Source organism: Microtetraspora sp. NBRC 13810, from assembly GCF_030268685.1.
In the GTDB taxonomy this organism is placed as follows: Bacteria; Actinomycetota; Actinomycetes; order Streptosporangiales; family Streptosporangiaceae; genus BSRQ01.
Genome location: NZ_BSRQ01000002.1, coordinates 57672 through 173014, shown reverse-complemented (window position 1 = coordinate 173014; position 115343 = coordinate 57672). Strand labels below are relative to the sequence as shown.

The following is a 115343-nucleotide window of genomic DNA, read 5'->3' as shown; positions in this document are numbered from 1 at the left end:
TGTGGTGCGCCGGGTAGAAGCTGACGGTGGCCAGGTCGCCGAACGTCCCGGTCGGCTCGCCGTCGTAGGTGGAGCCCAGGGCGTCGCAGTTGTCCTCGACGAGGAACAGCCCGCGCTCCTTGGCGAGCCCGGCCATCTCCGCGACCTCGTACGGGTTGCCCACCGTGTGCGCGACGACGATCGCCCGCGTCCTCGGGCCGATCGCCTCCGCCACCCGTTCCACCGTCGGGTTGTAGGTGCCGAGCTCGACGTCGACGTAGACCGGGACCAGGCCGTTCTGCAGGATCGGCGCCACCGTGGTGGGGAACCCGGCGGCGACCGTGACCACCTCGTCCCCCGGGCGCAGCCGGCGATCCCCCAACTGGGGCGAGGTCAGGGCGGACACCGCCAGCAGGTTGGCCGAGGATCCCGAGTTGGTCAGGTATGCCTTGCGCCGTTTCAGCCTGCGGGCGAGGGCCGACTCGAACTTCTGCGCGCTCTGCACCCCGGCGATGCGCAGGTCCAGGGCCGCCTCGACCATCGCCACCCGGTCGTCGGCGTCGAGCACCGCGCCGGTCGGCCAGATCTCCGTCTCGCCGGGGACGAAGGGGGAGTCGCCCTGGCGCTCCCGGTGGTATCTGCGAACCTCGTCGAGGATCGATGCCTTCAGCTCGCTCACGTGTGCTCCCACGGTTGCTATGCGGTTATCTCAATCCGGGCATGGTCCCCGACCAGCATGCGATGCCCTCCGCCCGTGCCGACGGTCGCGGACCGCCCGATGAGCGAGCCGTGCAGTTCGGGCACACCGGACACCGACGCGCCCTCCAGCAGGATGGAGTCGGTCAGCCGGGTGCCGCGCAGCACGCAGTCCGGGCCGATGGACGCGTACGGGCCCACGTGGCTGTCCTCGACGAGGGCGCCCGCGCCGACGATCGCCGGACCGTCGATCCGGGAGCGCACCACCCGGGCCCCCGGGCCGATGACGACCTGCCCGGTCACCTCGCTCGCGGCGTCCACGTCCCCGGCGACGCCGGGACGCAGCTCGCCGAGCAGCCGGCGGTTGCACGCCAGGACGTCCTCGATCCGCCCGGTGTCCTTCCAGTAACCGCCGTACTCGCTCGCCCTGACCTCGGCGCCGCGCGTCAGCAGCCACTGCACCGCGTCGGTGATCTCCAGCTCGCCGCGGGCGCTGGGCCGGATGGCGGCGACGGCCTCGTGCACGGCCGCGGAGAACACGTAGACGCCGATCATGGCGAGGTCGCTGCGCGGTCGCCGGGGCTTCTCCACCAGCCGGCGCACCGAGCCGTCACCGTCGAGTTCGACCACGCCGAAGTTCTGCGGGTCGGGGACTTTCTGCACGGCGATCTGCGCGGCGGGCCGCGCCGCCGTGAAGTCCGCGGCGATCTCGCCGATGCCGCCGGGCAGCATGTTGTCGCCCAGGTACATCACGAAGTCGTCGTCGCCGAGGAACGGGCGGGCCAGCCGTACGCAGTCCGCGAGACCGCGCGGCCGGTCCTGTGTGATGTAGGTGATCCGCGCGCCGAACCGGCCGCCGTCGCCGATCGCGTCGGCGATCTGCGCCGCGCGGTCGCCGACGATGACGCCGATCTCGGTCACGCCCACCGCGCGGATGTTGTCCAGCACGTACTCCAGCACCGGCCGGCCCGCGATCGGGATGAGCTGTTTGGGCATGGTGTGGCTGAACGGGCGCAGCCGGGTGCCGGACCCGCCCGCCAGGACCAGGGCCTTCATGTCCGGCCCCGGTCACGCCGGTACTCGACGGCCTTGCGCAGCTCGTCCGCGACGGTCCGCACGTCCGCGTCGTCGAGCCCCTGGTGCAGCGGCAGCAGCAGGGTGGTGTCGGCGGCCTCCTCGGTGCCGGGCAGCTCCGCGTCGCCCCGGTAGATGGGGACCTTGTGCAGCGGCGCGTACCGGAAGGTGGTGTAGACGCCGCGCTCCTTCAGATCCGCGGCCACCTGGTCCCTGATCCCGGCGTCGAGCTGCACCCAGTAGAAGTAGTGCGAGGTGACGTGCCCGTCGGGCAGCGGCGGCGGCAGCCGGATTCCGTCGGCGCCGGCCAGCAGGCGGTCATAGGCCCGCGCGATCTCGCGGCGCCGCTCGACGAAACCGGGCAGCCTGCGCAACTGGACGCTGCCGATCGCCGCGGTCACGTCGTTGCCGATCTCCCGGCGGCCGAAGTCCTGGACGTTCAGCTCCCACCAACGGTGGGGCACTCTGGCGGAGGCGGCCAGGCCGCTGTGCCACTCCAGGCCGTGGTAGGCCAGCCGGCGCGCCCGGTCGGCCAGCTCGGGGTCACGCACGTAGAGCATCCCCCCGTCGCCGGTGACCAGGATCTTCATCGCGTCGAAACTCCACATCGCGATGTCGCCGAAGGCCCCGCAGCCGGTGCCGTCCGCGCTGGAGGCGACCGCGCAGGCGGCGTCCTCGATCAGCGCGACCCCGCGCTCCCGGCAGAGGGCGGCTATCCCGGCGATCTCCCCGGGGTAGCCGCCGTAGTGCAGCACCAGCACCGCCTTGGTGCGCGGGGTGAGGGCGCGTGCCACGTCGCCGGCCGACGGGTTCAGCGTGCGCGGATCGACGTCACAGAACCTCGGCCGGGCGCCGGTGACCGAGACGGCGTTGCCGGCGCCGACGAAGCTGATCGACGGGAGCACGACGTCGTCACCGGGTCCCAGCCCGAGCAGCTCGGTCGCGAGGAAGAGGCCGGTGGTCCCGGAGTTGACGAAGACCATCCGCTGCGGATCCACCCCCAGGTGACCGGCGAACTCCGCCTCGAAGGTCCTGGTACGCGGTCCGTGGCCCAGCCAGTTGCCGGCGAAGACCTGCCGTACGGCGTCGAGTTCCTCGTCTCCGAGAGTGGGCTGGAAAACGTTGATCATCGTGTCACCCGCGGCGTCGGTAGTGCGCGGTCAGCCTCTCCAGCATGGGCACGATCTCGGCGGGGCTCGGCGTGGCCTGCAGGTCTTCGTAGACCCCGCGCGCCCCGTTCTGGAAGGTGGGATCCTCCAGGACCCGCAGGAGCTGCTTGCGCATCGTGTCCACGGGGAGCACCTTGTGGTGCAGGCCGAGCCCCGCGTTGTGCGCGTTCACGTAGGCGGCGGTCGGCGAGCACTCGGGGTGCTTGCGGACGACCGACCACTCGGTGCCGTCCTCCTCGATGGTGATGTCGACGAGGCCGTTCTCCTCGTCGGAGTCGAGGATGATCTGCGGGGTCCGCAGCGCCGACGCCGCCGCGAACGTGCCGAAGCCGCCGTGATGGATGAACGCCGAGCACGTCGGCAGCAACTGGGTCAGCGGCACGTACTCGACCACCCGCACGTTGTCCGGTACGGGCGTACCGCCGATCTGCTCCTCGTTCAGGGTGGCCACGACCTCGATGTCGAGATCGGAGACCATCTCCATGACCTTGGGGATCTCCGTCCAGCCGCCCCGGAAGTACATGCGCCGCGACAGACCCAGCGACACCCCGACGCGGGGCCGCTCCGGGCGCCCGTGCAGCCACTCCGGCATGGCGCTCGCACCGGTGTAGGGCACCCACCGGACCGAGAGCGTCCGCCCCTTGGCCACCGGCAGCCGGATGCCCGCCGGAGTCGGGTCGACGGTCCACTGCCCGTACAGCATCTCGTCGTCCACCTCGAACCCGTACTTCTCGGCGATCGGGCGCACCGCCTCGGTCATCGGGTCGTCGACGCCGGCCAGCGCGGGCCGGTCCCTGCGCTCGGCGAACCTCTCGATGGTCCAGCCGAAGTAGTCCAGCCCCCACATCATCCGGGCGTGCGCGGCACCGGAGGCGAGCGCCGCCACCGCGCCCGACGGCGTGCCGGGGTCCCAGAGCACCAGGTCGGGACGCCAGGCGCGGGCGAACTCCACGAAGTCGTCCACCACCGGGTTGGGCTCCTTGGGGGATACCCCGGCGGGGTGGAAGTTCCAGATCCCGGGCAGCATGAACCGCTGGAAGACGTCCCAGGGGTCGCGCTCGGCGGGGGCCAGGTCCAGGCTCTCGGTGAGACGGTCCATCTGCTCCCTGATGTGCGGGGGCCGGGGCATGCCCGCGGCCCGGGCCACCGGCGCGCTCTCCGGGCCCAGCGTGACGGCGGTCAGGCCGGCGGCGACGATGTCGTCCTTGATGGCGGGCGGCGCGGCGATGCAGACCTCGTGGCCGGCGGCCTGCAGCGCCCAGGCCAGCGGGATCATCGGGTACAGGTGCGCCGGCGCGGGCCAGGGGGCGAATATGACTCGCATCTGGGAGGTCCTCCTGAGGTTTCTCGGTCGGTTGGGTGGGGCGCGGTCTCACAGGTCGGCGACGGCGGACGGCGCTCGGGATCTCAGTACGTGACGACCGCGCGGAAGCGCACGTCTCCCTTCGCGACCCGATCGACCGCGTCGGCGACGCGTTCCATGGGGAAGGTCTCGACCAGGGGGGTGACCTTGCCTGCGGCGACGAGTTCCAGGGCCTCGCGCAGGTAGCGGGGGCCGTTGTGGGTGGCGCCGGTGATCTGGTGGCGCTGGGAGAAGATCGGTCTCATCGGGTCGGGCGCCAGGTTGAAGGAGTCGGTTCCGTCCAGGCCGCAGAGCACGAGCCGGCCGTCCGGGCGCAGGCCGAGCAGGCTCTCGGAGGCGGCGGCGGAGGAGCTCGCGGTCGCCAGGATGACGTCGGCCCCGCCCACCTCCAGCAGTTCCTTGCCGCTGCCCACGACGAGGTCGGCGCCCAGCTCGCGCGCGAGGTCGTGCTTGCCGGGCGAGCGGGTGACGGCGATCGTCTCGAACCCGCAGGACCTGGCGAACTGCAACGCGAGGTGCCCCAGCGCGCCGATGCCCACCACCGCGACGCGTTCGTGCGGCTTCGGGTCCGCCTGCCGCAGGGCGGACCAGCTCGTGTAACCCGCGCACAGCACCGGAGCGGCCGACTCGTAGGAGAGGCCGTCGGGCAGCGGGAAGGTGCCCTCCGCTTTGGCGACCATGTACTCGGCGTGCCCGCCCTGGACGGTGAACCCCGTCGAGACCGCCGCCGGGCAGCTCATCGCGGTCTGGCCGGTGACCGGCAGCCCGCGGCGGCAGTAGTCGCACCGCCCGCAGCCGGCCTGCACCCACGGCACGCCGACCCGGTCCCCGACCGCATGGGCGGTCACGCCGTCGCCGACCTCGGCGATCTCGCCGGCCACCTCGTGACCGGTGATCGCCGGTGACACCGCGGGGAACGGGATGATCCCGCGGGTGGCCATGACGTCGTTGGAACAGACCCCGCAGGCGCGCACCCTGACCAGAACCTCACCGGGACCGGGACGCGGGGCGGGGACTTCACGCAGTTCCCACCTGCCATTGACCTCGGGAATCACGGCTGCTTTCATGGCCGACCGCCTTTGCCGAATATCGCCCCCCGTATCGGGGCGCGGAGTCGTCACGGCACGGCTCCCGGGGAGCTCCGGGGCGTGCCGCTGCTGATGCCGTCATTGGCATTGTGCGCACCCTCGCCCGGATATCACTTCTTCTGAAGTGCGATACATTTTCGCGCTCCGGCCCGTCGCCTGAGCACGGGCGTCGCGCAACTTCCTGATTGCTGTGCCTTCTCGATTTCGGCCTTGATTTCCCCGGTGGCGGGCGGAAAATGGAGCGGAGCCTGAGGAATCGGATTTCCGTGCCGCCGAATCCATGCACGCCGGCGAATGTCCCATGCCCGACCGGCTGTCTGAGATCCGCTTTATCCGTCGAAAGGATGGATCGTGTCCCACTCAACCCAGGAGAGCACCGCCCCGGCCGGCGGCGGGGTGGCGCAGAAGGCCGGTGGGCGGGGCCCGGCTCCCCGGTGGCTGCCCGCCGCGGGGATCGCCGTCTGGCTCCTCCTCGCCTTCGCGTTCATCGTCATGTTCGTGCCCGTGTACTTCACCGGGGATCCCAGCGGGGCCCGGGTCCAACTGAGCGACTACTTCCCGTGGCACTACGGCTTCCTGGTGGCGCACGTCGCGTTCGGCCTGGTGGCCATGGCGACGGCCCCTTTCCAGGTGTGGCCCCGGTTCCGGAACCGGTATCCGGCGCTGCACCGGGTGATGGGACGGCTGCACATCTTCGCCGGGGTGCTGCCGGCCGGGTTGATGGCCCTGGTCATCACGCCGTTCGCGGCGGGGCCGGTGGGCAACGCGTTCGGGGCCGTGCTGTGGCTGGGCGCGACCATCATGGGGTTCCGGCGGGTGCGCCAGCGCAGGTACACCGAGCACCGGCGCTGGATGATCTACAGCTTCGCGCTGTGCATGCAGATCATCGAAGGCCGGATCATGGTCCTCACCATCCCGCTCCTGCCCGGTTTCACCCCGGACCGGATGCCGTTGCTGCTGGAGACGGCCAGCTGGATCGGCATCCTGCTCAACCTGCTCATCGCGCAGTGGTGGCTGGAGCGCACCGCGGGCGTGCGGGTGACGCCCGTCGCCCGGCGGCGCGAGACGATCGCCGCCGACCGTCCCTGACCTCGGCGAACCCCGGCCGGAGACCGTCCCCGGCCGCGCCGGCGAACCCCGGCCAGAAGGTGTCACGCACCTCCTGGCCGGGGTTCTCGTCGTGCCGGGCCGCCCAGTCCGCCCAGTCCGCCCAGTCCGCCCAGTCCGCCCAGTCCGCCCAGTCCGCCCAGTTCGTCGGGGTCGTCGGCGCCGTCCGGATCGTCCGCGCCGTCCGGATCGTCCGCGCCGTCCGGGCCGTTCGCGCCGTCCGGGACGCCGGTCAGGCGAAGCGCCAGCGGGTGGCGCTGAGCGAGGTGTCCTTGCCGATGCCGATCACCCGGTCGGGCACCACCTCGTAGATCTCGTACGGCGGGGCGCCGATGGCGTCGTCGGCGCGCACTCCGCCGTCCCTGACCTCTATCCGCCAGCCGTACTTGGCCGCGTAGGCGTCGGCGACCCTGTGCAGGGTCGCCTCGTCCGCGACCTTCGCCGCCTTCCCCTCCACGGACAGGTCGAGCGCCGGGTCGCCGACCGTGATCACGCAGTTCGGGTTGCCCGCGAGGTTCCTGGCCTTGACCGAGCTCGCGCCGGTGCCGAAGTACAGGGCGCCGTCGATCCACAGGCCCAGCAGCGGCATCGCGTGCGGCCTCCCGTCCGGGCGGACCGTGGCCAGCCAGTACTCCTGCGCCGCCACGAGAACCTCACGCGCCTCCTTCCACGGCTTCACGGTGGGGTCCTCCGCCTCGAACGACCGCTCCGCGACCGGTTGCCTCTCTGCCACGCTTCTCTCCTTCACGTCGTGCCATCCGAACTTACGTCGTGCCTTCAGAAACGGTGCGTGACCACGCCGCCCGGGGGACCGGCGACGGATTTCTCCATGCCTTGAGGGCGGCCGCCCGCGCGACCGCCCTCCGTGACACAGGAAACTAGCGGGCCGACTCCGGTTGCGGCACCGGTTCCGCCACCTTCCGCCGTGGTTCGGAGAATCGCCGGTAGATCGGCTTCTCGAAGAACTCGAACAGCGCGGCGGCCAGCAGGGTCGTCACCAGGAGAGCGATCAGCGTCGCCGCCAGCGCCCAGCCCAGATTCCACTGGAAGTCCTCACCGAAGGCGCGGACCGTGTATTCCAGGACCATCCGATGGAAAAGATAGAAAGCGAAGGAGATGTTGCCCAGCCACACCATGGTCCGGCTGCCGAGGAGCGTGCGCCCACCGCGCAGGTCGCGGGTCGCCAGCGCCGGAATGAGCAGGGCGATCGGGATGATCGTGGCCCCGACCAGGCGGAAGAGCGGAGGGCTGAACATCGCGACCACGTATCCCACCGCCATCAGCGCCCAGGCGGCCCGCAGCGGGAGGTTGATCCACCGGCCGGTCATGACGATGCGGGCGAGCAGGATGCCGAGCACGAACTCCAGCATGCGCGGCACCGGGAACTTGTAGGCGAACCAGTACTCCGGGGCCGACATCGGCGCCCAGAGCAGCTTCGGCGTGTCCGGCAGCAACGTGGCGACCGCGGGGACGAGCATGACGGCCGCGATCACGGCGCACGCCCAGTACCACAACCGCTCCGGCCTGATCTTGGTGATGAGCCAGATCCAGAGCGGGAAGCACACGTAGAACAGCAGCTCGCAGGCGAGCGACCAGCTCACCCCGTTGACGCCCACGGCGGCCCAGAAGTCGGGCGTCCAGGTCTGCACCAGCAGCAGGGTGGGCAGCACGTGGTGGAGCTGGTCGGTGAAGCCGGTCGCCAGCATCACCCCGATGGCCAGGAAGCACACGGCCAGGTGGTTGGGGTAGATCTTCACGGCCCGGCGCCGCCAGATCCGCACCGGCGTGTCGCCGGCGCGCGCCGACCAGGTCAGCACGAACCCGCTGAGCACGAAGAAGAACGACACGCCCAGCCCGCCGCCCGGATCCAGCAGGGTCAACGTGAATTGGCCGAACAGGTTCTGCGGCTCAGGAAAGATGAGCGGGCCGATCGCCGCATGGTAGAAGAACACGAGAAGGGCCGCCCACCATCGCATTCCGGTAAGCGCGGGAATCCGTCCGCCCACTCGTACGGTCGATTCGTTCGTGGGGATATCCGGTGTGCGCATAGCGTCCTTCTCCGACGGAGTCCGGCCATCAGCGTCGATTCATCATCTTCATGCGGTAGGGGCGACGCATCTCCTGGATTGCGGTGTTCTGCGGCCGGCCGGCGGGGTAGGGCGATTTACTGGTCGCAATTCTGGAGATGCGCTGACGAGGGCCGGGCGCCACCGTTGAGAAGGAGATATCGACGTCATGGAGTGAAAATGCCATTCCTGCCCGATAATGAAGCCCCGAAGGTGGCGGTCATCGGCCTGGGGTATGTCGGCTCGTGCCTGGCGGCGACGCTGGCCGGTCGCGGCCTGGACGTCACCGGGGTGGACATCGACGCCCGGCTGGTCGAGGACCTGGCCGGCGGTCGCTGCCGGTTCCAGGAGCCGGGCCTGGCCGAGCTGCTCTTCGCCGGGATACAGGCCGGCACGCTTCGCGTGACCACCGACTACGCGGCGGTCCAGGCCGCCGACGTGATCCTGATCGCGGTCGGCACGCCGATCGCGGAGGACGGCTCCCTGGCGGACGAACAGCTCCGCGGCGCGTGCACCGAGCTGTACCGGTGGCTGCGCCCGGGCCAGCTCGTGGTCCTCAAGTGCACCGTTCCCCCGGGTACCAGCAAGGACCTGGTGCTGCCCCTCCTGGAGCGGAGCGGCCTGGCCGGGGGGACGGACTTCGGGCTGGCCTTCACCCCCGAGCGTCTCGCCGAGGGCTCGGCCCTGAGCGAGCTGCGCGCGTTCCCGATCGTGGTGGGCGGGCTGGACGCGGAGAGCACGCGGAGCGCCGGGGAGTTCTGGCACCGGGCGCTCGGGGTGGAGACCATCCCGCTGGAGTCGCTGGAGGCCGCCGAGGTGGTCAAGCTCGCCGACAACTGGTGGATCGACCTCAACATCGCGCTCGGGAACGAGCTGGCGAAGTACTGCGACCTGTTCGGCGTGGACGTGCTCGACGTGATCGCGGCGGCCAACACGCTCCCCAAGGGAGGCAGGCACGTCAACATCCTGCTGCCCAGCGTCGGGGTCGGCGGCTCCTGCCTGACCAAGGACCCCTGGATGGTGTGGCGGTCGGCCAGGGAACAGGGACTGGAGATCGCGACCGCGTCCATCGGCCGCGAGATCAACGCCGGGATGCCGGACCACACGGCCCGGCTGATCGTCGACGAACTGGTCAGGCTCGGCAAGGATCCGGACGACGCCAGGATCGCCGTGCTCGGCCTGGCGTTCAAGAACGACACCGGCGACCTGCGCGAGACGCCGGTGCGCGCGGCGGTCGCGGCCCTGACCAAGGCCGGCGCGCAGGTGAGCCTCTTCGACCCGCTGGTGGACGCCGCCCAGGCGGAGGAGCTGTTCGGGATCGCGCCGGCCGGCTCCCTGCGCGAAGCGGTCCGGGACGCCGACTGCCTGGCCGTCCTCGCCCTGCACAAGGAGTTCCAGGACATCGACTTCGCCGCGCTGCCGGTCGCCCCCTCCTGCCTGATCCTGGACGGCCGCGCCTACTACTCCAAGGAGAAGATCGCCGAGTTGCGGACCCTGGGCTACCTCTACCGCGGAATCGGGCGGTGACCATGTCACGCGCAGTGGTCACCGGCGGACGCGGTTTCATCGGCAGCCATCTGGTCGAGCGCCTGCTCGCCCAGGGCGACGAGGTGACGGTCTTCGACGCCGTGCCGCGCGACGCCCGCGGGCAGACGGCCCACGTCGAGGGGGACATCCGCGACCGAGACCGGCTCGCCGCCGCGATCATCCCCGGCGTGGACGTCGTCTACCACCTGGCCGCCGTGGTCGGCGTGGACGCGTACCTCTCCCGCCCGCTCGACGTCATCGACATCAACTTCAACGGCACGATGAACGTGCTGGACCTGGCGACCCGGGCGGACGCCAAGGTCGTGCTGGCCAGCACCAGCGAGGTCTTCGGCAAGAACCCCGCCGTGCCATGGAGGGAGGACGGCGACCGGCTGCTCGGCGCCACCTCCGCCGACCGCTGGGCGTACGGCACCAGCAAGGCGCTCGGCGAGCACCTCACCTTCGCCTTCGCCCGCCAGCACGGCCTGGCCGCGACGATTGTCCGCTACTTCAACGCCTACGGCCCCCGCCAGCGCCCCGCGTACATGGTCAGCCGTTCGGTGCACCGGGCGCTGAACGGGCTGCCACCGGTGGTCTACGACGGCGGACGGCAGACCCGGTGTCTCACCTACGTCGAGGACGCGGTCGCGGGCACCCTGCTGGCCGCGGCCGAACCGGCGGCGACGGGGGAGTCCTTCAACATCGGCAGCATGGACGAGGTCACCGTCGCCGAGGTGGTCGCCCTCATCGCCGAACTCACCGGGATCGCCTCGCCCGCCGTCGCGGTGCGGACCGGGGAGCGGTTCGGCGGCGCGTACGAGGACCTGCCGCGGCGCGTGCCGGACAACGCCAAGGCGCGCTCGGTCCTCGGCTGGAAACCCGAGACCTCCCTGCGGGACGGACTCGCCCGGACGGTCGCCTGGGCCAGGGAGAACCCCGGGTGGCTCGCCCTGCCCGACAGCGGCGCCGCCTGAACGGGGCCGCGCGGCACGCCGCCCGGCGGGCCGGGGCGCAATAGCGCCCCGGCCGACCCCCGTCCCGTTATCGTGACCGTATGCGTTTCGGTGTGCTAGGGCCGTTCGTGGTGACGACGGACACCGGCGAACCCGTCGCGATACCCGGGCTGAAGGTCCGCGCGCTGCTCGCCGCGCTGCTGGCTCGCGAAGGCAGGCCGGTCTCGTCGGAGCAGCTCGTCGGCGACCTGTGGGACGAGGAGCAGCGGCCGGTCAACCCCGCCGCGGCACTCCAGGTCAAGGTCTCCCAGCTCCGGCGGGCGCTCGAAGAGGCCGAGCCGGGCGGCCGGGACCTGGTGATGTCCCGCCCGCCCGGTTACCTGTTGCGGGCCGGGGCCGGCGCGGTGGACGCCGACCGGTTCGCGGCGCTGACGAAACGGGCGCGGGCGGAGGCGGACCCGCGCGAGCGCGCCGCGCTGCTGACCGCCGCGCTGGAGCTGTGGCGGGGACCGGCGTTCGCCGACTTCGGCGACGACTCGTTCGCGCGGCGGGTGGCCGGGCGGCTGGAGGAGGACCGGCTCGCCGCCGTGGAGGAGCGCGCCGAGGCGCTCCTGGAGTCGGGCGAGTCCGGCTCGCTGGTCGGCGAGCTGGCCGAGCTGGTGGCGCAGCACCCGCTCCGGGAACGGCTCCGCGCGGCGCACATGCGCGCCCTCTACCGCGAGGGGCGGCAGGGTGAGGCGCTGGAGAGCTACTCCGACCTGCGCCATCGCATGACCGGTGAGCTGGGGCTCGATCCCAGCCCGCGGCTGGCGGCGTTGCAGCAGGCGATGCTGCGCCAGGATCCGGCGCTCGGCACGGCCCTGCCCCGCGCGGGCGAGGACGGGCGGCGGACCAACCTGCCCGTGCAGCTCACCGAGCTGGTCGGCCGGGACGACGCCCTCGCGGAGCTGACGGCGCTGCTGCGCGCCGGTCGCCTGGTGACGCTCACCGGACCGGGCGGGGTGGGCAAGACGCGGCTGGCGGTCGAGCTCGGCATGCGCCTCGCGGAGAGCCTGCCCGACGGCGTGCGGCTGGTGGAGCTCGCCGCCGTGGGGGGCCCGGGCATCGCGGAGCCGGTCGACTCGGTGGCCGGGGTGGTCCTCGCGGTGCTCGGCATCCGGGAGGAGGCCACCCAGGGCATGCCCGCCGGGGAGTCGATGTCGCTCGTCGACCGGCTCGCGCAGGCCCTGGGCGCCCGCCGGATGCTGCTCATCCTGGACAACTGCGAACACGTCGTCGGTCCCGTCGCCGAACTGGCCGGCGCGCTGCTGCGCACCGCGCCGGGCCTGCGCCTCCTGGTGACCAGCCAGGACCCGCTGGCCCTGCCCGGCGAACACCTCTACCCGGTGCCGCCGCTGGAGCCGTCCAGCGCGGTACGGCTCTTCGCCGCCAGGGCAGCCGCCGCCGCGCCGGGTTTCACCCTTGGCCCGGACAACGAGGCGGAGGTGGCCGAGCTGTGCCACCGGCTGGACGGGATACCGCTGGCGCTGGAACTGGCGGCGACCCGGGTGCGCACCCTGGGCGTGCGGGGCCTGGTCGCCCGCCTGAGCGACCGGTTCCGACTGCTGTCCACCGGGCACCGGGGCGGCCCGCCCCGGCAGCAGACGCTACGGGCGATGATCGACTGGAGCTGGGACCTGCTGACCGAGTCCGAGCGCACGGTGCTGCGCCGGCTGGCCGTGCACTGCGAGGGCTGCACGCTGGACGCCGCCGAGGAGGTCTGCGCCGGAGCGGGCGTGCGCGCCGAGGAGGTGCTTGACCTGCTGGCGCGTCTCGTGGACCGCTCGCTGGTCATCCCGGTGGACACCGGGAGCGGCATCCGTTACCGGCTGCTGGGGTCGGTCGCGGAGTATCTCCTGGAACGCCTGCACGACGCCGGCGAGGAGGAACGGGTCAGGGAGCGTCACAGCCGCCACTACACCGACCTGGCCGAGCGCGCCCGCCCGCACCTGCACGGTCCCGGCCAGCGCGAATGGCTGGAACGCCTGGACCTGGAGGCCGCCAACATGCGGCAGGCCCTCGCCGAGGCGCTGCGCCGCCGGGCGGGGGAGCGCGCCCTGCGGCTGGTCAACGCGCTGTCGTGGTACTGGTTCCTGCGCGGCCAGCTCGGCGAGGCCAGACGGTCCCTGGAGAAGGCCCTGGGCGGCGCCGGTGACGCGGAGGCCACGCCGCGCGCCGACGCCATGGCGTGGCGGGTGGGCATCGAGCTCCTGACCGGCAGCGGCACCGGCCGGGCCGTGCGCGCCCTGGAGGTGCTGGAGCTGTACCGGGAGGCGGACGATCCCGGCGGCCGGGCCAGGGCGTGCTGGTTCCTCGGCTTCGCGCTGTCCAGCAGCGGAGACGTGGCCGCCGGTGAGGAGCTGGCCAGCCGGGCGCTGGCCGGCTTCCACGAGCTCGGCGACCGGTGGGGAGTGGCGGCGGCGCTGAGCCTCCAGGCCAACCACGCGCTGGTCCGCGGCGAACTCGCCGCCGTCGAACGCGACGGCCGGCGCAGCGCCGAGCTGTTCCACGAGCTCGGCGACCTCTGGGGACAGTCGCAGGCGTCGTTCGCGCTCAGCGCGCTGGCCGAGGTCGTCGGCGACTACGCGCGGGCCGCGCGGCTGCACAGGGAGGGGCTGCGGATGGCCGAGGAGCTCGGCCTGTGGACCCAGGTCGCCGAGCGGATGGTGGGCCTGGGCCGGATCGCGCTGCTGAACCGCGACCACACCCAGGCGCGCGAGCTGCACGAACGCGCCTTCCGGCTGGCCGTCGAGCACAGTTACAAGTCGGGTGAGATCTACGCGGCGATCGGTCTCGGGCTCGTCGCGCGCAGGGAGGGCGACTTCGACCTCGCGGAGAAGCACCTGCGCGGCGTGCTGGACTGGAACCGCCGGATGAACATCGAGGCGGGCGCGGTGACCGCGCTGATCCTGTCCGAGCTCGGCTTCGCCGCCGAGCAGCGCGGCGAAGCCGGCACCGCCCGGTCGCTGCACCTGGAGGGCCTGGCCGTCGCGCGGAGCATGCAGGATCCCCGCGGCGTGGCGCTGGCCCTGGAAGGACTGGCCGGGGCCGAGGCCCTGGCCGGCCGTCCGGGCGAGGCCGTCCGGCTGCTGGGCGCGGCGGCAGCCCTCCGGGAGTCGTCCGGGGCGCCGTTGCCGGACGCCGAACGCAGCGACGTGGACCGGATCGCGGCCACCGCCCGCGAGGCGCTGGACGAGGCGGCGTTCGCCGCGGAGTTCGGCAGCGGCTCCGGGTCCTCGCTGGAGGATCTCGGTCTCTGAACCTCCGGCGTCTTACGGCGTCGCGACCGCGCCGGGTGCCCTGCGTAAGTGGAGCGAAAACGCACCGTAAGCGAGCGCGGGCACAGTGGAGGCGACGGTGAACGCAGTCACGACCGCAGAAGGACCTTTCCCATGGATTCGAGCAACCTCGCCGAGGCCGGCCCGCGCGCCGGCCGCCGGGAGTGGACGGGACTGGCCGTACTCGCCCTGCCCACCCTGCTCCTGGCCCTCGACCTCAGCGTGCTGTACCTCGCGCTGCCGCAGCTCAGCGCGGACCTCGGGGCGAGCAGCACCCAGCAACTCTGGATCGCCGACATCTACGGCTTCATGATCGCCGGTTTCCTGGTCACGATGGGCACCGTGGGCGACCGGGTCGGCCGCCGCAAACTGCTGATGATCGGGGCGTGCGCGTTCGGCGTCACCTCCGTGCTGGCCGCCTACTCGCCCACCGCGGAGACGCTCGTCGTCACCCGCGCGCTGCTCGGCGTCGCGGGCGCCACCCTCATGCCCTCGACGCTGGCGCTGATCAGCAACATGTTCAAGGACCCCAAACAGCGGGCGGTCGCGATCGGCGCCTGGTTGAGCTGCTTCCTGGGCGGCACCGCCATCGGGCCCCTGGTCGGCGGGGTGCTCCTGGAGTTCTTCTGGTGGGGCTCGGTGTTCCTGCTCGGCGTCCCGGTGATGGTGCTGCTGCTGGTGACCGCCCCCATCCTGCTGCCGGAATACCGCGCCCCGGAGGCGGGCAGGCTGGACCTGGTCAGCGTCGGGATGTCCCTGGCCACCATCCTGCCGATCGTCTACGGGCTCAAGGAGCTCGCCCAGGGCGGGCTCGCCGTGGTGCCCGTCGCCGCCCTGGCGATCGGGCTGCTGGTCGGCGTGGCGTTCGTCGCCCGGCAGCGCAGGCTGTCCGATCCGCTGGTGGACGTGCGACTCTTCCGCAACCGCAACTTCCGGGCCGCGTTCACCGTCGTGCTGCTGGGCGGGATCACCATCGGCGGGATCGCGATGCTCTTCGCCCAGTATCTCCAGCTCGTCGAGGGGATGCCGGCCATGACCGCGGGCCTGTGGATGCTTCCGCACACCCTGGCGATGATCGTGGGCTCCATGCTGGCTCCCGCCCTGGCGCAGCAGGTGCGCCCGGCCTACCTCGTCGCGGGCGGCCTGGTGCTGTCCGCGATCGGCTACCTGCTGCTGACCCAGGTGCAGGCCACCGGCGGCCTCACGGTCACGGTGATCGGCATGTGCCTCGCCTACTTCGGCTTCGCGCCCGGCGCGGTGCTGAGCACCGACCTGATCGTGGGATCCGCCCCGCCGGAGAAGGCGGGCTCGGCCTCCTCGCTGTCGGAGACGAGCGGCGAGCTCAGCGTGGCACTCGGGATCGCCGTTCTGGGCAGCGTCCTGGCCGCGGTCTACCGGGGCCAGATCGCCGACACCCTCCCGGCGGCCACGCCGCCCGGGGTGGCCGAGGCGGCGCGCGACGCCCTCGTGGCGGTGACGGCCGAGGCGCAGCGGCTCCCCGCCGACCTCGCGGGCACGGTGCTCGAATCCGCCCGCGCCGCCTTCACCGGCGGGCTCAACGTCGTCGGCGTCGTCTGCGCGGTCACCATGGCACTTCTGGCGGTCCTCGCCGTGGCCCTGCTCAAGGACGTGCGCCCCGGCGCGGAGTCCGAGCAGGACGCCGAGGCCGCCACCCCCGTGGCCGCTTCCGAAGGCTGAGGTCCAGGTGGCCGTTGTGCGGTCGGCCGGAGGAAGAGGAGGAGCGCGGGGCGGCTGGGCGCCGCCCTGCGCTCCGGCGTTCCGGGTCCCCGCCGGCGGGTACGGCCGGCAGGGGCGACCGGCCTGGGTCAGCCCCTGATCGGGCTGCTCTGGTGGGAGACGAGCCGCAGCCTGCCGGCGGCCTCCTTGACGATCACCCAGGTGGAACGCAGCTCGCGTTCCGGGGCGAGGGCGGTGTCCCCGGCCATCAGGACCCCGCCCCCGGTGACCAGGAGGGCCACCTCGTCGTCGAGGAAGGCCACGTGCAGCGGCCATCCGATGACCTGGGAGCCTCTGAAGACACCCGCGAAGCCCTCGGTCATGTACGACCGGATCTGCTCGCGGCCGTTGATCTGGTCGTCGCCGATGAGCTCGCTGCCGTTCTCGGTGAAGATCTCGGCGAAGGCGTCGGCGTCGTTGGCCGCCCACGCCGCCTTCACCAGCAGCGGAACGGTGAGGGCGGCCCTTTCGGCTTCGCCGGTGAAGTCGCCGTAGAAGGACGGATCGTCGTCGATGCCTGCGGCGGCGAGGATGTCCGGTGCCTTCCCCCAGGGCGAGGTGGTCGTGGGCATGGTCGGTACCCCTGTCGGTGCTCGAAGTTTCTCGGACGCGGATCAGGCGGCCGGGCGGGCGCGGTCAGGCGCCTCCGGCCATGGCGGCGAGGAAGGTCACCCTGTCCCCGTCGGTGAGCCGGGCGTCGAGTTGCCGCCCGGCACGGACGTCGTCGTCGTTGATGTAGACGTTGACGAACCGCCGGAGCTTCCCGTCGTCGGTGACCAGCCGGGCGCGGAACCCCGGGTACCGGCGATCGAGGTCGGCGAGCAGTTCCACCAGGTCGGCGCCGTCGGCCTGCACCGATCGCCGTCCCTCGGTGTAACCGCGCAGCGGCGTCGGGATGTCCACCTGGATGGGCATGGGAACGGTCTCCTCTCCTTCTGGTAAGGCTTTTCGCCCGGTTTCCCGGCATCCGGCCGGGGCCGGTGGCTCAGTCCGGGAACACCGCCGACAGCCAGCGGGCCGGGCTCTCCCCGCGGAGCAGCGCCCGGCGTCCCGCCGCCCCGGCGGCGTCCGCGGCGCGCGTGCCGTTCAGCGCCGACTCCATCGCCGCGCTGGTCTGGCCGAGCTCGAACGGCTCCACGCCGATCGAGTACGGCTTCAGCTGGTCGTACACCCCGGCGTTCACCGACACGAGGAGCGACGCGTGATCGCCCAGCAGGAACGCCGCCTCCTTGGCGAAGAGGTTCAGGCCGTCGTAGGTCGAGTTGACGAGCGCGGCGTCGCTCATGCCGAGCGCCGCCACCACGGCGTTCCGCGAGTCGCCGCCGGTGCCGGGATAGACGAGCGTGGCCGCGTCCCGGCCCGGCCGGCCGAACCGCCGGTTGATCCGGTCCACCACGGACTCGGTGAGCTCCTGGTAGGTCACCTGCCGGCCCGCCGCCCGGCTCGGCGTCGTCACCACGGCGGCGAACCAGCACTCCTCCGCCAGTTCGGGGCGCCGCCGGAGCAGCGCCTCGTAGGCGGCGAACCCGCGGGGCAGGTTCTTCCACAGGTCGAGCCGGTCGGCGCGCACCATGATCCGGCGGCCCTGGGCCATCTCCGCCAGCCGCGCCTCCCACCGCCGGGTGGCGGGCTCGTCGCGCATCCGCTCCAGCACGTCCACGTCGACCGGGAACGGCGACGCCACCACCCTGGTCGCCCGCCCGCCGTGGACCACCGTCCGCCCCTCGGCCCGGGCGCCCGGCAGGAACCGCTCGCAACACCGCACGAACGCGTCCGCCCACCGGTCCGCGTGGAACCCGACGACGTCGCACTCCAGCAGGCTCTCCAGGATCCGGGTCCGCATCCATCCGGGCAGGACGCAGAAGTAGTCCGGCTCGCACCAGGGAGTGCCGAGGAAATACGTGAGGCGGCTGCGGCGCGGCCGGATCCCGGCGGCGACGAAGGACGGCACGAGCATGAGATGGGGGTCGTTGATCAGGATCAGCTCGTCCGCGGAGTTCTCGGCCAGCTCGCCCAGCCGCTTGGCGTACGCCTGGTTGACCGCCTCGTAGGCCGCCCACGCCTCCAGCATCTCGTCGTCGAAGACCGGTTCCACCGAGGTGTCGTGCATGTAGTGCAGCAGGCCGAGGAACAGCCGGATGGAGACCGTGTCGTAGTGCTGGCGGCGGACGTCCTCGGCGAGGTCCACCGGGTGCAGCCAGACGTCGCCGTCCAGGCGGACCGGGCCGGACGTCTGGACGTCCGGCGGCGCGGTGAAGATCCAGTGCCCGCTGTTCTCCTTGAGCAGGGAGACGAGCATCGGCGCCAGGCCGCCCGGTGAGCGTGGCCGCAGGTCCCCGCCGTCCCATCGGGGACAGCTGTTGCTACAGGTGAGGAGTTTCACTCGACCGACCTCGATTCGTCGACTTGAGCCCAAGGAAGGAAAGAAGGAGCAGCGCGCCCGCCGCGACCGCGACGCCGGCGAGGGAGTACACCCCGTAGTCACCCGTGGCGGCGATGACGCCGGCGACCGGGGCGGCCACGGTCGCGGCGAGCCCCATCGTCACCTCCCCGACGCCCTCGGCGTGCGGTCGCAGCGCGCCCGGTGACGCCTGGGCGAGCAGCGCGCTGCCGCCCACGACGCCGCAGTTCCAGCCGACGCCGAGAACGCCGAGGTGGACGGCCATCGCCGCGGTGCCGTACTCCTGGACGAGGAAACCGGTGAGACCGGCCGCCAGCAGCAGCGAGCAGCCGAGCAGCACCACGGGGATCGGGCCGAACCGGTCCGCCAGCAGGCCGGACAGCGGCGAAGGCCCGAACATGCCCACGACGTGGAAGGCGATCAGCCAGCCGATCACGTCCAGCCCCTGCCCGTGTCCGTGCAGGTGGGCGGGGGCGACCGTCATCGTCGCGACCATGACGAGGTTGGTCAGGGCGAGCGCGAGGACGGCGACCCGCATGCGGAGGCCGCGCAGCGCGTCCAGGACCATCGCGCCCGGCACCGGACGGGCGGCGCCGCCCCTGGCGAGCACGCTCGCGCCGCCGCCGAGCAGCGGGACGCGCGGGTTCGACGCGGCGGCGAGCACCAGCGCCGCGCCGCCGAACGCGACCACGGCGACCACGTAGAGCCCGCTGAGCCGCGGCAGCCCGGCCGCCTGCGCCAGGGCGCCGCTCGGGCCGAGCAGCGTCGGGCTGAGCACGGCGCCGACCGCGGTCGCGGCGAACACGGTCCCCAGCGCCCGGCCGCGGGCCGCCTCGCCACCGGCCTCCAGCGCCGCGTAGCGGGTCATGAACACCGAGGCGTTGGCCGTGCCGAGCACCGTGCTGCCGATCAGCAGCAGCGGCACGCTCCGCGCGGCGGCGGCCACGATGACCACGATCGCCCCGAGCGCGCCCAGCAGGTAGCCGAGCGTCAGGCCGCGTCCGCGGTGACCGCGGACGGTGTGCCGCGCGATGAGCAGCGCGCCGCCCGCCGAGCCCGCGACGGCCAGCGCGACGGGGAGGCCCGCCGCCGCGCTGGTGCCCGCCAGGTCGGCGCCGAGCAGGACCCCGGCGGTACCCCCGGCGGCGAGACCGGTGCTGCCGATCGCCGTCGCCGCGGCCAGCGACGCCAGGACGCCGCGCTGGGACCGGTCGCCGTGCCGGTCCGCGCCGGCCACGGCCCCCGCGGCCGTACCGCTCGCGCGGCCCGCCCTCAGGAGAGGTCCCCGGCCATGAAGCCGGACCGGTAGGCCAGCAGCCCGGCCTGGACGGCGTACCTCATGGCGCGGGCCAGCAGCAGCGGCTTGTCCGCCCGCACCAGCGCGGTGTTGACCAGGACGCCCGCCGCGCCCAGTTCCATGGCGAGGGTGACGTGTCCGGCCGTGCCGAGGCCGCCCTCGACGATGACCGGGAGACCGGTGTGCTCGATCACCTCCCGCAGCCGGTCCGGCTCGGGGATGCCGCGCCCGGAGGCCACCGGCGCCGCCATGATCCGCAGGGCCGCGCAGCCCAGGCTCTCCAGCGCCCTGGCGTCGTCCACGTCGGGCAGGATGAACGGCAGGATCTCCATCCCCTCGGCGCGCAGCGTCTCGGCGACCTCGATCGTCGCCGCGTTGTCCGGGCGGTTCCCGGCGGACCGCACGTCGAGCTTCATCACGTTGATGCCGTACAGGTCGCGCAGGGCGCGTGCCGTCTTCAGCGCGCTCTGCGCCGTACGGGCGAAGGAGGTGGTGCCGATCCACCGGTAGTCGGTCTCCGGCAACTCGTCGGCGAAGTCGGTGAGGAGCAGGCTCGACCGGCTGTTGTCGGGGTCCATCGTCGTGATGAACACATCCGAACCGCTGGCCTCCAGGACCTGCCTGACCAGCGTCGGGTCCTCGTACTGCTCGATGCCCACCAGGAGGCGCGAGCGGAAGTGCAGATCACCCAAGGTGAGCCACGGTTCGTCCACGGCCTCCCGTACGTCCACGATCTGGGTCATGCCCTGTGCTCCTTGTCTGGGGATCGGTCGGGGCGGTCTTGGCGGTTCGCGGTCAGCGCCGGCAGGGACCGGGGGCGGGATGGGGGCGGGTGGTTGGCGGGTGGTTGGCGTGGTGCCGCTCCGTTTCGACGGGAACTCTTTCCCGGGTGCCGTGATTGTTGACTCGCGTGTGCATATTTGTCGCCGATATAGGGTCGGTGCATCTTCCAGATTGCGGTATGTCCGTTGGGGTGGCCGAACCCTTTTCCGTACGCGATTCCCGGGCAGTGTGATTTCGGCTCGAAGGGATCACCGGATATCGCCGCGGCCCTATAACCGGTTGCGCTTCCCGGCGGGTGGAACCCGATCCGTGGAAAAGGGCCCGTTCGGAGAAGACATCGCGATCTCCGGTGATGCAGGCTCGTGACGGAGACCGACCGTGCTCAGAGTTCCGGGCCCGCGGGCGCGCCGAATGGAGCGCCGAATGGCCGAATGGAGATGGTTCGATGTTGGTGAGCGTGACCGGTGGCACCGGCTTCGTGGGCGCCCACTCGGTCGCCGCGTTGGTGCGCCGGGGACACCGGGTCCGCCTGCTGGCACGCGACGAGCAGCGGGCCGGGCGCGCGCTGGGCGCGCTGGGCGTCGATCCCGGCGCCGTCGACGTGGTCGTCGGTGACGTCACGGACGAGGGGCGCGCCGTGCGGGCGATCCGCGGCGCCGACGCGGTGCTGCACGCCGCTTCGGTGTACTCGTTCGACAGCAGGCGGCGCTCCGAGATGCGGCGGGTCAACGAGCTGGGGACGGAGGTCGTGCTCGCCGCGGCGCGCCGGGAGGGGGCGGGGCCGATCGTGCACGTCTCGACGTTCGGCGTGCTGGAACCGGGCGAGGGCCGGGAGGTGCGGGTGGAGTCTCCGGCCGGCCGGCCGCGCGAGAGCTATATGGCGACCAAGGCGGCGGCCGAACGGATCGCGCGCCGACACCAGGCGGAGGGGGCGCCCGTGGTGATCACCTACCCGCCCGCCCTGCTCGGCCCGCACGATCCGCGGCTCGGTGACCAGACCACCCGGCTGCGCAACGCGCTGCGCGGCCTGATGCCCATGTGGCCGCTCGGCGGGTTCCCGGTGGGCGACGTGCGGGACGCGGCGGCGACGCACGCGGAGCTGCTCGGCACCCCGGGAGGCGGGCCGGCGCGGCACTTCACCCCCGGGCTGTACCTGTCCACCCGGGAGTACGTGGCGACCCTCCGCCAGGTCACCGGTCGCCGGCTGCCCGCCGTGTTCCTCCCCGCCCGCGCCATGCTGCCGGTCGGACTGCTCACGGACCTCGTGCAGCGGGCCTGGCCCTGGCACATCCCGGCCGAGTACGGCGCCGTCTACACCTGCGTCCGCGATCTGCGGGTCGCCGCCGCCCCCGGACCACGCCCGATCGCCCAGACCTTTGGGGACACCGTGCGCTGGTTGCGCGAGAGCGGCCACCTGTCGGCCCGGCAGGCGGGCCTGGCCGGACACCCTCCGCCGGTCCCCGAGGAACGGCTTGAACTGCGAAAGGAGAGGCGGTGAGTGCTCCGGAGATCGATTTCGTGCCGGTCCCGGTGCCGCGCCCGAACGGGCGAGGGCCTGCCGAGACCGGGCGGAGACCGCTGCACGACCAGCCCGCCGCGCCGGTGCCGTCGATGCGGCAGTTGCGGGAGAAGAACGACCGGCTGCGCGCGCAGGTGGTCGCGGGCCGGAAGGAGGCCGTCGAGCGGCAGCACGGGCTGGGCAAGCGGACCGCGCGGGAACGGCTCGAACTGCTCCTGGACGAGGGGTCGTTCATCGAGATCGAGATGCACCGGCGGCACCAGGCGCACGGGCTGAAGATCGGCGAGAACCGCCCGCACACCGACGGCGTGGTGGCGGGGTCGGGCACCATCCACGACCGCCGCGTGTTCGTGTACGCCCAGGACTTCACGGTCTTCGGAGGGTCGCTCGGCCAGGCGCACGCCGCGAAGATCCACAAAGTGATGGACCTGGCGCTGGAGAACGGAGCCCCCCTCATCGGCCTGAACGACAGCGGGGGCGCGCGGATCCAGGAAGGCGTGATGGCCCTCAACGGCTACGGCGGGATCTTCCACCGCAACGTCCGGGCATCCGGGGTGATCCCGCAGATCAGCGTGGTGCTGGGACCCTGCGCCGGAGGGGCGGCGTACTCTCCGGCGCTGACCGACTTCACGTTCATGGTGCGCGACACCGCGCAGATGTACCTGACCGGTCCGGACGTGGTCGAGGCGGTCAGCGGCGTCCGGGTCACCCATGCCGAGCTGGGCGGCGCGGACGTGCACGGGGGGCGTACGGGGGTGGCCACGTTCGTGTACGACGACGAGGAGACGTGCCTGGAGGAGGTCCGCTACCTCGTCTCGCTGCTGCCGGGCAACAACCTGGAACCGGCCCCGGCCGCGGCGCCGACCGGCGCGGTGACCGACGAGCGGCCGCGGCTGGCCGAGATCGTGCCCGTCGAGTCGAACAAGCCGTACGACATGCGCCTGGTGGTCGGCGAGCTGGTGGACGACGGGGAGTTCATCGAGACGCACGAGAACTGGGCGCGGAACGTGATCTGCGCGCTGGGACGGATCGACGGCGAGGTGGTGGGCGTCGTGGGCAACCAGCCGATGGTGCTCGCCGGGGTGCTCGACGTGGACGCGGCACAGAAGGCCGCCCGGTTCGTCCGGTTCTGCGATGCGTTCGGGATACCCCTGGTGACACTGGTCGACGTGCCGGGATTCCTGCCGGGCACCGACCAGGAGCACGCCGGGATCATCCGGCACGGCGCCAAGCTGCTGTACGCGTACTGCGAGGCCACGGTGCCCCGGGTGCAGGTGATCATCCGGAAGGCGTACGGCGGGGCGTACATCGTCATGGACTCCCGCTCCATCGGCTGTGACCTGTCGTTGGCGTGGCCGACGAACGAGATCGCGGTGATGGGCGCGGAGGGCGCGGTGAACGTGCTGTTCCGCAGGGAACTGGCCGTCGCCGCGGACCCCGGGGAACTGCGGGCCGAGCTGACCGCCGAGTACGCCGGGCAGCTCATGCACCCCTACTACGCGGCCGAGCGGGGACTCGTGGACGACGTCATCGATCCGGCGCAGACCCGGTCCGCGGTCGCGCGCGGGCTGGCGATGCTGCGCCAGAAGCGCACGTCGCCGCCGCAGCGCAAGCACGGCAACGTCCCGTTGTGAGACTCCACGCCCACCGAGACCGGCCGGCGTGAGGCGCCCGCCCCCGTCCCTCGGGCGGCGGTGCCACGGCCGCGGACCGCCGCGTTGGGCGTGAGCGGCGGTGCCACGACCCCCCGCGTCGTCGTGAGCGGCGGTGCCACGGCTGCGGACCGTCGCGTCGGCGTGAGCGGCGGTCCGGGGGCGTGGTCTCCCGCCTTCACCTCTGGGCCGTTCCGTCCGCCCGGAAGGCCCGCCGGGAAGATCGTCGCCCGCCCCTGAGCCGTCCCTTCTCCGCGGGCGCCTTCTCCTCGGTCGCTTTTTCCGCGGGCGTCTTTTCCGCCGGTGCCTTCTCCGCGAGCGCGGGCGGCGCCGACGCCACCTCGTCCGCCAGGCGCCGCCTGGAGGCCCGCACCGACGCCTCGGCGCTCTCGTGCTCGTCGCCCGCGCCGACCATGAGGGACACGAGCTGGGCCTCGAAGCAGCGCTCCGCGTCGTACGGCTCGATCAGGTAGCCGCCGAGTTCGAGGGCGATGAGACCGTGGGTCGCGGTCCACATCTGGTGCGCCACCATCTCCGCGTCGGTGGCGCGGAACCGGCCCGCCTCGATGCACCGCGCCGCGCACTCGACGACGTTGCCGAGCGTGTAGCGCCCGTGCTGCCGGTCGTTCTCGGTCAGGGAGAATCCGCCCGGTGCCGAGCCGCCGAACATCACCGCGTAGAGCCGGCGGTTGGCCAGCGCGTTGTGCCGGTAGGCCCGGCCCAGCAGGGCCATGTCGGCGACCGGGTCGTCGGTGCGCTCGACGTGTGTGAGGTGGTGCTGGAGCCGTGCGAAGCCCTCGTTCACCATCTCGCGCACCAGCTCGCTCATCGAGCCGAAATAGGTGTAGACGGCCATCGTCGAACTGCCCGCCTCGGTGGCGATGCGGCGCGTGGTGAGCGCCTGCGGCCCCTCTTCGGTGAGGAGGCGGGCGGCGATGTCGATGAGTGCCGTGCGGATCCCCGGGTCCAGTTGGCGTGGGCTCATATTGACAGTGTTGCATAACACCGATATCTTTTCGCTTAGCACAACATCGTTATGCAACGGAGGTCTCCCGAAAGGGGGCGCGCCATGGCCGCCAGGACCCGCGGTCTCGATCCGAAGACGGCAGTCGCGCCGGGAGACCCTTCGGGCGAGGGCGTCTCGCTTCCCGTCGAGGGCGAGCTTCCCGCCGGTCTGGAAGGGTGCTTCCTCCAGGCCGGGCCGCATCCCGCGGCGGGAGGGCCGGGCGACTCCGTCCTGCGAGGGCCGCACGTCTTCTCCGGCATCCGGTTCCAGGCGGGGGCGGCCCTCCTGTGCCGTGACCGGCTACCCGTGCATCGCAGCCGCCCCCTGGGACCGATCCCGGCCCTGGCCCCCACCCTGTGGCACACCACCCCACGAAGGGGCCACGACGGCTCGGGATTCGGTGCCTCGCGGAAGGGCGACGACGGGCCGGGGGTCGTCGCCTTCGCTCGTCCGGTGCGGGAGGCGGGGTCGTCCTTGTGGCACACCGTCGCCACCTATCCCGGCCTCGGTCACGCCGAGCACCTGATCGCCGGGGCGGACGGCACAGTGGTGCACGCCGACCCCTTCCCGCTCGACGGCGCACCGCTCGGGCACGCCGTCGCACTCACCCGCCGCTATGTCGTGATCGTCGACTCGCCCGTCGTCTACTCCCGGGCCGCCGCACTCGTCGGAGTCCGGTCGCCCTACGTCCTGCGGCCGGACCGGCCCGCGCGGGTCGGCCTCCTGCCCCGGTCGCCGACCGGCTGGACGGAGCCGTCCTGGCTCGCCGAGGGCCTGTGCCCCGGCCTCGACGTCGTGAACGCCTACGACGACGGCGACGAGATCGTGCTCGACGCCGTGACGCGCCCTTCCACCGACGAGACCTCGTCGCCGCACGACGCCGGCCGCTCGCAGCTCCGTCGATGGCGCCTCGACCCGGCGACCGGCACCGTGCGCGAGACGTCCCAGTCAGCCGACATGCGCGAGACGTGTCGGGCGGCGGACGTGTGCGAGGCGTGTCGGGCGGCGGACGTGTGCGAGGCGTGTCGGGCGGCGGACGTGTGCGAGGCGTGTCGGGCGGCGGACGTGTGCGAGGCGTGTCGGGCGGCGGGCATGTGCGAGGCGTGTCGGGCGGCGGGCATGTGCGAGGCGTGTCGGGCGGCCGATGTCGTCGCGGGGGTCGTGGACCCGCGGGTGGAGGGCCGGGCGCACCGTTACGTGTTCGGGGTGACGCGCGAGGGGGACAGGGCCGCCGTCGTCCGCCATGACCGCGTCACCGGCGACGCGCAGGGATCCCGGCTGGAGCCGGGCTGGCGGACGGGCCCGCCGGTGTTCGCGCCCGACGTGCGGTGCGTGCCGCCGCCCGCCCTCGCAGGTGGCGAGCCCGGCTGCGCGGAGGAGGGGGCGGGCTGGATCCTGGTCGTCGCCTGGCACGCCGGACACGCCCGGTGCGAGCTTCGGGTGTACGACGCCCGCCGCCTCGACGTCGGCCCGCAGGCCGTGGTACGGCTGCCGGCCCCGCTCCCGATCGATCGGCCGGCCACCTGGCTGGAGTCCACCCGCGTGCAGCCCGACGACACGCTCCCCGTGGCACGGCACCGCCGTACGAGCGAGCCGGACGCCGGTCCCCCCAGACCCCGCGTGGTGCCCGGCTGACACCTGGCCCCCCCGGGCACGGGCGGACACGGCCCGCCAGACCGGCCACGGGACGGCTCCCGCGACGGTGGCCGACGAATACGGCCCACGGGACCGGCCTCCCAACGACCACCACACGGTGCCGACGGGTAGGGAACCGGCTACCGGACCGGATGCCCCGGGTCCCGCCTCGCCGGTTCCCGCGCCGTGCCCGGTCCGCCTCGCCGATTCCCGCGCCGCGATTCGGTGCCACACCGTGACCTGGCGCCGCGTCGTGACTCGGTGTTATGTTGCGGCTTGGTGTGGTGTGGTGTGGTGTGGTGTGGCTGGTGTTGTGTGCTACAGAGTGGGGTGAGTCGAATGATGATGCGGTTGACGTCATGGCGTTCGGCTGTGGGGAGGGGGGCGATGGCCGCCGCGGCGAAGTCCTCGTCCCTGAAGTCCCCGAAGGCGGGGCCCGCGTCTGCGTCACGTCGGCCGGCCGCGGTCCCTGATCGAGCTGAACACCGCCGAGGCCGACGACTGGGGACGGCTGCTCGCCGGTCTCGGCTTCCGCCAGGTGGGCGACTTCTCCGCCGCGCTGCGCGCCGCCGCCACGACGTTGGAGAGTGGCCGATGATCCTCACCGAAGCACAGCGCGACGACCGCGCTTGCCTGGACCGCGGCGGCGAGGACGGCCCCATGGTCCCGGTCGACATCCTCTACGGCTTCCTGGTATTCGCCCACACCCCGTACCCATCCGGGCTCGCCGAGCTGCACGCCACGCCACCCGCCCTGCTCTGAGTTACACGCCCCGCCGGTCGAATGGCGACCGGCGGGGCGTCCCCCTGCTCAGGCGGAAGTGAGCGCCCGCAGCTCTCGGGCGGCGGGCAAGGCGCGAGCCTTCTCCGGAAGTGCCCCCAGCACCAGTTGAGCGTCTGACGAATAGCGGGTGATCCAGCGCCCCGGAGGAAGGTCAGAAACGACCTGGACAGCCGCCTGTGCGGCACTACCCGGATCTGTCCGCGCGTGCAGCGCGGCACGGTGCAGTCGAATCCGCGGCCTGGCTTGGTCTGCCGCCGGGTACAGTTCCTCTGCGCGGTCGTGGGCCTCGGTCGCATGGCTCACATCGCCAGCAAGGGAGTAGACCAAGCTTCGATCGAACCACAAACCGCGTTCGTTCAGGCTCCTGAATACGCCGGGGATGGCCGGGAGTTGGTCAAAGACCCTCTCTGCCGCTCGTAACGCCTGGACCGCGTCCTCGTGGAGCCCCATGACAGAAAGCGTCTTCGCTTCCGCGGTCATGGCAGCCACGAGCGCGGCGCTTGGCCGCTCGCCTGCCAGGCGGCGCGCCTCTTGGGCGACTTTCAGGACATCGCCCATGTCCTCGGCCGGATCACCACGCCGGTGCAAGGCTTCGCGACTGCGAAGCCACGACGCTAGCAGGTGGTCTCCGGACTCATCAATGAGTGTCCGCGTCTTCATCCACCAACGGCGCGCTTCTCTGCGATTAGCCATGTCTGCCCACTTGCCCGCGATCAACGCGGCATGTCGGGCGGCGGCATGCGCCAAGTCTCGCCGGACCTCGTCCGGTTGCTTGCGGGCGAGATGGGGTGCCATGTCGGCAAAGTCCGCGGCTAGTGCGGCGAGCACGATATCCGGTCGATCAACGCGTGCGGCTTTCGCATGCACGTCAGCGGCATCTTCCCAGTCGTCGATCATGGACTGAGATACGCTCGCGCCGGCAATCCTCGACTCGGATGCCTGCCACGCATCGGTTAAAGCCGTCAGCAGAGGCGCTACCGTCCCTACGGCGGCGACCACTGCGGCATCCCGCATTAGTCGCCTTCGCTCCATATCGTCCTCCTCGTCACTAGATGAGTCGGATTCTGCTTCAACCGTACCCGCACGGACCCTCTGAGATTGCAGGCCCCGTAAGCGTTCCATCTCTTGGGCGTTCCTGTGCAGCGCCACGAGATGTCCACCCGCGCCGGTGGCTTCGTCGATCAGGCGGACGGTGTCAGCATGCGGACGGGCGAGCCCTCGTTCGTACTGGGAGATGAGAGCGTCGTCGATGTGGACCTGTTCCGCAAGGGTGCGCTGACTGATGCCCCGTACGTCGTCGCGCCAGTGCCGGATACCGGCGCCGAGCAAATGCCACGGTGACGCGGCGGGATCCACGGGCTGGGGACGTGGCGGCATGCCTTCTCCCGTTTGCTGAGCGTTGCTGAGATCGCACCCCCCGGCATCCAACCTCTGGTGCGCGCTCCACCTCACGCTCAATATGACAGTGCCCGGGAGGACCGGGCCATAGAACGGCGGAACCCGCCGAAGCGCTGTCACGTCCGGCGGGTCCCTTGATCGCACAACGGAGGTGCGACCCAATGCCAAACCTTACGACCGAGTGCCCGTGCGGGCATCCCCACCCGAAGGTCGTCCGCGGACGGTACGACCAGGCACAGCGGGAAGCCGCGGCCTGCCTCGACGCCGGCCACCCGGCGTGGCTGGTGATGTACAGCCTCTTCCGCCGCCGGTTCTACGCCATCGCCGCCGGGCCGACTCCGGAACCGCTCGTGCTGTGGGCCAGAACGGCTGAGGACCTCGCTCAGCAGATGCGCGCGATGACCCCCATGGTCCCCCGGCCTCGCGCCCAGGCGGACGCCCGGTGAGCCACCAGCCGGCGCCGCGCCCGCTCGTGGCACTCGCCCGCAGGACGACCGCCATCGCCCACCTGACCCGCCTGGCGGTGCTCCTCAAGGACCGCGGCCTCGAAGCCGGAGTGAAGGCCGACGGCCGGATGCCGCACCTCGTGGTGACCAACCCCGCCGCGCGGCAGCTGACCGAGACCGTCTACGCCGGGCCTGGCCTCGCCGACGTATGGCGGTTCTGGTGGTCCTGGCACGAGCCGATCGACACCGTGGACAACGATCGCGAGACCACCGCGCGAATCGCCCACGTCCTGAGCTTCGCGGAACAGCGGCGATGACCCCGGACGAGGCCACCTCGGTGCCTCAGGACGACGACGGGCGGCTGCTGGAGGCGCTCCGCAACCTCTACCCCGGATGGGACATCGACCACGACGGCGTGTGGTGGGCGGTCCGGTGCGGTGGCGTGACCGAACGCGAACTCCGGCGGGGCCTTCGGGCCGCCATCGGCCGGTGCCGGCTCCGCGACCTCGCGACACGCCTCGACGAGCAGGACGAGATCCTCGAACGCCGCCGCGGAGCGCTGAACCACTGCGCCCGCCCATGAGGCCCTCGGCGGGGGCCGCGCTCTCCGGGCCGGCTCCCGCCGAGGCCCCACAGCCCCGCTGCTTGGTTCCATCCGGGAGGGACGGAGCGGCGGGGCCTTCTACCGCCCGGCGGGCTCACTTCGCGTTGGGCACGCGATACGTGGCCCAACCGATGGCCACGGCCGCGCCCAGCGATGAGCCCGCCCTCCTCGGGTGTTACGCCGCCCGGTCCGGGGGCCCGCCAGGACCCGGCCACGTCCAGCGACGCCGCGAACCGGCAGGCAGGCCAGGAGTGCGCGCACCTTGGCCTCGGGGACCCGGACCGCGTCGCCGTCATCCGTCCACACCGCGAGCGGTCCGAGCACCCCGCGCTGGCCGCCGGGCTCGTGGCCGGGGTGGCCTTCGTGCGCAGGCAGCGGCGGCTGGCCGACCCGTTGCTCGACCTGACGCTGTTCGGCAACCGGTCCTTCCGGGGCGCCCTGGCGATCACGCTGGTCAGCCTGCTGACCACCGGCGGCGTCTACCTGTTCGTCACGCAGTACCTCCAGCTGGTGGCGGGCCTGCCGCCGATGGAGGCGGGGCTGTGGCTGCTGCCCCCGGCGGCCGGCCTGATCGTGACGTCGCTGACGGCGCCGTTGCTCGCGCGGCGGATCCGGCCGGGTCACGTTCTGGCGGGCGCGTTCGCGGTGTGCGCGCTCGGGTACCTGCTGATGACGCAGGCGGGAGCCGGGACGGCGGTGCTGCTGGCCGCGTTCTTCCTCGTCTACGTGGGCGCAGGCCCGGTCGGCGCGCTGGGCACCGACCTGATCGTGGGCGCGGCCCCGCCGGAGAAGACGGGCGCGGCGTCGGCGCTCGGCGAGACCAGCAGCGAACTGGGCATCGCGCTGGGGGTGGCGATCCTGGGCAGCGCCGGCACCGCGGTCTACCGGGAGAGCATGAACGCCTCGGGGGTCCTGGCCGTCGCGCGGGGACGCCGGCGCCGGGGCGGTCATCGCCGCCTGGGAGCTTCCAGGCGGCGATGACCGGGGCACGGCCCGGCCGGCGGGCCGTGCCCGGTGCGGTGGCCGCTAGAACCGCGCCTTGCGCAGGTAGCGGTATCCGACCTCCGCGGTACGCCGGGGGGTCACGTCGGGGGTGTCGTTCTCCACGATGTACTCCACGACCCGATGGGCGTCGAAGATCCTCCCGAAGTCGATGATCCCGGTGCCGGGATCGGCCATGTCGCCGCTGAGGTCCCGGTCCTTCACGTGGAACTGGAGGACCCGCTGCGGCGCCCTGCGGATGACGTCGAGCGTGAAGCGCACCGGGTCGGCGACGCCGCGGTTGATGCCGCCGGTGACCGCCCAGTAGATGTCGATCTCCAGGTGCACCAGCCGGGGATCGAGCTCGGCGGTGAGGATGTCCCACGGCGTCTTCCCGCCGCCGAGGTCGATGGTGAACTCGTGGGCGTGGTTGTGGTAGCCGTACCGCAGCCCCGCCGAGCGGGCGGCCGCAGCCTCGACGTTCATCCGCTCGGCCCACGCCTTCCACTGGTCCGCGCTGGTGGAGTTCAGGTAGGGCACGACGATGAAGGACTGGCCGAGGGTCCGCGCGTTGGAGATCTTCGTCTCCAGGGCGGCGTCGTCGGCGCTGAGGTCGTCATGGCTGGAGGTGGCACGGATGTCGAGCCCGTCGAGGAACCTGCGGAGCTGCCGTGCCGTACGGCCGAAGTAGCCGAGCGCCAGCTCGACCTTCGGGTAGCCGATCTTGGACAGGTAGGTGAGGGTGGCGTCGTAGTTCTGGGAGAGGTCGTCGCGTACCGTCCAGAGCTGGATGCTGATCTGGTCCGCTGGGATGTGGTGCTTGCGGGGGTGCGGCGTCGCCGCCGCGGCGGCGGGGGAGGCTGCCGCGACGGCGGCAGCCCCGAGCCCCAGGCCCGCGGCGAGCAGGGACCGCCTGCTCGGGCCGTAGCCGTAGCACATGGGGGGATCTCCTAACTGGTGGGCTGGAGGACGACCTCGGTGCTGCTGGTCAGCGGGGGCAGGCCGTCTGCGCCGGGGTCGGTGTAGGTGGCGACGAAGACGCCGGTGAGATCGTCGGTCTCCGGGTCGTGCCCGCTCGGCTCGGTGGTCTGGATGGAGCCCGTGCAGCCCCGGGCGGTGGTCTGCGGGTGGCCGTGCTCGTCGTGGCCGAGGATGTAGTCCACGGTCACGTTGGCGCAGTCCACCGGCTGGTCGTCGGTGACCCGTACCTCGAACTCGATGAGGTCGCCGAAGCTGAACTCCTGCCCGTCGACGGGCCGGACCAGCTCCACCACCGGGGCGGCGTTGCCGATCACGACCCGCACCGACGTCGCCGCGGACCTGCCGCTGGGGTCGCTGACCCGGAGCGTGGCGTTGTAGAGGCCGTTCTCCTTGAAGGTGTGGGACGCCTCCGGGCTGCGCGAGTCGACCCTGCCGTCGGCGTCGAAGTCCCACGCGTAGCTGAGCCTGTCGCCGTCGGCGTCACTCGTCCCCGTGCTGGTGAAGCGGACGGTGAGCGGGGCGATGCCGTCGGTCACCGAGGCCGCGGCCACCGGTACGGGGGAGTGGTTGCCGGTGTTGCCGATGTAGTCGAAGCGGGCGAGCTGGGCGTCCGGGTTCTCGCTGAAGTAGCCGTCGCCGTACTCCAGCACGTAGAGCGCCCCGTCGGGCCCGAACTCCATGTCCATCGGGTTGTCGAAGGTGAGCGAGGGCAGCACGTCCTCGATCCGCCCGTCCCGGTGGAACGCCTTGACGTAGTCGCGGGTCCACTCGTAGAAGAGCGGCACGCCGTCGTAGTACTTCGGCCATCCCACGGCGGTGCGGCCACGCGTGTCGTCCGGGTCGTAGGCGTACGCCGGGCCGGCCATCGGCCCGATGCCGCCGGTGCCGAGCGCGGGGAACTCCTGGGACGCGCCGTAGGAGTACCACACGTCCGGCTGGACGACCGGCGGCAGCTTGCGCAGACCGGTGTTCCGCGGCGACTCGTTGACCGGCGCGGCGCAGTCGAACTTCGCGCCCGACGCGCCGGTCGCGAAGTCGTAGTCGGTGTACGGCAGCCGCGCCGTCCCGCAGTAGGGCCAGCCGTAGTTGCCGGCCTTGCGGATCGCCGTCCACTTGCCGGTGCCCGACGGGCCGCGCAGGGGGTCGGCCTGCTGCGCGTCGGGCGAGTAGTCGGCGACGTAGAGATCACCGGTGGACCGGTTCAACTCGATGCGGTACGGGTTGCGCAGCCCCATCGCGTAGATCTCCGGCCGGGTGTCCTTGGTGCCGGGCCGGAAGAGGTTGCCCTGCGGGATCGTGTAGGAGCCGTTGTCACGGACCTTGATCCGGAGGATCTTGCCGCGCAGGTCGTTGGTGTTGCCCGAGGTGCGCTGGGCGTCGAAGGACGGGTTCTGGTCGGGCCGCTCGTCGATCGGGGTGTACCCGTCGGAGGAGAACGGGTTCGTGTCGTCGCCGGTGCCCAGGTAGAGGTTGCCGGCGGCGTCGAAGACGATGTCCCCGCCGACGTGGCAGCAGATGCCGCGGTCCACCGGCACGTCGAGGATGCGCTGCTCGGTGTTGAGGTCGATCTTGGTTCCGGTGAAGCGGAACCGGGACAGCCGGACCAGCCCCTTGAAGGGCGCGAAGTCCTCCGCCGTGCCGGTGACCGGGGCGTCGCCCTCGTTGACATCCGGGGTGTCCGGGTCGTCGACCGGGGTGTCCAGCGGCGGGGAGTAGTAGAGGTAGACCCAGTCGTCGGACTTGGAGCCCTTGCCGAAGCCGGGGCTGAGCGCGATGCTCTGGAGTCCCTCCTCGTCGTGCTCGTAGACGTCGAGTTCGGCGGCCCGCGTGTTGAGGCCGGTCTTCGGATCGTGTAGCCAGACCTCACCGGCGCGGGTGGTGTGCAGCACCCGCGAGTCCGGTAAGACCGCCAGGTCCATCGGCTCGCCCGGTGTGTCGTTGAGCGTCACCTTCTGGAACTGGTCGTCGGATGGCGGGGCCGCGGTCCCGGCGGTCCCGTCGGCTTGAGCCGCGGCGGCCGGCATGAGGAACGCCACAGCGGACAGGGCCGCGATCACGGTTCTCGCTCTCACGCCTCTCCCTTCGGTCTGCATCGGGGGTAAGAGAGGGCAAATTAACGTGAACTTAACCCGATTTACGCCGAATGTGGAGGGCCTAATGTCCCCATACCGGAGCGTCTTTGGCTTCCGATCGGCCTAAGTGGCCCCCGCGGCCCAGGGGCGGTGCCGCAGGTGTGGAGCGCCCGCGCGAGCCCCGCCGGACCAGGCGGCGGCCGATCCGCGCCGGGAAGAGCGCCGGGAAGAGCGCCGGGAAGAGCGCCGGGAAGAGCGCCGGGAAGAGCGCCGGGAAGAGCGCCGGGAAGAGCGCCGGATGGTCGGGCGGGCTCAGGCGACCGTGCCGATCCAGCGCAGGACGATCTGTTCGAGCACGCCCATGGGCACGGCGCCGTTGCCGAGCACGGTCCCGTGGAAGGCCCGGATGTCGAACCGCGCGCCGAGCCGCCGCCGTGCCTCGTCCCGCAACCGGCCGATCTCCCGGCGGCCGATCATGTAGCCGAGGGCCTGGCCCGGCCAGGCGATGTACCTGTCGATCTCGTTGGCGACGTTCGCCCTGGTCGTCGCCGTGTTCTCCCACATGAACCGCATGGCCCGCCCGCGCGACCAGCCGAAGTGGTGCATCCCGGTGTCCACGACCAGCCGGCACGCGCGCAGCGCCTCGAAGGAGAGCATCCCGAGCCGGGCCACGTCCGAGGTGTACAGACCCATCTCGTCGGCCAGGCGCTCGCTGTACAGGCCCCAGCCTTCGACGTACGCGCCGACCTCGGCGTCGAGGTGGCGCCGGTAGTCGGGCAGCCCGGCGAGGGTCTGCGCCGAGGCGATCTGCAGGTGGTGCCCCGGCACGCTCTCGTGGAACGCGAGGGCCTCGTACTCGTAGGTGAAGCGCTGCCCGGGATCGGCGGTGAGCACGCAGTGCGCGCCGGGCCTCGCCCCGCCCGCGGCCGGCGGCCGGTAGTACGCGAGGGGCGCGTTGCCGGCCTCGATCGGGCTGATCTCCTCGATCACGCACTCGGGGATGTCGTACGCGGGGAACCAGCCGGGCCGCGCCTCCTCGGCGCGCCGCAGGGCCGCGCCGACCGTCGCCACGATGTCCTCGGTGCGCTCGAAACGCAGTGCCGGATCCTCCCGCAGCCGCCGCATGATCTCGGGGACGTCGGTGGTGCCCAGGGCGCGCCCGCCGAGTTCGGACCACTCCTCCGCGAGCCGGTCGAGGCAGTCGAGGCCGATCCGGTGGATCTCCTCGGGGGTCAGCTCGGTGGTGGTGTGCCGGCGTACCGCGGCCCGGTACCCCTCCTCGCCGCCGGGCACGAAGCGGATGCCCACCCGGTCGTCCGGCCGGGCCACCGGCAGCAGCTCGTCGCGCAGCGTGTCCAGCAGCCGCCGCATGGCCGGGCGCGCCCCGGTCTCGATGAGCGTGGCCGCCCGTGTCCTGGTCCGGCCGTCCGGCAGGCCGGGGTGCATCAGGACGTCGGCGTCCACGGCGGCGGCGAGGTGCCCGCCGAGCTGGTCGATCGCCTGGCCCACGCCGACCGCGGTCGGCACCCGGCCGTCCTGCCTGGCCTCGCGGTAGCGCCGCGCGATCGCGTCGAAGTAGGCCGGGAGACCTTCGAGACGCCGCAGGTAACCGTCGGCGGCGTCCGGGCCGGCGAGCGAGGCGGTGCCGACCGACTGGAACGCCATGGCCTGCGGGGAGACGTAGCTCGCCGCGGACGCGTTGGCCTCCCACAGTCCGTGCTCCAGGTCCTGCCGGGCGCCCCAGGCCAGCGCGCCGAGCACGGCGTGGTTGATCCGGTCGGCCTCGCCCAGCGCCGAGGCGTCGATCCGGCCGAGCCGCTCCTCGATCGCCGAGATCCCGGCGGCTCCCGCCGCGGCGCCGGACCGGCTCGGATCGGGCACCCGGTCGTCGAAGCCGCTGACGCCGAGCAGCGTCGCGGTGAACGGGTCGGTGGCGTGCTGCACCTGGAAGAAGTCCGCGCTGAGACGGGCGAGCTCCGGGTGCGGGTCGGTGGAGGGCACTGCTTACTCCTCGGGCTCTGGGGTTGCGGAAGGGGGCGCGGTCATCCCGGCCGGCGGCGGCTCGCAGCTCGGCGGCTCCGGTGCGGTGCGGAAGCGCATGCTCCACACCATGGCATGTGAAATGTCTCATCTACAACTGATATATCAGTCGGACGTGCAGGCCCTCCGCCGGACGCGCTCGGCTCGTGTCCCGTCCGCAGTGGGGAGACGCGGAACGGCTCGCCGCCGAGCCGTTCCGCGTTCCGCGCCGACGTCAGGCCGTCTCGGTCACCAGGTGTTCGACGGCGGTGATCGCCTCGGGGATGGCCTCGGGGTTCTGGCCGCCGCCCTGGGCGACGTCCGGCTTGCCGCCACCGCCGCCGCCCAGGAGCTTGGCGGCGGCGCGGACCAGGTCGCCCGCCTTGAGGCCGCGGTCGCGGGCGGACTCGTTGGTGGCGATGACGGTCAGCGGGCGACCGCCGGCGGTGGTGAACAGCGCCACGACGGCGGGACGCTCGGCGGGGATGCGGCCGCGGACGTCGAGGACCAGCCTGCGCAGGTCGTCGGCGGACGTGCCGTCGGGGACGAGACCGGTGACCAGGGCCACGCCGCGCACGTCCCTGGCGCCCTCGGCGAGACCGGCGGCGGCCTGGAGGACCCTCTCCGCGCGGAACTTCTCGATCTCCTTCTCGGCGTCCTTCAGCCTGCCGAGCACGGCGGAGATCTTCTCCGGCAGCTCCTCCGGGCGGCCCTTGACCAGCTCCTGGAGCTGGGCGACGACCGTGTGCTCCCTGGCGAGGAAGTCGTAGGCGTCCACCCCGACCAGGGCCTCGATACGGCGCACCCCGGAGCCGATGGACGACTCGCCGAGCAGCTTCACCAGGCCGAGCTGGGCGGTGTTGCGCACGTGCGTGCCGCCGCACAGTTCCTTGGAGAAGTCGCCGATGGTGACGACGCGGACCCGCTCGCCGTACTTCTCGCCGAACTCGGCGATGGCGCCTTCCTTCCTGGCCTCGTCGAGGCTCATGACGTCGGCGCGGACGTCGAGCTCCTGGGCCAGGACGTGGTTGATCTTCTGCTCGACATCCGTCAGCACCGAGCCGGGCACGGCGGAGGGGGAGCCGAAGTCGAAGCGGAAGCGGCCGGGGGAGTTCTCGGAGCCGGCCTGGGCGGCCGTCGGGCCGAGCGCGTCGCGCAGCGCCTGGTGGGTGAGGTGCGTGGCGCTGTGCGCGCGGGCGATGGCGCTGCGGCGCCGTACGTCGATGACCGCGTACGCGGCGGCGCCGACGGTGACCTGGCCGACCTGGACGGTGCCCTTGTGCACGGAGAGGCCGGGGACCGGCTGCTGGACGTCGCGGACCTCGACGACGGCGCCGGTGTCGAGCCTGATCCGGCCCTGGTCGGCGAGCTGGCCGCCGCCCTCGGCGTAGAACGGGGTGCGGTCGAGGACGACCTCGACCTCGTCGCCCTCGACGGCCGCGGGCGACGGAACGCCGTTGACCAGCAGGCCGACGACGGTGGACTCGCCCTCGGTGGCGGTGTAGCCGACGAACTCGGTGACCCCCGAGCCGTCGGCGATCTCGCGGTAGGAGCTGACATCCGCGTGACCGGTCTTCTTGGCCTTGGCGTCGGCCTTCGCGCGCTCCCGCTGCTCCTTCATCAGCCGCCGGAAGCCGTCCTCGTCCACGGACAGCCCCTGCTCGGCGGCCATCTCCAGGGTCAGGTCGATCGGGAAGCCCCAGGTGTCGTGCAGCAGGAACGCCTTGTCGCCGGACAGCACGGTGCCGGACGCGGCCTTGGTCTCGGCGACGGCGGCGTCGAGGATGCCGGTGCCGCCCTTGAGCGCCTTGAGGAACGCGGCCTCCTCGGCGAGGGCCACCGTCTCGATGCGCCCCCGGTCGGTGACGAGCTCGGGGTACTGCCGGCCCATCGTGTCGATCACGACGTCGATCAGGTCCTTGACGACCGGGCCGGTGGCGCCGAGCAGGCGCATGTTGCGGATGGCGCGGCGCATGATGCGGCGCAGCACGTAGCCGCGGCCCTCGTTGCCGGGCGAGACGCCGTCGCCGATGAGCATCACGGACGTGCGGATGTGGTCGGCGACCACGCGCAGCGACACGTCCGAGGCGGGGGCGGCGCCGTAACGCATCCCGGTGAGCTCGGTGGCCTTGTCCATGACGACGCGCAGGGTGTCCGTCTCGTACATGTTGTGTACGCCCTGGAGGATCATGGCGAGGCGTTCGAGGCCGAGACCGGTGTCGATGTTCTTCGACGGCAGCTCGCCGAGGATCGGGAAGTCCTCCTTGCCCTCGCCCTCGCCCCGCTCGTACTGCATGAAGACCAGGTTCCAGATCTCCACGTACCGCTCGTCGTTGACGGCGGGGCCGCCCTCGGGGCCGAACTCGGGACCCCGGTCGTAGTTGATCTCCGAGCAGGGTCCGCACGGGCCCGGCACGCCCATGGACCAGAAGTTCGGCCCCATGCCCAGCCGCTGGATCCGCTCCGCCGGCACGCCGACCTTGTCGCGCCAGATCCGCTCGGCCTCGTCGTCGTCCAGGTAGACCGTGATCCACAGGCGCTCCGGGTCCAGGCCGTAACCGCCGTCCTGCACGGACGTGGTCAGCAGCTCCCAGGCGTAGGTGATGGCCTCTTCCTTGAAGTAGTCGCCGAAGGAGAAGTTCCCGCACATCTGGAAGAAGGTGCCGTGCCGGGTGGTCTTGCCGACGTCCTCGATGTCCGGCGTGCGCACGCACTTCTGCACACTGGTGGCCCGCGGGTAGGGCGGCCTGACCTCGCCGAGGAAGTAGGGCTTGAAGGGCACCATGCCGGCGGGCACGAGCAGCAACGTGGGGTCGTCCGCGATGAGCGACGCCGAAGGCACGACGGTGTGCCCGCGCTCCTCGAAGAACCTCAGCCAGCGGCGGCGAATCTCAGCCGACTCCATGATGTGTCCTTTCTCGCCGTTCGCACCGTCACGGCGCGGTACTGCACGGCCCGTATGAGTTCGACGCCCGGATCACGGCCGCCCGGATCCGGATCCACGACGATCAGCTCGCCATCGCCGGGACGCCCGCGACCCATGAGAGCGGCGACGAGTCCATCCCCGCCGGGATCGGGGAGTTGCGCACCCGGCTGGTAGGTCAGGTTACCGCCCTTGCCGCGGGTGCAGAGCGGGACATGGCGGTCGCCGCGTGGCGGCCCGCCGCGGTCGCGCGGGGCGGGGGGCCGCGGTCGCGCGGGGCGGGGGGCCGTGGTCGCGCGGGGCGGGGGGCCGTGGTCCCGCGGGGCGGCGGGCCGTGGAGAGGACGTCAGGGGCGCAGGCCGTCGATGCAGAAGGACAGCAGCCGCTCGCCCTGCGCGGGTGACGTCTGCTCCCCGGCCCAGGCCGCCGCGTTGATCAGGGAGTACAGGTCCGCGGCGGTGGCGTCCGCGCGCACGGTTCCGGCGGCCTGCGCGCGGGTGAGGAGCCGCTCGCCGGCGCCGAGGACCTCCTGGCAGGCGGCGTGCAGCTCGGAGGTCTCGTCCTCGACGCTGCGCAGCAGCGACGTGGCCAGCCCCCGGTACCTCGTGGTGTGCGCCATGGCAGCCCGCGCCCAGGTGGTCAGGGCCTCGTGGGCGGACAGGTGGCCGGCGAGGTCGCGGGCGGTGTCGGCCAGCACCCACATGCCGTTCGCCAGCAGCGCCTCCAGCAGGGCCTGCCGGGTGGGGAAGTGGCTGTAGAGCGTGCCGTTCGCCACGCCCGCGCGCCGGGCGACGGCCTCCAGCGACGCTTCGACGCCCTGCTCGGCGAAGACGGCAGCCGCCTCGGCGAGCAGCCGGTCGTGGTTGCGGCGCGCGTCGGCGCGCATCCGGCGTCGCGGGGCGGGGTCGGCGGTTGGCATGGATGCTCCCGGATTGCCAAGTTGAGACTGCCTCAATATCTTAGTTGAGACAGTCTCATCTTAGTCCGGAAGGGACCGACGATGAACCCGGTTCGCAAGCCCGTTCTGGTGACCGGCGTCACCGGCCGCCAAGGTGGCGCCACCGCCGCCCAGCTGCTGGCCGCCGGCCTGCCCGTGCGCGCCCTCGTCCGCGACCCGGCCGCCCCGGCGGCCAGGGCGTGGCTCGCGCGGGGCGCCGAACTGCGCGCCGGGGACCTCGACGATCCCCGCTCGCTCGCGGAGGCGGCGGCCGGGAGCCACGGGATCTTCGGCGTCACCCCCGACGACGAGGACACGGAACGCGAGATCCGGCGCGGACGCAACCTCGCCGACGCGGCCGCGGCGGCCGGCGTCTCGCACTTCGTGTTCGCCTCCGTGGGCGGCGCCGAGCGCGGGAGCGGCCTGCCGTACTGGGAGAGCAAACGGCGGATCGAGGAGTACGTCCACGCGCTCGGCCTGCCCGCGACGATCCTGCGGCCGGTCCGCTTCATGGAGAACCACACCGTTCCCGGGCTGCCCGTGGGAGGGATCGCAGGCGGGGAGCTCAGGCACCTCTTCGGCCCGGAGACGCCGGTGCAGCTCATCGCCGTCACCGACATCGGCGTCTTCGCCCGGCTCGCCTTCACCCGCCCGGAGGAGTACGCCGGGCAGGCGATCGAGATCGCCGGTGACGAGCTGACCCCCAGCCGGACGGTGGAGCTCATCAGCCGCGCCGTCGGGCGCGAGATCACCTACCGGCAGGTCGCCGACTACGGCGCCGGGCTGAGCGCGCAGGCGAAACGGCTGTTCGCCGACGAGCGCGGAGTGTGGCGGGCCGACATCGCGGCGCTGCGCGCACGCCATCCCGGCCTCCTGGACTTCCCCGCCTGGCTCAGGAACGGCGGCGCCGCCGAGATCCGCGCCCTGCTGGCCCGGGAGAGGTAGGCCGGGGACGGCTGCCGATCTCCATGCCTCCGGCGGCGCTTGGCCATACTTGGCGATGTGACGAGAACAACGATGCGCGCGATCAGTCAGGACGTCCTCGGCGGCCCCGAGGTGCTGAAGGAGATCGAGACGGAGCGGCCCTCACCCGGTCCCACCGAGGTGCTGGTGCGGGTGCGCGCGGCCGGGGTCAACCCGACCGACTGGAAGCACCGCGCCACCGGCGGCTTGCTTGGCCGGCCGCCGTTCGTCCTCGGGTGGGACGTGTCGGGCGTCGTCGAGGCCGTGGGAGTGGGGACGACGCTGTACAAGCCGGGCCAGGAGGTGTTCGGCATGCTGCGTTATCCACACAGTCATGGCGCCTTCGCCGAATACGTGGCCGCGCCCGCCCGTACATTCGCCCGCAAGCCCGCGGAGATCGACCACGTCCACGCCGCGGCGCTCCCGCTGGCCGCGCTGACGGCCTGGCAGGCGCTGGTGGACACGGCGGAGACGGGCGCGGGCGACCGGGTGCTCGTGCACGCCGCCGCGGGCGGGGTGGGCCACCTCGCTGTGCAGATCGCCAAGGCGCGGGGCGCCCACGTCATCGGTACGGCGAGCGCGGCCAAGCACGATTTCCTGCGCGGCCTGGGAGCGGACGAACTCGTCGACTACCGGAGCGTGGACTTCGCCGAGGTGGTCAAGGACGTGGACGTGGTGATCGACACGATGGGCGGCGACTACGGGCCGAGGTCGCTGCGCTGCCTGCGCAAGGGCGGTGTCATGGTGTCGCTCGTGCTGTCCAACCTGGCCGAAGGGCTCGATGACCAGGCGCGGGAGCTGGGCGTGCGGGCGGAGTCCATGCTCGTGGAGCCGGACCACGCCGCCATGCGGGCGATCGCCGCGCTGGCCCAGGCGGGCAGGCTGCGCCCCGAGATCGCCGCGGTGCTGCCGCTGGAGCAGGCGGCCAAGGCGCACGCGCTCGGCGAGACGGGACGCACCACGGGCAAGATCGTGCTCACCGTGGCGGAGTAGGGCGAGACCGAGCGCGAAGTGGGACGGCAGCGGGCCGGCCGTCCTGCGCGGTCGCGTCCGGCGGACAAAAGGGCGATTGCCAGTGGACCGGTGTTCCGGAAGGCTGGCCGTCATGGACGCTGACCGTACCGCGACGACCGTGCGAACCATCGGCCCTTATGCCCTCGTCAGGCGGCTGGGCGAGGGCGGCATGGGAAGGGTGTATCTCGCGAACGACCCTTCCGGGCGGCGTGTCGCGGTGAAGGTGATGCGCCCGGAGGTGGCGACCGACGCGGATTTCCGGCGGCGTTTCGGAAAGGAGGCGGAGGCCGCTCGCCGGGTGGCGCGTTTCTGCACCGCGCCGGTGCTCGACGCCGGGGTGGACGACGGGCAGGCGTACATCGTGACCGAGTACGTCGACGGTCCCGACCTGGCGTCCGTCGTCGAGGCGCAGGGGCCGATGACCGGGGCCAACCTGGAAGCGCTCGCGGTGGGCGTGGCCGCCGCGCTCGCCGCCATCCACCAGGCGGACGTGGTGCACCGCGACCTGAAACCGTCCAACATCCTGCTGAGCCCGCTCGGCCCCCGCGTCATCGACTTCGGCATCGCGCAGCTCGCCGGCACCCTGGGCACGCAGTCCGTGATCGGCACTCCCGCCTACATGTCGCCCGAGCACGCCGAGGGACGGGTGACCGCCGCGAGCGACGTCTTCGCCTGGGCCGGCGTGATCGCGTACGCGGGCACCGGCAGACCGCCCTTCGGCGTCGGCGGCGCCCCCGAACTGCTGTACCGGATCGTGCACAACGCGCCACGGCTGGACGGCCTCGACGAAGGGCTCCGCCCTCTCGTGGAACGCGCGCTGGACAAGGACCCCGCCCGGCGCCCCACCGCGCAGCAACTCCTGGACCGGCTGCTCGGCCGGGAGGAGACGGCGATCGAGGACGCGATCGAGGCCGTCGCCGGTACCTGGACCGCGGTCGAGCCGCCTGTGGCGCGGACGGTCGCCGACGCGCTGCCGAAGAGGTGGCGGCGGTGGCTCCCCGTCGCCGCGGCCCTCGCCGCCGTGGCGGTGACGGCCGCGGTGCTGCTGATCGCGCTGCGGCCGGGCGGCCTGCCCGGCCAGGGCTCGGACGGCGACCCGCTGGCGCGGCACGTGCTGTCCGGCAGCGGCTGGACGCTCCAGGTGCAGATCGACTCGTTACGCCGCGCGGGCAAGACCGTGACGGTCAAATGGTCGGCGGTGTACCAGCCGGTCGACGCCGCCGGAGTGTGGGAACCGGGCAACGTGTTCGGCCAGTCGAGAAACGGCATTTACGACGTCAGCACCAACGGCGTCGTGCTCATCGACACCACCAACGGCGTCAGGCATCTCACCGCCGCGGACCAGGAGGGCTGCGTGTGCACCAACCTCCACAACAAACGCTGGAGGAAAGGCGAGACCGCCATCTTCTACAACTCCTTCACCAACGTCCCGACAACGGTGGAAACAGCCGACATCGACATCCCCACGGTCCAGCTCTTCGACGGTCTGCCCATCGAGAACGGGTGAACCGGGTCAGCCGTGGCGCAGCCGGCGGAGGCTGTGCACGCGGGTGTGCCAGGCGGTCGCCAGCGGGAGGGCGGCCAGGGTGCCGAGCACGCCGGCCGTCGTGATGGCCGTACCCGGGCCGGTGAGCTCGGCCAGGAGGCCGCCGGCCGCCATGCCCAGTCCCTGCGCGGCGATCAGGCCGGACCCCGCCAGTCCGACGGCCCGGCCGCGCAGGTGGTCGGGTACGCCGGTGACGAACTCGGCGTTCGCCGTGACCTGGTAGGCGGAGCAGAGTCCGGACAGCGCCAGCAACGCCACCGATCCGGCCGGTCCTGGGCCCGTGGCGACGAGGATCAGGGGCACGCTGGTCAGCACCGTCAGCGGCCCGAGCAGGGCGAGACGTGCCGGCGCGGGCACCATGCGCCCGAGGACGAGCACGCCGGCCAGCGCCCCCAGCGGCCCCGCCGCCATCAGCACCCCGGCTCCCGCGCCGCCCATCCCGAGGGCGGCGGCGTACGGCAGGGCGAGCGCCTGGGGGGTCACGTAGAACCCGGCGAGCCACGCCGAGGCGACCAGCAGCCGGAGCCGCCGGTCACCGGCGATCATCCTCACGGTCGCCACCCCTCGCGAGCCCGGAGACGACGGCGTGCCGGGGGCGGGAGCGCGGACAGGTGGCCTGGGGGCCGGGCGGGCGGTCAGGCCGAAGCGGACGATCAGGGCGGCGGCGAGGAAGGTGGCCGCGTCCATGAGCAGGGCGTTCTCCGGCCGGAACACGGCGGCGACCACCCCGCCCACGGCGAACCCGAGCACCCGCACCGCCTGCGAGGCCATCTGGAGCGCGGACAGCCCGGTGACGTATCCGTCGCCGTCCAGCACCTGCGGCAGCACGGCGCTGTAGGACGCCCGCACCGGCGCCTCCAGCAGGTGCACGGCGAACAGCAGCGCGCACAGCACGGCCAGCGGCGTCCCTGGCAGCGCCATCAGCCCGGCCAGCACCGCCCTGACCAGGTCGCAGCAGAACATCACCTCGCGGCGCGGGAACCGGTCGGCGAGCCCGCCGAGCAGCGGCCCGCCGATCAGCGCGGGGACGAAGGTGAGCGCGTAGGTGACCGCCGTCACGGCGGCCGACGACGTCCGCTCGTAGGCGATCACGGCGACGGCGACCCGGGCGAGCTGGTCGCCGACGTCCGACAGCAGCGTGGCCGTCCACAGGGCGCGGTACTCGCGGGAGGAGAACACCTGGCGGAAGGTGCCGTTCCGGCTCATCGCGGCGTGTCGCCTCCTCTGGAACGGCCTCGGACGGAAAGGGCTTCGGGTGGGAACGGCCTGGGGCGGGAGCGGCTACGGGCGGGAGCGGCCTGGGACGGGTTCGCCGGGGACCCCGGCGCCGGAACGGGCGCCGAGGACCCCGGCGCCTGGTCCGGCGCGCCGGAGTCCTCGGCATCGGCGAGCCGGTGGAGGGATCCCGGGTTCGCGTGCCCAGGGGGAGGGTCCTGGGCGCGCGCCTGCGTACCGGGGCACTCAGTTCCAGGTCCGTCGCGGCAGGCCGTTCACCTCCTCGAAGTCCGGGGGCTTCGGAGTACGACCATGGTCGGGGAAGCGGGAGACGCCCACCAGAGGGTTAACCCTTGACCCGGCGGCGAATCCGCACCGGGCCCGCGCGCGGACCCGGTGGGGACGGCCCGCCGCTACTGCCCCTCGGGAAAAGTGACCCGGACATGCCGGACCTCTTTCCCGTCCGCCGCCTTCCCGGTCTCCAGCTCGAACCGGCGCACGCCCTCGACGCCGTTCCCCCGCAGTTCCACGACGGTCTCGAACCGCCCGCCGTCCTCGAAGCCCACCTCGACCCGTACCGTGGCCGCCGACGCGTCCCGCAGGTCGCGCTCGCGGCGGCGCCGCCAGGCGAACCAGATCCCGGCCAGCGCCGCGGTGATCCCGCCGCCGGCGACGTCCCCGGCGATCGCGACGAGCAGGTCGGCGCCGATCCCGCGCTCGCCGGTCGGCCCGCCCGCCTCCTCGAACGTTCCGACCGCGGCCAGATCCTCCGGGGCCAGGCCGCTGTTCTCCACCTCGTATCGCATGGCGACTCCTCATCCGGATCGGTACGGCCGCGCCGGTCGCGGCCGGGGGTGTGTCAGGCGTGCATCACCCAGGGGGCGAACGGCTCCGCGGCGGGCGTCGAGGCGTTGAGGAGGCGGACCAGCTCCGCGGGCGTCGCCTCGCCCGCCAGGGTCCGCCGCAGCGCGGTGACGATGAGCGGGCCCCAGGTGACGTCGTTGATCGGCCGGATGGGGGAGATCACGAGATCCGCGCCCGCGGTGAGGAAGGCGGTCGCCGTGGGCGGCTCGCTCACGTTGCCCAGCGGCACGCCCCGCCCGCCCGCGCACACCGTCAGCACCACCACCAGCCCGGGGTTGACGTCCAGCGCCGCGAGCTCCGCGGGCAGCACCCAGCGGTCCCGCAGCCGCAGCGCGGCGGCTCCGCCCAGGTCGCGCACCGGCTCGCAGTGCGTGGAGATCCACAGCAGGTCCGCGACGCGGGCGCTGTAGCGCAGCCGGTCCCAGGTGACGCCGTCCCGGACGACCGCGGTGACGCCGAACGCCTCCGCGACGCCGTACGCCTCGTCGAGCGCGCCGGGAAGGCCCTCCGCGTCCGTCGTGCCCATGGGGTCACCGAGGACCTCGGCCCGGTCGGGGAACCGGGCGGTGGCGACGCCGAACCGGGGACGCCGGCCGTACCGCCGCACCACCACGTGGTCCTGGGCGAGCGAACGGCCGCTGCCGTCGGGGATGTTCTCCACCGGGATCTGCTCCCACGGCTGGCGTGGCCGCAGGGCGATCTCCCGCGCGCCGCCCGCGGCGGCGCGCAGGCCGCCGACCAGCCGGCCGACCTCGTCCGGCGCGGGCGCGGGAAGCAGCACCCGCCGCACGGCGGCCTGCGCCGCCGCCCGCGACACCCCGACCTCGCCGACGGTCACCCCGACCTCGACCCCGGTCACCCCGGCCCCGGTCACCCCGGCTCCGGTGCGGCAGGCGATCGAGTGCGCGGTGCCGGTGCCCTGGACGAGGTCCACGGTGGCCTGGCCGGGGCCGGTGAACCACGATCGCACCTCGTCCCCGAGCCTCTTCGCGTGCGAGGGCAGGATCTGCCGCGCGCCGACCCGGGAGGCGAACAGCTCGCGAAGCGGACGGGCGTCGTCCTCGGGCATGCCGGCCAGACAGGTGTTTTCGATCGCGCGGAAGTCGCGGACCGGGCCCGCCTCGACGGCGGCCTGCCGCAGGGACTCGATGGCGCCCACCGCGTCCCTGAGCCGCGGCGGCAACCGGGAGAGGGCGTCCAGGAACCGGTGCAGCGCTTCGGCGTTCTCGGCTTCGTACCGGTCGGTCGCCTGGTCGCGCAGCCGGAAGGCCAGCCGGTTCCCGTGTGCGGCGACGAACGCCGCGGCCCGGCTCCGCGCCCCGGCCGCGGCGGCGGCGCCGCCGAAGGCGCGGGACGCCCGCTCGGGCAGGAACGTCAGGGCGAGGAGGCGATCGACCCACGCGGCGATCTCACGCCGCTGGGCGTCGGTGACGTTGGGCGCGTCCGCCGGGTCGCTCACCACCGCGGACGGCCGCTCGGCGGCGGGAGCCGAGACGGCGATCTCCAGGCCGACCTCCTCGCGCGCGGTGGCCTGCGACGGGTCGCCGGACAGCGCCCAGGCCGCGCCCGCCCACGGCGGGATGCTCCAGTGCCGGTCGAGCAGGCCGAGCAGCCCCGAGGTGAACAGGATCTGGAACACCCGGGCCTTCACGCCGTCGACGGGCGTGTTGCCGAAGATGCCGGGCCCGCCGCCCTCCGGCAGCCGTTGCACCGACTCGACCAGGGTGTGCAACGCCGGCGACCACGGCTGGAGCGACCCCTTGGAGTAGAGCAGCAGGTCCTGCCAGGCGTCGAGATCGTCGGCGGGCGCGGTGAGCAGCCGGGCCGCGGCCCGCAGCCGGGCGGCCCCGGTCGCCGCGGACCGCGACGGCCGCCGCGCCGGCTCCTCCGCGCCGATGGGCTCCTCACCGACCAGCAGGGCCACCATGTCCCGCTGCGCCCGTACGAGGTCGTCGTCCGGCACGGCGGCGAGCGACGCCTCGAAGCGGTTCCTGGCGGCGTCGAGGGTGCCGTTCCGGTAGAGGACGAAGGCGATGTCGGCCAGGATGCCCGCCGTGTAGAGCGGGACGCGGTCGGCCGCCTGCGCCCACAGCGCCAGGTTGTACGCGGACAGGTGGTCGTCGTGCGCCGCGAGCCGGACCGCCTGCCGGGAGAGCCGGATGCCCAGCTCGCGGTGGTTGTCGCTCAGGATCGTGGCGCACACGCAGAGGAAGCCGTGCCAGCGCACGACCCGCGCCGAGGCGCCCACCCGGTGCGCCAGCTCGGCCACCTCGTGGTGCAGGGCCGCCAGGAGGTCGTAGTCGGACGGTGCGGCGGCGTCGGCCAACTCGGCCAGTGCCCGGTGCGCGGTGAAATGGTCTTCGCCGCGCACCGCGTTCTGCGCCAGGGTCAGCAACTGCCAGGGCTGCTCCCGCCAGCGCCCCGGATCGTTGAAGATCGAGCCGGGCAGGAACGGGTTGGGATCGAAACCGGTGCCGGCGCCCGGCAGGTCCTCGGCGGGCCGGGCATAGGTGGACAGCCGGTGCCGCTGGTGCCCGATCTCCACGAGCAGCGGACCGCGCTCCTCCGCGCCGAGCCGGGCCGCCGCCTCCTCGGCACTCGCGTAGCGCCGCTCCGCCTCGTCGAAACGCCGCAGGTCACGCAGGGTGTTCGCGGCGTGCAGGTGGACCGTGGCGGCATGCTCGGCGGGCAGCGCGCCAAGGTGCTCCTCGGCCAGGAGCAGTACGGCGAGCGACTCCGCCAGTTCGCCGCGCTCCCTGACGACGGCCGCCGCGCAGATGCAGGCGTAGGTCATCGGCTCGGGATCGTCGAACCGGGGGATGATCTCCCGATAGGCGGTGAACGGCTGCGGCGCGAGATGCCAGAGCCGGTGTTCCAGGACGAACTGGAGAAAGCCCAGGAAACCGTACAGCGAGTCCGAGCGCGCGTCCTCCGGCAGCTGGTCCAGGTCGCCGGGCCGGGCGCAGATCCCCGCCGCCTGCATGGCCGCACCGCCGAGCCGCACGAGAAACGCCCCGTCCTCGTCGCCTGCCGCGTCTCCGTCACCCGGCCTGGGCGCCGCATCCGCTTCAGGACCGGTGCCCGGCGCAGGTTCGGTGTCCGGCTCGGGGGAGGTGCCCGGTTCAGGGCCGGTGCCCGGTTCAGGGGCGGTGTCCGGCTCGGGGGAGGCGAGTTCGGCGAGGGAGTCCTGGATCAGGTCCACCAGGCTCGGATAGCGCCGCAGGCCCCGCTCGGCCTCGTCCCGCAGTGCCCGGCCCACCGCCAGGGCGGGACCGGTGGTGATCAGGTCGTCCGTTTCCCGGAAAACCGCCGCGACCTCCGCGGGCAGCCCCGCAACATACTCCTCCACCACCGCCTTGGCGGCGGTATAAGCCTCAAGGCCCGCGGTCTCCAGAATGACGGCCGCCGCGACCTTCCACGCCAACGCCATTTTCGCCCCGTCGGAGAATCGCGTGACCACCTCCGGGTAAATCGTCACCGGCCGTGGGGCGAGATGCTCGGCGTCGTTGGCCGAGAGATAAGCGAGGTAGGAAGTGAAACGGAAAAGGATCGCCCCGCGCTCGTCGTCGCCGAGCCCGTCCAGCGACCGCGGATCGGCGCAGACCTCCCGCGCCGCCAGGGCCGCGGCCCCCACCGCGTAGGCCCGCCCGCCGTCCCCTTCGCCGTCACGCTCCCCGCTCCGCGCTGCTTCCCCCGGGGCCCCGGCGCACTCCTCGGCCAATTCCGCGAGACCGATATTCCGCCGAACTCCCCCTTCGGCCTCGCGAATCAGCGCCCTGCCCAGCCGGACCGTGAAAGCGGCCCTGGAATTGTCGTCTCCGCCGAGATCCACGATGAGATCGTACGTCAGGAAACCGCCTTCCGGCGGGGTCATATCGTCCGTTTATCGCGCGCCCGGTAGCGCCGATTCCGGCCGGACGGGAGATGTCCGGCCGGAAATCCCGAGGCGATGTCTCCGGCCGCGGGTAAAGCGATGATCACGTCCCAGGGCGGTTCCCCCAGCTGTGATGACAGGCGCACGGAGCAGGCTTTTCCCGTTGAACGACCTGTCGCCTGCCGTGCGCTCCGGAGCTCGGCGAGCCGTCCGGGAGCGGCCCGCCCGACGTACGCGGTCACCGCGTCGTACGACAGCGGGCGGGTGGCGAAGAACTCCACGCCGGCGAACCGGACCTTGCCGGCGTGCGCGGCGTTGTAGGCGCGCAGCCGGCGCAGCACGTCCCGGACCTCGCGCGTCCGCCACGTGGCGGCCATCTGGCCCATCAGGGCGTCCAGGTCGCCTTCACCGGTGAGGAGGTAGTCGTCGATCAGCAGGGTTGTGGCCGTCGCCTGTGCCGGCAGGGTCGTGGTCGTCGCCTGTGCGGGCGGGGGTGGGCTCGTGAGCAACAGTGCGGCGGCGGCGGTGGTGAGCGCGGTGAGGACGGGTAAGCGCGTCATCGTCTCTCCTGTGCGTGAGTGGTGTGCGTGCACCGTCTCCTTTTCGCGCCGCCGCCCGCATCCGCCCGTCAGCGGCCCGCGGCGTACACCGCTCGGCGTAGCCGGGAACGCGTGGAGCCCGGCGCGGGCGACCGCGCCGGGCTCCCTGTCCCCTCAGGTCAGGCTCAGACCGGGGTGATGGTGTACGTCGCGCCCTTCTTCGCCGAGATCTTGATCACGTCCTTGCCGGCGGCGTAGTCCACCTGCCTGGTGCCGACCCGGGTGATCCGCACCTTCTGCCCCGGCCACGGGTTGGCCAGGCGGACATCGCCGCCCGCTTCGGCGGTGATGTCCACGTAGGTCACCTTCCCGCCGCTGATCTCGCTGGAGACGACCAGGCCGCCCTTCTCCCGCAGCTTGACGAAGGAGCCGTTCTTGCCCGCGGGCCAGACGGGGAAGACGTGCACGACGCCGTCGAAGCTCTGCAGCATCATGTTGTCGATGGCCTCGATGGCGCCGGCCTTCTCCAGGCCGTGGTTGCCGTCGGCGATGCGCAGGTTCGGGGCCATCCGCTGGGTGATCTGCCCCTTCAGCCTGTCCACCAGGGTCTGGGCGGGGTAGCCGACCCGGGCCGCCTGGGTGAAGATCTTCGGGAAGCTGTTCTCCTGGCCCCAGGAGTTCATGACGTCGATCGTGTCGATGGCCCGCTGCCGGTCCGCCTGCGGCGACCCGATGCCGAGCTGCTCACCGGGATGGACGAACTCCAGGTTGACGGTGTTGTCGCCGGGGCGGATGTCCCGCCCGTCGCTCACCGTGCCGGGGTCGGCGAGCGCGTACACCGTCTTGCCGTTGTAGACCGTGGTGGGCGTGGCCGGCAGGTGCTTGAGGATCTTCTGCCAGGTCCTGCGGCTCTTGGCGTCCTTCTTCAGCTCCTCGCCGGCCGCGATCACCTTGGTGAGCAGCAGCTTGAGCATCCCGAGATCCGGGCTGGAGTTCTTGGCCCAGGTGCCCTCGTGCGGCCCGGAGTACAGGTTGTACTGCCGCGCCTTCGCGTCCCACTCCAGGTAGTGCTCGAAGAAGGTGGCCACCTCCTTCATGAACGGGTACCCCTTGGTGACCAGGAAGTCCCGGTCCTGGGTGTAGTCGTAGTACGAGATGTACTGCGTGACGGTGAACAGCGCGTTCGCCACCTGCTGGTGGTAGAGGTCGCCCACGGTCGCCCCGAACGGCGCGATGCCCACCGGGAAGAGCACGCCGCCGGGGATGCCGCCGCTCGGGAAACGCGGCCCGATGTAGTCCGGCTTGACACGGGTGAGGTCCTCGACGGACCGCCGCCTGGCCTCGGGCAGGTAGTCCTGCACCAGGTCGAAGTACGGCAGCGCCAGCTCGGGGCGGTTGCTGGAGTAGACGCCGTAGTAGTTCGCCTGCCAGTTGTAGTTGAGGTGCATGTCGCCACCCCACTGCGGGTAGTCCGACGTCGCCCAGATGCCGTAGAGGCCGGGCGCCGTCCTGCCCTCCCGCATGGAGGAGCCGAGCAGGTAGAGCGATCCGTAGTAGAACCGTTCGAGCACGTCGTCGTCGAGGTCGACGTAGGACCGCAGCCAATACCGCTTCCACCAGTCCACGTGCTCGTCGTAGAGCGTGCCGAGCGTGCCCGCGGTCTGGTCGCCGGCCAGTTTCCGCGCCGCGGGGGCGGGGTCGGCCGGGTTCGGGCCGCCGCCGGCGACGGCGGTGACGATGTTCACGGTCTGGCCGGCGGGCAGGTCGAAGACGATCTGCCCGGCGGGGCCGTTCGCCGCCGGCTCGCCGACCGGGGCGCCGCCGACGACCCGGCTGGCCAGCGAGGCGCGCGAGGTCCAGGGCTCACCGGCGGGCGTCTCGCGGGTGGCCCACACCGTGTCGCCGGTCACCCCCGCGGTGCTGGTGAAACCGGGGCGCGCGTCGACCGAGCCGGTGGCGGTCTGCGCCTGGAGCCGGACGGTCCGCTCGCCGAGGGAGCGGATCTGCGTCACCACGACGTTGTCCTCGGCCCCGGTCCAGGTCTTCATGGAGACGGGGGTGCCGCCGATCGTCATCGAGGTCTCGATGTCACCCTTGAGGATGTTCTGCTCCTCGGTGAAGGGATCGTTCGGCGCGGTGGGGCCCTCGGTGTCGTACAGCTCGAACTGCCCGACCCTGGCCCGCGGGTTGCTGACCGAGTCGGGCGTGGTGCCCTGGGTCGGCTCGGTGAGGTCCAGCCGCAGGTACCGTGCGGTGACCGGGGCGAACGTCCGGTCGGAGACGGCGGCCGTGTTGCCGGTGACGGTGTCGACGGTGGTCCAGTTCGAGCGGTCGGAGCTGACCGAGAGGGTCCAGTCCTTGCCGGTGTTGGCGCTCTCCGCCGGCCGGGCGGCGGCGTCGTGCCGCAGGATGTAGCGCCGGAAGGTTCTGGCCGTGCCGAGGTCGAGTTCGAGGGTCTGCGGCTTGCCGACGTTCGACACCCAGCCCTCGTAGCCGGGTCCCCAACTGCCGTTGACCGCCCGGCCGGGCGCGAAGGAGGGGTGCGAGCTGGAGGCGGTGGCCGTCGCGCCCAGTGCCAGGTTGGCCGACTGGTCGGCGCCGGACGCGGGGGTGATGGTCACCGAGCCGAGGGCGACGAGCGAGGGACTGGAGCCGCCGAGCCAGAAGTCGCCCTTGGAGATGTAGAAGGTCTTGTAGCCGTTCCCGCCGCCGGACGTGACGCCGATGTCGCCGTTGCCGAGCAGCGCCGTGTCCGGCATGGTGCGGGTGATCGAGTTCGAGTACGCGGGCGTGGTCCAGCGGCCCTTGACGGCGCCGACGATCTGCTGAACCCGCGCCCACTGCTGGTCGGCCGTGGGGGTGGCCGCCGTGGCCGGCCCGGCCGTCATCAGCGAGCCGGTGAGCGTCGTCGCCAGCACGACTGCCAGCGCGGCGCTTCGCGGTCTTCTCATGGTGGTGCCTCGGTACCTTTCGCTTACGGTGGCCGTGACCGCATGGCGGCGCCGTGACCAGGCAGAAAGCATGGCTCCGCCCACTGCGCAGCCCTCCTTGCTCCGGTTTCGGATCTCCGAAACAGAGGCTGAGATAACGTTATCCGGAAGGCTAGGCGTTACCTCCAGATTTCAAAAGGGCACATCCGGCAACAGATCGATCACGACAAACACGACAGCGGGGCCGTGAGAGGGCGGCGCCCTCGGTGCCGGCCGGGTGACCAGACCGGCCGGAACCGAGCATGGATCGGGGCCCGCAGATCAGACGGTGTCGTCCCAGCGGTCGAACACGACTTTGACAGGGTGCGCTTCGCGCAGCCGGCGTAGTTCGTCCTCGGTGAGGGACACCGCACCCGGAAACGTGTCGCCCACCTTCCACCCCGCGTGCAGCACGGCGTCCTCCAACGCGGCGACCGGGTTGTGCGAGGCGAGCCAGGTGTGCAGGAACGACGCGAAGAGCGCGTCTCCGGCCCCCGAAGTGCTCACCACCCCGCGTGGCGCCACGGCCGCGGCCTCGATCAGACGGCCGTCCTTCAGTCCCATGAGACAGCCTCGCTCGCCGCGTCCCACTGCTGCGATCATGCAGCCGGGGTAGCAGGCGAAGATCTGGGCCACCCACTGTCTTGGGGGGCAGGGCAGGCGCTCGTCACTGCAGAAGATGATGTCGGCGACCTCCAGCCAGGGCCGGTTGTAGGCGTCGTTCACGTCCGTGATCACGTGGACGTCCACGGCTATGGGGACCCCTTCGCGGTGCGCGTGCCGTAGCAGGGGCCGCACGAAGGCGGTGTTGGTGAGCACGGCGAGGTCGGAGCCGCGCATCTCCTTGCGGAACGCTTCGACCGGGTACTCCAGGGCGTTGACGGAGGCGAGGTACGGATGGCCGCGGCGCCGTCCGTCCGGGTCGACGAGCACGACACCGAGCGACGAGTGCAGCGTGGTCACAACACCGCCCCCGAGCAGTCCTCGGGCACGCAGCGAGGTCGTGATCGCCTGTCCGGCGATGTCGTTTCCCACGAAGGTGCACAGCCGGACGTCGCCACCGAGTGCACGCAAGATATCGGCGATGTGGCAGGCGGCCCCCGACACGTCGGCACGCAACCAGTCGGGGAAATGGACGGGCGTGTACGGAAGGGGGAACCCCTCGACCGGCAACGCCATGTACAGGCTGGTGACACCGGCGACCACGATCTTGCTTCCCATGACGGCTCCTCGGGTTCGCACGGTCAGGCGGGGGCGCTGACGAAGGGGGGCGGCACCGGCTCGGTACGGGCGAGAGTGCGCGGTTGCGGCAGGCGCATGAGGCGGTACATCAGCCGCCGCATGTTCCGGTCGAACTCGCCAGGAGCAGAGGTGAGCCGTGCCGCGACCGGCCTGAGGCCGGGACGGCGGGCGGCGGCGTCCGCAAGCTGGGCGGCCGGCGGTCGATCGGGGCGCAGCACGGGGGCGGTCGCGGCGAGCAGGCCGCCGGCGGACTCGGGGTCGAGGTCGTCCGTGGCCTCGCCCGCCAGCAGGACGGACGCGCCGCACGCCGCACCGTAGACCGCGACCGAGCCGTGGTCGCCGACGACGTGATCGGCGGCCACCAGCGCGCCGCGCCAGTCCGCCTCCGGCGACACCAGCGCGAGCCCGCCGCGCACGGAGTCCGCGAGCCACCCCTGGATCTGCCAGATCCCGTGCCCGAACCAGACGTTCGGATGCAGGAGCATGGCGACGCGGTAGCGGTCGCGCGGCAGTTCGGCCAACAGCCGCGGCAGCAACTCGGCGCGCCTGCCGAACAGCGAACCTGTGCCCCAGGTGGAGGTCACCACCACGAGTTCCCGATCGTCTCCGACACCGAGCGCCCGGCGGTAGGCGGGCCGCAGATGCGCGCTGGCCATCAGCCGGTCGTGGCAGGGATCGCCGACCACCTCGGCCACCGGGACGGCCTCGGGGCAGCTTCGCCCAAGCCGGCGCAGCTCCACGTCGTGCGCGAGCACGATGGCCGCGGGCACCACCGTGCCGTCCCGCACGAGCTCCTGCGGGCTCAGCCCGTACACGCCGCGGACGCCGGCGGGCCCGCCCCGGGTCCGGCGGCTCACCCGCTTGTTGTACCCGGCGCCGTGCGGGAGGACGATGAGCGGCGCGTGCACCTCCTCGATCCCCCCGTACGCGGCGGCCACCGCGAGGTCGAACCGGTGGCGTATGACCAGATGCCACGGCAGGACCACGCCGCCGATCCGGTTCAGCAGCTCGGTCACCCCGTTGCCGAACACGTCCGGTCCGATGGTGAAGACCACCTGGACCCGTAGGTCGGTGGCGAGCAGGTGGACGATGTCCAGCAACCGCTGGCCGGAGGTGACCGTGTGCACGATCACCAGAACGGTCCGCACGCTCCGGCGGGTCACCCACCGGGCGGCGTCGGGACCGACTGGCACGTGATATTTCTCTGTGCACGGCATCGATGTGAACTCCTTTCCGCTTCGGCCAGGATTTCTTGTACCTATAAGTCAGGCCGTTATTGTGATTTTTATCGATCTATCTGAGCATCCAGACTGGACCTGGATAAAACCTTGCAGTTACCGTGAGCGCATCCGTATGTCGCGCCTGCGCATCGATCGCTGTCGTGACGTGGACCGATAGCCCCACACGGGAGAAACTGGCTAGCGGCGGGTAAATTGCTGCCGAAAGGACACTCGTGGATGGAGTTCCGAGTACTCGGCTCCGTAGAGTTGCGGGCCGACGGGGCGTTGCGTGAACTGGGCTCGGCTAAAGAACGATTCGTGCTGGCGCTCCTGCTGCTCACTCCCCGGCAGCCCGTTTCCATCGAAAGTATGATCGAGCGGGTATGGGGTGACACGCCGCCGTCCAAGGCCCGTGGGAGTGTGCACAGTTACATCGCGCGGTTGCGTGGCCGGCTGCAATTCGGCGCGCATGAAGCGCGGGTGAGTTCGCGTCCCGGGGCTTACCTGCTGGACGTCGACCCGGAGCGCATCGATCTACACCGGTTCCGGCGGCTGTACGCGCAGGCGCGTGCCATCGCGGACAGCGGGGACGCGGAGGACGCGCTGCGTCTCCTGCGCGATGCCGAAGAATTATGGCGTGGAGAACCCCTTTCCGGACTGTCTGGAGAATGGGTAGAGAAGTTCCGTATAAGCCTGGAAAACGAGCATCGCGCGGTCATCGGAATGCGGCTCGCACTCGAACTCGAGGCGGGCCGGCACAGCGAGCTGATCGGCGAGTTGTACCGGCTCGTCGGGCAGCATCCCTATGACGAATCGTTCGTCGAGGACCTGATGGTGGCCCTCTACCGATGTAACCGCCAAGGCGATGCGCTGGAGGCGTATCACCAGGCCAGACGCCGACTCGTGGGGGATCTCGGCGCGGAGCCCGCCGCGTCGCTGCGCGGTACCTACGAGCGCATCCTGCGCGGAGATCCCGGTCTGGCGGCTCCGCCCGTCCAGCGGGCGCAGGGGACATCGCTTGCTGACACGCTGCCGCGTGACACCGCGGACTTCACCGGCAGGGAGGCCGAGTTGCAGCGCCTGTACGAGGCGCTCGACCCCACGCCGACGGCAGTGTCCATCGAGGCCATCGACGGCATGGCCGGGATCGGCAAGTCGGCGCTCGCGATCCACGCCGCTCACCGGCTCGCCCACCGCTATCCGGACGGACGCCTGTACCTCCATCTGCACGCGCACGACCCGAACCGGCCACCGGTCGAGGCCGCCGATGCCCTGAAATCCCTGCTCCACATGATCGGTGAAGATCCTCGCTGGATTCCGGACCGGTTGGAGGAACGTGCCGCGCTGTGGCGGGCGCGGCTGGCGAATCGACGGACGCTGGTCGTGCTTGATGACGCCGCCGGCGCTGACCAGGTCCGGCCGCTTCTGCCCGGAACGCCCGGATGCCTTGTGCTGATCACCAGTAGGCGGCGGCTCGCTGGACTCGACGGAGTCCGGCCGCTCTCGCTCGACATCCTCGCGCCGAATGACGCCGCCCTCTTGTTCCGGCGGATCGTCGGTCTCGACCGAAAGGTGGACGCCCGCGCCGTCAAGGAGGTGGTGAGCCTGTGCGGGCATCTGCCGCTCGCCGTCACCATCGTGGCGAACAAGCTCCGGCACCGGCCCGCGAGGGGTGTCGACGGGCTGGCCACCAGGCTCTCACGAGCCAGGGATCGGCTGGCCGAGATGCACGCGGAGGACAGCGATCTGAGCTCCGCGTTCGATCTCTCTTACCGCGAGCTTTCCGCGGAAGGGCAGCGGGCGTTCCGCCGTCTCGGCCTCCATGTGGGAGACGACCTGTCCACCGACGCCGCAGCGGCGCTGATCGGCTACGACCGGGCCACGACGGAGCGCGTCCTCGAAGGGCTGATCGACCGGCATCTGGTCGAGGAACCGCATCCAGGACGCGTCCGGCTGCACGATCTGCTGCGCGACTATGCCCGCGAACGCGCGGCGGCGGTACCGTGGGAGGAGCCTCGGCAGGCCGTACACCGGCTGCTCGACTTCTACCTGCACACCGCCGATCAGGCCGGACGCAGGCTGTATCCGCATCGGCGCCCCGTCGATGTGCGGGTCTCCTATCCGCCGGTTGACGCGCCTGAGGTGACCGAGCCGCGCACGGCCGTGGAATGGCTGCGTGCCGAACGGGCCAATCTTCTGGCATGCGTTCGCTACGCCGCTCACCACGGCTTCTCCGCCCACGCGGCCCTGCTGCCACGCATCCTTGCTCAGTACCTGGAATGGTCGGCGCACTGGGAGGACGCGCTCGACATCCATGAGATCTCCCGGCGGGTCTGCCGGGAGACCGGTCACCGCGGCGGCGAGGCGCATGCCGAACTCGAACTCAGCCTCGTGCGCAGCCGTACCGGTTATTACGATGCCGCCTTCGAGCACGCGCAGGCGGGCCTGCGGGCGTTCCGCGAGATCAACGACCGGCGTGGTGAGGCTGACACCCTTGACCATCTCGCGCGGGTGTCCTGGCTGTCCGGTCGCAACCAGGCGGCTGTGGCGTACGCGGAACGGGCGATCGCGCTGTACCGCGAACTGGGGGTGGCGCATGGCGAGGGAGAAGCGTTACTGCACAAGGGGAACGCGCTGAACTACCTGGGACGCACGGAAGAAGCGGTCGCCGCCTTCGAGCAGTCGTGGGAGATCGCCCGGACCCTCGACAACGCTCCGTTCGGGGCGATGGCCCTCAACAACATCGGCCAGTGGCGTTTCGACCGGGGTCGTCATCGCGAAGCGCTGGAACTATTCCAGCGAGCTTTGGCGATAATGCGTGAGGTGGGCTGGCGGCAGAACGAGGCAGTGGCCCTCAACAACGTGGCGAACGTGCACCAGTACAAAGGGCGTTACGACGAAGCCCTGCACTTCTACCGGGAAGCGTTGTCTGTCTACCGGGAGACAGGTGACCGCCGACACGAGGCGGATGCGCTCAGCAACATCGGCAGGACGTATCTGCTGCGGGAAATGCACGCGCAAGCGCTCATCCACTTCCATAAGGCGCTGGCGCTGGCGCGGGAGATAAGCGATCCCTACCAGGAGATCCGTGCGCTGCACGCCATGGGCGAGGCGCAGCGTGGCAGCGGGCAGTACACCCCCGCCTACGAGACCTACCAGCGCGGCCTGCGTGAGGCGCGGAGGCTGGAGGACCCAGCCCTGGAGGCGGCCTGCCTTCAGGGGCTGGGGGAGACCTCGCTCCACATGCGGGGGCACGAAGCGGCCAGACCTTTTCTAGAGCAAGCGCTTGCGATATTCGAGGCGCTTGATGCCCCCGAGTCCGAAATAATACGACTCCGCCTTCAAGGTGTGGAAGCTACCGGTTCCTGATTATCCATCCGCCTGGTTGACCATAATACTTAGGTTTATGGTCATTTTTCGGATTTTGGGATGAAGCGTGAGTGAATGGGCGAGTGCCGAAACGCCGGTGTGTGCTGGTAGTATGAGCACGAAAGCCCGCAAGAGGGGTTTTTTCCGACTTTTATTGTGTGAACCAGAAACTCCTCAAGGAGGAATTTTCGTGTCCACCATTATCGCCCTTATGGACCCGTTAATCATGATGGGTGTGGCTAAAAATGCATTGATCATGATGGGTGCCATTGAGGGTGTATCGATCATTATGGGTGCCTGATGGCCGGAAAAGAGTCGTTGATCACGAAGGTTCTTATGGGGAGGGTTATCTAGGAGAGCCGCCGCAGGATGGACGGCCACCACCGCCGACCTCCCACAAGGGGATCGTCGAATGTGGTGGCCTTTTTTCGTGTCAGGACACTCCCTCGCCTCGATCGAGCCGGTTCAGGTGGAGTCGTAGCCGGGTGTGGGCCGCGGTGTCGCCCTCGCCGAGAGCGGCCAGCGCCTCCTCGTAGCGTCGGCGGGCCGTGTCGTGCCGCTCCGCGTGTTCGGCCAGCTCGCCCAGTGCCGTGAGAGCTTCCGCCCGGCCGGTCGCCGAGCCGAGCTCGGTCAGCGTCTCCAACGCGGCGCGCAGCTCTTGGGTGGCCGCATCGCGATCTTCCTTCGCCATGTGAGCGCGCCCCAGGGCGATCTGGGCGCGCCCCTGGTTGTAACGATCGTCCACGCCGTCAAGGAGCGTGCGTGCCTGCTCCGCATGGTGGATCGCATCCGAACCTCGGCCTTGCGCTATGAGGACGTTCGCCAGTTCAGTCAGGACGAGCGCGACCTTCCTGCCTGCCCCGAGTTCGCGGTAGACCGCGGCCGCGGCCAGGAAGTGCCCGATCGCGGTGTCGTGCTCGCCCCGGGTTGCTGCGACCCAGCCGAGTCTGCGCAGCGAACCGGCGCTCCTGCCCCGCTCGCCGAGGGCCTCCCACAGGGCGCGCGCCTGCTCGAAGTGGGCGGTGGCGTCGTCGAACCGTCCCAGGTCGTGCAGGCTGAGGCCCAGCCGGTTCAGCATCTTCGCCTCCGCGTGCCGGTCGCCGCAGGCGCGCGCCGCGGCCACCCCGATCTCCTCGACGGCGAGGCGCTCGGCCTGACGATGGCCCAGGTGGAGCAGCAGCGGCCACATGGCGTCCGCGAGCTGCCACGCGGTGGCCGGCCGGCCGTGCTCGTACGCGGCGGTGACCGCCGCGCCTAGATTGGCGTGTTCGGCGGCGAGCCAGGCCAGCGCGTCCTCCGGGCCGCCGAAGTCGGTGGGCTCGGCGGGCGGGGACTCCGCGTCTCGGGGCAACCCGGTGCGATGGGGCCGTATCCGTCGCTCGGCCTTGGCGGCGGTGGCCAGGTACCAGCCGAGCAGCCGCTGCACCGCACCGTCGCGCACCTCCTCGGGATCTTCTGCTTCGGCCTCCTGGGAGGCGTGCAGCCGGATGAGGGCGTGATGGAACCGGTACCGGGCCTCGGCGGTGTCGGTCAGCAGGTTCGCCTCGGTGAGGAGTTCGAGCAGGCGCCTCGCTTCCCACCCGGGGATGCCGGCCAGCGCGGCCACGGCGTCGCCGCCGAAGGTGTTGCCCGGCACCACGGAAAGCAACCGGTACAGGCGGGCGGCCCCGGGCGGGAGCGCCCGGTAGGAGAGGTCCAGCGAGGCGCGTAAGGCCATGTCGTCCCCGATCGTCAGGGCCGCCAGGCGTCGTTGCTCCTCGGAGAGCGCGGCGACCATCTCCGCGAGCGGCCAGTTCGGGCGGGCGGCGAGACGGGCCGCCGCGACGCGCAGGGCCAGCGGGAGCCGTACGCACAGTTCGACCAGCTCGACCGCCGCCTGCGGTTCCCGTGCCACCCGGTCCTCGCCGAGGACGTCCACGAGGAGGGCGAGACCGGCGTCGGCGTCGAGATGATCGACCTGCACTCCGTGCGCCCCTCCTGCCAGCAGACCCGCCAGCCGGTGCCTGCTCGTCACCAAGGTGACGCTTCGCGGGGAGGCGGGGAGCAGCGGCCGGACCTGGGCCGCCGTGACGGCGTCGTCCAGCAGGACGAAGAGCCGCCGGTCGTGGGTGACCGTGCGGTACAGCGCGGCCCGCCTGGCGAACTCGCCCGGGATGAGCTCGGCCGGAATGCCGAGGGCGTGCAGGAAATCGCCCAGCACCGTATGCGGGGACACCGGCTCATCACCGGCGTGGCCGCCTAAGTCTGCGTACAACTGCCCGTCGGGGTAGTGCGGGCGGACCATGTGCGCCCAGCTCAGGGACAGTGTCGTCTTCCCCACCCCGGCCGAGCCGGTGATCAGCGCGGTGACCGGGGTGTCCGTGTCGTGCGCGCGGAGCGCGTCCAGCTCGGCGATGACGGAATCGCGGTTTATCAGACGTGGGCGCGGCAGGAGCTGGTTGGGCGGAGGCAGTGAAACGGTCCGGTGGAAATGGACGTCACCGGTGATGTCCCGCGCCTGGACAAGGGGCCCATATATTGACCCGTCAACCTCATTTCGCACGGTTTCCGGGTTGTTCCGGTCATTGTGTCGCCGTTCTGCCACCACTACCACACCCCGGTTCGGCATTCCGTCGACGACAGTATGCCTGGCTCGCGTGCGGGATTTCACGCCGGGGTGACCACGGTGAAAGACGCCGAGGAATTTGTCCGATATGCAATTCCAGATGTAAGACGTGACGCGAGTGACCGGCGTGCGGAATGGGGGACGCCGTTCAGTTGATGGTGAGCCCGCCGTGCACGTCACGGAGCTGGATGGACTTCTCGGCCTGACCGTGGAAGACGTTGACCACGCCGTCCCCGTGCGCCGCCGCGCTCACCTGAGCCTGATTCCACAGAGCCCGCAGTTCCCCGGCGAAAGCCGGATCCTCGCCCATGACGCGCTGAAGCGCTCCCTGTAGTGCGCCGAGCCGGTTCGTGGAGTCCGGGTCGGTTTCGGCGGCGATCACGAGGGCTTCCTCGGCGGCGCGTCCTCTGAACTTCTCCCGTACTTTCCGGACCATCGCCCCGATGGCTTCTTTGGCCGGTTCGCCCGCGATCTCCACCGCCTTACCCGCCATGGCAGTGGCGATGGCCAGGGTCATCGGATCTGTCATCGACACACGCTCCAGGGTGACAGGAAAGAGGTCCGGTAATCAGTCCACCACGTCCGGATAGTGGTCGCCAGAGCTTCTCGTTGTTTATCGAATAGGGCTGTCGCGGGTTGACGGATTTCGGCGGCGGAGGAGGAGGCCGCCGGCGGCGGCGGTGGCGGTGAGGAGGAGGCCGGTGAGGATGAGGAGGCGGGCGTCGGGGCCTGTCTCGCCGCCTCCGCCGGTGGCGGCGCCGCCCGTGGGGATTCTGGTGACCGTGCCGTCCGGGTTCGTCGCGGTCTCCGTCTCGGTGGCGGTTTCGGTGACTGTGGAGATGGGGGTCGAGGAGGGCGAGGACGAGGGGGTGGACGACGGGGTGGTCGAGGGAGTGGACGAGGGGGTGGTCGAGGGGGAGACCGAGCCGATCGTGAGGGTGTAGGGGGTGAGGGCGGCCCTGTTCTGCACCTCGCAGTCGATCACGCGGTCCTGCGGGGTGGTGCCGAAGTTGAGGGCGGCCGGCCGTACGGTGGCGGTGCCGGCGGTGGACGCCTGGGTCTTCAGCGGGACCCTCTCCGTGGGGAGCGGGACGGTGGCCTCCCCGCCGGCCACGTCGATGGTGCCGACGCCGGTGGCCGAGGTCAGGCCGGGCTTGTCGCTGATGCCGGCGTACGCGTACGCCTTGGTGTCCGCGGGCAGGCCGTCGAAGGGGGCGCGGAGTTCGTCGCCGTCGGCGTACACGCCGGTCCAGCCGATCTCGAACTGCTCACCCGGCCGGGCGTCGGTCGGCATCGTCAGCGTGACCCGCACCCTGATGTCCTGGGTGTCGGCCGTGGCCAGTGTCGTGCACCGGTACTCCACGACGTCGGTGACGATGACGGCGTCCCCGAGGGCGGCGCCCGCCGGATGGCCGAGGCAGAGCAGGCCGCCGCCCAGGACGGCGGCCGAGAGAACCGGGCGAACGCGCAAGGCGCCTCCTCGAGTGACAGATGGGGCATAAGGGGAGACGAAACAGCGGGGCGGTCGGTTGACACGAAGCCCCGCAAACCCCGATGGCGTAGGGGTTGGTGACGGTACGGCATGGAATTTCACCTCTATGTCGTCGTTCACCCTGCCGCCGGGGGCGGGGTGCGGCAAACTGCCGGAGTAAAGAATCCGATCTTCGCGGAGTAAGGCCGTACCGCCTGCCGGGGGGGCCGCTCTGCCGTCAGAAGGAAGCCGATGGGCAGTCCCCCTCGAAGCTCCGCCCGGCGTGACGACGGCGCGCTCGACCGGCGCCGGTTCCTGACCCTCCTGGTCGCCGCCCCCACCCTGACCGTCGTCGCCGGGGCGGCCCCGGTGGGCGCGGCGGTCGTCGTGCCGAGCCTGCCGCAGCCCGCCGACGTCATGGACCTCGGCGAGATCCTCATCCTGGCCGGGGCGCCGACCGCGCACCTGCTGCTCGTACTGGAGATCGGCGAGGACGGCGAGGCCCGGGTCGAGCTGCCGCGCGCCGAGGTCGGCCAGGGCATCACGACGGCGGTGGCGATGCTGGTCGCCGAGGAGCTGGACCTGCCGCTGTCCAAGGTGCGGGTACGGGTGGCCGGCGCCCGGTCCGAGCTGCTGTTCAACCAGCTCACCGGCAGCTCCAACTCGGTCCGCTCGCTCTACGGCCCGGTCCGCGCCACGGCCGCCGCGGCGCGGGCCCGTCTGGTCGCCGCCGCGGCCGCGCGGTGGGACCTGCCCGCCGGCCGGCTCGTCGTCGAGGACGGCGCGGTCGTCGCGCCCGACGGGCGTACCGCGTCCTACGGTTCCCTCACGGCGTCCGCGGCGAAGCTGTCCCCGCTCCGGCTCGACGCCGCGCCGAAGCCGGAGTCCGAGCACCGGCTGGTCGGCACCCCCGCGTCGCGCCTGGACGCGCGGGCGATGGTCACCGGCCGGCTGCGGTACACGCTGGACCACGACGTCGAGGGCGCGATGCCCACGATGGTGCGGCGCCCGCCGTCGATCAACGGCACCGTGCGGTCGGTGGGCAACGAGGCCGCGGTGCGCGCCATGCCCGGCGTGCTCGATCTCGCCGTGGTCCCGACCGGGGTCGCGGTCATGGCCGAGACCTTCGGCCAGGCGGCGGACGCCGTGGCGGCGCTCGACGTCGCCTGGCGCGGCGGGACCGTCGACGACCTGTCCGACGCCGGCATCCGCGCGCGGCTGCGGGCCGCGGCCCCGCCGTTCGCGGTGCCGCCGCTGACCGGGCACGTCGAGGCGGAGTTCGACTTCGCGTTCGTCAGCCACGCGCCGCTGGAGACCAACTGCGCGATCGCCGACGTGCGGGACGACCGGGCGGAGATCTGGGCCGGGCTGAAGTCGCCCGTCGTCGCCAGGCAGGCCATCGCCGCGGAGCTCGGCCTGCCCGAGCGGCGGGTCACCGTGCACGTCACGCAGAGCGGCGGGTCGTTCGGCCGCCGGCTGTTCTTCGACGCGGCGCTGGAGGCGGCGCGGATCTCCAGGGCGATGGGCAGACCGGTCAAGCTGATGTGGTCCCGGGTCGACGACATGCGGCACGGCCGGGCCCGCCCGGCGACCCACCACAAGGTCCGCGCGACCTGCGCGCTCGGCCAGGTGCTCACGTACGAGCACCGGGTGGCGGCGGTGGAGACCGATCTGCGGCACGGACTCGGCGAGATCCTCACCGCCACCGCGGCCGACCTGCCGGTGGCCGGCAACCTCAGCTTCGCCCAGACGGTCTTCCTCACCACGGTGAAGGTGCCCTACCACTTCGGCGTCGTCACCGAACTGCTCAACGAGGTGCCGCTGAGGATGCACACCGGGAGCTGGCGGTCGGTGTACTCCGCGAACACCCGGGGCGCCGAGGAGATCGTCGTCGACGAGCTGGCGAAGAAGCTGGGCAGGGACCCGGTGGCGTTCCGCCGCGAGTTCCTCAAGACCGCCCGCCAGCGGGCCGTGCTGGACAAGGTGGCCGCCGAGGGCGACTGGGGACGCCGGATGCCGGACGGCTTCGCCCAGGGGGTCGGCTTCCACGAGGAGTACCTGTCCTGTACGGCCTGCCTGGTCGAGATCGACGCGCGGGACCCGAAGGATCCACGGGTGACCAGGGCGGCCACCTGCCGTCCGCCTGCGGGAGGCGGACGGCGGGCGGATGCCGGCTACGAGCCGTAGACCTCGAACTCGGAGAGCTGGCCGGCGGGCCAGCCGGTGTTGGCGGTGAAGGTCAGCCGCAGGTGGCGGCGGGTGGTGGGCGGGAAGGTGATGGTGGCCGTGTTGCCGGTGGCCGGGTTGAAGGTGTAGGAGGCGGGGGCCACGACGCCGGTGAAGGTGCCGCCGTCGGTGCTGCCGAGGACGGCGATCGTCTGGCTGCGGGTGGCCCAGCTCGCCGCCGGGGGCAGCTTGAGGACGATCCGGCCCACGCTCACGGCGGAGCCGAGGTCCACCGTGACCGACTGCGGGAAGGCGTTGTTCACCGACTCCCAGTACGTGGCGGCGTTGCCGTCCACCGCGTTGGCCGAGCCGTACGCCTGGGTGTGGCCGGTCTCCGTGGTCGGCCTGCCGTGGGCCAGGTTGGTCGCCGGAGCCGAGCCGCCGGTGCCGGTGAGGGGCACGGTGACGGGGCCGCCGGGGGCGCTGCTCGCGACGGTGAGCGTGCCGGTGCGGGTGCCGTTCGCCGTCGGGGTGAAGGTGACGTCGACCGTGCAGGACGCGCCGGCGGCGAGGGTGGCGCCGCAGGTGGTGGTACGCGCGAAGTCGCCGGTCGTGGTCACCGAGCCGATCGGGGCCGCGGCGGCGCCGCCGTTCGTGACGGTGACGGCCTGCGCCGGGCTGGTCGTGCCGACCTGGCGGGCCGCGAAGGACAGGCTGCCGGGCGAGGCGGACAGGCCGCCCGTGCCGCCGCCCCCGCCGCCCGGGTAGATGTAGTTCGGCTCGGGCCAGGTGCCGGTGCACGTCGTCGAGGTGGGGCTCCAGCCGGAGTTGCCCGTGCCGACCTGCGGGGTGAAGCCGTTGCCGACGCAGTTGTGGATGGCCACGCCCGCGCCGATGTGGTCCGCCGTGACGTTGTTGAACGTCGTCGCGGCCCCCGACTGCGCCTGGATCATGTACGTGCCGGTGCCGTCGATGGTGACCCGGTTGAAGTTGACCGTGCTCGTGCTGCCCTCGATGAAGTGGATGGCGGCGTACGAGCTGTCCAGGATGTCGGTGTCGGTGACGTTGATGGTGGCGTTGACCGGCTCGTTGAGCCCGCTGAACCAGATGGCGCCGACGCCGAAGCGCCAGTTGAAGTCGTTGTTGCCCGCCCGGAGCAGCGTGTTGCGGGCGACGGTGATGGTGCCGGACACCGCGGTGCCCTGGCCGGAGTTGACCCCCGGATACCGGTTGGCGACGTGGATGCCGCCGCCGTTGGTCACGGTCTCGGTCACCACGTTGTCGGTGATCTGGATGTTCCTGCCGCCGTAGGTGACGATGTTGTTGGCCAGGATCGGCGCGACCACCGTGTTGCGGGTGAAGGAGTTGCCCACGTTCGGGATGCGGTCCGGCCACATGGCCAGGCCGTCGTCCCCGGTGTTGCGGACGAAGGTGTTGGTCACCGAGGAGTTGGTGACGCCGGTGTGGAAGTTCACCCCGTCGGCGGTCTGGTCCAGGATGCGGCTGTTCCTGATGACGAAGTTGTTCATCGGGCCGTCCATCCAGGCCCCGACCTTGGTGTGCTGCATCCAGACGTTGTCCACCACCGAGTCGGTCATCGCGCCGCCGATGGCGTTGACCTGGTCATCGTCCACGCGTTCGGTGATGTCGCCGATGATGGCGAAGTCCCTGAGCGTGACGTTGCGGCTGGGGCCGTTCGCCTCGTGCGGGCGTACCGCTCCGGTGTAGCCGCCGCCGGGGACGTACTTGCCGTAGACGCCGACCGCGCGCCTGCGGTCGGTGGGGTGCCGGCCGGTGAGCACGCTGTACCACGGGCCGGCGCCGCGCAGGGTCACGCCGTCGACGACCACGTGGTCCCACAGGGTGTAGGTGCCCGCCGGGATCCACACCTCCTTGTTCTGCGCCCGGCCGGCGTCGACCGCGGCCTGGAACGCGGCGGTGGAGTCGGACGTGCCGTTGCGCACGGCTCCGAAGTCGTCGACCGACAGCGAGCCGGCGGGCCGCGCGACCGGGTCCGGGACCAGCTCGAAGTCCGCGAGGTCCACGGTGATCGGGATGCCGCCGGTGGACTGCACGCGCACCTTGGCGCCGGCCGCGAGCGTGGAGCCGAACATGGTCCGCGTCTCGTCGTAGAAGTGGTGCGGGTTGTTGCCGGGGGTGTTGGTGAACGGGTAGCCGCCGTAGTACCAGCCGAACCGGGAGGTGAGCGGCAGGGCCTTCAGGTGGGCGCCGTTGACCCGCAGGTCGGCCGTGGTGTTCTGCCCGGTTCCTTGCGCGTTGTCCGGCACGCTGTACCGCAGCGACATCGCGTTGGCGGGCTTGGTGAGCGTGAACTCGACGTACTCGCCGGACGAGTCGAGCGTCACCGCCCTGCGTCCGGACGCCTCGGAGGGCAGCCGGCCGTAGATCCGGTCGGGGCCGATCAGCTGTCCCGAGGTGACGGCGTCCTCGGCCTCGATCTCCGTGAAGGGCACGGTGGCGCCGCGCCCGGGGAAGTCGAACGGGGACTCGGCTCGCTCGGCGGCGGCCGCGGCGGCGGGGATCGGTGCGGCGGAGGCGGGGGTGGCCGGGAGGAAGGCGGGTCCTCCCGCGGTCAGCGCCACGACCGTGGCGATCGTCCAGGCTTTGAGCCTGCCGTTGTTCATCGACTGACCCTTCATCCTTCGAAGAGCCGGACGCTTCGCGGCCGGAGACGGGGGCCGCCGGCGCCCGGGGGGTACCCCACACCATAAAATGACGAACAGATGTCTGCAATATTTCAGCGAAACCATGCAATGTATCCGCGAGATGGCGCGGAAATGCTCGGCGTAAACATGCGCAAGGGCTTGCGTAAGGCTGGAAAAAACTTGCGACGGCATGTGCTGGACCTACCGGTAGGTACATTGAGGGCGTGAGCACTTTGGAACGCCTCATCGAGAGCACCCGCGAGCTGCTGTGGGAGCGCGGTTACGTCGGCACCAGCCCGAAGGCCATCCAGCAGCGGTCCGGGGTGGGCCAGGGCAGCATGTACCACCACTTCGGCGGCAAGTCCGACCTCGCGCTCGCCGCGATCGGCCGCAGCGCCGAGGAGATGCGCGCCGAGGCCGAGGCGCGGTTCGCCGCTCCCGGCACGGCGGTCGAGAGGATCACCGCCTACCTGCGGCGGGAGCGCGACGTCCTCAGAGGCTGCCCGATCGGCCGGCTCACCCAGGACCCGGACGTGATGGCCGACCCGGCGCTGCGCCGCCCGGTCGAGGAGACCTTCGCCTGGCTGCACGGCCGGCTCGCCGGGGTGCTGGCCGAGGGCCGTGACCGCGGCGAGTTCGACGCCGGGCTCGACCCGCTCGCCACGGCGTCCGCCGTCGTCGCGGTCCTCCAGGGCGGTTACGTGCTCGCCCGCGCCGCCGGCTCCGCCGAGCCGTTCGCCCAGGCCGTGGACGGCGTCCTCGGCCTGCTCGCCGCCCGCATCAGAACGTGACGCCGCACCGGAGGATCACGTTGGCGTACGGGTGCGCCTCGCCGGTGCGGATGACCAGCCTGGCCCGGTGGCTGAGCCGTTTGAGGTCCTCGTGCGGCACGTAGACCGGGTCCGTCAGGCGTTCGGCGAGCAGGGCGGCGCAGGCCGGGTTGGCGGTGCGCACCTCCTGCGCCGCCGTGGCGCCCTCCACCACGATCTCGGCGAGGAGGCCGTCGAGGACGTCGGCGAAGGACGGGATCCCCGGCAGGAAGGCGAGGTCCACCACGTTGGCGCCGGGCGGCAGCGGCATCCCGCTGTCGCAGACCAGCACCTCGTCGGTGTGGCCCAGCCGCGCGATCGCCCCGGCCAGGGCGGCGTTGATGATCCCCGAACGCTTCACAGGCCCTCCACCTCGGTCAGCCGCGGATACGAACTCTGGGCGCCGGGCCGCCGCACGGTCGCCGCGCCCACCCGGGCCGCGAACGCCGTGGCGTCGGGCAGCTTGTCGCCCCTGGCCAGCCGCCAGGCGAGCGCGCCGGTGAACGCGTCCCCGGCGCCCGTGGTGTCCACGGCCTCGACCCGGGGACTCGGGATCGCGGTGACGTCGCCGTCGCGTCCGGCGGCGACCGCGCCCTCGGCGCCCAGCGTGATCACGACCGACCGCGGGCCGAGCGCGAGCAGCGCCCGTGCCAGCCGTACGGGCGACCCGGTGTCCCCGAGCACGAAGGCGGCCTCGTGCTCGTTGACCACCAGCGGGTCGCAGCGCGCCAGCAGTTCGGCCGGCACCGGGGCGGGCGGGGAGAGGTTGAACACCACCCGGCGGGCCGCCCGCGCCGCGGCGAGCACGGCGGGCAGCGGGATCTCCAGTTGCAGCGAGACGACCCGGGCCGAGCGCAGCAGGCCGTCCGCCTCCGCCACGTCCTCGGCGTCCAGCCTGCCGTTCGCGCCGGGGGAGACGATGATGCTGTTGTCGCCCCCGGGGCCCACGGTGATCAGCGCGACGCCGCTCGGCCCGTCGGTCTCCCGCAGGTGCCGCAGGTCCACGCCGTCGCGGGCCAGCGACTCGCGCAGCAGCCGGCCGTGCGCGTCCGAGCCGACCCGGCCGAGGAACGCCGTCCGCGCGCCGAGCCGGGCCGCGGCCACCGCCTGGTTCGCGCCCTTGCCGCCGGGGAACGTCGCCAGGTCCGAGCCGAGGACGGTCTCACCCGGCCCCGGCCGCCGCGCCACCCGCACGACGAGGTCCGCGTTCACCGACCCGGCCACCACCACGTCGTACGACGGCGTCATGAGGTGGCGAACTCGGCGACGTTGTCCTTGTTCGCGATCTTCACCGGCACGTTCACCGTGGCCTCCAGCGTCTGGCCCTGCGCGGCCTTGACCGCGTTCTGCACGGCCTGCTGGCCGAGGAGGGCCGGCTGCTGGGCGACGCTCGCGCCGAGGGTGCCGTCCTGGATGGCCTTCAGGCCGTCCGGGGTGCCGTCGAAGGCCACCACCTTGACCTCCTTGCCGGCCTTCGCGCCCAGGGCCTTGATCGCGCCGAGCGCCATCTCGTCGTTCTCGGCGAAGACGCCGGTGAGGTCGGGGTGCGACTGGAGCAGGTTCGTCATGACGTCCAGGCCCTTGGTGCGGTCGAAGTCCGCGGGCTGCTGGGCGACGACCTGGATGCCGGGGTATGCCTTGATGCCCTCGGTGAAGCCCTGGCCGCGGTCCCGGGAGGCGGAGGTGCCGGCCACGCCCTGCAGGACGACGACCTTGCCCTTCTCCGCGAGCTGCTTGGCCAGCTCCTCGGCGGCGAGCTTCCCGCCGGCCACGTTGTCGGAGGCCACCGTCTGCGCCACCGAGGCGTTGTTGACGCCGCGGTCCACCGCCACCACCGGGATGCTGGACCGCTCGGCGAGCTTGGCGGCGGGCGCGGCGGCGTCGGAGTCGACCGGGTTGAGGATGATCGCCTTCATCGCCTGGCTGGTGAAGTTCTGTACCTGGTTGACCTGCTGGGAGGCGTCGTTCTGGGCGTCGGTCACGGTCAGCGTGACGCCCAGCTTCTTCGCCTCGGCCTCGGCGCCGTCGCGCAGCTGCACGAAGTACGGGTTGTTCAGGGTGGAGATCGACATGCCGATCTTCACCCCCGAGCCGGAGCCGCCGGAGCCGCCGGCGTCGGCGGACCCGGTCGAGGAGGAACCGGAGCCGCAGGCGGTGAGGCCGAGGGCGAGTGCCGCTCCGGCCACGACGAGGGCGGGGATGCGCATGGTGGTCACCTTCTTGCTGTGGGTTGATCTTCGGGTTTCAGTTGGCGCCGCGCCGGCGCAACGTGTCGAGCAGAACGGCCAGCGCGATCACCACTCCGATGACGACCTGCTGCCAGAAGGACGAGACGGACAGCAGGTTCAGGCCGTTGCGCAGCACGGCCAGGATCAGCGCCCCGACCAGCGTGCCGAACGCCCGGCCCTTGCCGCCCGACAGGCTGGCCCCGCCGATCACCACGGCGGCGATGGCGTCCAGCTCGTAGCCGGAGGCCGCCTGGGGCTGCGCGGAGGCGAGGCGGCTGGCCAGCACGATGCCGGCCACCGCGGCGAAGACGCCGGACAGCGCGTAGGTGACGAGCTTCTGCCGGTTGACCGCGATGCCGGACAGCCGGGCGGCCTCCTCGTTGCCGCCGATGGCGTACATCGCGCGGCCCGGGTAGGTGCGGTTCAGGATCACCGCCGCGATGATCCCCATCAGCGCCATGACCAGCACCGGCACCGGGAGGTAGCCGCCGATCGTGTCGCCGAGGTGGGACACCGCGTCCGGCATGGTGATCGGGCTGCCCTGCGAGACGACCAGGGCCAGCCCTCTCGCCACGCCGAGCATGGCCAGCGTGGCGATGAACGGCGGCAGCTTGCCGTACGCGATCAGGGCCGCGTTGACCAGGCCGCAGGCGAGCCCGACGACCAGGGCGACCACGGTGGCCACCGGCCAGGGGAGCCCGGCCTCGGTGGCCGTCCAGGCGAGCACGATCGCGGACAGCGCGGCGACGGCGCCCACCGACAGGTCGATCCCCGCGGTGATGATGACGAACGTCGCGCCGAACGCGAGGATCGCGGTGACCGCGGCCTGCACGCCCACGTTGAGCAGGTTGGTCACGGTCAGGAAGTCGGGCGACAGCAGCGACAGCGCGACCGCCAGCACGATCAGCGCGCCGAGGGCGCCGTTCTCGGCGAGGAGGCTCCGCACCGCCGGTCGCCTGGTGAGCACGTTAGTGGACACGGGTCTCCTCCACCTCGGTGACGGCGAGGGCCATCACGGCGTCCTGGGTCGCCTGGGCGGCGTCGAGCTCGCCGACGAGCCTGCCCCTCGCCATGACCAGGACCCGATCGCTCATCCCGAGGATCTCCGGCAGGTCGCTGGAGATCATGAGCACCGCGTGTCCCGAGGCGGTCAGCGAATTGATCAGTTGGTAGATCTCGACCTTGGCTCCGACGTCGATGCCGCGCGTGGGCTCGTCGAGGATGAGCACGCGGGCGTCGGCGAGCAGCCACTTGCCGATCACGATCTTCTGTTGGTTGCCGCCGGAGAGCGTGCGGACCTCCTGGCCGAGGTTGCTCATCCGCACGCCCAGCCGGCCCGCCACCTCGCCGGCCTCCTTCCGCCGGCCGGCCCGGTCGACGAAGCCGCCCCTGCCGGAGCGGCTGAGGGTGACCAGGCCGAGGTTCTCCGCGACGTCGGCGCCGAGCACGAGCCCCTGGCCCTTGCGGTCCTCGGGGACCAGGCCGAGCCCGGCCTCCATGGCGGCGCGCACGTTCGTCCGCGGCAGCGGGCGGCCGTCCATGAGCACCTCGCCCGAGTCGTACGGGTCGGCGCCGAAGACCGCCCGCGCCACCTCGGTACGGCCGGCGCCGACCAGCCCGGCGAGCCCGACGACCTCTCCGGCGCGGATCTCGAAGGACACGCCGGCGAAGGCGCCGGCCCGGGTGAGGCCGCTCACCTTGAGCAGGGGGGCGCCGGGGTCGCCGGCGGCGCGCGGATACTGCTGGTCGATGGGACGGCCCACCATGAGCCGGACCAGCTCGTCCTGGGGCGTCGTCGCGGGCACCTCGCGCACCGACCTGCCGTCCCGCAGCACGGTCACCCGGTCGCCGAGCCGGGCGATCTCCTCCAGGTGGTGGGTGATGAAGACGATCGCCACCCCCCGGTCGCGGAGCTGGCGGACCATGGTGAAGAGCCGTTCGACCTCGCCGGTGGTCAGCACGGCGGTCGGTTCGTCCATGATCAGGACGCGGGCGTCGAGGGCGAGCGCCTTGGCGATCTCCACCATCTGCATCCGGGCGATGCCGAGCTCGGCCACCCGGGCGCGCGGGTCGACGTCGATGCCGACCCGGTCCAGCAGTTCCCTGGCCTGGTCGTGCATGCGCCGGGTGTCCACGAACCCGAACCTGCGCGGCGGCCGGCCGAGCGCGAGGTTCTCCGCGACGGTGAGCTGCGGGACCAGGTTGAACTCCTGGTAGATGGTGGCGATGCCGAGCCGCCGCGCCTCGGCCGCCGTGCGGATGTGCACGGGGGAGCCGTCGAGCAGGATGCGGCCCGCGTCGGGCTGGTAGGCGCCGGACAGCATCTTGATGAGCGTGCTCTTGCCCGCGCCGTTCTCCCCGAGCAGGACGTGGACCTCGCCCGCCCGCAGATCGAAGTCCACGCCGTCCAGTGCGACCACGCCGGGGAAGGTCTTGCCCAGTCCTTCGACCCGGAGGATCTCCTCGGCTCCGTTCACAGGGCGACCCTTCCTGCCTCGCCGCACGACTCGCGGACGGTGAGGACGGCGGGCAGCACCACCGACTCGGCGGGTTCGCCGCGCAGGCGGCCGAGGATCACCCGCACCGCGCGCCGGCCCAGCTCCGCCGTCGGCTGGCTGATCGCGGTGATCGGCGGGTGGGTGTGCGCGAACCACGGCACGTCGTCGAAGGAGGCCAGCGCGATGTCGTCCGGGACCCGCAGTCCCCGCTTCCGGATCTCGTCGAGGGCGCCGAGCGCCATCAGGTTGTCGCCCAGGAAGATCACTTCGGGTGGTTCCGGGAGGTCGAGGAGCGCCGAGGTGAGCGCCTGGCCGCTGCCCGCGCGGAAGTCGCCCACCCGGACGTACTCCGCGGGGACGTCGAGGCCGTTGGCGGACGCGGCGGCGAGGAACGCCTCGGTGCGCTCCCGGCCGGTGGACAGCGTGCCGGGGCCGGAGACGAAGGCCACCCGCAGGTGGCCGAGCGCGCGCAGGTGGGCGACGAGCTCGGTGATGGCCCCGGTGCCGTCCACCCGGACCGAGGGCACCTCCATCCCGGGCAGCGTCCGGTCCAGGAAGACCAGCGGCAGGTCCCCGCCGGCCAGCTCCTCCACCAGCGGGGTCACCTCGGCCGTGGGGCAGATCAGCAGCCCGTCCACCCGCTGCTCCAGCAGGGTGCGCACGTAGTGGTCCTGCTGGTCGGCCCGCTCGTCGGCGTTGCCGATGACGACGGTGTACCCGGCTTCGCGGGCCTCGTCCTCGACCGCCCGCGCGAGTTCGGTGAAGAAGGGGTTGAGGATGTCCCCGATGATCAGCCCGAGCGTCCTGGTGGCCTCGGTGCGCAGCGACCGGGCGACCGCGTTGGGCCGGTAGTTCAGCGCGGTCATCGCGGCGTAGACCCGGTCGCGGGTCTCCGCGGTGACCGAGGGGTTGCTGTTGAGCACGCGGGAGACCGTCGCGACGGATACACCCGCGTACGCGGCGACGTCCTTGATACGAGCCACCGGCCCTCCATGTAATCGATTTCACGAGGGTATGTAATCGATTACATGGATGTAAACTCATCAAACTGTGACTTGTGTCACAGTGCGCCGGTCGCCCGGCCGTACCGGTGAAGGGGCTCTTCCATGGGGAGGGCCGCCCCGTGTCGCGGAAATGGTCGTCCGGTGGCCGTGCATCCGCCCCTCGGCAAGGGGGCGGTGCCTGCCCGGATCGTGCTGCGTGTCCGGTCTTCCGGGGCCCTGTGGGAGGGGGTGGCACGCCGCCGACAAGAAAGATCGACATCTTCTGTCATTCGCGTTGACAACGGGCTTGTTCCGGCCGGATGCTTTCCTCACTGCACGCCCATCTTTTGACCACTGTGCCCATTATGTGGGCATCTCGGGAGAAGTCCACGCCGTGTTCGTGAGCCGTCGCCTGACACCCGCAGCCGGATCCGACCCAGCCCGCCGGGGCGCCGCGTGAACGGCGACGCCGGTCCGGGACCCCGCACCGGCGCCCGCCCGGAGTACCGTCGCGAGCTGTTAGCGCCGGCCGGAGCGAGCGCCTCGTGAACGACGTCAGCGAACTCCGCGGCAGGCAGCTCTCCCGCTGGTGCGACCTCCCCTGCTCGCCGGTCGCCTCCTCGGTCGCCCGGCGGTGGGTGACGGCGATGCTCGCCTCCTGGGACCTGCGCCTAAACGCAGCCGACGAGGCGACGATCGCGGAACTGACCAGCGAGCTGGTCACCAACGCCGTCCAGCACGCGGCCCCGGCCGCCCGCGACGTCTCCGGCATAAGGATCAACGTGCGGGCGGGTTCCAGTGTCGTCTGGCTGGCCGTGTGCGACCCCGACCCGACCCTGCCCCGGCCCCGGACGCCCGACTTCTTCGCCGAGAGCGGCCGCGGCCTCTTCCTCGTCGAGGCCCAGGCCGACCAGTGGGGCGCCGTCCGGTGCGGTGACGGCAAGTACGTCTGGTTCAGCCTCGCGTGCCTGGGCGGCGTGGGCGAACCGTTCTTCGCTGACCGATCCTCAACCGGCGTCCTGAACACGAAGGAGAATCCGCCATGTCCTCCGTCGTCCTACCCCACGATGTCCGCGGTTCCGGGCCGCACCGCGTAATCGCGCTGCACGGCTGGTTCGGCGACCGCACCTCCTTCAGCAAGATCCAGCCCTACCTGGACGGCGACGCCTTCACCTACGCCTTCCCCGACTACCGCGGCTACGGCGAGGCCCGTGACCTCGCCGGTGAGTTCACCCTCGCCGAGATCGCCGCGGACGTGATCGCGCTCGCCGACAAGCTCGGCTGGGAGACCTTCTCCCTGGTGGGCCACTCCATGGGCGGCACGGCGATGCAGCGGGTGATGCTGGACGCGCCGGGCCGGGTGCGCAAGCTCGTCGGCGTCTCCCCGGTGCCGGCCTCCGGCGTCCCGTTCGACGAGCAGGGCTGGGGCCTGTTCGCCGGCGCGGCCGAGGAGCCCGCCAACCGCCGGGCGATCATCGACCTCACCACCGGCAACCGGCTCCCCGCCAGGTGGCTGGACGAGATGGTGGACGCCTCCGTGCGCAACTCCGCGGCGCCCGCCTTCCGGGCCTACCTGGACGCCTGGGCCGGGACCGACTTCCACGCGGAGGTCGAGGGCAACGCCACGCCCGCGCTCCTCATCGCCGGCGCGCACGACCCGGCGCTGTCCGCCGACGTCATGCGGGGCACCTGGTTGCAGTGGTACCCGAACGCCGAGCTGCTTGTCCTGACAGACGCCGGACACTACGCGATCGATGAGACGCCGTTGGCTCTTGTGTCGGCTCTTGAACGTTTTCTGACCGCCTGACGGTCTGTACGAGGGGTGCCCATGATTGACATGAACACGACGCTCAACGTGTTCGACCCGCGCATCTACGCGCAGGGCATCCCGCATGAGACATACCGGCGGTCGCGCGACGAGGAGCCGGTGCGCTGGCAGGAGGAGCACGCGGTCGACGACTGGCCGGCCGGGCCCGGTTTCTGGGCGGTGACCCGGCACGCGGACGTCGTACGGGTGCTGCGGTCGCCGACCGAGTACAGCTCCTGGACCGGCGCCACGCAGATCCGCGACCCCGATCCGGCCGACCTGTCGTTCATCCGGCGGATGATGCTCAACCTCGATCCGCCGGACCACGGCAGGCTCCGGCGGATCGTCTCCGGCGTGTTCACCCCCGGCCGGGTCGAGCGCTTCGCGCACGGCATCGCGACCCGGGCCCGGCTGCTCGTCGACGAGATCGCCGAACGCGGCGCGTGCGACCTGCCGGTGGACGTGACCGACGACTACCCGATCCAGAACCTCGCCGACCTCCTCGGCATCCCGGCCGCGGACCGGGGCCAGATCCTGGCGTGGACGAACCGGGTCGTCGGCTACCAGGATCCCGACCACGCGACCGTGGTCCGCGGCCCGAACGGCGAACCGGTCAACCCGCGCTCCCCGGCCATGCTCACCGACATGTTCGAGTACGCGCACGCCCTCGCCGAGTACAAGCGGCGCAACCCGGCCGACGACATCATGACCGCGCTGGCCACGGCCGAGGTGGACGGGCAGCGGCTCAGCGACCCCGAGCTGTCGATGTTCTTCTTCCTGCTGGTCATCGCGGGCAACGACACCGTGCGCTCGGCGCTGCCCGGCGGGGTGATCGCGCTGCTCGGCCACCCGGGGGAGCACCGCAGGCTGCTCGCCGACCCCGGGCTGCTCGACTCGGCGATCGAGGAGATGCTGCGCTGGCACCCGCCGGTGCTCAGCTTCCGGCGCACCGCCGTGCACGACACCGAGCTGGCCGGGCGGCCCATCGCCGCCGGGGACAAGGTCGTCGTCTTCCACGCCGCCGCCAACTACGACGAGCGGCGGTTCCCCGACCCGATGACGTTCGACGTCGCCCGGCGGGACAACGATCACGTTTCCTTCGGCGACGGTCCCCACGTGTGCCTCGGCGCCCGTTTCGCCCGGCTGCAACTGCGGGCGTTCTACCACGAGTTCCTCTGGCGGCTGCCGGACGTCGAACTCGCCGGGCCGCCCGTCCGGCTGGTGTCGAACTTCATCGCCGGGGTCAAGCACCTGCCGCTGCGCTACACCCCCGTCGCCCGGCTGGGTGTGGAATGACCACCGAGCAGCACCCGTCGACCGTGCCGGGCTCGAAGACCATCGACACCGGGCTGCGGCTCCTGGAGATCCTCCGCGACCACCCGGACGGGCTCACCATCACCGAGCTCGCCCAGGTGGCCGGCATCCACCGCAACGCGGTCTCCCGCCACCTGACCGCGCTCGGCAACCACCGGCTGGTCGCCAGGATCGGCGGCCGGTTCACCCTCGGCCTCGGCATCGTCGAACTCAACGCCGCCGTGCAACACCGGCTGCGCACCGCGGCGGCGTCCGCGCTCCAGGTGCTGGCCGACACGTGCAACGCCACCGCGTTCATCACGGTGCTCGACACCGACGAGGACCAGGCGGTCGTGCTCACCGTGGCCGAGCCGCGGGCGTCGCAGTTCCACGTGTCCTACCGGGCCGGCACCCGGCACCCCGCGGACCGGGGGGCCTCCGGCATCGCCATACTGGCCGGCCGGGCGGCGCTGCCCGGGGAGCGCCCGGAGATCGGCGAGGCGCGGGCCGCCGGCTACTCGGTCACCTCCGGCGAGTTGCAGCCGGGCGCGTGGGGCGTCGCCGTGCCGATCGCCACGCCCGGCCGCGCCGCCGAGGCCAGCGTGGGAGTCGTCACCATCGGCGAGCGGGACGCCGCGCACATCGCCCCGCTCGTCCTCGCCAGCGCCGCCCAGATCGCCCGCCTGCTGTAACGGGAGGACCGGCCCGTGCGTCCCGGCGCCACGGGCCGGTTCCGTACGGGAGACCCGTCCGCCCTCAGGCGGGGAAGCCGACGGAGTGCGTGTCCATGAACTCGCGGACGCCCTCGACGCCCATCTCACGGCCCATGCCGCTGTGCGCGAAGCCGCCGTACCGAACTCGCGGACCTCGGCGCCGGACTCGCGCGCCCGCGCGACCAGGTCCCGCACGTACTCCGCCTGCCGCGGGCTGTGCAGCGGCCCCATCGTCACCCCCTCGTCCAGGCCGTGGCCCAGCCGGGTGCCGGCGAGAAGCCCGGATGATCGTCACCACGCCCAGCGGCAGGTAGGAGATCTCGGTCCGGTACGGCGGAGCCGCCAGCCGGGTCACCCGCTACAGCGGGATCTCCATCGCCTACCAGCTCGGCGGCATGATCGGCGGCGCGGTGACGCCGATCGCCGCGACCGCGCTGTTCGACGCCTACGGGTCCTCGACGGCGATCGCGGTGTACGTGACGGCACTGTGCCTGATCAGCTTCCTGGCCATCCTCGGGCTGCGCCAGCCGGAGCCGTCCGCCGCGGACGCGACCGGTCCGCGGCCGGCGCCCGCCACGCGGTGAACGGGCCCGCGGCCCCGCCGTCCCCGGTACGGCAGGGCCGCGGCGTGCGTTGTTCAAGCGGTTTGTCGGCGTTTTACCGTGTAGTACCATTCGGGGCGACACGCGGGCCTGACGTGAGTGCCGGGCCGCTCGACCAGGCAGAGGTGCGGAGCGACGTGGAGTCCACTGCCGGCGCTGCCCGGCCGCCGGGCACGGTGGACGAGGCCGTCGGGGCCCTGCTGGCGGTGTCCGCCGGGGGCCTGGCCCTGCTCGACCGGCACGGCCGGTTCACCCTGGTCAACCCTGCCGCCGCGGACATCCTCGGCCGCGCCGCGGACGACCTGGTGGGCGACGGGTCGCCGTTCGACCTCAAGGTCAGGGGGGACGTCTGCCGCACCTCGTGGCCGGCTCCGGGCGGGCGGCGGCGCGACCTCGAATACCGCATCGCCCCGGTGGCCGCCGGCGGCTACGCGGTCTGGTTCAGCGACGTGACCGACGCCGTCCGGCAGCAGGAGCGGCTGACCGCCATCGTCAGGGCCGCCTCCAGCGTCGCCGACGCGTTCTCGCTGCGCGCGACCCTGGACGCGGTGGCCCGCGAGGTCGTGATGACGGCGAACATCGCGGCCGTGCAGATCCTCGCGCTGGACGACCCGCAGGACGAGCTGCGGGTGCTCGGCATGGCCGGGTTCGGCGACGCCCGGGACTTCACCGAGCGGCTCAGCGCCTGCCGCCGCCGGGGCGCCCGGGTCCGCTTCATGGACGCCTTCCAGCAGGGCGCGCCGGTCGTGGTGCCGAACCGCAAGCCCGCGATCCTCGCCGACCCGGCCTGGGAGCCGTTGCACGCCATCATGGGCTACCCCGACTGGGACGGCTTCGTGTCCATGCCGCTGACGGTCCGCGGGCGCACCGTCGGCGTGATCAACGCGTACTACGTGCCGGGGGAGGATCCCGGCGCCAGCTCGCTGGCCTTCCTGGAGGCGATGGCCGACCACGCCGCGGTCGCCATCGACACCGCCGCGCTGGTCGCGCAGACCCGCACCCACGAGCGGCGGCGGCTGGCCAGGGACCTGCACGACTCCGTGGTGCAGCAGCTCTTCTCGATGCGCATGCAGGCCAAGGCGCTGCGCGCCCAGCTCGACCGCCCGGACGCCGACCCGGCGAGCGTGCGCAGCGGCGCCGAGGAACTCGCCGAGCTCTCCCAGAGCGCACTGGCCGACCTGCGCGGCCTCGTCTTCGAACTGCGCCCGCTGGACCTCGCGGAACGCGGCCTCGTCGACGCCGTCCGGGTGCACGCCGAGAGCCTGGAGGCGCGCACCGGCCTGGCCGTCGACGTCCAGGCCGCGGGCGGGCTGGAACCGGACCTGGGCGTCGACGCGCAGGAAGACGTCTACCGCATCGTCCAGGAGGCGCTGCACAACGTGATCAAGCACGCCCACGCCACCGAGGTGGCCATCCGGTTCGCCAGGTCGGCGGGCGGCGGCCTGACCGTCGAGGTCGCGGACAACGGCTGCGGCCCCAGCCGTACGCCCGCGGCCGAGGACCCCGGCCAGGCGACCCTCGGCCTGGTGTCCATGCGGGAACGCGCCCAGCGCTGGGGCGGCCTCGTCGCCGCCGGTCCCCGACCCGCGGGCGGCTGGACCGTCGCGGTGACCCTGCCGGGGCCGGGCGCCGGGACGGGGGACGCGCCGTGAGAGGCGACGCGGACCCGGACCGGGTCATCCGGATCATGGTCGTGGACGACCACGCCATCGTCCGCCGCGGGCTGCTGGCCTACACCGACACCGTGGCCGGGCTGCGGGTGGTGGGGGAGGCGGCCGACGGGCAGCAGGCGGTCGCCCTGCTGCGGCAGTGGGAGACGCTCGGCGAGCCGCTGCCCGACGTGGTGCTGATGGACCTGCAGATGCCGCGGATGGGCGGGGTGGAGGCGACCGCGGCCATCGTGCGGGCCCACCCCGGCGTGCGGGTCGTCGTGTTGTCGAGCTTCGGCGAGGCGGAACGGGTGCACGCCGCGCTCGCCGCCGGCGCGGCCGGCTACCTGCTCAAGGACGCCGACCCCGACGAGGTCGTGATGGCGGTCAGGGCCGCCGCGGAGGGCGAGGTGCACCTGGACTCCGCGGTCGCCCGCCAGCTCACCCGGCGGATGACCGCGCCCAACGTCGGGCTCACCTCGCTCACCGCCCGCGAGCGGGAGATCCTCACCCTGGTCGCCCAGGGCCACGCCAACCGCGACATCGCCGACCGCCTGGCCATCAGCGAACGCACCGCCCGCACCCACGTCAGCAACGTCCTGTCCAAGCTCCAGCTCTCCTCCCGCACCCAGGCCGCCCTCCTCGCCATCCGCGAGGGCCTCATCCCACCACCCGCCTGACGCCCCCTCCGCCCCCGGGGCGGGAAGCGGCCTCCGAGCGGGAAGCCCTCCCCGGGTCTCCCCGGGGGGAGCGGCACCCCGGGCGGGATCGGCCCGCCTCCCGCGGCCGGGCGGGGATCGGCCCGTCTCCCGTGGCCGGGTGGGCGCGGGCTGACGTGGCCGGGTGGGTGCGGGTCGGTGTGGCCGGGTGGGTGCGACAAATGACGTAGGGGCGGCGGGTCGGATCGGTCGGCGTGGGGGTGACGTCTGGCCGATTCACCGGGGCGGGCGGGTTCCTACGGTTGTTCGCGAGCGCGGTCGCCGGGGCCGTGCCGCCCGGCGACATCGCAGAGAGGGCCACCGCCACCGTGATCGCGCCCATCGTCCTCGACGTGCCGGCGACGGCGACCCGTACCGGCTCCGAGGCCGAGGCCGACCTCGTCGTCGTGGCGCGCGGGGACGAGGCCGAGGGCGTCGTCGGCGTGCGGCTCGCGCTGCCGTCCGGCGGGACGCTGCCCGCCTGGACGCCCGGCGCGCACATCGACGTGCTGCTGCCCGGCGGGCCGGTCCGGCAGTACTCGCTGTGCGGCGACCCGGCCGAGCGGGCCCGCTGGCGCATCGCGGTGCTGCGGGAGCCCGGCGGGCGCGGCGGGTCCCGGTGGATCGCCGACGAACTGGCCGAGGGCGCCACCGTGCGGGTCCGCGGACCGCGCAACAACTTCCCGCTGCGGCCCGCGGAGCGGTACGTGTTCGTGGCCGGCGGCATCGGCATCACGCCGCTGCTGCCGATGGTCGGGGCGGTGGCCGCGGCGGGCGCCGACTGGGTGCTCCACTACGGCGGGCGTACCCGCGCGTCGATGGCCTTCCTCGGCGAGCTGGCCCGCCACGGAGACCGCGTTCACGTGCATCCCCAGGACGAGACCGGCCTGCTCGACCTGGACGCCGTCCTCGGCGGGCCGGAGCGGGACGCCCTGGTCTACTGCTGCGGGCCCGCCGGCCTGATCGAGGCGGTGGAGCTCCGGTGCCGCGACCGCGCCCCCGGCACGCTGCGCGTCGAGCGGTTCGCCGCCGCGCCGGTGGCCGCCGAGGGCGAGGACACCGCGTTCGACGTCGTCTGCGCCCGCTCCGGGCTCACCGTCCCGGTGCCGGCGGGCACGTCCGTGCTCCAGGCGCTGGAGGACGCCGGGATCGACGTCCTCTCCTCCTGCACCGAGGGGATCTGCGGCACCTGCGAGACCGTCGTGCTGGAAGGCGAGCCCGACCACCGCGACTCCCTGCTCACCGACGAGGAGCGGGCCGCCGGGGACACGATGATGATCTGCGTCTCCCGGTGCCGCGGCGCCCGCCTGGTGCTCGACCTGTGACCCCGCAAGCCACCTCCTCCCCGATCTGGAGCCCCATGGCCGACTCCCCAGGGAACCCGTCCGTACTGGTCGTCAGCGCGCACTCCGGTGACTTCGTCTGGCGCGCGGGCGGCGCGATCGCGCTGACCGCGCGGCGCGGCGGCAGCGTGCACGTGCTGTGCCTGAGCTTCGGTGAGCGGGGCGAGTCACAGGGCCTGTGGCAGCGGGAGGGCATGACGCTGGAGCGGGTCAAGGAGGCCCGGCGGGCCGAGGCGTCCGCGGCGGCCGGGGTGCTCGGCGCGAGCATCGAGTTCCTCGACCTCGGCGACTATCCGCTGCGGGTGGACGAGGCGGCGGTGGACCGGATCGCCGGCGTCATGCGCGCGCGGCGGCCGGACGTCCTGCTCACCCACGTGGCCGACGACCCCTACAACCGGGACCACAACCAGGCCCACGAGACCACCCTGCTCACCCGCATGATCGCCCAGGCGCACGGCCACGACCCGGCGACCCGCCCGCTGGGCGCCGCCCAGGTGCTCCAGTTCGAACCGCACCAGCCGGAGGTCTGCGGGTTCGTCCCCGACCTGCTGCTCGACGTCACGCCGGTCTTCGACGTGAAGGCCGAGGCGATGAGCCGGATGACCGCCCAGGAACACCTGGTGCGCTACTACACCGACCTCGGCCTGCGCCGGGGCGTACAGGCGGTCCGCAACGGCGCCCCGAAGACCGTCACGCACGCCGAGGCATACCAGCGGACCTTCCCGACCGTGGGGGACGAACTCCGATGAACCAGCATGTGATCGTACGAACCGACCGGCAGCCCGATCCGGAGGCCGTGGCGGTCGTCGGGCGGCTCGGCGTGGCCACCACGCACGAGGCGATGGGCCGCCGCGGCCTCGCCCAGCCCGTGCTGCGCCCGATCTACCCCGGCGCGCGGGTCGCGGGCCGGGCCGTCACCGTGCTCAGCCAGCCCGGCGACAACCTGATGCTGCACGCCTGCATCGAGCAGTGCGGACCGGGCGACGTGCTCGTGGTCGCGACGACGAGCCCGTCCACCGACGGCATGTTCGGCGGGCTGTTCGCCACCCAGCTCACCGCGCGCGGCGTGCGCGGGCTGGTCATCGACGCGGGCGTGCGCGACGTCGCCGAGCTGACCGCGATGGGGTTCCCGGTCTGGGCGCGCGCGATCTCCGCCCAGGGCACCGTCAAGGCCACCCCCGGGTCGGTGAACGTGCCCGTGGTGGCCGCCGGGGCGTACGTGCGTCCCGGGGACGTGATCGTCGCCGACGACGACGGCGTGCTGTGCCTGCCCCTGGAGGACGCGCCCGAGGTGGCGGCCCGCGCCCTCGCCCGCGAGGCGAACGAGCAGGAGAAACGCGAGAAGTTCCAGGCCGGCGTCCTCGGCCTGGACCTGTACGGCATGCGGGAGACCCTCGCCCGCCTTGGCGTGACCTACATCGACGACCAGACGACCAGTGGAGGCCGAGATGGGTGAGATCGTCGCCGCGATGGCCGGGGTGCACGCGCCCCAGCTGCTGCAGAAGTTCGCCGGCGAGGACGAGGAGAAGCTGGCGGCCAGCCGGGACGCGCTCCTCGAACTCGGCCGGGTCCTCGACGAGACGCGGCCCGACGTGCTGCTGGTGATCGGCACCGACCACCTGGAGACCTTCTCGCTCGACCTCGTCCCCACCTTCACCCTGGTCACCGGGGAGCGCGCCACCGGCGAGTTCGGCGGCGAGCGCTTCGACCACCCGGTGCACCGCGAGCTGGCCACCGCCCTGCTGGAGGGGCTGGTCGAGCGCGGCTTCGACCTGGCGTACTCCCAGCACGCCGAACTGGGCCACGCGTTCGCCACGCCGTTCCGCTACGTGCTCGGGGACCGCGACATCCCGGTCATCCCGCTGCTCGTCAACGTCTACCTGCCGCCGCTGCCCACCGGCCGCCGGTGCGAGGCGCTGGGCAGGGCGATCGGCGAGGTGATCGCCGGCCGTCCGGAGCGGGTCGCCGTCCTGGCCAGCGGCGGGATGTCGCACTTCCCCGGCACGCCGCGCTACCCGCACCCGGAGTTCGCCTTCGACGAGTGGATCATCGAGCGGATCGAGGAGAACGACCTCGACCCGGTCCTCGACCTCACCCCGCCCCAGCTCGACGAGGTCGGCGAGGGCGAGATGCTGGCGTGGTTCGTCCTGTGGGGGGCGATGGGGAAGCGGTCGCCCGGCCGGGTGCTGAGTTACCAGAAGGTCTGGCACCACGGCCAGGGCGTCGTCGTCTGGGACCCGGCGGTGGCGTCGTGAGCCGTAAGCCGCCCTTCGAGTTCAGGAACCAGGGATACAACTACTACCGGTACCCGGCCCCGGAGAACTACGCGTTCAACCGGCTGCTCCGCGACTTCCGCGACCCGGCCCTGCGCCGCAGGTACCTCGACGACGCGGCCGGCCTGGTCGCCGAGTACGGGCTCTCCGAGGCCGAGGCCACGGCGCTGGCCACGCTGGACGTGGACACCTGCGTGGCGGCCGGCGCCCACCCGCTGCTGGCCTGGACGGGGTGCCGGATGACCGCCCGCGACCGGGACGCCGCCGGATCCTGACCGCCCACCTCCACCTCCCCGAGGAGTCTCCATGGCTTCACCCGCACGACTGGTCATGAACGGCTGGTACATGGGCGCCTGGGCCGACGAGGTCGGCCGGAAGCTGATGCAGCGCTGGATCGCCGGCCGTCCCGTCTGCTTCTACCGGTTGCTGGACGGCACGGTGAACGCGATCGAGGACCGCTGCCCGCACCGCAGGTTCCCGCTGTCGCTGGGCCGCCTGGACGGCGACGTCATCGAGTGCAACTACCACGGCTACCGGATCGACGGCACCGGCGGCTGCGTCGGCGTCGCCGAGCAGTCGGACCGGCCGAAGGCGTCGGTGCACCGCTTCCCGCTGGTGGAACGCGACGGCGTCGTCTGGATCTGGCCGGGCGACCCGGAGCAGGCCGACGAGAGCCTGCTGCCCGACACGTCCTGGCTCACCTCTCCGGGCTGGACCCACGTGCACGGCGTCGTGCCGCTCAAGGCCCGGCACCTGCTGCTGGTGGAGAACCTGCTCGACCTGACCCACGAGACGTTCCTGCACCCGGGCAGCATCGGCAACGCCGCCGTCGCGGCCACCCCGATCGACGTGACCAGCGAGGGGCACCGGGTGTCCTTCACCCGGCACATGGTCGGCATCGAGGCGCCGCCCTTCTACGAGAAGTCGATGGGTCTCACGTCGCCGATCGACCGCTGGCAGGACGGCGACTTCTACGCCCCCGGCATCTTCCAGCTCAACATCCGGCTCGCGCCCACCGGCACCGAGGAGCCCGAGGGCTTCCACATGAAGGTCCTCTACGGGCTGACCCCGGCCACCGAGACGGAGACGCACGACTTCTTCGCGCTGGGCCGCGACTACCGCATCCACGACGAGGAGCTGTCGAAGTTCCAGCTCGACCAGCAGCTCGCCGTGATGAAGGAGGACGTCGACGCCCTGGAGATCCAGGAGGTGATGGTGGCCACCGAACCCGACGGCGTCCGGGAGTCGAGCATCCGCTCCGACGTGGCCGGCATCCGCGGCCGGCGGCTGCTGGAGAAGATGGCGGCGAAGGAGGCGGGCGCGGCGGCACCGGCCCGCCGTACCCGCCCGGCTGCCACGGGGGCGGCCACGGGGGTGGCCACGTGAGCGCCTTCGTCCTGGTGCACGGCGCGTGGCACGGCGGGTGGTGCTGGGACCGGGTGGCGCCGCATCTGCGGGCCGCCGGGCACGACGTGCACGCCCCGACGCTGACCGGGCTGTCGGAGCGCGCCCATCTGCTTTCCCCGCAGGTGGGCCTGGACACGCACGTCGAGGACGTGGTCCGGCTCCTGGACGTCCTCGCGTCGCGTGACGTGGTGCTGGTGGGGCACAGCTACGCCGGGCAGGTGATCACCGCGGTCGCCGACCGGCGGCCCGCCGCGGTCGCCAGGCTGGTGTACCTCGACGCGTTCGCGGGGGAGGACGGCGAGGCGGCGCGCGACCTGCTGCCGGAGACCGTGGCCCGGCACTGGGCCGAGGCGGCGGCCGGTCCGGGGTTCGGCTGGCTCGTCCCGGTCCGCAAGCTGTCCGTGCTCGGGGTGACCGAGCAGGCCGACGTGGACTGGCTGACCCCGAGGCTGACCCCGCACCCGTGGCGGACCTACACCGATCCGCTCCGCCTCACCGGCGCCGCCGCCGGGGTGCCCGCCGCGTTCGTGGAGTGCGTGGCGTGGATGCGGGTCTTCCGGGAGCAGGCCGGCCGGGCCAGGGAACGCGGCTGGCCGGTCCGCGAGCTCGACACCGGCCACGAGGCGATGGTCACCGCCCCGAAGGCACTCGCCGACGTCCTGCTGGAACTGGCCGGCTGATCCCACCCGCAGCCGGAATCCCACCCCACCCGCAGCCGGAAGGCCGCTCCCACCTCGGCCGACAGGCCGCCTTCCCCACCCTCAGCCGAGGGAACGCCCCCCGGCCCACAGAAGGAGACGACGTGGAGTTCCTCGTCAGGTCCGAGAACCGCCTGCCCGCCAGCACCCCCGCCGAGCAGCGCGAGGAGCTGCGCAGGGCCGAACGCGCCCGTGCCGTGGAACTCCGCGAGGCCGGCATCCTCAAGCGGCTGTGGCGGGTGCCCGGCCGTACCGCGACGATCGGCCTGTACGAGGCCGACGATCCGGCGGAGCTGCACGACGCCCTCATGTCCCTGCCGATGGCCCCCTGGCTGGACGTCACCGTCGAGGCGCTGGCCACCCACCCGCAGGAGCGGGACCGCTAGTGGACGGCGCGCGCACGCTCCGCGTGTCCCTGCGCGCGGCAGCCGGTCAGCTCGTGGGCCGCTGCTGGTGCGGGCGGACGCACGCCGGCGACGACCCGGTGGAGATGTGGGACTGGCTGGACGAGCACGAGCACGAGGAGCCCGCCTGCCGGTCAGCCGCCCGCTGACCGGGCCCCGCCACGCGGGGCGGCCCGTCAGTCCTCGACCGCGAGGATCACGTCGGACGCCTTGATCAACGTGATGACCTGGCTGCCCTGCGCGAGCCCCAGCTCGCGCGCCGCCTCCTGGGTGATGGACGCCACCAGGCGCAGACCGCCCGCGTCCAGCTCCACGTTGGCCGTCGCCTCACCGTGCGTGATGGCGACGACCTGGGCCGGGATCTTGTTACGCGCACTCAACCGCATCGCTTCCCCCCTCGTCGGACCTGCACTGTCAGCTCTTCCCGGCCGGCGATATGCGACACCTCGGCGGGCGGAGCGGCCTGTCCCCGGCCCAGCCAGGCCGGCGAGGGGGAAAGCGGCGGGGTCAACCGGTCATGGCGGCGTGCAGCCGCAGGTACGGCAGCGCCTCCTGCGGCCGGTTCCGCCGTTGCAACGTGCGGCCGAGCAGCAGGCAGGCGTAGGACTCGGCGGGGTCGCGCTCCAGCACCCTGCGCAGCTCGGCCTCGGCCCGGCCAAGCTGCGCCGAGTGGTAGTAGGCGCGGGCGAGCAGCAGCCGCGCCGCCAGGTTGTCCGGGGCCCGCCTGACGACCTCGGCCAGGATCTTCGAGGCGCCGATGTAGTCCTGCGCCTCGAAGAACAGCGTGCCGCGCTCGAACTCGGCCATCAACGTCTCGGCGGTCATGGTCCTACTCCTCTCCGGGGAACTCCCCGTGCGCGTGCGGGACGCGCTCCGCGGGGATGACGCCCAGGCGGCCCGCCTGGTAGTCCTCCATCGCCTTGACGATCTCTGCCCTGGTGTTCATCACGAAGGGGCCGTAGTGCACCACCGGCTCCTTGATCGGCCGCCCGCCGAGGACCAGCACCTCCAGATTCGGCTCGGCGGACGGCTGGCCGGGGTCGGCGGCGAGGGTGAGCGCGTCGCCGGGCCCGAACACCGCGAGCTGGCCCTTGCGGACCGGCCGCCGCTCGTCGCCCGCGCTGCCCTGACCGGCCAGCACGTAGGCCAGCGCGTTGAAGCCGGGGTTCCACGGCAGGTTCAGCCGCGCGCCGGGGCTGAGCGTCGCGTGCACCAGCGAGATCGGGGTGAACGTCGAGCCGGGACCGGTGTGCCCGGCCAGCTCGCCGGCGATCACCCGGAGCAGCGTCCCGCCGTCGTCGGACGACAGCAGGGCGGCCTGCCGGCCACGGATGTCCTGGTAGCGCGGCGGGCTGAACTTGTCGCTGCGCGGCAGGTTCACCCACAGCTGGACGCCGTGGAACAGCCCGCCGGACAGCACCAGGTGCTCCGGCGGCTTCTCGATGTGCAGGATCCCGGCTCCGGCGGTCATCCACTGCGTGTCGCCGTCGGTGATCGTCCCGCCGCCGCCGTTGGAGTCCTGGTGTTCGAAGATCCCGTCGATGATGTAGGTGACGGTCTCGAAGCCGCGGTGCGGGTGCCAGGGCGTGCCCTTGGGCTCGCCGGGGGCGTACTCGACCTCGCCCATCTGGTCCATGTGCAGGAAGGGGTCGAGCGTGGACGCCGGCACGCCGGCGAAGGCCCGGCGGACCGGGAAGCCCTCGCCCTCGAAGCCGCTGGGGGCGGTGGTCACGACGCGGACGGGACGCTGGACGGTCACGGCGGGGTCGGGCACGGCCACCCGCGGGAGCGTGAGGGTGTCGGCGGTGATGGCGGGCATGGCCCCTCCCGGTGGTTGAACCTTCAACTTGTTGCCCGGAGTAACGCGTCCGGCCGCCGAACCATTCCCGTGGAGGGCGAGCCTCGCCGGGACACTCACAAAACTTCATGAAACCGCGCTATCGTGACGAAGCAACACAAATCGGACTTGTCTAAGGGGTGTCCTCCTAGATGACGGATCTTCGTGCCCTGAACCGGCTGCGCAAGACCTTCAACCGTCACGATCTCGACGGGCTCGCGCAATGCTTCAGCCGGGGAGCCGTGCTGGTCGCACCGGACGGCATAGGGCAGGACCGGGAGGAGATCGCCTCGTACTACGGTCAGTTCATCGAGGCGTTCCCGGACTCCCGGTGCACCCCCCAGTCGGTGACCACGTCCACCGACAGCCTCGTGGCGGAGTACACCCTCACCGGCACCCACAAGGGGCCGTACCTGGTGCCGGGCGGCGGGACCGTCGAGCCGACCGGGCGCCCGATCACCGTCCGGGCGTGCAGCGTGTCCTTCCTGGAGGACGGCCTGATCGCCAGCCACCGGATCTACTATGACCAGTTCGAGCTGGCGGCCCAGATCGGCGGCTCCCTCCGGTTCGGCGAGGACCCCCCATGGGTTTGATCCACCAGCTTTGCCGAGGTTATGGAAGAGGGCATTACAGTCACGAATGATCGCGGTATAGCGTCGGTGGGCGCAGCCCACCTTCAAGGAGACGCGAACCGTGCGATTCCGATTACTGCCCGCCCTGGCGTCCGCCGTCGCCGTCGCGACGGCCCTCACCCTGACCGCCCTCCCCGCCGGCGCCCGGTCCGCGCCGGCCGCCGTCGTCGCCGCGGACGACCTGCTGACCAGGCTCCAGGCCATCCCCGGTCTCACCGTCGTGTCGGAGACCCAGCCGGCCGGCTACCGGTTCTTCGTCCTGCGGTACACCCAGCCGGTGGACCACAGGAAGCCGCGCGGGGCGACCTTCGAGCAGCGGCTCACCCTGCTGCACCGGTCCGCCGGGGCGCCCGTCGTGCTGTCCACCAACGGCTACGGCCTGGCGGTGAACCCCACCGCCTCCCGTACCGAGCCCACCCAACTGCTCGACGGCAACCAGGTCTCGGTGGAACACCGCTTCTTCCGCGACTCCCGCCCGTCCCCGGCCGACTGGGACGACCTGACCATCTGGCAGGAGGCGACGGACGAGCACCGGATCGTCCAGGCGCTCAAGACGATCTACTCGGGCAGGTGGATCCAGACGGGCGCCAGCAAGGGCGGCATGACGTCGGTCTACCACCGGCGGTTCTATCCCGAGGACGTGGACGGCGTGGTGGCCTACGTCGCGCCCAACGACCGGCTGAACCCGCTCGACCACGAGTACGACAGATTCTTCGCCGGCGTCGGCGACCAGGCGTGCCGTACCGCGCTGGAGAACGTGCAGCGTGAGGCGCTCAAGCGGCGCGACCGGCTGGTGCCGCGCGTCGCGGCGTACGCGGCGGACAACGGCTACACCTTCGCCAGGACGCTGGGCACCGCCGACCGGTCCTTCGAGATGACGGTCCTGGACACGGCGTGGGCCTTCTGGCAGTACTCCGACGTGTCCGCGTGCGCCGGCGTGCCTGCGGCGACGGCCACGGATGACGAGCTGTACGCCTGGATCGACGCCGTGGCGTTCTTCGGCTTCTACACCGACCAGGGGCTGGACTACTACACGCCGTACTACTACCAGGCGGCCACCCAGCTCGGCTGGCCCGACCTCGCCTTCCGGCACCTGCGCGGCCTGACCCGCTACCCCGACCTCTACCAGCCCAACTCCTCGATCCCGGCCGAGCTCCGGTCCGGGTACAACCCGCTGCCGATGCTCGACGTGGACACGTGGGTGCGGACCCGCGCCGAGCGGATGATGTTCGTCTACGGCGAGAACGACCCGTGGAGCGCCGAGCAGTTCAGCCCGAGCAGGCGGGACTCCCACCGGTACGTCGCCCCGGGCGCCAACCACGGCGCGAACATCTCCCGGCTGGCCGAGGCGGACCGCGCCGCGGCGACGGCCACCCTGCGCCGCTGGGCGGGAGTCACGGACACCGGGCCGCTGCAGAAGGCGGCCGGCCTCCCCTTCGACGACATGCTCCCCACCCGCAGGCCCGCGGACTCGTAACCGGGCCCGAAGCCGGGAACGGCCCGCCACCGCGGCGGGCCGTTCCCGGCGAAGGGTGGCAGCGGCAGGGCCAGGATCGCCCCGGTCCCGGCCGCCCACCCGGTGATACCGTCGAATCCTGGCCCGCCAGGGGCCACGCGTTCCCGCGCATCGCACCCCCCGTACTCGCACCCCCCGTACCGACCTGCGGCAGAAGGGGGCTGGCAGTGGGAGGACACGGCAGTGGCGGCCGGCGGCGGGCCGACGCCGCGCGGGCCGGGCGCTGACGCCGGAGGGCGGCGCGGATGCCGACGCTGGGCGCCCTGACGAGACGGCCGGAGCTGGACCTCAGGTTCGCCGAGAGCGCGGACGCGGCACGCTACGGCGACCGTCCCGTGGAGGCGGTCGTCGAGGGCGCCTGGGCGGCCGAGGGGGAGTCCGCCCGCGTCGACGCGATGCGGAACGTCCTGCTCCTGCTGCCCGCGGCGAACGCCTCACCCGCCGCGCACGACCCGTCCCAGGCCCCCGCGTGGGGGACGGCGGACGACGTACGGCGGGCCGGGGCGCGGCTCGGCGAGCTGGCCCGCGGCGGGGTCGCCGGAGTCGTCATCGCCGGCTGCGCCGGGGTGCCCGAGGAACTCGCCGCGGCGGCCCGCCGGTCCGGCGTCCCGCTGCTGACGGTCCCGGACGGCGCGTCGCAGGCGTGGACCCGGCTCTTCCCGGTGATCCGCCGCGAGGAGCAACGCGAACGCCGCAGGTACGCCGACGAGGTCAAGACCATGCAACGCCTGGTGCTGGAACCGGACGGCCTGCGCCGCCTGCTGCGCTGGCTGGCCCGGCAGATCTCCGGCTCCGTGGCCCTGGTCGGCCCCGGCGGCACGGTGCTGTACGCGTACCCGGACCTGCCGGAGGACGTCCTCACCCGGGCGCGCCCGGACATCGAGCGGGTCGTCGCCAAGCAGACCTGGTCGGCCGCGATCGACCTGGCTCCCCGGGTGGCGCACATCATGTCCATCGGCGGCGAGGAGCCCAGCGCCGTGCTCGTCCTGGTCAGGGACGAGGCGTTCCCCGCGCCGCTGCGCGGCCTCGTGGCCGACGCGGCGGGCCTGGTGTGGCTGCGCTGGCGGGTGGAGGAGCTGCGGGCACGCGGCAGACAGGTCGACCAGGCGGTGGCGCACAGCCGCGAGGCGACCCTGCACCTGCTCATGCTGGGCAACATCCAGGGGGCCCGGCGGGTCACCCGGGCGCTGGGGGCACGGCTCCCCGAGATCACCCGGGTGTACATCGTGGAGTGCCCGGCCGGTCAGCGGCCCGACTACGAGCGCACCTGCGCCGACATGACCGGCGGCCGGGCCTGGATCGTCCGCTGCCCGGTCTACACCCGGCACCTCATCGTGCTGGCCCCGGCCGAGTCGGAGGAGGCCGACGGGCCGCTGGACCAGGCGCTGCGGTCGCTCGCCGAGACCCGGCCGGGCTGCTACGTCGGCGCCGGGCGGGTCGTCGCCCTGCACGACACGGCGGCCGGGTACGAGCAGGCGTTCCACGCGCTGGCGGTGGCCCGGGGCACGCCCGCGCGGTGCGCCACGTTCAGCATCCGTGAGGACATCACGGCGCTGCTCGGCCCCGGCGGGCTGCCGTGGGCGCTGCGGAAGCTCCGCCGGCTGCTGGAGTACCGCCCCGAACGCCGCCAGGACCCCGACGCGGACGAGCTGACGGCCACCCTCGCCTCCTGGCTCGCCTTCTACAACGGCGCGGCGAAGCAGATGAAGATCCACCGGAACACCCTGTCCGCCCGGCTGCGGCACATCGAAGGGCTGCTCGGCTGCGACCTGGGCGACCTGCGCACCCAGGCGGAGATCCAGCTCGCGCTGCGGCTGCTGGAGCAGGCGGCACGGCACACGTCGGGCGAACCGGAGGCCGTCGCGCTGGACGTGCTCATCGACACGCCGCAGGCGCGGTACTGGGCGGAGGCCCACCTGTCCCCGCTGCGCGACGCGGAGCCGCAACTGCTGGAGACGCTGCGCGCCTGGCTGAACAGCAACGCCCGGCTGGACGTGACCGCGGAGGTGCTCGCGCTCTCCGTCCCGGCCGCGCGCAAGCGCATGCTCCGCGTCGAAGCCATCCTGGCCAGGTCGCTGCTGAACGCGCCCTCGGCCCGGTACGACCTGATCCTCGCCGTGCGGATCCTGGACGGGCGGGCGGTCCCGCGGCGGCGGGAGATCGCCTGACGGATCCCGCCGCCGTCTTTCACTCCCCAATGGGAAACCGGATGGCCCTTTCACTGTGCAAACAGAAACCCGGGCCGCGGCGCAGGTCGGCCTAGCATCGGAGACACGACGGTGAACGGTGCGGACGGCTGGCGGCGGTGGTGATGAACAACGTGCTACAGGAACGGTACGCGTGCTACGAGTGGCACCTGGACGGCTTCGCCCCGTCCGGCGCGCGCCGGGCCGTGGAGGAGATCCTCTTCTTCTGGGAGGTGGAGAGGGAGGGCGTCGGCGATGCCATGCTGATCACCTCGGAGGTCGTGACCAACGCCGTCAGGCACGTCCACCCCGAGCTGCGGCGCACCGGCTTCCTGCACGTCGCGATCGTCCTGGCGGCCGGCACGCTGCGCTTCGAGATCAGCGACCCTGATCCCCGTCCGCCCCGCCTGGTGCACGCGACGGATGACGACGAGTGCCATCGGGGCATGACCATCGTGGACGCGCTGGCCAGGGAATGGGGTTGCCAGCCCGCCCCCGTGGGATTCGGCAAGGTCGTCTGGTGGACGCAGTCCGTCGCCCTGGCACGATGACCTGCCCGGCGCCCTGACCGGCGAGGCCGCCCGCGAACACGCGGGCGGCCGTCGCCGACTCCCCGAGGATCAGCGACCGGGGATCACCGGCCGGGGATCACAGGGCGTACCGCTCGCGGGCCTCCTGGACGGTCTCCGCCTTGACGTCACCGCGCTTGGCGAGGGCGGCGAGCGCCGCGACCACCACCGACTGCGGGTCCACGCCGAAGTACCGGCGGGCCGCCTCACGGGTGTCGGAGAGGCCGAAGCCGTCCGTGCCGATGGAGCTCCAGTCCTGCGGCACCCACTGGCCGATCTGGTCGGGGACCGCGCGCATCCAGTCGCTCACCGCGAGGACCGGGCCGGGCGCGCCCTCCAGCACGCGGGTCACGTAGGGCACCCGCTCCTCGCCGCGCAGCTGCGCGGCGTCGCAGGCCAGCGCGTCGCGGCGCAGCTCGCTCCAGGAGGTGGCGGACCACACGTCGGCGGCCACCCCCCAGTCGGCGGCGAGAAGCTCCTGCGCCTCCAGGATCCAGTGGATGGCGGTGCCGGAGGCGAGAAGCTGGAGGCGCGGGGCGTCGTCGGGCAGCCCCTCGCTCTCCTTGTAGCGGTAGAGCCCCTTGAGGATGCCCTCCTCGACATCCGCCCGCTCCGGCATCGGCGGCTGCACCTTGGTCTCGTTGTAGACCGTGAGGTAGTAGAAGACGTCCTCCGCCTGCGGGCCGTACATCCGGCGCAGGCCGTCGCGCACGATCACGCCCACCTCGTAGGCGAAGGCCGGGTCGTAGGCGACCGCCGCCGGGTTGGTGGCGGCGATCAGGTGCGAGTGGCCGTCCGCGTGCTGCACGCCCTCGCCGGTCATCGTCGTACGGCCGGCCGTGGCGCCGATGAGGAAGCCGCGGCCGAGCTGGTCGGCGACCGCCCACATCTGGTCGGCGGTCCGCTGCCAGCCGAACATCGAGTAGAAGATGTAGAACGGGATCATCGGCTCGCCGTGCGTCGAGTACGACGTCGCGGCGGCGGTGAAGTCGGCCATCGAACCGGCCTCGGTGATGCCCTCGTGCAGGATCTGCCCGTCGCGGGCTTCCTTGTAGTAGAGGAGCATGTCCCGGTCCACCGGGTCGTAGGTCTGGCCGAGCGGGGAGTAGATCCCGGCGGTCGGGAAGAGCGACTCCATGCCGAAGGTGCGCGCCTCGTCCGGCACGATCGGCACCCACCGCCTGCCGGTCTCCTTGTCCCGCATGAGGTCCTTGACCAGCCGGACGAAGGCCATCGTGGTGGCGATCTCCTGGCCGCCCGACCCCTTGGCCAGGGTCTCGAACGGTTTGGCGGCCGGCTCGGGCAGCGCGACCGGGTGCACCGAGCGGGCCGGGGCGGGGCCGCCCAGCGCGGCCCGGCGCTCGTGCAGGTAGCGGACCTCGGGCGAGCCGGCGCCCGGGTGCGCGTAGGGCATCAGGTCGCCGGCCAGCGCGCTGTCCGGGATCGGCAGCTCCAGCACGTCGCGCAGGACGCGGAACTCCTTGGCGGTCAGCTTCTTCATCTGGTGGTTGGCGTTGCGCGACTCGAAGCCCGCGCCGAGCGTGTGGCCCTTGACCGTCTGGGCGAGGATCACCGTCGGCGCGCCCTTGTGCTCGACGGCGGCGCGGTAGGCGGCGTACACCTTGCGCGGCTCGTGGCCGGCCCGGGAGGTGTGGAAGCACTCGTCGATCTGCGCGTCGGTCAGCACCCTCGACATCTCGGCCAGCTCGCTGGAGGCGCCGAAGAAGTGCTCGCGGATGTAGGCGACGTCACGGGTCGCGTACGTCTGGAACTGGCCGTCGGGGATCTCGCGCAGCCGCCTGGCCAGCGCGCCGGTGGTGTCGAGGGCGAACAGATCGTCCCACGCGGTGCCCCAGAGCGCCTTGACGACGTTCCACCCCGCGGCGCGGAACTGCGCCTCCAGCTCCTGGACGATCTTGAAGTTGGCGCGTACCGGCCCGTCCAGCCGCTGCAGGTTGCAGTTGATCACGAAGGTGAGGTTGTCCAGCCGCTCCCGGCCGGCCAGGGCGAGCGCGGCGGTCGACTCCGGCTCGTCCATCTCGCCGTCGCCGAGGAACGCCCACACGCGCGAGCCCGAGGTGTCCTTGATGCCGCGGTGCTCCAGATAGCGGTTGAACCGCGCCTGGTAGATCGCGGACAGCGGGCCGAGGCCCATCGACACGGTGGCGAACTCCCACAGCCACGGCAGCCGGCGCGGATGCGGGTAGGAGGGCAGGCCGTCGCCGCCCGTCTCCTGGCGGAAACGGTCGAGGTGGCCCTCGGAGAGCCGCCCGTCGAGGAACGCGCGGGCGTAGACGCCGGGGGAGGCGTGGCCCTGGATGTAGAGCTGGTCGCCGGACCCGTCGGCCTCCTTGCCGCGGAAGAAGTGCTGGAAGCCGATCTCGTACAGCCACGCGGCCGAGGCGTAGGTGGCGATGTGCCCGCCCAGCCCGTAACGGCTGCCGCGGGTCACCATGGCCGCCGCGTTCCACCGGTTCCAGGCGGTGACGCGCCGCTCCAGCTCGGCGTCGCCGGGGATGTCCGGCTCGGCGGCCGTCGGGATGGTGTTGACGTAGTCGGTCTCCACCAGCCGGGGCAGGTCGAGGCCGATGCCCTCGGCGTGCTCAAGGGTGCGACGCATCAGGTACGAAGCGCGGTGCGGCCCGGCGGCCGCGGCGACGGCGTCGAGCGAGGCGGCCCACTCGGCGGTCTCCTCGGGATCGCGATCGGGGAGTTGGTCGAGCCCGCTCGGCTGCTTGCGCGTGGCGTCGGTCATGGAGGCCGCCTTCCGACTGGTCCGGGCCGTCCCGCCGGGGTGGGCGGGCCGGTGAGACGGTGAGAAAGGTGTGTCCTGTCACCAGGACAGGGCTGGGCCGGGTGGGCCCGCTCCCTACTCTAGATCTGATCGATGATCGATCAAAACGGACAAACGGAAATTCTTGTCCGGGCAACGAAAGTACCAAGACCCTCTGTCGATCATGTGCGGGGGGCGCAGTTGAGCACGTGCTCCTTGACCAGCTCGCCCACCCGGGGGTCGTGCCGCCGGAACGCCTCGACCACCGCCTCGTGCTCCTCGGCGTACGACTGCTGGTAGGTGCCCAGCCAGCGGATGGACAGCGCCGTCCACACCTCGATGCCGAGCGACTCCCAGGTGTGCAGCAGCACGCTGTTGCCCGAGGCTCGCACCAGCTCCCGGTGGAAGGCGACCGTGTGCCGCACCTGGGCCTCGGCGTCGCCGGCCCGGTCGGCCTCGTAGAGCGCGGTGACCGCCGGCTCCAGGACGGAGACGTCCGCGCCCAGCCTGGGCGCGGCCAGCTCGGCGGCGATCTGCTCCAGGCCGGCCCGCACCGGATAGATCTCCTCCAGGTCGGCCGCGGTGAGGTTGCGCACCCGCACGCCCTTGTTCGGCGCCGACTCGATCAGCCGCAGGGCCTCCAGCTCGCGCAACGCCTCCCGTACGGGGGTCTGGCTGACCTCCAGCTCGCCGGCGATCCGCCGTTCGACGATGCGCTCGCCCGGCTTCCATCGCCCGCTCACGATCCCGTCCACGATGAACTCGCGGATCTGCTCCCTCAGCGAGTGGACGACGGGCGTGGCCATGGGGACTCCTCGGGAGATCGGCGGCTGCCTAGACAATACGGCGGCCTCCTGCCCGGAGTGCCCCGGTGCGACCGGATTCTTGGAGCTGCGCACGGCTAGCCGAGCGCCTGGTCGAGGTTGAACGCGGCGCTGATCAGCGCCAGGTGGGTGAACGCCTGCGGGAAGTTGCCGAGCTGCTCGCCGGTGCGCCCGATCTCCTCCGCGTACAGGCCCAGGTGGTTGGCGTAGGTCAGCATCTTCTCGAAGGCCAGCCGGGCCTCGTCCACCCGTCCGGCGCGGGCCAGCGCCTCGACGTACCAGAAGGAGCAGATGGAGAAGGTGCCCTCCGCACCCTGGAGGCCGTCCGGGCTCACCATGGGGTCGTAGCGGTAGACCAGCGAGTCGGAGACCAGGCCGTTGCCGAGCGCGTCGAGGGTGGACAGCCACTTCGGGTCGGTGGGGGCGACGAACTTCGCCATCGGCATCATCAGCACGGAGGCGTCCAGGATGTCCGCGTCGAACTGCTGGACGAACGCGTTCAGCGTCCGGGACCAGCCGCGCCGCATGATCTGGCGGTAGATCGCGTCGCGCGCGTCGCGCCAGCGGTTGAGGTCGCCGGGCAGCCCGCGCCGGGTGGCCATCCGGATGGCCCGCTCGATCGCGACCCAGCACATCAGCCGCGAGTACACGAAGTCCCTGCGCCCGCCGCGCGTCTCCCAGATGCCCTCGTCCGGCCGGTCCCAGTTCTGGCACACCCACTCCACGAGGATGCACAGCTCGTCCCAGCGGTCGCTGGAGATCGGGCGGCACCATTTGTCATAGAGGTAGATGGAGTCGATGAGCGCGCCGTAGACGTCCAGCTGCAACTGGCCGACGGCCGCGTTCCCGACCCGGACCGGCGCGGAGCCCGCGTAGCCCTCCAGGTGCGGCAGCTCGTACTCGGGCAGGTCGTTGCGGCCGTCGATGCCGTACATGATCTGCAACGGGCCGGAGGGGCCGCCGTCGTCCAGGGTGACGTGCTGGGACAGGAAGGTCATGAAGGCGTCCGCCTCCTCGGTGAAGCCCAGCCGCAGCAGCGCGTACACGCAGAAGGCGGCGTCGCGGATCCACACGTACCGGTAGTCCCAGTTCCGGCCGCCGCCGATCTGCTCGGGCAGGCTGGTGGTGGGGGCGGCGACGATCCCGCCGCTCGGCGCGTAGGTGAGGAGCTTCAGCGTGAGCGCGGAACGGTGGACCACCTCGCGCCACCTGCCGCGGTACCGGGAGGCGGCCAGCCAGTGCCGCCAGTACCGTACGGTGGCGGTGAACTGCTCCTCCGCCTCCTCGAACGCGCACGACCGCATCTCGACGCCGTTGCCCGTCCGGTCCAGGGCGAAGACGGCGACCTCGCCCTCGCTGAGCTTGAACCGCGCCCGCACGTCCCGCCCGTCGGACTCCAGCGGCACGGTGGAGGTCAGGGTGAGCGCGAGCGAGGACGCCTCGAACTCCGCGTGCCCCTCGTGCACCCGCAGGGTGTGCGGCCGCCTCCCGTAGTCGAACCGGGGGGCGACGCGGGCCCGGAACGGCAGCGTCCCGCGCACGCACACGACCCGCCTGATCAGCCGGTGCCGGTCGATCTCCCGGGAGTCGTCCACGATCGGCATGAAGTCCTGGACCTCGCCGACCCCGTCGGCGGCGGAGAACCGGGTGATCAGCACGTTGGTGTCGGGGAAGTAGAACTGCTTGGTGCCCGCGGGCACCTCAGGGGCCAGCTCGAACGCGCCGCCGCGCTCGGCGTCCAGGATCGCGCCGAACACGCTGGGCGCGTCGAACCGGGGGCAGCAGTACCAGTCGATGGTGCCGTCGGTGCCGACGAGAGCGACGGTCCGCAGGTCGCCGATCAGCCCGTGCTCCCCGATCGGTAGGTACCGGGAGCCGGCGCGGCCGAACTCCTCAGCCGTCATGTCCAACCCTCCCTCGCTGCCCTCAAGATACGCATCGGGCACGTCTGGAGGGGTTTGTCCTTCGGCAAGGGAGCGGCAGGATTCGGTCGATCAGCGGGCGGTCCACAGCGGAACCGGGGGACCGCCGCCCGCGGCGCCGTTCTTCTCCGCGGCGACGTGGCCCAGCCTCACCAGGGCGCGCTCGGAGGGGCTGCCCGGCTCGGCGGCCAGGACCACGAGCTGCTGCCCGGGGGCGCCGGAGATGGTGAACAGCTCGGCGGACAGGTGCATCTCGCCGACCTCGGGGTGCCGGAAGCGCTTGACCTCGCAGCCGCGGTTCCGCACGTCGTGCCGGGCCCACATGCGGCGGAACGCCGGGCTGTGCGCGCTGAGCTCGTTGATCAGCTCCGCCAGCAGCGGGTCGTCGTGGTCGCTCCCCACCGTGGCGCGCAGCGCGGCCGTCTTGCAGGCGGCGGCCTCCTCCCAGTCCAGGTAGAAGTTCTCCGCCTCCGGAGTGAGGAACACCATGCGCAGGCAGTTGTCCTGGAGGCTGAACCCGTCGTAGAGGGCCCGCACCAGCGGGTTGGCGGCGAGCACGTCCATCCGGCGGCCGACCACGAACGCGGGCGTGTGCTGCCAGCCCTCCAGCAGCCGCAGCAGGCTGGGGCTCACCCGCTCCCGGCGGTCCACCGGGTGGCGCGGCCGGGCGGCCGGGTGCGCGAGTTCGAAGAGGTGGCGCGCGGCCTCGTCCTCCAGCCGCAGGACCCGCGCCAGCGCGGACAGCACCTGGTCCGAGGGACCGCGCTCGCGGCCCTGCTCCAGCCGCGTGTAGTAGTGGACGCTCACCCCGGCCAGCATCGCCACCTCCTCCCGGCGTAGTCCGGGCGTCCGGCGGGAGCCGATGAGCGGAAGTCCGGCCTGTACGGGCGTCGTCACCTCACGCCGGGCGCGGAGATACTCCCCGAGGAGCTTGTCGCTGCTGTCCATTTCGTCACTTTATGTCTGGATTTACTGGGAAAGGGGGTCCGTAACACCCCCAGTCGCTTTCTTTAGCGACTCTTCACCCCGTGCCGGTCGCGGTGCGGCCCTCCCGGGCGTTCGCGCGCGGCCTCATCCTGCGCGCGGAGGACTTCGCGGCGCCGACGTCCCGCGCGACGCCGTCGCGCACGGTGGCCTTCCTGCTGTACTCCGGCGACTCCTCCAGCAGCGGCAGCCGCAGGACGAACCGGGCGCCTCGCGGAGAGTCCTCGATCCGCAGGGTGCCGTGGTGGGCGCGGGCGATGTCCCGGGAGATGGCCAGGCCGAGACCGCTGCCGCCGGAGTCGCGGAACCGCCCGTCCTCCAGCCGGGTGAAGCGCTCGAAGACGCGTTCCCGGTCGGCCGGCGCGATGCCGGCGCCGTCGTCCGCCACCGCCATGACGGCCTGGCCGTCCACCGACTCGACGTAGACGGTGACCCTGCTCTCCGCATGCCGTACGGCGTTGCTCAGCAGGTTGCCCAGGACCCGGATCAACTGGATCTGGGAGCCGCGCACCCACACCCCCGGCGCCGTCCTGACGTCCACCGGCGTGCCCGGCGGGTGCATCGTCTCCTTCGACACGAGCTCCCCGAGGTCGATCGGCTCCGGCGGCGTGGGGTCGGCGGCGCGCAGCCTGGCCAGCGCCAGCAGGTCGTTGACGATCGCCTCCAGCCGGTCGGTGACCGACAGCGCGCCCTGCATCGAGCGGACCGGATCGACCTCGCCCGGGTAGCGCAGCGCCTCCTCCAACTGCATGCGCAGGCCGGTGATCGGGGTGCGCAGCTCGTGCGAGGCGGTGGCGGCGAACTGGCGCTGCTGCTCCACCGCGCCCTCCAGGCGGGCCAGCGTCTGGTTGGCGGTGCGGGCGAGCTGCGCGATCTCGTCCTCGCCGGGCGGGACGGGCACCCGCAGGCTCAGGTCGCTCACCGTGATCTCCGCGATCCGCGCCCGGATCCCGGCCACCGGCCGCAGCGTACGACCCACCACGGCCCAGACCAGCCAGGCGGCCAGCACCGACAGGAGCAGGATGCCCAGGGCGAGCAGGTACTCCAGGCGATGGCCGCGCAGGATGCCGGGCGTCGCGCTGCCCGCGTAGACGACCGGGGCGTCCGCCGCGGGGGTCACCCGGATCGCCATGAGCATGTTGCCCCCTTCGACCAGCCGCTGGAAGCGGTCGTCGGCGGGCGGCCGGCTGGTGCTCAGCGGCCGGCCGCCGGGCGCCTGCCTGCTGGCCGCGAGGATCGTGCCGTCGGAGGCCACGAGCTGGACGAGGGCGATCTCGGCCGACGCGGGGATCATGCCCGGCACCTGCTCGTGCCGCGCCGCCGCGCTCCACTGGCTGGCCACCCGCTCGGCGGCCCTGAACAGGCCGTCCTCGACGTGGTACCTGATCGCCAGGTCGGTACTGGCGCCCACCGCGATCAGGATGACCATCAGGAGCAGGGTGGCGGTCGTGGTGTACCGCGCTTGGATCGACCGCAGGTGCGTCATCCCAGGTCCTTTCACAGTGCGTGTCGCCCGCGAGATCGTCATGTCGTTCAGCGCTCCCGGCCGTCCGGCTCGGTCATCAGGGAGAGCGTGCCGAGCAGGGCCAGCGCGTGCGCGGACGGGCTGCCGGGCTCCGCCTGCAGCACCAGCAGCCGCTGGCCGGGCGCGCCGGTGACGTCGAACAGTTCCGCGCAGAGGACGATGTCGCCGACCTCCCGGTGCCGCAGCCGCCTGGTCTCCCTGGGCCGCAGCGGCAGGTCGTGCCGGGCCCACAGGCGCCGGAAGTCCGCGCTGTGGCTGAGCTCCCCGACGAGCTCGCCCAGATGCGAGTCGCCGGAGCCGGTTCCCGCGGCCGAGCGCAGATGGGCCACCCGGGACCGGGCGACGTCCTCCCAGTCCCGGTAGAACGTGCGCGCCGCCGGATCCAGGAAGACCATCGAGGCCAGGTTGTCCGTGTGCTCCAGCCCCTCGTAGAGCACGGTGGCCAGCGGGTTGGCGGCCAGGACGTCCATGCGGCGGTCGAACACCAGCGCCGGATTCTGCGGCGAGCATCGCATCAGCCGCAGCAGGTTCGGGTTGACGGCCTCGGTACGGCGAGCCCGGTCGTCCCGCCGGAGCCGGGCCAGACGGTAGAGCCGCGCCGCGGCCTCCGGGTCCAGGTCGAGCGCCCGGACCAGCGCGTTCACCACCCGCTCGGAGGGGCGGCGCTCCTGGCCGCGCTCCAGCCGGATGTAGTACTCGGTGCTGATGCCGGCCAGCATGGCGACCTCTTCCCGGTGCAGACCGGGCGTCCTGCGCGGGCCGAGGCCCAGCAGGCCGGCCTGCGCGGGGGTGGTGAGCTCGCGCCGCGTGCGAAGGAACTCACCGAGGAACTGCTCGCTGTCCATTTTGTTACGGTATGACGGAATCCGGTAGATCAGGTGGCCCCAGGACTACCAGGATGGCCAAGGCCAGGTTAGGCGGGTCCCCGCCAGACGCATCACGCTTTTTCAGGAATTAAACCTTGGCGGTGAGCAGGCAGAAGATCCCATCCGGGGGTTTCGCGGGGGATTCGGTCCGCATGGGTCGTGGTGAAGCGGGCAGTCTTCCCCGCGCCTCGTCGGCGGAGGATCACGGCCGGGCGGTGGCCCTCGGTCGGGCGGGGTGGGCAGCGGCGCTTCTCGACTGCCCAGATGGTTTCGGATCAAGCCCGATGGAGGACATGGTGACGTCAACCAACCCCGGCCGCCCAGACGAAACGACATCGAGCGGAGCCGGCCGGCCGCGCCGCCGCCACTCACGTCCGGTGGTCCTCGCGACCGCCCTCGTACTGGCGGCCTCGGGCGGTGTCGGGGTGTCCGCGGCGTCGGCGGCGACGCCGCCCGCCCCGGAGCCGGAGACCCCGACCCCGACGGTGACGGTTTCTGAGACGCCCACCGAAACGCCGACCGATACCCCGACGGAGACGCCCACCGAACCACCCGCGGAGACCCCGCCCCCCGCTCCCAAGCCGCCGCGCATCCCGCCGCTGGCGTTCCCCGGCACCATGCACGGCGAGTTCGTCCTGCCCGGCAGGGACGGCTGCGGTGTCCGGGTGTTCACCCAGACCGGTGAGGCGACCCTCCTGTCCGAGGAGTCGATCACCGTCAAGAGCCAGGACGGCTTCGAGCGGGTGTACACGCTGACCGACTCCACCAAGACCCTCGCGGGCCGCCGGGGCAACCAGATCAGGCAGGGCGACTGGGTGACGGTCACCGCCACCGTGGTCACCGGCACCCCGGCCCCCACCGACCCGCCCCCGCCCCCGCCCCCGCCCGCCCCGACCGACCCCGCCCCGACGGACCCGGCTCCCACCGACCCGGCTCCGACTGATCCGGCTCCGACTGATCCGGCTCCGACTGATCCGGCTCCCACCGACCCGGCTCCCACCGACCCGGCTCCCACCGACCCGGCTCCCACCGATCCGGCCCCGACCGACACCGCCACCCCGGCTCCCACCGACACCGGCGCGAGCCCGACTGGCAGCGTCCCCGTGGGCGCCCCGCCGGTGGCGCCGCCGGGCGGGGTGGGCACGGCTCCCGGCGCCCCCGCGGCCGAGACGGCGACCGCCGCCTACGTCTTCGACCTGTCCCGCCCCAGCAAGAACTTCTGGCGCGGCGACGGCTGGTGGTACCCGGGCAAGTGGCGGCCGGGCAGCAAGTGGCGCACCCCCGCCACCTGCCCCACCCCGTCCCCGGGCGTGCCGTCCGCCACCCCCACCCCGACGGACCCCCCGACCCTCCCCACCGACCCCCCGGCGGAACCCCCCACCACCCCGGCCCCGATCCCCACGGTGACCGAGACCCCGACCACCACTCCCACCCCCTGACCCCTCACCACCACTGACGACGGCCGCGGCGGGGAGACCCCGCTGCGGCCGTCGCGTGTCCGCCGTCACCGCAAGGCGTCGGCGCGGTCGTGCCGGGGCTGGAGGGCCTGGAGGGCGGCCTTGGGGTCGTCGGCGTAGAAACGGATGGTGGTGGCTTCGGTGCGGCGGCCGAGCGGGCGGGTGACGGGGACCGGTTCGCTCAGGTGGACGACGACGTTGATCCGCGAGGAGATCGCCACAGTGACCCGCCCGTCGGCCGCGGTGACCATGCCGGTCTCGTTGAAGCTGCGCGCCGTCTGCACCGACGTGATCAGCTCGCGGGGGACGCGCAGGTCGAAGAAGGCGCCGTAGCGGACGCGCAGCTCGTCCGGTGACACGACGTGCGGACGGGTGACGGCGCCGGCCTGGAGTCCGAGGGCGAAGACGACCGAGTAGACGTCGATCACCAGCACGGCCACGCGGAGCCCCGTCGGCACGTTCATCGACTGCAGCATCAGCTCCAGGGCCACCGTCTCCAGCACCATGGCGAAGATGAACACCCAGGTCATCATGGACTGCCCGCTCGCGTACGGCACGGCGGTGGCGCCCGGGGGCACGCCGTGGCGGCGGCGGGCGACCCACAGGGCGATGCTCGCGACGCCCTGGAAGTCGAAATGCATGATCTTGCGCACCTGGGCGGGCACGAGCCGGTCGTAGGTGCCGCGCAACGCCGCCGGCCTGCTCGCCCCTGCCCGGCGCTCGGCCCGGAAGAGCCGGTACGCGGTCACCGCCTCCAGGGTGAGCACCGAGACGACGGCGAACTCGGCCGCGACGAGCACCGGGAAGGGCAGGGACACCCCTGACACGATGAGGATCAGGAGCAGCAATTCGGCCGGGATGACGGCGAACAGCGCGGCGCGGGCGATCCTGAGCATGAGGTCCTCTCGTGGTCGTCGGGAGGCGCGGTCCGGTGATCCGGGGCGGCTCACCGTCATTAGAAACGTTGACGTCGCGACAAGGTCAACGGCGGTGATGTGGGCCCCATCACATAGGCCATCTATATAGATTGGCTATACAGTTGTCCCGTGACAGCGGATGCGGAGCGGCGGGACGAGACGGCGCGGGCGCTGGACGAGGTGATCAGGTTCGTCGTGCGGCAGATGCTCGCGATGCGCGAGGTCGGCCTCACCGCGATGACGGCGCTGAGCCGCCTGGACACCTCGGGTCCGTGCCGGATCACCGAGCTGGCCGTGCACGAGGGGATCAGCCAGCCGTCGATGACCGCGATGGTCTCCAGGCTGGAGACGCAGGGCCTGGTCGAGCGGCGGCGCGATCCGTCGGACGGCCGGATCGTCCTGGTCGTGATCACCGACGCCGGACGGGCGATGCTCCGGCACCGCCAGGCCGGCCGGGTGGCGTTCGTGTCCAGCCTCGTCGGCGCGCTGGGCGCCGGCGAGCAGAAGGCGCTGGCCGCCGCCGTCCCCGCCCTGCGTCACCTGGTCGACCAGGCCGCCGTCCCGGCCGCGCTGGCCGCCGCGAGAAAGGCGATCGCCGACGATCATCACGGGGAGTGAGAGCGATGTCCGCGCACACCACTGAAACGGGTAGACCCGCCGAAACGGGCGAAACTCCCGCGTTTCCGATGCCCAGGGCGGCCGGCTGCCCCTTCGACCCGCCGTCCCGGCTGCGCGAGATGCGGGCCGAGGGGCCACCCGCCAAGGTGCGGCTGTGGGACGGCAGCACCCCCTGGCTGGTCACCCGGTACGCCGACCAGCGCGCCCTGCTGGCCGACCCGCGGATCAGCGCGGACACCGGCCTGCCCGGCTATCCGCACCCGACGCCCGGTTCCGCCGAGCGCCGCAGGTACGCGCGGACCTTCATCAGCATGGACGACCCCGGCCACTCCCGGCTGCGCCGGATGGTCACGGCCCCGTTCACCGTCAGGCGGGTGGAGGCGCTGCGGCCGGTCGTGCAGGGGATCGTCAACGGCCTGATCGACGACATGCTCGCCGGACCGCGTCCGGTCGATCTGGTGCGCGAGTTCGCCCTGCCGGTGCCGTCGATGGTGATCTGCGAAATGCTCGGCGTGCCGTACGCGGACCACGACTTCTTCCAGGCCGACAGCAGGATCCTGGTCAACCGGGACGAGCCGGTCCAGGCGCAGGCGCGGGCTCAGGAGAACCTGGTCGGCTACCTGGAGCGCCTGGTGTCCGCCAAGCTCGTCCGGCCCGGCGACGACGTGCTGTCCCGGGTGGCCGCCGAGCAGGTCGCGACCGGCGCCCTGTCCCGGCGCGACGCCGCCGCGATGGGCATGCTGCTGCTCGTCGCCGGGCACGAGACGACCGCGAACATGATCGCGCTGGGCACGCTGGCGCTGCTGCTGCATCCCGGCCAGCTCGCCGAGCTGCGCGACTCCGGCGACCCCGCGCTCGTCGCGAGCACGGTCGAGGAACTGCTGCGCTACCTGACCATCGTCCACTCGGGGCGGCGCAGGGTCGCGCTGGCCGACATCGAGGTCGGCGGCCGGACCATCCACGCGGGGGACGGCGTCGTCCTCGCCACCGACGCCGCCAACCGGGACGAGGAGAGGTTCGCCGACCCCGACCGGCTGGACGACCACCGTGACGCGCGCGGCCACCTGGCCTTCGGCTTCGGCGTGCACCAGTGCCTGGGCCAGAATCTCGCCCGGATGGAGCTCCAGGTCGTCTACGGGACGCTGTACCGGCGCATCCCCGGCCTGCGGCTCGCGGTGGATCTGGACCGGGTGCCGTTCAAGCACGACGCCCAGATCTTCGGCGTCTACGAGCTGCCGGTCACCTGGTGAGAAAGGAGAGTGCCATGCGCGTGTTCGCCGACCAGGACAGGTGCGTCGGATCGGGGCAGTGCGTGCTGACCGCGCCCGCCGTGTTCGACCAGCGCGACGAGGACGGCATCGTCACGTTGCTGACCGACGACCCGCCGCCCGGTGAGCACGAGGCCGTCCGCCGGGCCGCCGTCCTCTGCCCGGCCATGGCCATCCGCCTCGCCGGGTCGTGAGCCGCCGCGCGCTTCTCGCTACCCGCGCGCTACCACGGCGCAACCGGAGGTGCCCAGTATGGGGACGCGCCGCTCCCGGGGAACAGGGGCGGCGTGCGGTGGCGAGCGTGCCGGCCGCCCTCTGCGGGACGGTCACGGGAGGGACGGTCACGGGCGGGGCGCTCACGGGAGTAGCGCCCCGCGATGGCGGTCGGCGTGCTCGCGCGCGTAGAGGCGGACCAGCGGATGGAAGAGGTAGCGGGTGGGACCGTCCTGGCCGGGCGCGTGGCAGCGGAGCAGCTCGGCGTTCAGGAGTTCGTCCAGGTGCGCCTCCGCCTCCCGCACCGACGTGTCCAGCAGCGCGGCGAGCGTCTGCGCGGTGAAGTCGGCGGCGTCGGCCGCGCCGAGCAGCATGAAGGCGCGTTTCGTCCGCGGGGCGAGTGTCCGGTGGCTCTGGTCGAGGCTGTGCCGTACGGACAGGTCGCCCACGGCGAGCTCGCCGAGGCGCCGGTCCTCCGGGCGCAGGCGGTCGGCGAGCCGGGCGAGCCGCCAGTGCCCGTGACCGGCGAGCAGGGCCCCGGCGATCCGTACGGCGAGCGGAAGGTGGCCGCACAGCCGGGTGATCTCGGTGGCCGCGGCGTGTTCGGCGGCGACCCGCTCCGGCCCGGCGACCCGGGCGAGCAGCGCCTCCGACGTGAGCGGGTCGAACGGTTCCACGCGCAACGGGCGGGCGCTCAGCCCGGTCAGCGCGCGGCGGCCGGTCACCAGCACGGCGCAGGCCGGGCCGCCGGGCAGCAGCGGCCGGATCTGCGCCTCGTCGGCGGCGTCGTCCAGCACGGTCAGCACCCGGCGCCCGGCCAGCATCGCGCGGAACATCTCGGCCCGCTCGTCCAGCCCGCCGGGCATCGCCTCCCGGTCCACGCCCAGCGCGAGCAGGAGGCGTCCCAGCACGGCGCGCGGGTCGGCGGGACGCGGCCCGGAGCCGTGCAGATCGACGTACAGCCGGCCGTCGGGGAACTCCCGGCGCAGCCGGTGCGCCGCGTGCACGGCGATCGTCGTCTTGCCGGCCCCGGCCATGCCGGTCAGCGTCACGATCTCCGTCGCGGTGCCCGTGCCGAGTCCGGTGAGGTGGCCGAGCAGCGCGTCGGTGTGCTCGATCCTGCCGGTGAAGTCGATGATGTCCGGCGGGAGCAGGCACGGTCCCGCGCCCGGCGGCACGACGACCCGGTCCCGGGCGGCGGGCGGCAGCTCCAGCACGTGCCGGGTGCGCGAGGCGGGCTGGTCGCCGCGCAGCACCGCCCGGTGCACCCGGCCGAGCAGCGGCCCGGGCTCCACCCCCAGCTCGTCGGAGAGCCGGTTCCGGGTTCTGGCGTAGACCTCCAGCGCCTCGGACTGACGGCCCGCGTCGCGCAGCGCCAGCATCAGGTAGCCGTGCAGCCGCTCGCGGTAGGGGTGCAGCTCGGCCATCTGGGGAAGCTCGTCCAGCGCCCCGGACTGGCGGCCGAGCGCGAGGTCCACCGCGACCAGGTCCTCGTACGCGAGCAGCCGCTGCTCCTCCAGGCGGCGGACCTCGTCCGCCACCGGCTGCACCTCCCCGATGCCCGCGTACGCCGTCCCGTGCCACAGCCCGAGTCCCTGCTCGAACAGGACGGCGGCCGCGCCCAGGTCCGCCCGGTCCCGCGCGCCGCGCGCCTCCGCGACCAGCCCGGCGAAGCGCAGCGCGTCCAGTTCCACCGGCGCGACGACGGCCGCGTACCCGGCCGCGCTGTGCACGATGCGCTCGCGCTGGCCGATCGCCTCGCGCAGCCGGCGCACGTACACCTGGAGGGTCTTGCGGGCGCTGCGCGGCGGGGCGCCGGGCCACAGGGCGTCGATCAGGTCGTCCACCGCCACCGGCTCGCCCGGCCGGCAGAGCATCACCGCGAGCAGCCGACGCCACATCGCGGCGCCGAGCGCGACCGGGACGCCCTCGTAGCGCACCTCCAGGGGGCCCAAGACCTGGAACTCCAGCATCACCGGGCCGTCTCACCGCGGGACGGCACGGCGAGGCGGGCCTTCCGGGCCTTCCCGGCCTTCCCGGCAGGGTAGGCGTCCCGGCGCCGTGTTCCTCCGTGGGTGCTGCTCATCACCGGCTCTCTCGTGTGTCCGGGGGCTGTCCGCGCAGCACCGTTATAGTCCGCCGGGCGTTGTCCAGCGGTGCCCGGTTCCACTGGACAATCAACGTTTCCCCGGGTCGGGCGGGGGAGAGGCGTCTCCCGCCCCCGCTTCGTAACTGAGCCAAGCTTTGCAGGACCTTGTCAGTACTCTTGCGGCGCACTGTCAACCCGCCGGGTCGCCTATGACGGAAAATCTGCTGGAAAGGGCGGCGTTCGCCCGCCGTACACCGACAGTGAGAAAGCAGGCAACATGTCGATGCGAGGCTTCGCCGTGCCGTTCAACGGGAAAAAGGCCACGATTAGCCGGAGCGTCATCATATGGGGGGCGGTGGCCGCTCTTCTGGCGCCCCAGGCCGCGTACGCGACCCCGCCGGTGGGGGTGAGCGGCCAGAACATCACCAAGGTGACGGCGCTCGGCACGGAGTACATCGTGCGCCAGATCACGATCGCGCCCGGCGGCAGCACCGGGTGGCACTGGCACAACGGCACGCTGTACGTACGCGTGGTGCGCGGCACGCTGACGCACACCACCTACGACTGCGTGACCACCAGGAACTACGGCGCCGGCCGGAACTTCGTCGAGCCGAGCGGCAGCCGTTTCGTGCACATCGGCCGCAACCTGGGGGAGACGCCCGTCGTGCTCCAGGTGCTCTACGTGAACCCGCAGGGCGCTCCGCTGGCCCAGGACGTGCCCAATCCCGGATGCCCCTTCCAGTAATTCCGTGCCGATATAAGTCGGGTTTGACGGTAATTTCGTCACAGTTGTCGTTGGACAATTCTTTGAAGTCAGGGTCTCATGTACTTGCCCATTTTCCGTGAGGCAAGGAGAGACAATGGCAAATTGGCGGGGAATATCGGCTTTCGCTGTCGCAGTGGTGGTGGCGATGGGGCCGGGAGCCGTCGATGCACGTCCGGCGGCGGCGAAGACGGTGCTGGCGGAGACGGTGGCGGCGAAGACGGCGGCGGAGACGGTGGCGAAGGGGGTGGCCGCGCCCGGGGGACTGCGCGTCACCCGGTTCCTCGGGGAGCAGCGCCTGCCGTACCGCGCGGAGTTCGAGGGGACCGTCGTCGGCGGGCTGTCCGGCATCGACCGCGACCCGCGCACCGGCACCTGGTACTTCATCTCCGACGACCGCTGGCGCTACAACCCGGCCCGCTTCTACACCGGCAGGCTGGACATCGACCCGGCGAGCGGCGCCTTCACCGGCGTGCGCCTCACTGGCGTCACCACCCTCAAGCGCCCGGACGGCAGCCCCTACCCGGCGTACGGCGAGCCGGAGTCGGCCGACCCGGAGACCATCCGCTTCGACCGGCGGACCGGGCGGCTGCTCTGGGCGCACGAGGGCGACCGCCCGAGCGCGTCGAACCCCGGCATCCCCGTCTCCCAGCTGTTCGTCCGCTGGACCGACGACCAGGGGCGGCACCGCGGCGAGCTGCCGCTGCCGAAGAATCTCACGATGACCGGCACCGAGGCGGGCCCGCGGCGCAACTTCGGCTTCGAGGGCCTCACCTTCGCCCCCCGGACGATCGCGGCCGTCGTGGAAGGCCCCCGTCATGAGGACGGCGAGCCGCCCACCGTCGAGCGCGGCGCCCCCGCCCGGATCACCGTCTGGAGCCGCTCCGGCCGCCTGCAGGCCCAGTATGCCTACCCCATCGACCCGCTGCCCGCCGCCCCGATCCCGCCCACCGGGCACACCGACAGCGGCGTCTCGGAGATCCTGGCCATCGACGACGACCGCTACCTCGCGCTGGAGCGGTCCTGGATCGAGGGCGTGAACTACCGGGTCAAGCTGTACGAGATCGACCTGCGCGGGGCCACCGACGTGCTGTCCAGGGACAGCCTGGCCACCGGCCGGCCCTACCGTCCGGTGACCAAGCGGCTCGTCATGGACCTCGGCGACGTCCGCCCGCCGGTGCAGAACCTGGAGAGCATCGCCTGGGGACCGCGACTGGCGAGCGGCGAGTGCAGCCTCGTGATCGGCTCCGACGACAACTTCGACGAGCGGGAGGCCACCCAGTTCCTCGCCTTCGCCGCCAGGGGCTGCTGACCCCTGCGGCCCCCTCGGCCGGGCGGGGCCGGGGGGCGGCCGGTCAGGGAGCCGGTGGTGCCGGAGCGGAGGGAGCCTGACCCGAGGCCGGGACGGGCGCCGGGGCGGGTGTCGGGGCGGGTGTCGGGGCCGGGGCGAGGGCGGGGGCGGAGGGCGCCTCAGCGGGCGCCTGGGCCGGAGCGAGGGCCGGGGCCGGGGCGGGCGCCGAGGCCGGGGAGGGGAGCGCCTGGGCCGCGGGGACGGGTCGTTGCGGCACGTAGCCGGAGGCGACGTTCAGGTCGGCCAGCCAGCGGCGCAGGCCGGGGACGGCCGTGGGGTCGGCGGCGACCTTGGCGGCATACTGCGACAGCGCCACCTCCTCGCCGTCGCCGTACAGCAGCCGGGCCGGCCCGGACCACGACAGCGTCCACCTCGCCTGCCCGTGCTCGATCAGCACCGCTTCGAGCGCCTGCCCGAGCACCCCGGCCAGCAGCGTGTCGGACGGCTGCCAGCCGAGCTGCCGCAACTCGTGCTCCAGCGCCCCCTGCTGCCCCCGGTGGATCGCCTCGAAGGCCGCGTCCAGGTACGGCAGCGCGGCGCCGACCACCCGCTGCCCGGCCGCCGACAGGTCGTACAGCGCCTCGGCGTTGCGCGCGGTGTACATGCCGAAGGCGACGAGGTCCTCCCACGACACGGGCCGCAGCCGGGTCAGCGCCTCCTGGGTCCACATCGTGTTCTCCACCGCCGCCGCGGCGACCCCCGGATCGACGAGCAGCGCGGTCGCGGCCCGGCGGTCGGGCGGATGGCCCGGTTCGGGCAGCAGCGCGATCGCGGCGAGCCGCTCCTCCAGGCCGGGATGGGAGTCGTAGGGGGAGGTCGGCCTCGGCTGTTCGCCCGCCTTGGCCAGCTCGGCCTGCCGGGCCGGGTCGGACAGCAGCGCGTGGAACCCGGCCATGATCTGCGCGGGCCGGTTGCCGCCCGCGCCGGCCATGCTCAGGTAGGAGTCGGTGAACAGGTCCCACGCCAGCGCCGTGCTGCGGATCTTGCGGAGCGCCCCGGCCATCGCGTCCCTGCCCGCGATGGCGACCGCGAACTCGTCGGCCTCCAGCTCCTGCCGCCGCGACACGGCCTGGGAGATGCGCAGATAGAGCTTGGCGTAGGCGTAGAACACCCGCTGGAGGATCGGATGGCCGCGCAGCCCCTGCACGGTGGCGATCAGCGAGACCCGGCCCCGGTAGACCGGCGCGCCCAGCCGGGTGTGCGCCCCGCTGTAGTGGCCCAGCTCGTGCCCGAGTACGGCGCGCATCTCGTCCACGGTGAGGATCTGCAGCAGCGGCAGGCCGATGTACATCCGGCGGCCGGTCGTGACCAGGCCGAGCAGCCGGGTGTCCTCCGAGACCGCGGCGTTCACCTCGGCCACCAGCCGGATCTCGTTCGGCGGGGCGGTGCGCACCCGCTGGGCGAGCTCCTCCACCGTCCGCCACAGCTCCGGCTCCTGCCACCGCTCCACGGCCACGCCCGGCTGCTCGTCCGACGTCCTCCTGCTCACCATCCACAGCGCCCGGACCAGCGCGACGGCCGCCAGTGTCAGCAGCGCGGCGACCTGCAGCCCGCGGACGTGGAAGTCCACGAGGAGGTAGACGTCGAGGAACACTGCGGCGGCCAGGACCAGCCCGACCAGCACGTAGAAGCCACTGAGCAGGGCGAAGGCCAGGGCGGCCCGTAGCGCGGTGGTCATGGGACAAACTCCACGTCAGGGTCAGGTGTGGTCAAAGACCCTAGCGGGGTTTGCGCCGGAGCGGGTCTCGCCGCCGCGACGACGGCTCACCGCGAGTCCGGCGAGGACGGCTCACCGCGAGTCCGGCGAGGACGGCTCACCGCGAGTCCGGCGAGGATGGCTCACCGCGAGCCGCCGGCGCCGGATCGGGGGCGCTCGCCGCCGCGACGGCGGTGAACAGCGCGAGGCGCGTCGAACAAGCACAGCAGGCCGTGTCTCACCGGTAGTCCGCCGGGTCCACGTCGCCGCGGCGCTGGGTCTCGGCGTAGTAGCCGCCCCAGTCCGGGCGGGAGCCGTCGGCGTCGGCGAAGCCGTACTCCTTGGCGAGACCCCAGGTGGCCAGCGACTGCCCGGTCCAGCGGTCCACCCGCGGGTCGGCGGCGAGCGCGGCGACCGCGCGGCCGAGGTAGACCGGCGTCTCCGACAGCGCGAAGTAGGGGTCCTTGGCGATGCCGTCGCGCCAGGTGGCCTCGGTCACGCCGAAGTGGTCGAGCATCGCCTCCGAGCGGAGGAATCCCGGCGTGAGCGCGAGGGCCGTGACGCCGTGCGGTCGCAGGTCGCCGGCCAGCGCCTTCGCCATGCGGATGACGGAGGACTTGGCGAGGTCGTAGAAGAAGGTGCCCCGGTAGTCCTGGTCGGCGGTGCCGTCGGTGACCTCGACGACCAGGCCGCGGCCGCGGGCCACCAGCAGCGGAAGGGCGTGGTGGCTGGTGATGATGTGGGTGTGCACCGCCTGCCGGTGCAACCGCAGGCCGTCGTCGAGCGGCTGCTCCCACAGCGGCTTGTCCCACACGGTCAGCGGGTCGCCGCCCCAGACGTTGTTGACCAGGATGTCGAGCCTGCCGTCCTGCTCCCGGCCGATCCGCGCCACCAGGTCCCGCACCTGGGCGGGGTCCAGATGGTCGGTGGGCACGGCGATGCCGCGCCCGCCGGCGGCGGTCACCAGGTCGGCGGTCTCCTCGACGGTCTCCGGGCGGTTCATCGGCGACCTGGCCGCCCGGGTGCTGCGGCCGGTCACGTAGACCGTGGCCCCGGCCGCGCCGAGCTGCACGGCGATCCCCCGGCCGCCGCCGCGGGTCGCCCCGCTCACCAGGGCGACCTGGCCGGTCAGGGACGTGTTCTTCATCGGTCCTCCTCGGTGCTCCGGTAGGGAGCGAGCAGTGTGGTCAGGTCCCGGCGGATCGCGTCGCCGAGCGGCTGGGAACGGGTCATCGCCCAGGTGATCTGTGTGCCGTTGCGGATGGAGTCGACGGCGGAGGCGAGCGCCTCGACGTCTGCGCCGGGCACCAGGCGCCCGGCGGTCACCGCCGCCCGCAGGTAGCCGGCGAGCTCCGCGCGGACCGCGGCGTCGTGCTCGCCGAGCAGCGCGCGGAACTCCTCGTCGGCCAGCTCCAGGTGCAGGAACGCCAGGTGGTTGGCGAACTCCCCGGGCTCCGTGCCCGGCCCGGCGCTGCGCACCACCGCGCGGATCAGCCCTTCGACCGGGTCGGCGGCCGTCTCGAACGCGGCCCGCATCGGCCGGGCGAACGCCTGCTCCGACAACCCCCACCGGACGAAGCCCAGCAGGAGATCCCGTTTGCTGCCGTACCGCCCGACGAGCACGCCGGTGGACACCCCGGCCTCCCGTGCGACGTCGGCCAGGGTCAGCCTACTCGGCCCCACCCGCCCGACCGTCGCGGCGAGCGCGACCATGATGCGCTCCTCGCTGATCGTGCGCGGTCGTCCCGCCATGATCCCTCCATTAAATAATGAACCGTCATTATCTAATCACGCCGTCAGGAACCCCGGGCCGCCGGGGGCGGTCAGTGGCGGTGGTGGCGGGCCGCCCTGACGATGACGGCGGCCACGGCGGCGAGGGGGAGGGCGGGGAAGGCGGCGGGAACGGTGCCGATCAGGAGGCCGCCCATGGCCGCGCCCGCGAACAGGGCGGCCAGGATGACGATGCTCCGCCGGTCCGTGGACCGCAGCCGGGCGCGGGTGAGCAGCGCGGGGAGCACGCCGGTGAGGGTCCCGGTGAGGTACGTGGTGGAGATCGAGGTACGCCCGCCGAGGCCGCACATGGCGGCGCTCTGCAACCCCATCGCGAGCGCCGACAACCCGAGCAGCACGGCCTGCCAGGTGACGCCGGGCCGCCCGCCGGTCAGCACCCAGCCGACGCCGAACACGGCGAGGACCAGCGACTCCAGAACGAGGGTGAGGGTGACCCGGGGAGGCCAGAGCGGTCCGTCGGACCGGGGCCGCCCGGCGACGAGCGTGCCCGCCAGCACCCCGAGCGCGTAACCGCCCACGGCGATGACGGTGCTCAGCAGCATCAGGACGGACACGGTGCTGACGGCGTAGCCGAACACCACCAGATTGCCGGTCATGACACTGCTGAACACCCCGCCCAGCCGGGTGAAGCTGGCGACGTCGACCGCGCCGGTACCGACGGTGAGGGTGGCGGCCAGCGCGGTGAGCGGAAGGCCGCCCCGAGCAGGCGTCTTCAACGATCCAGAGGCTACCCGCGAGGACGCCCGGCAAAGTCAAGTGCCGCCATCAGCCCCGGCAAGCCTCGCCCAGGGAGCGGGCCGCCCGGCCCGCCGGGGGCACTCCGGCGGGCCGGGCGGGAGAGAGGCGTCAGACGTTGACCTGGACCCGGTACTCCTTGAGCCAGGCGTTGATCTGGAGCAGGCCCT

At 72.3% G+C, this 115343-nt stretch carries 98 protein-coding genes (2 of these 98 cut by a window edge); 46 read left to right on the top strand and 52 right to left on the bottom strand.

Annotation, left to right across the window (positions count from 1 at the left end):
- From rfbH to QSK26_RS04515, 5 genes are all read right to left on the bottom strand, one after another.
- Nucleotides 1–658: the 5' portion of a lipopolysaccharide biosynthesis protein RfbH gene (gene rfbH, locus QSK26_RS04535; RefSeq protein WP_285773680.1), read on the bottom strand. It extends 647 nt beyond the left edge of the window; 658 of the gene's 1305 nt are visible here — the first part of the coding sequence; the start codon lies at nt 656–658; the stop codon falls past the left edge of the window.
- A gap of 17 nt (nt 659–675) precedes the next feature.
- On the bottom strand, nt 676–1731 hold the full coding sequence (locus QSK26_RS04530) for a glucose-1-phosphate thymidylyltransferase (protein ID WP_285773679.1): 1056 nt from the start codon (nt 1729–1731) through the stop codon (nt 676–678).
- A complete protein-coding gene (locus QSK26_RS04525; protein ID WP_285773678.1) occupies nt 1728–2879 on the bottom strand; it encodes a DegT/DnrJ/EryC1/StrS family aminotransferase in 1152 nt (383 codons plus the stop codon). Before QSK26_RS04525 ends, QSK26_RS04530 begins: the two co-directional genes overlap by 4 nt.
- A gap of 4 nt (nt 2880–2883) precedes the next feature.
- Complete coding sequence (locus QSK26_RS04520; RefSeq protein ID WP_285773677.1) at nt 2884–4242, bottom strand: nucleotide disphospho-sugar-binding domain-containing protein; 1359 nt, start codon at nt 4240–4242, stop codon at nt 2884–2886.
- Between the two features lie 83 nt (nt 4243–4325).
- A complete protein-coding gene (locus QSK26_RS04515; RefSeq protein WP_285773676.1) occupies nt 4326–5348 on the bottom strand; it encodes an alcohol dehydrogenase catalytic domain-containing protein in 1023 nt (340 codons plus the stop codon).
- A gap of 372 nt (nt 5349–5720) precedes the next feature.
- Here QSK26_RS04515 and QSK26_RS04510 point away from each other — a divergent pair, with 372 nt between their 5' ends.
- Nucleotides 5721–6458 carry a DUF2306 domain-containing protein gene (locus QSK26_RS04510; protein WP_285773675.1) on the top strand — a complete coding sequence of 246 codons (738 nt, stop codon included), beginning with the start codon at nt 5721–5723 and terminating at the stop codon, nt 6456–6458.
- A gap of 250 nt (nt 6459–6708) precedes the next feature.
- Here QSK26_RS04510 and QSK26_RS04505 read toward each other — a convergent pair whose 3' ends face one another.
- Nucleotides 6709–7209, bottom strand: coding sequence for a pyridoxamine 5'-phosphate oxidase family protein (locus QSK26_RS04505; RefSeq protein WP_285773674.1), 501 nt, complete (start codon nt 7207–7209; stop codon nt 6709–6711).
- 145 nt (nt 7210–7354) lie between these two features.
- Nucleotides 7355–8524, bottom strand: coding sequence for an acyltransferase family protein (locus QSK26_RS04500; protein WP_285773673.1), 1170 nt, complete (start codon nt 8522–8524; stop codon nt 7355–7357).
- A gap of 198 nt (nt 8525–8722) precedes the next feature.
- Between QSK26_RS04500 and QSK26_RS04495 the strand changes: the two genes are divergently transcribed.
- From QSK26_RS04495 to QSK26_RS04480, 4 genes are all read left to right on the top strand, one after another.
- Nucleotides 8723–10069 carry a nucleotide sugar dehydrogenase gene (locus QSK26_RS04495; protein ID WP_285773672.1) on the top strand — a complete coding sequence of 449 codons (1347 nt, stop codon included), beginning with the start codon at nt 8723–8725 and terminating at the stop codon, nt 10067–10069.
- Nucleotides 10070–10071: 2 nt separating this feature from the next.
- The gene (locus QSK26_RS04490) at nt 10072–11043 is read left to right on the top strand and encodes an NAD-dependent epimerase/dehydratase family protein (RefSeq protein WP_285773671.1); all 972 of its coding nucleotides are present in this window, start codon (nt 10072–10074) and stop codon (nt 11041–11043) included.
- An 80-nt stretch (nt 11044–11123) separates the two neighbouring features.
- Nucleotides 11124–14321, top strand: coding sequence for an AfsR/SARP family transcriptional regulator (locus QSK26_RS04485; RefSeq protein WP_285773670.1), 3198 nt, complete (start codon nt 11124–11126; stop codon nt 14319–14321).
- A gap of 132 nt (nt 14322–14453) precedes the next feature.
- On the top strand, nt 14454–16037 hold the full coding sequence (locus QSK26_RS04480) for an MFS transporter (RefSeq protein WP_285773669.1): 1584 nt from the start codon (nt 14454–14456) through the stop codon (nt 16035–16037).
- Between the two features lie 128 nt (nt 16038–16165).
- Here QSK26_RS04480 and QSK26_RS04475 read toward each other — a convergent pair whose 3' ends face one another.
- The 5 genes from QSK26_RS04475 to QSK26_RS04455 all read right to left on the bottom strand — a co-directional run bounded on the left by QSK26_RS04475 (nt 16166) and on the right by QSK26_RS04455 (nt 20517).
- Nucleotides 16166–16648, bottom strand: a complete 483-nt coding sequence (locus tag QSK26_RS04475) for an SgcJ/EcaC family oxidoreductase (protein WP_285773668.1) — start codon at nt 16646–16648, stop codon at nt 16166–16168.
- 64 nt (nt 16649–16712) lie between these two features.
- The gene (locus QSK26_RS04470; RefSeq protein WP_285773667.1) at nt 16713–16991 is read right to left on the bottom strand and encodes a MoaD/ThiS family protein; all 279 of its coding nucleotides are present in this window, start codon (nt 16989–16991) and stop codon (nt 16713–16715) included.
- Between the two features lie 70 nt (nt 16992–17061).
- A complete protein-coding gene (locus QSK26_RS04465) occupies nt 17062–18459 on the bottom strand; it encodes a trehalose-6-phosphate synthase (RefSeq protein ID WP_285773666.1) in 1398 nt (465 codons plus the stop codon).
- Nucleotides 18440–19714: an MFS transporter gene (locus tag QSK26_RS04460; RefSeq protein ID WP_285773665.1), complete on the bottom strand. Its 1275-nt coding sequence runs from the start codon at nt 19712–19714 to the stop codon at nt 18440–18442. Before QSK26_RS04460 ends, QSK26_RS04465 begins: the two co-directional genes overlap by 20 nt.
- Before the next feature lie 35 nt (nt 19715–19749).
- Entirely contained in the window at nt 19750–20517 is a 768-nt protein-coding gene (locus QSK26_RS04455) for a beta/alpha barrel domain-containing protein (protein ID WP_285773664.1), read from the bottom strand.
- Between the two features lie 485 nt (nt 20518–21002).
- Between QSK26_RS04455 and QSK26_RS04450 the strand changes: the two genes are divergently transcribed.
- Together QSK26_RS04450 and QSK26_RS04445 are read left to right on the top strand one after the other, a co-directional pair.
- A complete protein-coding gene (locus QSK26_RS04450) occupies nt 21003–22055 on the top strand; it encodes an NAD-dependent epimerase/dehydratase family protein (RefSeq protein ID WP_285773663.1) in 1053 nt (350 codons plus the stop codon).
- A gap of 113 nt (nt 22056–22168) precedes the next feature.
- Entirely contained in the window at nt 22169–23710 is a 1542-nt protein-coding gene (locus QSK26_RS04445; protein ID WP_502888677.1) for an acyl-CoA carboxylase subunit beta, read from the top strand.
- A gap of 196 nt (nt 23711–23906) precedes the next feature.
- On the opposite strand, the gene QSK26_RS04440 is transcribed toward QSK26_RS04445, so the two are convergent.
- Complete coding sequence (locus tag QSK26_RS04440; protein ID WP_285773661.1) at nt 23907–24713, bottom strand: TetR/AcrR family transcriptional regulator; 807 nt, start codon at nt 24711–24713, stop codon at nt 23907–23909.
- 84 nt (nt 24714–24797) lie between these two features.
- Between QSK26_RS04440 and QSK26_RS04435 the strand changes: the two genes are divergently transcribed.
- Both QSK26_RS04435 and QSK26_RS04430 read left to right on the top strand, forming a co-directional pair.
- Nucleotides 24798–26369, top strand: a complete 1572-nt coding sequence (locus QSK26_RS04435) for a carotenoid oxygenase family protein (RefSeq protein WP_285773660.1) — start codon at nt 24798–24800, stop codon at nt 26367–26369.
- A gap of 594 nt (nt 26370–26963) precedes the next feature.
- Nucleotides 26964–27131, top strand: a complete 168-nt coding sequence (locus tag QSK26_RS04430; RefSeq protein WP_285773659.1) for a hypothetical protein — start codon at nt 26964–26966, stop codon at nt 27129–27131.
- Nucleotides 27132–27179: 48 nt separating this feature from the next.
- Here QSK26_RS04430 and QSK26_RS04425 read toward each other — a convergent pair whose 3' ends face one another.
- A complete protein-coding gene (locus QSK26_RS04425) occupies nt 27180–28529 on the bottom strand; it encodes a helix-turn-helix domain-containing protein (RefSeq protein ID WP_285773658.1) in 1350 nt (449 codons plus the stop codon).
- A 182-nt stretch (nt 28530–28711) separates the two neighbouring features.
- Here QSK26_RS04425 and QSK26_RS04420 point away from each other — a divergent pair, with 182 nt between their 5' ends.
- The 4 genes from QSK26_RS04420 (at nt 28712) to QSK26_RS04405 (ending at nt 30581) form a co-directional block, all read left to right on the top strand.
- On the top strand, nt 28712–28996 hold the full coding sequence (locus QSK26_RS04420; RefSeq protein ID WP_285773657.1) for a hypothetical protein: 285 nt from the start codon (nt 28712–28714) through the stop codon (nt 28994–28996).
- Nucleotides 28993–29313 (top strand): hypothetical protein, encoded by a 321-nt coding sequence (locus QSK26_RS04415; protein WP_285773656.1) that lies wholly within the window; start codon nt 28993–28995, stop codon nt 29311–29313. Before QSK26_RS04420 ends, QSK26_RS04415 begins: the two co-directional genes overlap by 4 nt.
- Complete coding sequence (locus QSK26_RS04410; RefSeq protein WP_285773655.1) at nt 29310–29579, top strand: hypothetical protein; 270 nt, start codon at nt 29310–29312, stop codon at nt 29577–29579. The genes QSK26_RS04415 and QSK26_RS04410 overlap by 4 nt, the downstream gene beginning before the upstream one ends.
- 174 nt (nt 29580–29753) lie before the next feature.
- Entirely contained in the window at nt 29754–30581 is an 828-nt protein-coding gene (locus QSK26_RS04405; RefSeq protein ID WP_285773654.1) for an MFS transporter, read from the top strand.
- Between the two features lie 45 nt (nt 30582–30626).
- Here QSK26_RS04405 and QSK26_RS04400 read toward each other — a convergent pair whose 3' ends face one another.
- The 5 genes from QSK26_RS04400 to QSK26_RS04380 form a co-directional block, all read right to left on the bottom strand.
- A complete protein-coding gene (locus tag QSK26_RS04400; protein WP_285773653.1) occupies nt 30627–31520 on the bottom strand; it encodes a sugar phosphate isomerase/epimerase family protein in 894 nt (297 codons plus the stop codon).
- Nucleotides 31521–31531: 11 nt separating this feature from the next.
- Nucleotides 31532–33634, bottom strand: coding sequence for a PQQ-dependent sugar dehydrogenase (locus tag QSK26_RS04395; protein ID WP_285773652.1), 2103 nt, complete (start codon nt 33632–33634; stop codon nt 31532–31534).
- Between the two features lie 312 nt (nt 33635–33946).
- Nucleotides 33947–35635, bottom strand: coding sequence for a DUF885 domain-containing protein (locus QSK26_RS04390; RefSeq protein WP_285773651.1), 1689 nt, complete (start codon nt 35633–35635; stop codon nt 33947–33949).
- 253 nt (nt 35636–35888) lie between these two features.
- A complete protein-coding gene (gene alaS / locus QSK26_RS04385; protein WP_285773650.1) occupies nt 35889–38558 on the bottom strand; it encodes an alanine--tRNA ligase in 2670 nt (889 codons plus the stop codon).
- 364 nt (nt 38559–38922) lie between these two features.
- Nucleotides 38923–39495: a TetR/AcrR family transcriptional regulator gene (locus QSK26_RS04380; protein WP_285773649.1), complete on the bottom strand. Its 573-nt coding sequence runs from the start codon at nt 39493–39495 to the stop codon at nt 38923–38925.
- 81 nt (nt 39496–39576) lie between these two features.
- Between QSK26_RS04380 and QSK26_RS04375 the strand changes: the two genes are divergently transcribed.
- The 3 genes from QSK26_RS04375 (at nt 39577) to QSK26_RS04365 (ending at nt 42997) form a co-directional block, all read left to right on the top strand.
- Nucleotides 39577–40458, top strand: a complete 882-nt coding sequence (locus QSK26_RS04375) for an NmrA/HSCARG family protein (protein WP_285773648.1) — start codon at nt 39577–39579, stop codon at nt 40456–40458.
- 72 nt (nt 40459–40530) lie between these two features.
- Nucleotides 40531–41469 carry an NADP-dependent oxidoreductase gene (locus tag QSK26_RS04370; RefSeq protein WP_285774180.1) on the top strand — a complete coding sequence of 313 codons (939 nt, stop codon included), beginning with the start codon at nt 40531–40533 and terminating at the stop codon, nt 41467–41469.
- A gap of 112 nt (nt 41470–41581) precedes the next feature.
- Nucleotides 41582–42997, top strand: a complete 1416-nt coding sequence (locus QSK26_RS04365) for a serine/threonine-protein kinase (RefSeq protein WP_285773647.1) — start codon at nt 41582–41584, stop codon at nt 42995–42997.
- A 6-nt stretch (nt 42998–43003) separates the two neighbouring features.
- Here the strand turns inward: QSK26_RS04365 and QSK26_RS04360 are convergent, their stop codons facing one another.
- From QSK26_RS04360 to QSK26_RS04330, 7 genes are all read right to left on the bottom strand, one after another.
- On the bottom strand, nt 43004–44242 hold the full coding sequence (locus tag QSK26_RS04360; protein WP_285773646.1) for an MFS transporter: 1239 nt from the start codon (nt 44240–44242) through the stop codon (nt 43004–43006).
- 422 nt (nt 44243–44664) lie between these two features.
- Complete coding sequence (locus QSK26_RS04355; protein ID WP_285773645.1) at nt 44665–45057, bottom strand: hypothetical protein; 393 nt, start codon at nt 45055–45057, stop codon at nt 44665–44667.
- A gap of 53 nt (nt 45058–45110) precedes the next feature.
- Complete coding sequence (locus tag QSK26_RS04350) at nt 45111–48947, bottom strand: CHAT domain-containing protein (RefSeq protein ID WP_285773644.1); 3837 nt, start codon at nt 48945–48947, stop codon at nt 45111–45113.
- A gap of 38 nt (nt 48948–48985) precedes the next feature.
- Nucleotides 48986–49549, bottom strand: a complete 564-nt coding sequence (locus tag QSK26_RS04345; RefSeq protein WP_285773643.1) for an erythromycin esterase family protein — start codon at nt 49547–49549, stop codon at nt 48986–48988.
- A gap of 164 nt (nt 49550–49713) precedes the next feature.
- Nucleotides 49714–52479, bottom strand: a complete 2766-nt coding sequence (locus tag QSK26_RS04340; RefSeq protein WP_285773642.1) for a discoidin domain-containing protein — start codon at nt 52477–52479, stop codon at nt 49714–49716.
- A 300-nt stretch (nt 52480–52779) separates the two neighbouring features.
- Nucleotides 52780–53718, bottom strand: coding sequence for a carbohydrate kinase family protein (locus tag QSK26_RS04335; protein ID WP_285773641.1), 939 nt, complete (start codon nt 53716–53718; stop codon nt 52780–52782).
- A 23-nt stretch (nt 53719–53741) separates the two neighbouring features.
- Complete coding sequence (locus QSK26_RS04330) at nt 53742–54932, bottom strand: hypothetical protein (protein ID WP_285773640.1); 1191 nt, start codon at nt 54930–54932, stop codon at nt 53742–53744.
- A 264-nt stretch (nt 54933–55196) separates the two neighbouring features.
- Between QSK26_RS04330 and QSK26_RS04325 the strand changes: the two genes are divergently transcribed.
- Nucleotides 55197–58328, top strand: coding sequence for an AfsR/SARP family transcriptional regulator (locus QSK26_RS04325; RefSeq protein WP_285773639.1), 3132 nt, complete (start codon nt 55197–55199; stop codon nt 58326–58328).
- Nucleotides 58329–58395: 67 nt separating this feature from the next.
- A complete protein-coding gene (locus tag QSK26_RS04320; protein ID WP_285773638.1) occupies nt 58396–58629 on the top strand; it encodes a hypothetical protein in 234 nt (77 codons plus the stop codon).
- Between the two features lie 132 nt (nt 58630–58761).
- Here the strand turns inward: QSK26_RS04320 and QSK26_RS04315 are convergent, their stop codons facing one another.
- The 3 genes from QSK26_RS04315 to QSK26_RS04305 form a co-directional block, all read right to left on the bottom strand.
- The gene (locus QSK26_RS04315) at nt 58762–60870 is read right to left on the bottom strand and encodes a tetratricopeptide repeat protein (protein ID WP_285773637.1); all 2109 of its coding nucleotides are present in this window, start codon (nt 60868–60870) and stop codon (nt 58762–58764) included.
- 211 nt (nt 60871–61081) lie between these two features.
- Nucleotides 61082–61462, bottom strand: coding sequence for a hypothetical protein (locus tag QSK26_RS04310; RefSeq protein ID WP_285773636.1), 381 nt, complete (start codon nt 61460–61462; stop codon nt 61082–61084).
- Nucleotides 61463–61546: 84 nt separating this feature from the next.
- Nucleotides 61547–62404: a hypothetical protein gene (locus tag QSK26_RS04305; RefSeq protein WP_285773635.1), complete on the bottom strand. Its 858-nt coding sequence runs from the start codon at nt 62402–62404 to the stop codon at nt 61547–61549.
- Nucleotides 62405–62656: 252 nt separating this feature from the next.
- Here QSK26_RS04305 and QSK26_RS04300 point away from each other — a divergent pair, with 252 nt between their 5' ends.
- Nucleotides 62657–64591, top strand: coding sequence for a molybdopterin cofactor-binding domain-containing protein (locus QSK26_RS04300; RefSeq protein ID WP_285773634.1), 1935 nt, complete (start codon nt 62657–62659; stop codon nt 64589–64591).
- On the opposite strand, the gene QSK26_RS04295 is transcribed toward QSK26_RS04300, so the two are convergent.
- A complete protein-coding gene (locus QSK26_RS04295; RefSeq protein WP_285773633.1) occupies nt 64579–67215 on the bottom strand; it encodes a discoidin domain-containing protein in 2637 nt (878 codons plus the stop codon). The two genes, QSK26_RS04300 and QSK26_RS04295, sit on opposite strands and share 13 nt — an antisense overlap.
- Nucleotides 67216–67460: 245 nt before the next feature.
- Here QSK26_RS04295 and QSK26_RS04290 point away from each other — a divergent pair, with 245 nt between their 5' ends.
- Nucleotides 67461–68027, top strand: coding sequence for a TetR/AcrR family transcriptional regulator (locus tag QSK26_RS04290; protein ID WP_285773632.1), 567 nt, complete (start codon nt 67461–67463; stop codon nt 68025–68027).
- Here QSK26_RS04290 and rbsD read toward each other — a convergent pair.
- From rbsD to QSK26_RS04265, 6 genes are read right to left on the bottom strand one after another with little or no spacing between them, the layout of a single operon-like run.
- The gene (rbsD, locus tag QSK26_RS04285; RefSeq protein WP_285773631.1) at nt 68017–68406 is read right to left on the bottom strand and encodes a D-ribose pyranase; all 390 of its coding nucleotides are present in this window, start codon (nt 68404–68406) and stop codon (nt 68017–68019) included. The two genes, QSK26_RS04290 and rbsD, sit on opposite strands and share 11 nt — an antisense overlap.
- Nucleotides 68403–69293 carry a ribokinase gene (locus tag QSK26_RS04280; RefSeq protein WP_285773630.1) on the bottom strand — a complete coding sequence of 297 codons (891 nt, stop codon included), beginning with the start codon at nt 69291–69293 and terminating at the stop codon, nt 68403–68405. Before QSK26_RS04280 ends, rbsD begins: the two co-directional genes overlap by 4 nt.
- Nucleotides 69290–70252 (bottom strand): substrate-binding domain-containing protein, encoded by a 963-nt coding sequence (locus QSK26_RS42075; RefSeq protein WP_502888665.1) that lies wholly within the window; start codon nt 70250–70252, stop codon nt 69290–69292. The genes QSK26_RS04280 and QSK26_RS42075 overlap by 4 nt, the downstream gene beginning before the upstream one ends.
- Nucleotides 70253–70289: 37 nt before the next feature.
- Nucleotides 70290–71252 (bottom strand): ABC transporter permease, encoded by a 963-nt coding sequence (locus QSK26_RS42070; RefSeq protein ID WP_502888664.1) that lies wholly within the window; start codon nt 71250–71252, stop codon nt 70290–70292.
- The gene (locus QSK26_RS04270) at nt 71242–72750 is read right to left on the bottom strand and encodes a sugar ABC transporter ATP-binding protein (protein WP_285773629.1); all 1509 of its coding nucleotides are present in this window, start codon (nt 72748–72750) and stop codon (nt 71242–71244) included. Before QSK26_RS04270 ends, QSK26_RS42070 begins: the two co-directional genes overlap by 11 nt.
- Nucleotides 72747–73754, bottom strand: coding sequence for a LacI family DNA-binding transcriptional regulator (locus QSK26_RS04265; protein ID WP_285773628.1), 1008 nt, complete (start codon nt 73752–73754; stop codon nt 72747–72749). Before QSK26_RS04265 ends, QSK26_RS04270 begins: the two co-directional genes overlap by 4 nt.
- A 545-nt stretch (nt 73755–74299) precedes the next feature.
- Between QSK26_RS04265 and QSK26_RS04260 the strand changes: the two genes are divergently transcribed.
- The 16 genes from QSK26_RS04260 (at nt 74300) to QSK26_RS04185 (ending at nt 86790) form a co-directional block, all read left to right on the top strand.
- Nucleotides 74300–74851, top strand: coding sequence for an ATP-binding protein (locus QSK26_RS04260; RefSeq protein WP_285773627.1), 552 nt, complete (start codon nt 74300–74302; stop codon nt 74849–74851).
- Nucleotides 74797–75561: an alpha/beta fold hydrolase gene (locus QSK26_RS04255; protein ID WP_285773626.1), complete on the top strand. Its 765-nt coding sequence runs from the start codon at nt 74797–74799 to the stop codon at nt 75559–75561. The genes QSK26_RS04260 and QSK26_RS04255 overlap by 55 nt, the downstream gene beginning before the upstream one ends.
- A 21-nt stretch (nt 75562–75582) precedes the next feature.
- Nucleotides 75583–76857 (top strand): cytochrome P450, encoded by a 1275-nt coding sequence (locus QSK26_RS04250; RefSeq protein WP_285773625.1) that lies wholly within the window; start codon nt 75583–75585, stop codon nt 76855–76857.
- Nucleotides 76854–77546 (top strand): IclR family transcriptional regulator, encoded by a 693-nt coding sequence (locus QSK26_RS04245; protein ID WP_285773624.1) that lies wholly within the window; start codon nt 76854–76856, stop codon nt 77544–77546. The genes QSK26_RS04250 and QSK26_RS04245 overlap by 4 nt, the downstream gene beginning before the upstream one ends.
- A 416-nt stretch (nt 77547–77962) precedes the next feature.
- Entirely contained in the window at nt 77963–78151 is a 189-nt protein-coding gene (locus QSK26_RS04240; RefSeq protein ID WP_285773623.1) for a hypothetical protein, read from the top strand.
- 155 nt (nt 78152–78306) lie between these two features.
- Entirely contained in the window at nt 78307–79821 is a 1515-nt protein-coding gene (locus tag QSK26_RS04235; RefSeq protein ID WP_285773622.1) for a sensor histidine kinase, read from the top strand.
- On the top strand, nt 79818–80498 hold the full coding sequence (locus QSK26_RS04230; protein ID WP_285773621.1) for a response regulator: 681 nt from the start codon (nt 79818–79820) through the stop codon (nt 80496–80498). The genes QSK26_RS04235 and QSK26_RS04230 overlap by 4 nt, the downstream gene beginning before the upstream one ends.
- 239 nt (nt 80499–80737) lie before the next feature.
- The gene (locus QSK26_RS04225) at nt 80738–81841 is read left to right on the top strand and encodes a PDR/VanB family oxidoreductase (RefSeq protein WP_285773620.1); all 1104 of its coding nucleotides are present in this window, start codon (nt 80738–80740) and stop codon (nt 81839–81841) included.
- Between the two features lie 35 nt (nt 81842–81876).
- On the top strand, nt 81877–82608 hold the full coding sequence (locus QSK26_RS04220) for a PIG-L deacetylase family protein (RefSeq protein WP_285773619.1): 732 nt from the start codon (nt 81877–81879) through the stop codon (nt 82606–82608).
- 8 nt (nt 82609–82616) lie between these two features.
- Entirely contained in the window at nt 82617–83315 is a 699-nt protein-coding gene (locus QSK26_RS04215; RefSeq protein ID WP_285773618.1) for a 4-carboxy-4-hydroxy-2-oxoadipate aldolase/oxaloacetate decarboxylase, read from the top strand.
- Nucleotides 83308–84114: a DODA-type extradiol aromatic ring-opening family dioxygenase gene (locus QSK26_RS04210; RefSeq protein WP_285773617.1), complete on the top strand. Its 807-nt coding sequence runs from the start codon at nt 83308–83310 to the stop codon at nt 84112–84114. The genes QSK26_RS04215 and QSK26_RS04210 overlap by 8 nt, the downstream gene beginning before the upstream one ends.
- Complete coding sequence (locus QSK26_RS04205) at nt 84111–84407, top strand: hypothetical protein (RefSeq protein WP_285773616.1); 297 nt, start codon at nt 84111–84113, stop codon at nt 84405–84407. The genes QSK26_RS04210 and QSK26_RS04205 overlap by 4 nt, the downstream gene beginning before the upstream one ends.
- A gap of 31 nt (nt 84408–84438) precedes the next feature.
- A complete protein-coding gene (locus QSK26_RS04200; protein WP_285773615.1) occupies nt 84439–85518 on the top strand; it encodes a Rieske 2Fe-2S domain-containing protein in 1080 nt (359 codons plus the stop codon).
- Nucleotides 85515–86219: an alpha/beta fold hydrolase gene (locus QSK26_RS04195; protein ID WP_285773614.1), complete on the top strand. Its 705-nt coding sequence runs from the start codon at nt 85515–85517 to the stop codon at nt 86217–86219. The genes QSK26_RS04200 and QSK26_RS04195 overlap by 4 nt, the downstream gene beginning before the upstream one ends.
- A gap of 122 nt (nt 86220–86341) precedes the next feature.
- The gene (locus tag QSK26_RS04190) at nt 86342–86623 is read left to right on the top strand and encodes a muconolactone Delta-isomerase family protein (RefSeq protein WP_285773613.1); all 282 of its coding nucleotides are present in this window, start codon (nt 86342–86344) and stop codon (nt 86621–86623) included.
- The gene (locus QSK26_RS04185; RefSeq protein WP_285773612.1) at nt 86623–86790 is read left to right on the top strand and encodes a hypothetical protein; all 168 of its coding nucleotides are present in this window, start codon (nt 86623–86625) and stop codon (nt 86788–86790) included. Before QSK26_RS04190 ends, QSK26_RS04185 begins: the two co-directional genes overlap by 1 nt.
- Nucleotides 86791–86817: 27 nt before the next feature.
- On the opposite strand, the gene QSK26_RS04180 is transcribed toward QSK26_RS04185, so the two are convergent.
- The 3 genes from QSK26_RS04180 to QSK26_RS04170 all read right to left on the bottom strand — a co-directional run bounded on the left by QSK26_RS04180 (nt 86818) and on the right by QSK26_RS04170 (nt 88460).
- On the bottom strand, nt 86818–87027 hold the full coding sequence (locus QSK26_RS04180) for a TOBE domain-containing protein (protein ID WP_285773611.1): 210 nt from the start codon (nt 87025–87027) through the stop codon (nt 86818–86820).
- Between the two features lie 121 nt (nt 87028–87148).
- A complete protein-coding gene (locus QSK26_RS04175; RefSeq protein ID WP_285773610.1) occupies nt 87149–87466 on the bottom strand; it encodes a tetratricopeptide repeat protein in 318 nt (105 codons plus the stop codon).
- Between the two features lie 4 nt (nt 87467–87470).
- Nucleotides 87471–88460 (bottom strand): pirin family protein, encoded by a 990-nt coding sequence (locus QSK26_RS04170; RefSeq protein ID WP_285773609.1) that lies wholly within the window; start codon nt 88458–88460, stop codon nt 87471–87473.
- A gap of 170 nt (nt 88461–88630) precedes the next feature.
- Between QSK26_RS04170 and QSK26_RS04165 the strand changes: the two genes are divergently transcribed.
- From QSK26_RS04165 to QSK26_RS04150, 4 genes are all read left to right on the top strand, one after another.
- Entirely contained in the window at nt 88631–89071 is a 441-nt protein-coding gene (locus QSK26_RS04165) for an ester cyclase (RefSeq protein WP_285773608.1), read from the top strand.
- Between the two features lie 100 nt (nt 89072–89171).
- A complete protein-coding gene (locus tag QSK26_RS04160; protein ID WP_285773607.1) occupies nt 89172–90587 on the top strand; it encodes a S28 family serine protease in 1416 nt (471 codons plus the stop codon).
- Nucleotides 90588–90871: 284 nt separating this feature from the next.
- Nucleotides 90872–92794, top strand: a complete 1923-nt coding sequence (locus QSK26_RS04155) for a helix-turn-helix domain-containing protein (RefSeq protein WP_285773606.1) — start codon at nt 90872–90874, stop codon at nt 92792–92794.
- A 143-nt stretch (nt 92795–92937) separates the two neighbouring features.
- Nucleotides 92938–93363 (top strand): ATP-binding protein, encoded by a 426-nt coding sequence (locus tag QSK26_RS04150; RefSeq protein WP_285773605.1) that lies wholly within the window; start codon nt 92938–92940, stop codon nt 93361–93363.
- Between the two features lie 97 nt (nt 93364–93460).
- On the opposite strand, the gene aceE is transcribed toward QSK26_RS04150, so the two are convergent.
- From aceE to QSK26_RS04120, 6 genes are all read right to left on the bottom strand, one after another.
- On the bottom strand, nt 93461–96136 hold the full coding sequence (aceE, locus tag QSK26_RS04145; RefSeq protein WP_285773604.1) for a pyruvate dehydrogenase (acetyl-transferring), homodimeric type: 2676 nt from the start codon (nt 96134–96136) through the stop codon (nt 93461–93463).
- A gap of 200 nt (nt 96137–96336) precedes the next feature.
- On the bottom strand, nt 96337–96960 hold the full coding sequence (locus QSK26_RS04140) for a GntR family transcriptional regulator (protein ID WP_285773603.1): 624 nt from the start codon (nt 96958–96960) through the stop codon (nt 96337–96339).
- 95 nt (nt 96961–97055) lie between these two features.
- Nucleotides 97056–98882 (bottom strand): glycoside hydrolase family 15 protein, encoded by a 1827-nt coding sequence (locus QSK26_RS04135; protein ID WP_285773602.1) that lies wholly within the window; start codon nt 98880–98882, stop codon nt 97056–97058.
- 90 nt (nt 98883–98972) lie between these two features.
- Entirely contained in the window at nt 98973–99848 is an 876-nt protein-coding gene (locus QSK26_RS04130; protein ID WP_285773601.1) for a helix-turn-helix domain-containing protein, read from the bottom strand.
- 73 nt (nt 99849–99921) lie between these two features.
- Nucleotides 99922–101370, bottom strand: a complete 1449-nt coding sequence (locus QSK26_RS04125; protein ID WP_285773600.1) for a sensor histidine kinase — start codon at nt 101368–101370, stop codon at nt 99922–99924.
- A gap of 47 nt (nt 101371–101417) precedes the next feature.
- The gene (locus QSK26_RS04120; protein ID WP_285773599.1) at nt 101418–102254 is read right to left on the bottom strand and encodes a helix-turn-helix domain-containing protein; all 837 of its coding nucleotides are present in this window, start codon (nt 102252–102254) and stop codon (nt 101418–101420) included.
- 398 nt (nt 102255–102652) lie between these two features.
- Here QSK26_RS04120 and QSK26_RS04115 point away from each other — a divergent pair, with 398 nt between their 5' ends.
- Nucleotides 102653–103714, top strand: a complete 1062-nt coding sequence (locus tag QSK26_RS04115; RefSeq protein WP_285773598.1) for a hypothetical protein — start codon at nt 102653–102655, stop codon at nt 103712–103714.
- A 65-nt stretch (nt 103715–103779) separates the two neighbouring features.
- Here the strand turns inward: QSK26_RS04115 and QSK26_RS04110 are convergent, their stop codons facing one another.
- Nucleotides 103780–104628, bottom strand: coding sequence for a hypothetical protein (locus QSK26_RS04110; protein ID WP_285773597.1), 849 nt, complete (start codon nt 104626–104628; stop codon nt 103780–103782).
- 150 nt (nt 104629–104778) lie between these two features.
- Here QSK26_RS04110 and QSK26_RS04105 point away from each other — a divergent pair, with 150 nt between their 5' ends.
- From QSK26_RS04105 to QSK26_RS04095, 3 genes are all read left to right on the top strand, one after another.
- Nucleotides 104779–105267, top strand: coding sequence for a MarR family winged helix-turn-helix transcriptional regulator (locus QSK26_RS04105; RefSeq protein WP_285773596.1), 489 nt, complete (start codon nt 104779–104781; stop codon nt 105265–105267).
- Between the two features lie 68 nt (nt 105268–105335).
- The gene (locus tag QSK26_RS04100; protein WP_285773595.1) at nt 105336–106517 is read left to right on the top strand and encodes a cytochrome P450; all 1182 of its coding nucleotides are present in this window, start codon (nt 105336–105338) and stop codon (nt 106515–106517) included.
- Between the two features lie 14 nt (nt 106518–106531).
- A complete protein-coding gene (locus QSK26_RS04095; protein WP_285773594.1) occupies nt 106532–106729 on the top strand; it encodes a ferredoxin in 198 nt (65 codons plus the stop codon).
- Nucleotides 106730–106891: 162 nt separating this feature from the next.
- On the opposite strand, the gene QSK26_RS04090 is transcribed toward QSK26_RS04095, so the two are convergent.
- Nucleotides 106892–108721 (bottom strand): AfsR/SARP family transcriptional regulator, encoded by a 1830-nt coding sequence (locus tag QSK26_RS04090; protein ID WP_285774179.1) that lies wholly within the window; start codon nt 108719–108721, stop codon nt 106892–106894.
- Between the two features lie 471 nt (nt 108722–109192).
- On the opposite strand from QSK26_RS04090, the gene QSK26_RS04085 reads away from it, so the two are divergent.
- Both QSK26_RS04085 and QSK26_RS04080 read left to right on the top strand, forming a co-directional pair.
- Complete coding sequence (locus QSK26_RS04085; protein WP_285773593.1) at nt 109193–109582, top strand: cupin domain-containing protein; 390 nt, start codon at nt 109193–109195, stop codon at nt 109580–109582.
- Between the two features lie 166 nt (nt 109583–109748).
- Entirely contained in the window at nt 109749–110912 is a 1164-nt protein-coding gene (locus QSK26_RS04080; protein ID WP_285773592.1) for an esterase-like activity of phytase family protein, read from the top strand.
- Between the two features lie 43 nt (nt 110913–110955).
- Here the strand turns inward: QSK26_RS04080 and QSK26_RS04075 are convergent, their stop codons facing one another.
- The 5 genes from QSK26_RS04075 to asnB form a co-directional block, all read right to left on the bottom strand.
- A complete protein-coding gene (locus QSK26_RS04075; RefSeq protein WP_285773591.1) occupies nt 110956–112629 on the bottom strand; it encodes a M48 family metallopeptidase in 1674 nt (557 codons plus the stop codon).
- A gap of 256 nt (nt 112630–112885) precedes the next feature.
- Nucleotides 112886–113794, bottom strand: coding sequence for an SDR family oxidoreductase (locus QSK26_RS04070; RefSeq protein ID WP_285773590.1), 909 nt, complete (start codon nt 113792–113794; stop codon nt 112886–112888).
- Nucleotides 113791–114399, bottom strand: a complete 609-nt coding sequence (locus QSK26_RS04065; protein WP_285773589.1) for a TetR/AcrR family transcriptional regulator — start codon at nt 114397–114399, stop codon at nt 113791–113793. The genes QSK26_RS04070 and QSK26_RS04065 overlap by 4 nt, the downstream gene beginning before the upstream one ends.
- Nucleotides 114400–114470: 71 nt before the next feature.
- On the bottom strand, nt 114471–115154 hold the full coding sequence (locus tag QSK26_RS04060) for a YoaK family protein (RefSeq protein WP_285773588.1): 684 nt from the start codon (nt 115152–115154) through the stop codon (nt 114471–114473).
- A 130-nt stretch (nt 115155–115284) separates the two neighbouring features.
- Nucleotides 115285–115343, bottom strand: the end of a protein-coding gene (gene asnB / locus QSK26_RS04055; RefSeq protein ID WP_285773587.1) for an asparagine synthase (glutamine-hydrolyzing). Its footprint extends 1786 nt past the window's final position; 59 of the gene's 1845 nt are visible here — the last part of the coding sequence; the start codon falls outside the window, past its right edge — the gene reads right to left on this strand; it ends in the stop codon at nt 115285–115287.

What these genes read in the sequence shown, in the direction of transcription:
- QSK26_RS04530 (WP_285773679.1), bottom strand. Translation starts at nt 1,731, where the DNA reads ATGAAGGCCCTGGTCCTGGCGGGCGGGTCCGGCACCCGGCTGCGCCCG.
- QSK26_RS04525 (WP_285773678.1), bottom strand. Translation starts at nt 2,879, where the DNA reads ATGATCAACGTTTTCCAGCCCACTCTCGGAGACGAGGAACTCGACGCC.
- QSK26_RS04520 (WP_285773677.1), bottom strand. Translation starts at nt 4,242, where the DNA reads ATGCGAGTCATATTCGCCCCCTGGCCCGCGCCGGCGCACCTGTACCCG.
- QSK26_RS04515 (WP_285773676.1), bottom strand. Translation starts at nt 5,348, where the DNA reads ATGAAAGCAGCCGTGATTCCCGAGGTCAATGGCAGGTGGGAACTGCGT.
- QSK26_RS04500 (WP_285773673.1), bottom strand. Translation starts at nt 8,524, where the DNA reads ATGCGCACACCGGATATCCCCACGAACGAATCGACCGTACGAGTGGGC.
- QSK26_RS04495 (WP_285773672.1), top strand. Translation starts at nt 8,723, where the DNA reads ATGCCATTCCTGCCCGATAATGAAGCCCCGAAGGTGGCGGTCATCGGC.
- QSK26_RS04490 (WP_285773671.1), top strand. Translation starts at nt 10,072, where the DNA reads ATGTCACGCGCAGTGGTCACCGGCGGACGCGGTTTCATCGGCAGCCAT.
- QSK26_RS04485 (WP_285773670.1), top strand. Translation starts at nt 11,124, where the DNA reads ATGCGTTTCGGTGTGCTAGGGCCGTTCGTGGTGACGACGGACACCGGC.
- QSK26_RS04480 (WP_285773669.1), top strand. Translation starts at nt 14,454, where the DNA reads ATGGATTCGAGCAACCTCGCCGAGGCCGGCCCGCGCGCCGGCCGCCGG.
- QSK26_RS04475 (WP_285773668.1), bottom strand. Translation starts at nt 16,648, where the DNA reads ATGCCCACGACCACCTCGCCCTGGGGGAAGGCACCGGACATCCTCGCC.
- QSK26_RS04470 (WP_285773667.1), bottom strand. Translation starts at nt 16,991, where the DNA reads ATGCCCATCCAGGTGGACATCCCGACGCCGCTGCGCGGTTACACCGAG.
- QSK26_RS04455 (WP_285773664.1), bottom strand. Translation starts at nt 20,517, where the DNA reads ATGACCCAGATCGTGGACGTACGGGAGGCCGTGGACGAACCGTGGCTC.
- QSK26_RS04450 (WP_285773663.1), top strand. Translation starts at nt 21,003, where the DNA reads ATGTTGGTGAGCGTGACCGGTGGCACCGGCTTCGTGGGCGCCCACTCG.
- QSK26_RS04445 (WP_502888677.1), top strand. Translation starts at nt 22,169, where the DNA reads ATGCGGCAGTTGCGGGAGAAGAACGACCGGCTGCGCGCGCAGGTGGTC.
- QSK26_RS04440 (WP_285773661.1), bottom strand. Translation starts at nt 24,713, where the DNA reads ATGAGCCCACGCCAACTGGACCCGGGGATCCGCACGGCACTCATCGAC.
- QSK26_RS04435 (WP_285773660.1), top strand. Translation starts at nt 24,798, where the DNA reads ATGGCCGCCAGGACCCGCGGTCTCGATCCGAAGACGGCAGTCGCGCCG.
- QSK26_RS04430 (WP_285773659.1), top strand. Translation starts at nt 26,964, where the DNA reads ATGATCCTCACCGAAGCACAGCGCGACGACCGCGCTTGCCTGGACCGC.
- QSK26_RS04425 (WP_285773658.1), bottom strand. Translation starts at nt 28,529, where the DNA reads ATGCCGCCACGTCCCCAGCCCGTGGATCCCGCCGCGTCACCGTGGCAT.
- QSK26_RS04420 (WP_285773657.1), top strand. Translation starts at nt 28,712, where the DNA reads ATGCCAAACCTTACGACCGAGTGCCCGTGCGGGCATCCCCACCCGAAG.
- QSK26_RS04410 (WP_285773655.1), top strand. Translation starts at nt 29,310, where the DNA reads ATGACCCCGGACGAGGCCACCTCGGTGCCTCAGGACGACGACGGGCGG.
- QSK26_RS04405 (WP_285773654.1), top strand. Translation starts at nt 29,754, where the DNA reads ATGAGCCCGCCCTCCTCGGGTGTTACGCCGCCCGGTCCGGGGGCCCGC.
- QSK26_RS04400 (WP_285773653.1), bottom strand. Translation starts at nt 31,520, where the DNA reads ATGTGCTACGGCTACGGCCCGAGCAGGCGGTCCCTGCTCGCCGCGGGC.
- alaS (WP_285773650.1), bottom strand. Translation starts at nt 38,558, where the DNA reads ATGGAGTCGGCTGAGATTCGCCGCCGCTGGCTGAGGTTCTTCGAGGAG.
- QSK26_RS04380 (WP_285773649.1), bottom strand. Translation starts at nt 39,495, where the DNA reads ATGCCAACCGCCGACCCCGCCCCGCGACGCCGGATGCGCGCCGACGCG.
- QSK26_RS04375 (WP_285773648.1), top strand. Translation starts at nt 39,577, where the DNA reads ATGAACCCGGTTCGCAAGCCCGTTCTGGTGACCGGCGTCACCGGCCGC.
- QSK26_RS04370 (WP_285774180.1), top strand. Translation starts at nt 40,531, where the DNA reads ATGCGCGCGATCAGTCAGGACGTCCTCGGCGGCCCCGAGGTGCTGAAG.
- QSK26_RS04365 (WP_285773647.1), top strand. Translation starts at nt 41,582, where the DNA reads ATGGACGCTGACCGTACCGCGACGACCGTGCGAACCATCGGCCCTTAT.
- QSK26_RS04360 (WP_285773646.1), bottom strand. Translation starts at nt 44,242, where the DNA reads ATGAGCCGGAACGGCACCTTCCGCCAGGTGTTCTCCTCCCGCGAGTAC.
- QSK26_RS04355 (WP_285773645.1), bottom strand. Translation starts at nt 45,057, where the DNA reads ATGCGATACGAGGTGGAGAACAGCGGCCTGGCCCCGGAGGATCTGGCC.
- QSK26_RS04345 (WP_285773643.1), bottom strand. Translation starts at nt 49,549, where the DNA reads ATGACGCGCTTACCCGTCCTCACCGCGCTCACCACCGCCGCCGCCGCA.
- QSK26_RS04340 (WP_285773642.1), bottom strand. Translation starts at nt 52,479, where the DNA reads ATGAGAAGACCGCGAAGCGCCGCGCTGGCAGTCGTGCTGGCGACGACG.
- QSK26_RS04335 (WP_285773641.1), bottom strand. Translation starts at nt 53,718, where the DNA reads ATGGGAAGCAAGATCGTGGTCGCCGGTGTCACCAGCCTGTACATGGCG.
- QSK26_RS04325 (WP_285773639.1), top strand. Translation starts at nt 55,197, where the DNA reads ATGGAGTTCCGAGTACTCGGCTCCGTAGAGTTGCGGGCCGACGGGGCG.
- QSK26_RS04310 (WP_285773636.1), bottom strand. Translation starts at nt 61,462, where the DNA reads ATGACAGATCCGATGACCCTGGCCATCGCCACTGCCATGGCGGGTAAG.
- QSK26_RS04300 (WP_285773634.1), top strand. Translation starts at nt 62,657, where the DNA reads ATGGGCAGTCCCCCTCGAAGCTCCGCCCGGCGTGACGACGGCGCGCTC.
- QSK26_RS04295 (WP_285773633.1), bottom strand. Translation starts at nt 67,215, where the DNA reads ATGAACAACGGCAGGCTCAAAGCCTGGACGATCGCCACGGTCGTGGCG.
- QSK26_RS04280 (WP_285773630.1), bottom strand. Translation starts at nt 69,293, where the DNA reads ATGACGCCGTCGTACGACGTGGTGGTGGCCGGGTCGGTGAACGCGGAC.
- QSK26_RS42075 (WP_502888665.1), bottom strand. Translation starts at nt 70,252, where the DNA reads ATGCGCATCCCCGCCCTCGTCGTGGCCGGAGCGGCACTCGCCCTCGGC.
- QSK26_RS04255 (WP_285773626.1), top strand. Translation starts at nt 74,797, where the DNA reads ATGTCCTCCGTCGTCCTACCCCACGATGTCCGCGGTTCCGGGCCGCAC.
- QSK26_RS04250 (WP_285773625.1), top strand. Translation starts at nt 75,583, where the DNA reads ATGATTGACATGAACACGACGCTCAACGTGTTCGACCCGCGCATCTAC.
- QSK26_RS04245 (WP_285773624.1), top strand. Translation starts at nt 76,854, where the DNA reads ATGACCACCGAGCAGCACCCGTCGACCGTGCCGGGCTCGAAGACCATC.
- QSK26_RS04240 (WP_285773623.1), top strand. Translation starts at nt 77,963, where the DNA reads ATGATCGGCGGCGCGGTGACGCCGATCGCCGCGACCGCGCTGTTCGAC.
- QSK26_RS04220 (WP_285773619.1), top strand. Translation starts at nt 81,877, where the DNA reads ATGGCCGACTCCCCAGGGAACCCGTCCGTACTGGTCGTCAGCGCGCAC.
- QSK26_RS04210 (WP_285773617.1), top strand. Translation starts at nt 83,308, where the DNA reads ATGGGTGAGATCGTCGCCGCGATGGCCGGGGTGCACGCGCCCCAGCTG.
- QSK26_RS04200 (WP_285773615.1), top strand. Translation starts at nt 84,439, where the DNA reads ATGGCTTCACCCGCACGACTGGTCATGAACGGCTGGTACATGGGCGCC.
- QSK26_RS04180 (WP_285773611.1), bottom strand. Translation starts at nt 87,027, where the DNA reads ATGCGGTTGAGTGCGCGTAACAAGATCCCGGCCCAGGTCGTCGCCATC.
- QSK26_RS04175 (WP_285773610.1), bottom strand. Translation starts at nt 87,466, where the DNA reads ATGACCGCCGAGACGTTGATGGCCGAGTTCGAGCGCGGCACGCTGTTC.
- QSK26_RS04170 (WP_285773609.1), bottom strand. Translation starts at nt 88,460, where the DNA reads ATGCCCGCCATCACCGCCGACACCCTCACGCTCCCGCGGGTGGCCGTG.
- QSK26_RS04165 (WP_285773608.1), top strand. Translation starts at nt 88,631, where the DNA reads ATGACGGATCTTCGTGCCCTGAACCGGCTGCGCAAGACCTTCAACCGT.
- QSK26_RS04155 (WP_285773606.1), top strand. Translation starts at nt 90,872, where the DNA reads ATGCCGACGCTGGGCGCCCTGACGAGACGGCCGGAGCTGGACCTCAGG.
- QSK26_RS04150 (WP_285773605.1), top strand. Translation starts at nt 92,938, where the DNA reads ATGAACAACGTGCTACAGGAACGGTACGCGTGCTACGAGTGGCACCTG.
- aceE (WP_285773604.1), bottom strand. Translation starts at nt 96,136, where the DNA reads ATGACCGACGCCACGCGCAAGCAGCCGAGCGGGCTCGACCAACTCCCC.
- QSK26_RS04140 (WP_285773603.1), bottom strand. Translation starts at nt 96,960, where the DNA reads ATGGCCACGCCCGTCGTCCACTCGCTGAGGGAGCAGATCCGCGAGTTC.
- QSK26_RS04135 (WP_285773602.1), bottom strand. Translation starts at nt 98,882, where the DNA reads ATGACGGCTGAGGAGTTCGGCCGCGCCGGCTCCCGGTACCTACCGATC.
- QSK26_RS04130 (WP_285773601.1), bottom strand. Translation starts at nt 99,848, where the DNA reads ATGGACAGCAGCGACAAGCTCCTCGGGGAGTATCTCCGCGCCCGGCGT.
- QSK26_RS04125 (WP_285773600.1), bottom strand. Translation starts at nt 101,370, where the DNA reads ATGACGCACCTGCGGTCGATCCAAGCGCGGTACACCACGACCGCCACC.
- QSK26_RS04120 (WP_285773599.1), bottom strand. Translation starts at nt 102,254, where the DNA reads ATGGACAGCGAGCAGTTCCTCGGTGAGTTCCTTCGCACGCGGCGCGAG.
- QSK26_RS04110 (WP_285773597.1), bottom strand. Translation starts at nt 104,628, where the DNA reads ATGCTCAGGATCGCCCGCGCCGCGCTGTTCGCCGTCATCCCGGCCGAA.
- QSK26_RS04100 (WP_285773595.1), top strand. Translation starts at nt 105,336, where the DNA reads ATGCCCAGGGCGGCCGGCTGCCCCTTCGACCCGCCGTCCCGGCTGCGC.
- QSK26_RS04095 (WP_285773594.1), top strand. Translation starts at nt 106,532, where the DNA reads ATGCGCGTGTTCGCCGACCAGGACAGGTGCGTCGGATCGGGGCAGTGC.
- QSK26_RS04090 (WP_285774179.1), bottom strand. Translation starts at nt 108,721, where the DNA reads ATGCTGGAGTTCCAGGTCTTGGGCCCCCTGGAGGTGCGCTACGAGGGC.
- QSK26_RS04080 (WP_285773592.1), top strand. Translation starts at nt 109,749, where the DNA reads ATGGGGCCGGGAGCCGTCGATGCACGTCCGGCGGCGGCGAAGACGGTG.
- QSK26_RS04075 (WP_285773591.1), bottom strand. Translation starts at nt 112,629, where the DNA reads ATGACCACCGCGCTACGGGCCGCCCTGGCCTTCGCCCTGCTCAGTGGC.
- QSK26_RS04070 (WP_285773590.1), bottom strand. Translation starts at nt 113,794, where the DNA reads ATGAAGAACACGTCCCTGACCGGCCAGGTCGCCCTGGTGAGCGGGGCG.
- QSK26_RS04065 (WP_285773589.1), bottom strand. Translation starts at nt 114,399, where the DNA reads ATGGCGGGACGACCGCGCACGATCAGCGAGGAGCGCATCATGGTCGCG.